110 protein-coding genes (2 of these 110 only partly in view) are annotated in these 111,060 nt (G+C 70.9%); 53 read left to right on the top strand and 57 right to left on the bottom strand.

Translation table 11 applies throughout. The features are described from left to right. The 8 genes from AB0B72_RS07170 to AB0B72_RS07135 form a co-directional block, all read right to left on the bottom strand. A protein-coding gene (locus tag AB0B72_RS07170; RefSeq protein WP_367737489.1) for a sugar phosphate isomerase/epimerase family protein crosses the window boundary here: on the bottom strand, positions 1-699 show its 5' portion. Its footprint begins 207 nt before the window's first position; 699 of the gene's 906 nt are visible here — the first part of the coding sequence; its start codon is at positions 697-699; its stop codon lies off the left edge, out of view. Then, entirely contained in the window at positions 696-1,598 is a 903-nt protein-coding gene (locus AB0B72_RS07165; RefSeq protein ID WP_367737488.1) for an SCO3242 family prenyltransferase, read from the bottom strand. Before AB0B72_RS07165 ends, AB0B72_RS07170 begins: the two co-directional genes overlap by 4 nt. Further along, positions 1,598-2,740 (bottom strand): inositol-3-phosphate synthase, encoded by a 1,143-nt coding sequence (locus AB0B72_RS07160; RefSeq protein WP_367737487.1) that lies wholly within the window; start codon positions 2,738-2,740, stop codon positions 1,598-1,600. The genes AB0B72_RS07165 and AB0B72_RS07160 overlap by 1 nt, the downstream gene beginning before the upstream one ends. A 602-nt stretch (positions 2,741-3,342) precedes the next feature. Continuing rightward, a complete protein-coding gene (locus AB0B72_RS07155; protein WP_367737486.1) occupies positions 3,343-4,272 on the bottom strand; it encodes a hypothetical protein in 930 nt (309 codons plus the stop codon). A gap of 23 nt (positions 4,273-4,295) precedes the next feature. Beyond that, positions 4,296-4,817, bottom strand: coding sequence for a SigE family RNA polymerase sigma factor (locus AB0B72_RS07150; protein WP_367737484.1), 522 nt, complete (start codon positions 4,815-4,817; stop codon positions 4,296-4,298). A 128-nt stretch (positions 4,818-4,945) separates the two neighbouring features. Continuing rightward, positions 4,946-5,422, bottom strand: coding sequence for a hypothetical protein (locus tag AB0B72_RS07145; protein ID WP_367737482.1), 477 nt, complete (start codon positions 5,420-5,422; stop codon positions 4,946-4,948). A 91-nt stretch (positions 5,423-5,513) separates the two neighbouring features. Next, positions 5,514-6,461, bottom strand: coding sequence for a hypothetical protein (locus tag AB0B72_RS07140; protein ID WP_367737480.1), 948 nt, complete (start codon positions 6,459-6,461; stop codon positions 5,514-5,516). Continuing rightward, positions 6,451-6,801: a PadR family transcriptional regulator gene (locus AB0B72_RS07135; protein WP_367737478.1), complete on the bottom strand. Its 351-nt coding sequence runs from the start codon at positions 6,799-6,801 to the stop codon at positions 6,451-6,453. The genes AB0B72_RS07140 and AB0B72_RS07135 overlap by 11 nt, the downstream gene beginning before the upstream one ends. 166 nt (positions 6,802-6,967) lie before the next feature. Between AB0B72_RS07135 and AB0B72_RS07130 the strand changes: the two genes are divergently transcribed. Further along, on the top strand, positions 6,968-7,666 hold the full coding sequence (locus AB0B72_RS07130) for a DUF998 domain-containing protein (protein ID WP_367737476.1): 699 nt from the start codon (positions 6,968-6,970) through the stop codon (positions 7,664-7,666). 75 nt (positions 7,667-7,741) lie between these two features. After that, on the top strand, positions 7,742-8,113 hold the full coding sequence (locus tag AB0B72_RS07125) for a YciI family protein (protein ID WP_367737474.1): 372 nt from the start codon (positions 7,742-7,744) through the stop codon (positions 8,111-8,113). Positions 8,114-8,160: 47 nt separating this feature from the next. Here the strand turns inward: AB0B72_RS07125 and AB0B72_RS07120 are convergent, their stop codons facing one another. Further along, positions 8,161-8,301, bottom strand: a complete 141-nt coding sequence (locus AB0B72_RS07120) for a zinc-binding dehydrogenase (RefSeq protein ID WP_367737473.1) — start codon at positions 8,299-8,301, stop codon at positions 8,161-8,163. 8 nt (positions 8,302-8,309) lie between these two features. Between AB0B72_RS07120 and AB0B72_RS07115 the strand changes: the two genes are divergently transcribed. Continuing rightward, complete coding sequence (locus AB0B72_RS07115; RefSeq protein WP_367737472.1) at positions 8,310-9,602, top strand: RNA polymerase sigma factor; 1,293 nt, start codon at positions 8,310-8,312, stop codon at positions 9,600-9,602. Positions 9,603-9,631: 29 nt separating this feature from the next. On the opposite strand, the gene AB0B72_RS07110 is transcribed toward AB0B72_RS07115, so the two are convergent. Together AB0B72_RS07110 and AB0B72_RS07105 are read right to left on the bottom strand one after the other, a co-directional pair. Next, entirely contained in the window at positions 9,632-12,025 is a 2,394-nt protein-coding gene (locus tag AB0B72_RS07110; RefSeq protein ID WP_367737471.1) for an ABC transporter permease, read from the bottom strand. Continuing rightward, the gene (locus AB0B72_RS07105; RefSeq protein WP_367737470.1) at positions 12,019-12,777 is read right to left on the bottom strand and encodes an ABC transporter ATP-binding protein; all 759 of its coding nucleotides are present in this window, start codon (positions 12,775-12,777) and stop codon (positions 12,019-12,021) included. The genes AB0B72_RS07110 and AB0B72_RS07105 overlap by 7 nt, the downstream gene beginning before the upstream one ends. Positions 12,778-12,945: 168 nt before the next feature. Here AB0B72_RS07105 and AB0B72_RS07100 point away from each other — a divergent pair, with 168 nt between their 5' ends. Next, positions 12,946-14,154 carry a sensor histidine kinase gene (locus AB0B72_RS07100; RefSeq protein WP_367737469.1) on the top strand — a complete coding sequence of 403 codons (1,209 nt, stop codon included), beginning with the start codon at positions 12,946-12,948 and terminating at the stop codon, positions 14,152-14,154. Beyond that, entirely contained in the window at positions 14,136-14,822 is a 687-nt protein-coding gene (locus AB0B72_RS07095) for a response regulator (protein ID WP_367737467.1), read from the top strand. Before AB0B72_RS07100 ends, AB0B72_RS07095 begins: the two co-directional genes overlap by 19 nt. Positions 14,823-14,952: 130 nt before the next feature. Here the strand turns inward: AB0B72_RS07095 and AB0B72_RS07090 are convergent, their stop codons facing one another. After that, complete coding sequence (locus AB0B72_RS07090) at positions 14,953-15,750, bottom strand: alpha/beta fold hydrolase (protein WP_367737466.1); 798 nt, start codon at positions 15,748-15,750, stop codon at positions 14,953-14,955. 332 nt (positions 15,751-16,082) lie between these two features. Between AB0B72_RS07090 and helR the strand changes: the two genes are divergently transcribed. The 4 genes from helR to AB0B72_RS07070 all read left to right on the top strand — a co-directional run bounded on the left by helR (position 16,083) and on the right by AB0B72_RS07070 (position 20,356). Further along, the gene (gene helR, locus AB0B72_RS07085) at positions 16,083-18,230 is read left to right on the top strand and encodes an RNA polymerase recycling motor ATPase HelR (RefSeq protein ID WP_367737464.1); all 2,148 of its coding nucleotides are present in this window, start codon (positions 16,083-16,085) and stop codon (positions 18,228-18,230) included. A 79-nt stretch (positions 18,231-18,309) separates the two neighbouring features. Next, the gene (locus tag AB0B72_RS07080; RefSeq protein ID WP_367737463.1) at positions 18,310-18,867 is read left to right on the top strand and encodes a helix-turn-helix domain-containing protein; all 558 of its coding nucleotides are present in this window, start codon (positions 18,310-18,312) and stop codon (positions 18,865-18,867) included. After that, a complete protein-coding gene (locus AB0B72_RS07075; protein WP_367737461.1) occupies positions 18,860-19,702 on the top strand; it encodes an SRPBCC family protein in 843 nt (280 codons plus the stop codon). Before AB0B72_RS07080 ends, AB0B72_RS07075 begins: the two co-directional genes overlap by 8 nt. A gap of 126 nt (positions 19,703-19,828) precedes the next feature. Then, complete coding sequence (locus tag AB0B72_RS07070; RefSeq protein WP_367737460.1) at positions 19,829-20,356, top strand: hemerythrin domain-containing protein; 528 nt, start codon at positions 19,829-19,831, stop codon at positions 20,354-20,356. Between the two features lie 99 nt (positions 20,357-20,455). Here AB0B72_RS07070 and AB0B72_RS07065 read toward each other — a convergent pair whose 3' ends face one another. The 3 genes from AB0B72_RS07065 to AB0B72_RS07055 form a co-directional block, all read right to left on the bottom strand. Continuing rightward, entirely contained in the window at positions 20,456-20,794 is a 339-nt protein-coding gene (locus tag AB0B72_RS07065) for a transcriptional regulator (RefSeq protein ID WP_367737458.1), read from the bottom strand. Continuing rightward, positions 20,791-21,234, bottom strand: coding sequence for a hypothetical protein (locus tag AB0B72_RS07060; RefSeq protein WP_367737457.1), 444 nt, complete (start codon positions 21,232-21,234; stop codon positions 20,791-20,793). The genes AB0B72_RS07065 and AB0B72_RS07060 overlap by 4 nt, the downstream gene beginning before the upstream one ends. A 159-nt stretch (positions 21,235-21,393) precedes the next feature. Then, complete coding sequence (locus AB0B72_RS07055) at positions 21,394-22,362, bottom strand: zinc-binding dehydrogenase (RefSeq protein WP_367737456.1); 969 nt, start codon at positions 22,360-22,362, stop codon at positions 21,394-21,396. Between the two features lie 139 nt (positions 22,363-22,501). On the opposite strand from AB0B72_RS07055, the gene AB0B72_RS07050 reads away from it, so the two are divergent. Then, positions 22,502-23,053: a TetR/AcrR family transcriptional regulator gene (locus AB0B72_RS07050; RefSeq protein WP_367737455.1), complete on the top strand. Its 552-nt coding sequence runs from the start codon at positions 22,502-22,504 to the stop codon at positions 23,051-23,053. Between the two features lie 117 nt (positions 23,054-23,170). Here the strand turns inward: AB0B72_RS07050 and AB0B72_RS07045 are convergent, their stop codons facing one another. The 5 genes from AB0B72_RS07045 to AB0B72_RS07025 all read right to left on the bottom strand — a co-directional run bounded on the left by AB0B72_RS07045 (position 23,171) and on the right by AB0B72_RS07025 (position 28,454). Further along, on the bottom strand, positions 23,171-25,660 hold the full coding sequence (locus AB0B72_RS07045; RefSeq protein WP_367737454.1) for an FtsX-like permease family protein: 2,490 nt from the start codon (positions 25,658-25,660) through the stop codon (positions 23,171-23,173). Further along, positions 25,657-26,349: an ABC transporter ATP-binding protein gene (locus tag AB0B72_RS07040; RefSeq protein ID WP_367737453.1), complete on the bottom strand. Its 693-nt coding sequence runs from the start codon at positions 26,347-26,349 to the stop codon at positions 25,657-25,659. Before AB0B72_RS07040 ends, AB0B72_RS07045 begins: the two co-directional genes overlap by 4 nt. Further along, positions 26,346-26,855 carry a PadR family transcriptional regulator gene (locus AB0B72_RS07035; protein WP_367737452.1) on the bottom strand — a complete coding sequence of 170 codons (510 nt, stop codon included), beginning with the start codon at positions 26,853-26,855 and terminating at the stop codon, positions 26,346-26,348. The genes AB0B72_RS07040 and AB0B72_RS07035 overlap by 4 nt, the downstream gene beginning before the upstream one ends. Before the next feature lie 135 nt (positions 26,856-26,990). Further along, complete coding sequence (locus AB0B72_RS07030) at positions 26,991-27,503, bottom strand: S1 RNA-binding domain-containing protein (protein WP_367737451.1); 513 nt, start codon at positions 27,501-27,503, stop codon at positions 26,991-26,993. Between the two features lie 204 nt (positions 27,504-27,707). Beyond that, entirely contained in the window at positions 27,708-28,454 is a 747-nt protein-coding gene (locus tag AB0B72_RS07025) for a class I SAM-dependent methyltransferase (protein WP_367737449.1), read from the bottom strand. A gap of 411 nt (positions 28,455-28,865) precedes the next feature. Between AB0B72_RS07025 and AB0B72_RS07020 the strand changes: the two genes are divergently transcribed. From AB0B72_RS07020 to AB0B72_RS07010, 3 genes are read left to right on the top strand one after another with little or no spacing between them, the layout of a single operon-like run. Then, positions 28,866-29,594 carry a hypothetical protein gene (locus AB0B72_RS07020; protein WP_367737447.1) on the top strand — a complete coding sequence of 243 codons (729 nt, stop codon included), beginning with the start codon at positions 28,866-28,868 and terminating at the stop codon, positions 29,592-29,594. Positions 29,595-29,635: 41 nt separating this feature from the next. Beyond that, on the top strand, positions 29,636-30,304 hold the full coding sequence (locus tag AB0B72_RS07015) for a response regulator transcription factor (RefSeq protein ID WP_367737445.1): 669 nt from the start codon (positions 29,636-29,638) through the stop codon (positions 30,302-30,304). Then, on the top strand, positions 30,301-31,581 hold the full coding sequence (locus tag AB0B72_RS07010; RefSeq protein ID WP_367737443.1) for an ATP-binding protein: 1,281 nt from the start codon (positions 30,301-30,303) through the stop codon (positions 31,579-31,581). Before AB0B72_RS07015 ends, AB0B72_RS07010 begins: the two co-directional genes overlap by 4 nt. A gap of 315 nt (positions 31,582-31,896) precedes the next feature. Here the strand turns inward: AB0B72_RS07010 and AB0B72_RS07005 are convergent, their stop codons facing one another. Further along, positions 31,897-32,241, bottom strand: coding sequence for a hypothetical protein (locus AB0B72_RS07005; protein ID WP_367737441.1), 345 nt, complete (start codon positions 32,239-32,241; stop codon positions 31,897-31,899). 81 nt (positions 32,242-32,322) lie between these two features. Between AB0B72_RS07005 and trpB the strand changes: the two genes are divergently transcribed. The 4 genes from trpB (at position 32,323) to AB0B72_RS06985 (ending at position 36,517) form a co-directional block, all read left to right on the top strand. Then, the gene (trpB, locus tag AB0B72_RS07000) at positions 32,323-33,540 is read left to right on the top strand and encodes a tryptophan synthase subunit beta (protein ID WP_367737440.1); all 1,218 of its coding nucleotides are present in this window, start codon (positions 32,323-32,325) and stop codon (positions 33,538-33,540) included. Then, positions 33,537-34,322 carry a tryptophan synthase subunit alpha gene (gene trpA, locus AB0B72_RS06995; protein ID WP_367737439.1) on the top strand — a complete coding sequence of 262 codons (786 nt, stop codon included), beginning with the start codon at positions 33,537-33,539 and terminating at the stop codon, positions 34,320-34,322. Before trpB ends, trpA begins: the two co-directional genes overlap by 4 nt. Beyond that, the gene (locus AB0B72_RS06990; protein ID WP_367737438.1) at positions 34,319-35,065 is read left to right on the top strand and encodes a GntR family transcriptional regulator; all 747 of its coding nucleotides are present in this window, start codon (positions 34,319-34,321) and stop codon (positions 35,063-35,065) included. Before trpA ends, AB0B72_RS06990 begins: the two co-directional genes overlap by 4 nt. 114 nt (positions 35,066-35,179) lie before the next feature. Next, on the top strand, positions 35,180-36,517 hold the full coding sequence (locus AB0B72_RS06985; protein ID WP_367737437.1) for a serine hydrolase domain-containing protein: 1,338 nt from the start codon (positions 35,180-35,182) through the stop codon (positions 36,515-36,517). Positions 36,518-36,563: 46 nt separating this feature from the next. Here the strand turns inward: AB0B72_RS06985 and AB0B72_RS06980 are convergent, their stop codons facing one another. From AB0B72_RS06980 to AB0B72_RS06970, 3 genes are all read right to left on the bottom strand, one after another. After that, the gene (locus tag AB0B72_RS06980) at positions 36,564-37,262 is read right to left on the bottom strand and encodes a DUF1275 family protein (RefSeq protein ID WP_367737436.1); all 699 of its coding nucleotides are present in this window, start codon (positions 37,260-37,262) and stop codon (positions 36,564-36,566) included. Positions 37,263-37,407: 145 nt separating this feature from the next. Continuing rightward, positions 37,408-38,706 carry an ATP-dependent Clp protease ATP-binding subunit ClpX gene (clpX, locus tag AB0B72_RS06975; RefSeq protein WP_367737434.1) on the bottom strand — a complete coding sequence of 433 codons (1,299 nt, stop codon included), beginning with the start codon at positions 38,704-38,706 and terminating at the stop codon, positions 37,408-37,410. Positions 38,707-38,885: 179 nt separating this feature from the next. Continuing rightward, entirely contained in the window at positions 38,886-41,711 is a 2,826-nt protein-coding gene (locus AB0B72_RS06970; protein ID WP_367737433.1) for a BTAD domain-containing putative transcriptional regulator, read from the bottom strand. A 65-nt stretch (positions 41,712-41,776) separates the two neighbouring features. Here AB0B72_RS06970 and AB0B72_RS06965 point away from each other — a divergent pair, with 65 nt between their 5' ends. Further along, positions 41,777-42,229: a carboxymuconolactone decarboxylase family protein gene (locus tag AB0B72_RS06965; protein ID WP_367737432.1), complete on the top strand. Its 453-nt coding sequence runs from the start codon at positions 41,777-41,779 to the stop codon at positions 42,227-42,229. Between the two features lie 32 nt (positions 42,230-42,261). Next, on the top strand, positions 42,262-42,558 hold the full coding sequence (locus tag AB0B72_RS06960; RefSeq protein ID WP_367737430.1) for a hypothetical protein: 297 nt from the start codon (positions 42,262-42,264) through the stop codon (positions 42,556-42,558). 31 nt (positions 42,559-42,589) lie between these two features. Here the strand turns inward: AB0B72_RS06960 and AB0B72_RS06955 are convergent, their stop codons facing one another. Further along, a complete protein-coding gene (locus AB0B72_RS06955) occupies positions 42,590-43,246 on the bottom strand; it encodes a TetR/AcrR family transcriptional regulator (RefSeq protein WP_367737429.1) in 657 nt (218 codons plus the stop codon). 232 nt (positions 43,247-43,478) lie between these two features. On the opposite strand from AB0B72_RS06955, the gene AB0B72_RS06950 reads away from it, so the two are divergent. Beyond that, the gene (locus AB0B72_RS06950; protein ID WP_367737428.1) at positions 43,479-44,090 is read left to right on the top strand and encodes an NAD(P)-dependent oxidoreductase; all 612 of its coding nucleotides are present in this window, start codon (positions 43,479-43,481) and stop codon (positions 44,088-44,090) included. Between the two features lie 27 nt (positions 44,091-44,117). Here AB0B72_RS06950 and AB0B72_RS06945 read toward each other — a convergent pair whose 3' ends face one another. Further along, positions 44,118-45,746, bottom strand: coding sequence for an ATP-binding cassette domain-containing protein (locus AB0B72_RS06945; RefSeq protein WP_367737426.1), 1,629 nt, complete (start codon positions 45,744-45,746; stop codon positions 44,118-44,120). 103 nt (positions 45,747-45,849) lie between these two features. On the opposite strand from AB0B72_RS06945, the gene AB0B72_RS06940 reads away from it, so the two are divergent. Next, positions 45,850-46,593, top strand: coding sequence for a TetR/AcrR family transcriptional regulator (locus AB0B72_RS06940; RefSeq protein ID WP_367737424.1), 744 nt, complete (start codon positions 45,850-45,852; stop codon positions 46,591-46,593). Between the two features lie 57 nt (positions 46,594-46,650). Here the strand turns inward: AB0B72_RS06940 and AB0B72_RS06935 are convergent, their stop codons facing one another. Then, on the bottom strand, positions 46,651-47,034 hold the full coding sequence (locus tag AB0B72_RS06935) for a VOC family protein (RefSeq protein WP_367737423.1): 384 nt from the start codon (positions 47,032-47,034) through the stop codon (positions 46,651-46,653). Positions 47,035-47,208: 174 nt separating this feature from the next. On the opposite strand from AB0B72_RS06935, the gene AB0B72_RS06930 reads away from it, so the two are divergent. Both AB0B72_RS06930 and AB0B72_RS06925 read left to right on the top strand, forming a co-directional pair. Next, positions 47,209-47,739 carry an N-acetyltransferase family protein gene (locus AB0B72_RS06930; RefSeq protein WP_367737422.1) on the top strand — a complete coding sequence of 177 codons (531 nt, stop codon included), beginning with the start codon at positions 47,209-47,211 and terminating at the stop codon, positions 47,737-47,739. Positions 47,740-47,828: 89 nt separating this feature from the next. Then, entirely contained in the window at positions 47,829-48,929 is a 1,101-nt protein-coding gene (locus AB0B72_RS06925; protein ID WP_367737421.1) for a DUF4037 domain-containing protein, read from the top strand. Between the two features lie 28 nt (positions 48,930-48,957). Here the strand turns inward: AB0B72_RS06925 and AB0B72_RS06920 are convergent, their stop codons facing one another. Beyond that, positions 48,958-52,044, bottom strand: coding sequence for a BTAD domain-containing putative transcriptional regulator (locus tag AB0B72_RS06920; RefSeq protein WP_367737420.1), 3,087 nt, complete (start codon positions 52,042-52,044; stop codon positions 48,958-48,960). Positions 52,045-52,208: 164 nt separating this feature from the next. Next, a complete protein-coding gene (locus AB0B72_RS06915) occupies positions 52,209-52,928 on the bottom strand; it encodes a helix-turn-helix domain-containing protein (RefSeq protein WP_367737418.1) in 720 nt (239 codons plus the stop codon). 222 nt (positions 52,929-53,150) lie between these two features. On the opposite strand from AB0B72_RS06915, the gene AB0B72_RS06910 reads away from it, so the two are divergent. Then, entirely contained in the window at positions 53,151-53,813 is a 663-nt protein-coding gene (locus AB0B72_RS06910) for a DUF4097 family beta strand repeat-containing protein (RefSeq protein ID WP_367737416.1), read from the top strand. Positions 53,814-54,286: 473 nt separating this feature from the next. Beyond that, a complete protein-coding gene (locus AB0B72_RS06905; RefSeq protein ID WP_367737414.1) occupies positions 54,287-55,210 on the top strand; it encodes a hypothetical protein in 924 nt (307 codons plus the stop codon). Between the two features lie 40 nt (positions 55,211-55,250). Here the strand turns inward: AB0B72_RS06905 and AB0B72_RS06900 are convergent, their stop codons facing one another. Beyond that, positions 55,251-55,481 (bottom strand): hypothetical protein, encoded by a 231-nt coding sequence (locus AB0B72_RS06900; RefSeq protein ID WP_367737413.1) that lies wholly within the window; start codon positions 55,479-55,481, stop codon positions 55,251-55,253. A gap of 108 nt (positions 55,482-55,589) precedes the next feature. Here AB0B72_RS06900 and AB0B72_RS06895 point away from each other — a divergent pair, with 108 nt between their 5' ends. Together AB0B72_RS06895 and AB0B72_RS06890 are read left to right on the top strand one after the other, a co-directional pair. Continuing rightward, positions 55,590-56,231 carry a TetR/AcrR family transcriptional regulator gene (locus tag AB0B72_RS06895; RefSeq protein WP_367737412.1) on the top strand — a complete coding sequence of 214 codons (642 nt, stop codon included), beginning with the start codon at positions 55,590-55,592 and terminating at the stop codon, positions 56,229-56,231. Continuing rightward, positions 56,228-57,598: a phenylacetate--CoA ligase family protein gene (locus AB0B72_RS06890; RefSeq protein ID WP_367737411.1), complete on the top strand. Its 1,371-nt coding sequence runs from the start codon at positions 56,228-56,230 to the stop codon at positions 57,596-57,598. Before AB0B72_RS06895 ends, AB0B72_RS06890 begins: the two co-directional genes overlap by 4 nt. A 123-nt stretch (positions 57,599-57,721) precedes the next feature. Here AB0B72_RS06890 and AB0B72_RS06885 read toward each other — a convergent pair whose 3' ends face one another. The 3 genes from AB0B72_RS06885 to AB0B72_RS06875 all read right to left on the bottom strand — a co-directional run bounded on the left by AB0B72_RS06885 (position 57,722) and on the right by AB0B72_RS06875 (position 59,360). Continuing rightward, the gene (locus tag AB0B72_RS06885; protein ID WP_367737410.1) at positions 57,722-58,237 is read right to left on the bottom strand and encodes a nitroreductase family protein; all 516 of its coding nucleotides are present in this window, start codon (positions 58,235-58,237) and stop codon (positions 57,722-57,724) included. Between the two features lie 11 nt (positions 58,238-58,248). Further along, positions 58,249-58,611, bottom strand: coding sequence for an MFS transporter (locus AB0B72_RS06880; RefSeq protein WP_367737621.1), 363 nt, complete (start codon positions 58,609-58,611; stop codon positions 58,249-58,251). Between the two features lie 266 nt (positions 58,612-58,877). Next, complete coding sequence (locus tag AB0B72_RS06875; protein WP_367737409.1) at positions 58,878-59,360, bottom strand: MarR family winged helix-turn-helix transcriptional regulator; 483 nt, start codon at positions 59,358-59,360, stop codon at positions 58,878-58,880. Between the two features lie 81 nt (positions 59,361-59,441). On the opposite strand from AB0B72_RS06875, the gene AB0B72_RS06870 reads away from it, so the two are divergent. Beyond that, positions 59,442-60,953 (top strand): FAD-binding oxidoreductase, encoded by a 1,512-nt coding sequence (locus tag AB0B72_RS06870; protein WP_367737407.1) that lies wholly within the window; start codon positions 59,442-59,444, stop codon positions 60,951-60,953. 7 nt (positions 60,954-60,960) lie between these two features. Here the strand turns inward: AB0B72_RS06870 and AB0B72_RS06865 are convergent, their stop codons facing one another. Further along, entirely contained in the window at positions 60,961-61,344 is a 384-nt protein-coding gene (locus AB0B72_RS06865) for a nuclear transport factor 2 family protein (RefSeq protein ID WP_367737405.1), read from the bottom strand. Between the two features lie 266 nt (positions 61,345-61,610). After that, a complete protein-coding gene (locus tag AB0B72_RS06860) occupies positions 61,611-62,354 on the bottom strand; it encodes an alpha/beta fold hydrolase (protein WP_367737404.1) in 744 nt (247 codons plus the stop codon). Between the two features lie 79 nt (positions 62,355-62,433). Between AB0B72_RS06860 and AB0B72_RS06855 the strand changes: the two genes are divergently transcribed. Then, positions 62,434-63,426, top strand: coding sequence for a helix-turn-helix transcriptional regulator (locus tag AB0B72_RS06855; protein WP_367737403.1), 993 nt, complete (start codon positions 62,434-62,436; stop codon positions 63,424-63,426). 76 nt (positions 63,427-63,502) lie between these two features. Here the strand turns inward: AB0B72_RS06855 and AB0B72_RS06850 are convergent, their stop codons facing one another. From AB0B72_RS06850 to AB0B72_RS06840, 3 genes are read right to left on the bottom strand one after another with little or no spacing between them, the layout of a single operon-like run. Further along, positions 63,503-64,267 (bottom strand): ABC transporter permease, encoded by a 765-nt coding sequence (locus tag AB0B72_RS06850; RefSeq protein ID WP_367737402.1) that lies wholly within the window; start codon positions 64,265-64,267, stop codon positions 63,503-63,505. After that, complete coding sequence (locus AB0B72_RS06845; protein WP_367737401.1) at positions 64,264-65,820, bottom strand: hypothetical protein; 1,557 nt, start codon at positions 65,818-65,820, stop codon at positions 64,264-64,266. Before AB0B72_RS06845 ends, AB0B72_RS06850 begins: the two co-directional genes overlap by 4 nt. Then, complete coding sequence (locus AB0B72_RS06840) at positions 65,817-66,731, bottom strand: ABC transporter ATP-binding protein (RefSeq protein WP_367737400.1); 915 nt, start codon at positions 66,729-66,731, stop codon at positions 65,817-65,819. The genes AB0B72_RS06845 and AB0B72_RS06840 overlap by 4 nt, the downstream gene beginning before the upstream one ends. A 110-nt stretch (positions 66,732-66,841) precedes the next feature. Here AB0B72_RS06840 and AB0B72_RS06835 point away from each other — a divergent pair, with 110 nt between their 5' ends. Further along, the gene (locus tag AB0B72_RS06835) at positions 66,842-68,017 is read left to right on the top strand and encodes a sensor histidine kinase (RefSeq protein WP_367737399.1); all 1,176 of its coding nucleotides are present in this window, start codon (positions 66,842-66,844) and stop codon (positions 68,015-68,017) included. After that, the gene (locus tag AB0B72_RS06830) at positions 68,014-68,682 is read left to right on the top strand and encodes a response regulator transcription factor (protein ID WP_367737398.1); all 669 of its coding nucleotides are present in this window, start codon (positions 68,014-68,016) and stop codon (positions 68,680-68,682) included. Before AB0B72_RS06835 ends, AB0B72_RS06830 begins: the two co-directional genes overlap by 4 nt. Positions 68,683-68,705: 23 nt before the next feature. Here the strand turns inward: AB0B72_RS06830 and AB0B72_RS06825 are convergent, their stop codons facing one another. The 4 genes from AB0B72_RS06825 to AB0B72_RS06810 all read right to left on the bottom strand — a co-directional run bounded on the left by AB0B72_RS06825 (position 68,706) and on the right by AB0B72_RS06810 (position 72,435). Continuing rightward, positions 68,706-69,806 (bottom strand): Gfo/Idh/MocA family protein, encoded by a 1,101-nt coding sequence (locus AB0B72_RS06825; RefSeq protein ID WP_367737397.1) that lies wholly within the window; start codon positions 69,804-69,806, stop codon positions 68,706-68,708. Positions 69,807-70,066: 260 nt separating this feature from the next. After that, positions 70,067-70,648 carry a TetR/AcrR family transcriptional regulator gene (locus tag AB0B72_RS06820; protein ID WP_367737396.1) on the bottom strand — a complete coding sequence of 194 codons (582 nt, stop codon included), beginning with the start codon at positions 70,646-70,648 and terminating at the stop codon, positions 70,067-70,069. 121 nt (positions 70,649-70,769) lie between these two features. Further along, positions 70,770-71,753, bottom strand: a complete 984-nt coding sequence (locus AB0B72_RS06815) for a zinc-dependent alcohol dehydrogenase family protein (protein WP_367737395.1) — start codon at positions 71,751-71,753, stop codon at positions 70,770-70,772. 109 nt (positions 71,754-71,862) lie between these two features. Next, positions 71,863-72,435 carry a TetR/AcrR family transcriptional regulator gene (locus AB0B72_RS06810; protein WP_367737394.1) on the bottom strand — a complete coding sequence of 191 codons (573 nt, stop codon included), beginning with the start codon at positions 72,433-72,435 and terminating at the stop codon, positions 71,863-71,865. A 311-nt stretch (positions 72,436-72,746) separates the two neighbouring features. Between AB0B72_RS06810 and AB0B72_RS06805 the strand changes: the two genes are divergently transcribed. Together AB0B72_RS06805 and AB0B72_RS06800 are read left to right on the top strand one after the other, a co-directional pair. Further along, positions 72,747-73,694: a tyrosine-type recombinase/integrase gene (locus tag AB0B72_RS06805; RefSeq protein WP_367737393.1), complete on the top strand. Its 948-nt coding sequence runs from the start codon at positions 72,747-72,749 to the stop codon at positions 73,692-73,694. A gap of 133 nt (positions 73,695-73,827) precedes the next feature. Next, complete coding sequence (locus AB0B72_RS06800) at positions 73,828-74,838, top strand: RNA polymerase subunit sigma-70 (RefSeq protein ID WP_367737392.1); 1,011 nt, start codon at positions 73,828-73,830, stop codon at positions 74,836-74,838. Between the two features lie 143 nt (positions 74,839-74,981). Here the strand turns inward: AB0B72_RS06800 and AB0B72_RS06795 are convergent, their stop codons facing one another. After that, positions 74,982-75,548 (bottom strand): dihydrofolate reductase family protein, encoded by a 567-nt coding sequence (locus tag AB0B72_RS06795; protein ID WP_367737391.1) that lies wholly within the window; start codon positions 75,546-75,548, stop codon positions 74,982-74,984. 542 nt (positions 75,549-76,090) lie between these two features. On the opposite strand from AB0B72_RS06795, the gene AB0B72_RS06790 reads away from it, so the two are divergent. After that, positions 76,091-77,728: an ABC-F family ATP-binding cassette domain-containing protein gene (locus AB0B72_RS06790; protein WP_367737390.1), complete on the top strand. Its 1,638-nt coding sequence runs from the start codon at positions 76,091-76,093 to the stop codon at positions 77,726-77,728. 110 nt (positions 77,729-77,838) lie between these two features. Here the strand turns inward: AB0B72_RS06790 and AB0B72_RS06785 are convergent, their stop codons facing one another. After that, entirely contained in the window at positions 77,839-78,657 is an 819-nt protein-coding gene (locus AB0B72_RS06785) for an MBL fold metallo-hydrolase (protein ID WP_367737389.1), read from the bottom strand. A 92-nt stretch (positions 78,658-78,749) separates the two neighbouring features. Here AB0B72_RS06785 and AB0B72_RS06780 point away from each other — a divergent pair, with 92 nt between their 5' ends. After that, the gene (locus AB0B72_RS06780) at positions 78,750-78,908 is read left to right on the top strand and encodes a cupin domain-containing protein (protein ID WP_367737388.1); all 159 of its coding nucleotides are present in this window, start codon (positions 78,750-78,752) and stop codon (positions 78,906-78,908) included. Between the two features lie 152 nt (positions 78,909-79,060). Here AB0B72_RS06780 and AB0B72_RS06775 read toward each other — a convergent pair whose 3' ends face one another. Next, a complete protein-coding gene (locus AB0B72_RS06775; protein WP_367737387.1) occupies positions 79,061-79,630 on the bottom strand; it encodes a TetR/AcrR family transcriptional regulator in 570 nt (189 codons plus the stop codon). Between the two features lie 88 nt (positions 79,631-79,718). On the opposite strand from AB0B72_RS06775, the gene AB0B72_RS06770 reads away from it, so the two are divergent. The 3 genes from AB0B72_RS06770 (at position 79,719) to rox (ending at position 85,126) form a co-directional block, all read left to right on the top strand. Then, on the top strand, positions 79,719-81,152 hold the full coding sequence (locus AB0B72_RS06770) for an MFS transporter (RefSeq protein ID WP_367737386.1): 1,434 nt from the start codon (positions 79,719-79,721) through the stop codon (positions 81,150-81,152). Between the two features lie 185 nt (positions 81,153-81,337). Continuing rightward, a complete protein-coding gene (locus AB0B72_RS06765) occupies positions 81,338-83,320 on the top strand; it encodes a hypothetical protein (protein WP_367737385.1) in 1,983 nt (660 codons plus the stop codon). Positions 83,321-83,593: 273 nt separating this feature from the next. Next, positions 83,594-85,126, top strand: a complete 1,533-nt coding sequence (rox, locus tag AB0B72_RS06760) for a rifampin monooxygenase (RefSeq protein WP_367737384.1) — start codon at positions 83,594-83,596, stop codon at positions 85,124-85,126. A gap of 81 nt (positions 85,127-85,207) precedes the next feature. On the opposite strand, the gene AB0B72_RS06755 is transcribed toward rox, so the two are convergent. Further along, entirely contained in the window at positions 85,208-86,491 is a 1,284-nt protein-coding gene (locus AB0B72_RS06755) for an FAD-dependent oxidoreductase (protein ID WP_367737382.1), read from the bottom strand. Positions 86,492-86,620: 129 nt separating this feature from the next. Between AB0B72_RS06755 and AB0B72_RS06750 the strand changes: the two genes are divergently transcribed. Together AB0B72_RS06750 and AB0B72_RS06745 are read left to right on the top strand one after the other, a co-directional pair. Further along, complete coding sequence (locus AB0B72_RS06750) at positions 86,621-87,226, top strand: TetR/AcrR family transcriptional regulator (RefSeq protein ID WP_367737381.1); 606 nt, start codon at positions 86,621-86,623, stop codon at positions 87,224-87,226. Between the two features lie 203 nt (positions 87,227-87,429). Then, on the top strand, positions 87,430-87,864 hold the full coding sequence (locus tag AB0B72_RS06745; protein WP_367737380.1) for a carboxymuconolactone decarboxylase family protein: 435 nt from the start codon (positions 87,430-87,432) through the stop codon (positions 87,862-87,864). Positions 87,865-87,931: 67 nt separating this feature from the next. Here AB0B72_RS06745 and AB0B72_RS06740 read toward each other — a convergent pair whose 3' ends face one another. Genes AB0B72_RS06740 through AB0B72_RS06730 form a run of 3 tightly spaced genes read right to left on the bottom strand, consistent with a single transcriptional unit; the run spans position 87,932 to position 90,417 of the window. Next, complete coding sequence (locus tag AB0B72_RS06740; RefSeq protein WP_367737379.1) at positions 87,932-88,609, bottom strand: response regulator; 678 nt, start codon at positions 88,607-88,609, stop codon at positions 87,932-87,934. Then, the gene (locus AB0B72_RS06735; RefSeq protein ID WP_367737377.1) at positions 88,606-89,913 is read right to left on the bottom strand and encodes a sensor histidine kinase; all 1,308 of its coding nucleotides are present in this window, start codon (positions 89,911-89,913) and stop codon (positions 88,606-88,608) included. The genes AB0B72_RS06740 and AB0B72_RS06735 overlap by 4 nt, the downstream gene beginning before the upstream one ends. 39 nt (positions 89,914-89,952) lie before the next feature. Beyond that, positions 89,953-90,417 carry a hypothetical protein gene (locus AB0B72_RS06730; RefSeq protein WP_367737376.1) on the bottom strand — a complete coding sequence of 155 codons (465 nt, stop codon included), beginning with the start codon at positions 90,415-90,417 and terminating at the stop codon, positions 89,953-89,955. A 454-nt stretch (positions 90,418-90,871) separates the two neighbouring features. Here AB0B72_RS06730 and AB0B72_RS06725 point away from each other — a divergent pair, with 454 nt between their 5' ends. Continuing rightward, positions 90,872-91,627: an alpha/beta hydrolase gene (locus AB0B72_RS06725; RefSeq protein ID WP_367737375.1), complete on the top strand. Its 756-nt coding sequence runs from the start codon at positions 90,872-90,874 to the stop codon at positions 91,625-91,627. A 113-nt stretch (positions 91,628-91,740) separates the two neighbouring features. On the opposite strand, the gene AB0B72_RS06720 is transcribed toward AB0B72_RS06725, so the two are convergent. Genes AB0B72_RS06720 through AB0B72_RS06710 form a run of 3 tightly spaced genes read right to left on the bottom strand, consistent with a single transcriptional unit; the run spans position 91,741 to position 94,475 of the window. Further along, the gene (locus AB0B72_RS06720; RefSeq protein ID WP_367737374.1) at positions 91,741-92,232 is read right to left on the bottom strand and encodes a GerMN domain-containing protein; all 492 of its coding nucleotides are present in this window, start codon (positions 92,230-92,232) and stop codon (positions 91,741-91,743) included. Beyond that, a complete protein-coding gene (locus AB0B72_RS06715) occupies positions 92,229-93,794 on the bottom strand; it encodes an ATP-binding protein (RefSeq protein ID WP_367737373.1) in 1,566 nt (521 codons plus the stop codon). Before AB0B72_RS06715 ends, AB0B72_RS06720 begins: the two co-directional genes overlap by 4 nt. Before the next feature lie 6 nt (positions 93,795-93,800). Continuing rightward, positions 93,801-94,475 carry a response regulator gene (locus AB0B72_RS06710; RefSeq protein ID WP_367737371.1) on the bottom strand — a complete coding sequence of 225 codons (675 nt, stop codon included), beginning with the start codon at positions 94,473-94,475 and terminating at the stop codon, positions 93,801-93,803. A 210-nt stretch (positions 94,476-94,685) separates the two neighbouring features. Here AB0B72_RS06710 and vanY-N point away from each other — a divergent pair, with 210 nt between their 5' ends. Both vanY-N and AB0B72_RS06700 read left to right on the top strand, forming a co-directional pair. Further along, complete coding sequence (gene vanY-N / locus AB0B72_RS06705) at positions 94,686-95,255, top strand: D,D-peptidase/D,D-carboxypeptidase VanY-N (protein ID WP_367737368.1); 570 nt, start codon at positions 94,686-94,688, stop codon at positions 95,253-95,255. A gap of 2 nt (positions 95,256-95,257) precedes the next feature. Further along, a complete protein-coding gene (locus AB0B72_RS06700; protein WP_367737367.1) occupies positions 95,258-97,312 on the top strand; it encodes an ATP-binding protein in 2,055 nt (684 codons plus the stop codon). 37 nt (positions 97,313-97,349) lie between these two features. Here AB0B72_RS06700 and AB0B72_RS06695 read toward each other — a convergent pair whose 3' ends face one another. Beyond that, positions 97,350-98,042, bottom strand: coding sequence for an aspartate/glutamate racemase family protein (locus tag AB0B72_RS06695; RefSeq protein WP_367737366.1), 693 nt, complete (start codon positions 98,040-98,042; stop codon positions 97,350-97,352). A gap of 300 nt (positions 98,043-98,342) precedes the next feature. On the opposite strand from AB0B72_RS06695, the gene AB0B72_RS06690 reads away from it, so the two are divergent. Then, on the top strand, positions 98,343-98,945 hold the full coding sequence (locus AB0B72_RS06690) for a Chromate resistance protein ChrB (protein ID WP_367737365.1): 603 nt from the start codon (positions 98,343-98,345) through the stop codon (positions 98,943-98,945). A gap of 11 nt (positions 98,946-98,956) precedes the next feature. Further along, the gene (locus AB0B72_RS06685; protein ID WP_367737364.1) at positions 98,957-99,367 is read left to right on the top strand and encodes a YkvA family protein; all 411 of its coding nucleotides are present in this window, start codon (positions 98,957-98,959) and stop codon (positions 99,365-99,367) included. A 65-nt stretch (positions 99,368-99,432) separates the two neighbouring features. On the opposite strand, the gene murF is transcribed toward AB0B72_RS06685, so the two are convergent. After that, positions 99,433-100,839: a UDP-N-acetylmuramoyl-tripeptide--D-alanyl-D-alanine ligase gene (gene murF, locus AB0B72_RS06680; protein ID WP_367737362.1), complete on the bottom strand. Its 1,407-nt coding sequence runs from the start codon at positions 100,837-100,839 to the stop codon at positions 99,433-99,435. Continuing rightward, the gene (locus AB0B72_RS06675) at positions 100,836-101,792 is read right to left on the bottom strand and encodes a D-alanine--D-alanine ligase family protein (protein ID WP_367737359.1); all 957 of its coding nucleotides are present in this window, start codon (positions 101,790-101,792) and stop codon (positions 100,836-100,838) included. The genes murF and AB0B72_RS06675 overlap by 4 nt, the downstream gene beginning before the upstream one ends. Before the next feature lie 345 nt (positions 101,793-102,137). Here AB0B72_RS06675 and AB0B72_RS06670 point away from each other — a divergent pair, with 345 nt between their 5' ends. Together AB0B72_RS06670 and AB0B72_RS06665 are read left to right on the top strand one after the other, a co-directional pair. Further along, complete coding sequence (locus AB0B72_RS06670; protein ID WP_367737358.1) at positions 102,138-103,067, top strand: RNA polymerase sigma factor; 930 nt, start codon at positions 102,138-102,140, stop codon at positions 103,065-103,067. A gap of 95 nt (positions 103,068-103,162) precedes the next feature. Then, the gene (locus AB0B72_RS06665; RefSeq protein ID WP_367737357.1) at positions 103,163-104,050 is read left to right on the top strand and encodes an alpha/beta fold hydrolase; all 888 of its coding nucleotides are present in this window, start codon (positions 103,163-103,165) and stop codon (positions 104,048-104,050) included. A gap of 39 nt (positions 104,051-104,089) precedes the next feature. Here AB0B72_RS06665 and AB0B72_RS06660 read toward each other — a convergent pair whose 3' ends face one another. Further along, positions 104,090-105,271, bottom strand: coding sequence for a metallophosphoesterase (locus AB0B72_RS06660; protein WP_367737356.1), 1,182 nt, complete (start codon positions 105,269-105,271; stop codon positions 104,090-104,092). A gap of 182 nt (positions 105,272-105,453) precedes the next feature. Between AB0B72_RS06660 and AB0B72_RS06655 the strand changes: the two genes are divergently transcribed. The 6 genes from AB0B72_RS06655 to AB0B72_RS06630 all read left to right on the top strand — a co-directional run bounded on the left by AB0B72_RS06655 (position 105,454) and on the right by AB0B72_RS06630 (position 110,966). Continuing rightward, on the top strand, positions 105,454-105,972 hold the full coding sequence (locus tag AB0B72_RS06655; RefSeq protein WP_367737355.1) for a toxin-antitoxin system HicB family antitoxin: 519 nt from the start codon (positions 105,454-105,456) through the stop codon (positions 105,970-105,972). Positions 105,973-106,054: 82 nt separating this feature from the next. Further along, positions 106,055-106,891 carry a DUF4097 domain-containing protein gene (locus tag AB0B72_RS06650; RefSeq protein ID WP_367737353.1) on the top strand — a complete coding sequence of 279 codons (837 nt, stop codon included), beginning with the start codon at positions 106,055-106,057 and terminating at the stop codon, positions 106,889-106,891. A gap of 31 nt (positions 106,892-106,922) precedes the next feature. Then, positions 106,923-107,891, top strand: coding sequence for an ATP-binding cassette domain-containing protein (locus AB0B72_RS06645; RefSeq protein WP_367737352.1), 969 nt, complete (start codon positions 106,923-106,925; stop codon positions 107,889-107,891). Beyond that, complete coding sequence (locus AB0B72_RS06640; RefSeq protein WP_367737350.1) at positions 107,888-108,679, top strand: ABC transporter permease; 792 nt, start codon at positions 107,888-107,890, stop codon at positions 108,677-108,679. The genes AB0B72_RS06645 and AB0B72_RS06640 overlap by 4 nt, the downstream gene beginning before the upstream one ends. 213 nt (positions 108,680-108,892) lie before the next feature. Then, positions 108,893-110,275 carry a sensor histidine kinase gene (locus tag AB0B72_RS06635; RefSeq protein ID WP_367737349.1) on the top strand — a complete coding sequence of 461 codons (1,383 nt, stop codon included), beginning with the start codon at positions 108,893-108,895 and terminating at the stop codon, positions 110,273-110,275. Between the two features lie 7 nt (positions 110,276-110,282). After that, on the top strand, positions 110,283-110,966 hold the full coding sequence (locus AB0B72_RS06630) for a response regulator (RefSeq protein ID WP_367737348.1): 684 nt from the start codon (positions 110,283-110,285) through the stop codon (positions 110,964-110,966). On the opposite strand, the gene AB0B72_RS06625 is transcribed toward AB0B72_RS06630, so the two are convergent. Beyond that, positions 110,868-111,060 carry the final stretch of a phosphatase PAP2 family protein gene (locus tag AB0B72_RS06625; protein ID WP_367737347.1) on the bottom strand. Its footprint extends 584 nt past the window's final position, so 193 of the gene's 777 nt are visible here — the last part of the coding sequence; its start codon lies off the right edge, out of view; the stop codon is at positions 110,868-110,870. The two genes, AB0B72_RS06630 and AB0B72_RS06625, sit on opposite strands and share 99 nt — an antisense overlap.

Genomic DNA, 111,060 nt, shown 5'->3' with positions numbered 1-111,060 from the left:
AGGTGGAAAGTCGATCTCCCCCTCGCCGAACTCGAGGTGCTCGTGCACTCCCCGCCGCATGTCGTCGATCTGCACGTTGACCAGGTGCTCGGCGACGGCTTCGACACAGGCGGCGACCGGCTCCGGCTCCAGGCAGCGGCAGTGGCCGATGTCGAGGGTGACGCCGAAGCCCGGCGGGCGGCCGAGCGCGTCGTACAGGCGCCGCCAGCCCGCGATCGTCTCGACCAGCATGCCCGGTTCTGGCTCGAACCCCAGCGGCACCGCCGCCCCGTCGAGCACCCGCGCGCAGCCGTCGACCAGCCGGTCCCAGGCGACGTCCTCCGGCACGGCGGAGGGCCGTACCCCCGCCCAGAACGACACGGCCTCGGCGCCGAGGTCGGCGCCGATCGCCGCGGCGCGGCGCAGGAAGTCGATCCGCCGCTCGCGCTCGTCGTGGAGCAGCGTCGGCGCGTGCTTGTGCCAGGGGTCCAGCAGGTAGCGGGCGCCGGTCTCGACCACGACCCCGAGGCCGAGCTCCCGCAGCCGTTCGCCGACGACGGCGACGCGGCGGGCGAGCCCCGGCGCGTACGGATCAAGGTGGTCGTGGTCGAGGGTGAGGGCGACCCCTCGGTAGCCGAGTGCCGCGATGACCTCCAGCGCGTCGCCGAGCCGGTGGTTGGCGAACCCGTTGGTCCCGTACCCGAACCTGAGACCGCTCACGTCGGTGACACCTTCCGGGCCAGGACCCTGCCGAGCGGCGCGGCGGCGGCGACGGCGAGGCCCGCGCGCACGGCGCCCGACCTGGCCGCCAGCGCCCCCTGCAATGCGGGGAGCACGACGATGCCGGTGCCCACGGCCGCCCGGACGTTCCCCGGCGAGGGGTCGCGGGCGGCGCGAGCCTGGGCGAGACCGAACCGGGCCGCGTACCAGGCGGCGAGCGCCGGCTGCACCGCGCGCTCGGCCCCGTCGCCGGTCGGCCCGGCACCCACGGCGGCGGCGAGGGCGAGGGTCCCGGACAGCGTCCCGAGCGGGAGAGCCGTTCCCGCGCCGGACACCTCGCGCCGCGACAGCAGCGTGAGCAGCCACGTGTGCGCCCCGACCGTGAACGCGGTGGGCAGCGCGGGGGCGGGGGCGCCGCCGGCCGCGCCGAGCAGCACGTCCAACGCCCGGCACAGGCCCATCACGGCCGGTCCGGCCGGTGTGTCCTTCGCGGCCACGTCGTATGCCCAGACGGCGGCCGCGAGCGCCGCCGCGGTCGCGCCCGCGCGGGGTCCTGCGGTCAGGCGGGCCACCGCCATCCCGGCGGCGGTCAGCCCCAGCGCGATGGCCAGCGCCTCCCCCGGCTTCACCCTGCCCGAGGGAATCGGCCGCTCCGGCCGTTCGACGGCGTCGATCCGGCGGTCGGCCCAGTCGTTGGCCGCCATTCCGGCCCAGTAGAGGCAGACGGAGGCGCAGGCGAGGCCGGGTGTGCGGCGGCCGAGCGTGCCCGCGGCGGCCGCGCCGGCGACGACGTCCCCGGGCACCGACAGCGCGGCGGGGGCCCGGACGAGGCGCACGACGTCGCGCAGCGCCGGCCACCGGCGCGACCGCACGCCCGTGGCGCGGTCCCGGTCTGCCATCAGCCGCGCTCCCCGAGCCCGGCCACGAAGTCGCACAGCATCGTCCACTGGTCGGCCAGCCCGTGCGGGACGCGGCCCAGCGGATCCTTGAAGAAGAAGGCCAGCTCGTGGAGCGCGCCGGTCCTGCCCGCGTCCTGCGCGGCCGTGGCCAGCCGCGCCAGATCGAGCACGAGGGGCGCGGCAAGGGCGGAGTCGCATCCGTGCCAGGTGAAGTCCATCCGCATCTGGCGGCCCAGGAAGCCCTCGAACGTCACCAGGTCCCACGCGGTCTTGAAGTCGCCCGCGTCCTCCAGGTAGTCGATGCGGGTGTCGCCCTGCGGCACGTAGCCGAGGGTCTCCGCGAGCACCCGCTGCTTGCTTGCGGTCTTCGCCGCGTTCGGGCCGGGCTCGGCGAGGCTGGCGCCGTCGCCGCCGCCCAGCAGGTTCGTCCCCGACCAGGTCCGTACCCGGAGGTTCCGTACGGCGAACATGGGCGCCAGCACCGACTTGATCAGCGTCTCGCCGGTCTTGCCGTCGTGGCCCGCGTACGGCACCCCGTGACGGGCGGCGAGCCGGTCCAGGGCGGGCAGGCGGGCGCCGGTCGAGGGGGTGAAGTCGACGAACGCGCATCCGGCCAGGAACGCCGCGTAGGCCGCGAGTGAGCTGGGCGGCAGCACCGCCTCGTCGCCGCCGAGCGCCGCCTCCAGCATGCCGGGGTCGGCATGCGCCGGATGGGGCGGCGGGGCCGTCTCGGTGGTGGCGACGTTGACGACCACCAGCCGCGTCAGGTGGTGCCGTTCCCGGAACGCCTCGATGTCGGCGGCGATCAGGTCGGCGGTCTCCGCCTGGGTCCTGGCCGAGGGCAGCGGCCGTATCTCGCGATCGGCGTCGGCGAGCTCGTCGTGCAGTGCCCGCACCAGCGAGGCGGGCACGACTCCGGCGTCGGCGAGCGCCTCGGCCTTCTTCACCAGCGGGGTCGGGGCGATGTCGTGCCCGCCGAACACCAGCTCGGAGAGGGCGGGCAGCCCGGCGTCGCGCAGTGGGGGGAGCTCGGTCACGCAGCCCGTCGTCCCGGCGAGGCCGGCCCGGACGGCCAGCGCTCCCGTGACGGCGGTGACCGCGACGGAGCCCCGCGCGCCCATCAGCCAAACTCCCGTGCTCATTCAGCGGCTCCTGCCATGCGGTCATCGTGAAGGCCGTGGACCGTGGGACGGGGCGTTGGCTTCCGCGTCGGGTCCTCGTGCCTGCTCACCCCGCCCGGGACGGACGTCGGTGATGCTATGGGGGTGGTTCATCCTGCGTCGCGTCCGGACGCAGCGCAGATTTCGGGGCAAGTCGGGATTCAAGTGACTTGCCGCATTTAACGGCCGCAAAGCCCGTTCCCACAACCGTGGGAGCGCTCCCGGTTAGATAACGCTTGGATAACGCACCCCTCACGTGCTGAAACTCCAGGGAGGTGACAGCGGATCCGCTCATGTGTTACAAACCGGTGAATTCCCTCCCATAGGCGCACATCTGACATGCACGTGAAGGAACCAGAGGTGGCGGTGCTCCAAGCGTACGAACACGGGCGACAGCGCGGCGGCGCGTGCCTTGCCTGACCGGACTCCTCAAGTCAGGACTCGTCGAGAGGGAACAGCCCATGCCCCGGCGTCCGTGGCTCACACCGCCGGCCTCAACGGCGATGGCCGTGCGCCCGGGCTGGAGCGACTGCGGGCTCCGGCCCAGGCACACGGCCATGGTGCGTGACGGCTGATCAGCGGTTTCAGGCGGTCGGCTTGTCGCCCGGCTCAGCAGTGGCGGCCGGCTTGTCGGCCGTCTTGCCGTCACCCGCCCTGCCGGTCGGCTTGCCGGTCGGCTTGCCGGTCGGCTTGCCGTCCGGGGCGGCGTCCGTCTTGTCGGTTGCCGGGTCATGCACCTCGCCCGCGGGCGGTGCGGTGACCGTGACCGGGGTGCCGAAATCACCGAAGTCGGTGACGTTACGCTGGCCGCCGTCGCTGAAGTCGACCTCCAGCCGCCGGACGCGACCCTGGTCGTCCACGTCCACGGCTCCCGTGATGGCCGGTGACGTGTCCCCACGCCACTTGACGTCGCCCGTGTCGGCCAGCGAGAACGTGAACCGCTTGCCGGTCCAGCCCTCGCCGGATGCCGAGCCTTCCTCGTTGACGTCTGTGGCGGAACGCAGTCGCTCCAGGGTCCGCTGAGGGTCCAGCGCGGCGAGCTTGACCACGGCGACGGCCACCGGCGCGTCCGCCAGCTCCACCTCCGCACGGGGGTAGACCGTCCATTTGGCCTCGCCCTGCCTCTTGGTGTACATCTGGTCGCCGACGAGCCGGGTTTCCGACGCTCCTCCGGCCTCCGTGATGACGCCTACACGCCGGACGGGATCGACGGCCCCTTCGAACGTCTTGGCGCCGTCGGTTTCGTGGATTTTGTAGCTCTCCTGGCTGGTGTTGTCCACCGCGGCCGCCACCTGGGCCTGGGCCGACGGCTGGCCCAGGGGCAGGCCCAGGACGATCACACTCGCCGCGGCCGTCACGCCCAGCGAGGCGATCGAGACCAGGGCCCGGCTCCGCCTGCGCTCCCTCCTCGCCCGCATGGCGGGCATGGCCGGAACGGCGGCCATGAGATCGAGGCCCGGCGGCCGATCCTCGGTGGCCCTGCTGAGCAGTGCGCGCACTTCCTTCTCGTTCATGAACGGCTCCTCGTGTCGGTGTCTCACTGGACTCCACTCCCTGTCGGCTCGGCTCGGTTGACCACGGTGTCGGGCGGGATCAGGCCGCGCATCGCCCGCAGACCGCGATGCGTGTGGGTCTTCACCGTCCCCACCGAGCAGCCCATGAGATCGGCGACCTCCGTCTCCGGCAGGTCGTCGAAGAAGCGCAGCACCAGAGCGGTCCGCTGCCTGACCGGTAGCTTCCCGAGCGCCTTGCGGACGTCCTCGGCCACCGCGCCGGCCTCGCCCATGTCACCGGGGCCGGGCACATCGGGCAGGTCGGCGCGCGGGATCTCCCGGCGCCATCGGGCACGCCACCAGGATCGGTAGGTGTTGACCAGAATGCGGCGCAGGTACGCGTCGGGCTCACTGGTGGTGTCCAGCCGAGGCCACACCCGGTACAACTTGCCGAGACAGGCCTGCATCAGGTCCTCGGCCGTATGCCAATCCCCTGTCAGCAGGACCGCCGTTCTCAGATGGTGGTCTCCCCGGTGCCGCACGAAGTTCACGAAATCCGCGTCCACCCGGTCTCCTCTCGTCGGTGAAACCACCCCTGACACTCCATGAGACCCACTCCAGGTTGACGTCGGGCGCACAACGGCGACAGTAAGGTCGGCGGACACGGCGGAGGCCGATCCCCGTCGCGAGGGCGTCAGCTCCTCGCCGCACCCCGTACGGCGGGGCGTGCGGCGAGCACGGCCGCGCCGGCGGCGAGGGCCAGGCAGACGGCGATCACCCCGAGGATGAGAGGCCACGGCACCACGAGGGGGACGTCGGCGCGCATGGCCGTGGCGAAGGCCCGTCGCATGCCCAGCAGCGCGGGCAACGCCACCACGAGCCCCAGCCCGGTGCCGAGCGGCACCACGAGCGCCGACTCGGCGGCCACGGTCCCGAGCACCCGGTCCTTGCTCCGTAGCGCGTCGAGCGAGCCGGACACCACCTGGACGTCACCCGCCCGCGCCAGCAGCTCCGGGGTGGTGCCGATGGCGCTCAGCGCGCCGCCGTCCGGCTCGAACAGGCCGGTGAACAGGGACGACTCCGCACCTGCCGCCGACGCCGCCGCGTCCGTCAGCCCCGGCGTGCCGTCCGGCATGATGACCGCGTCCGCCCGGATCGTGGTGGCGCGCACCTGCGCGAACGCCGCGGCGGCCTGCTCCGTCCATACGCTCGTGCGTGCTTTCGTACGGGCGCGGCATGGTGCTGCGCGGAGGTAGGCCGGCTCAGGCGGCGGGGAGGTAGGCGGCGCGGCGCAGTTCGCGGCGTGCTTTGAGGGCCGCGTCGGCCAGGGAGCCGACGACGATCAGCACGATCACGCCTTTCACGGTCTGGTCGGTGGGCTCAGCCGCGAAGATGTCGCCGCCGGGCAGGAGCCAGGTGAGGACGCCGCACATCACAAGGGTCAGGCCGATGTCGATCCGCCGTGTCAGCGGCTGCCGGCGCCCGCGCACGACCAGAACGGCGTAGAGCCCGAGATGCAGGGTCATCACCGCCACCAGCCAGGGTGCGCGGTGGCGGAGGAAGTCCTCGTCCAGGGCGAGCGCCTGGTACGCCCCTGGGGCGGCGCGGCCGCCGTAGAAGTAGTCGAGCAGCGTCGCGGGGTTGAACAGCACGAGCAGGCCGCAGACGGCGGCGGCGACCGCGGCGAGGTAGCCGAAGCGGCTGATCCGGTCGCGGTCCGTGCGCCGAGGTTTCCACGCGGCCCGCTCCGGCCGGTTGCGGCGGAGCCAGGCTCCGGCGGCGAAGCAGACCACGAGCAGCCCCGGCCACCACAGGGCCCCCACGCCGGCGCCGGTCCACAAGATCCCGAGCACACCGGGCAGGTCGGAGGCCGAGGCGACCGGGTGCCGCAGCACGGTGTCCATCAGGCCGAGCAGCCAGATAAGAGCCATGCCGATCAAGGTCAGGCGGAGGAACCTGCGGGAGTCCGCCGGGTCGACGATAGTCAGGACCGGGTGAAACCGGGCGGCGGCATCGGCCGGACGGCCGAAGGCGAGCACCAGTTCACGAGCCATCTCCTCGTCGGCCGGGCGGCCCGTCTCCGCGGCCTTGGCCGCGAGCTCGTCCGCCAGGAGCGTGCGCAGCTCGAACGCGACATCGCGCCGCTGCCCGCGCGGCAGCAGGCGGGCCACGTCGTCCACGTAGCTCCGGATGAGATCGTCAGGGGTCATGGCGCTCTCCGCCTTTCAGGAGAAGATCCATGGTGCCGTTGAGGCCGCGCCAGGCGGCCGTCAGCCGCTTGCACAGCTCGCGGCCGTCGGCGCTGAGCACGTAGTAGCGGCGCGGGGGGCCGCCGTCGGTGCGCCATTCACTGGTCAGCACGCCTTGGGACTCCAGCCGCCGGAGCAAGGGATAGAGGGTCCCCTCCTCGATCGGCATGCCGCTCTCGGACAGCGATTGACGCAGCTCGTAGCCGTAGCGCGCGGTGTGCAGCTGGGACAGCGCGGCGAGGACGACGACGCCACGCCGCAACTCGAGTTCGAGCTTGTCGTACGCGTCGCCGCTCACCATGTGCCACACAGTACTATGTGCCACACAGCTCATCCACGAGTCGCCGACCGCCGGCCCGGAAAAATCGAAAAAGAATCCGAGCCGGTGTGTCGAATTCGCTTCACCTCGTTCGAGGCGTAGTCAGAGGGCCGCCGACGACCGGGGGCCCCGGCTCGAAGGAGTGAACATGACGGAGCAGACGTTCGCGGTGGCCGGCGCGGGTTCCCGGGACGGGGCCTGCGACCCGGCGACGAGGGTCACCAAGAGCCTCCTCGGATACGGCGTAATCGCGGGGCCCGCCTACGTCCTGGTCTCGCTCACCGAGGCCATGACCCGGGACGGATTCGACCTCACCCGGCACGCGTGGAGCATGCTCAGCAACGGCGACCTCGGCTGGATCCACATCACGACCCTGGTGGTGACCGGACTGATGATCATCGCGTTCGCCGCCGGGCTGCGCCGGTCCCTGCGCCCCGGCCGCGGCGGCACGTGGGCGCCCCGGCTCGTCGCGGCGTACGGCGTGAGCCTGGTCGCCGCCGGCGCCTTCCGGGCCGACCCGGGGCTCGGCTTCCCCGTGGGCACTCCGGAGGGCCCCGGGCCGGTGAGCTGGCACGGTCTGCTGCACTTCGCCTCCGGTGGTGTCGGGTTCACCTGCCTGGTCGCGGCGTGCCTGGTGATCGCCGCGCGCTTCTCCGCGGAGGGCCGGCGAGGGTGGGCCCGCCTGTCCCGCGTGACCGGCGTGGTCTTCGCCGCCTGCTTCCTGGCGATGGCCTCGGGATCCGGAGGCACCCCCGCCCTGCTGGCCTTCACCGCCGCGGTCGTCCTGTCCTGCGCCTGGCTCGCCGCCGTTGCCGCGCATCTGTACGGGCGAGTGGCCGGTCGATAGATCTCCCGGGGCCGAGTCGCACCTCGGCCCCGAGGCGTGACACAAAGAAGAACCACGAAACGAGGAGAAGACAACATGCGTTATTTGGTGCTGCTCAGGGCCGACCAGCCCGCCACGCCCCCTCCGGCCGAGCTGATGGAGGCGATCATGGCTCTCGGGATGGAGGCCACGAGCGCCGGCGCGCTGCTCGACAACGCCGGGCTGGCCCCCAGCGCGTCGGGAGCCCGGGTCGAGCTGTCCAAGGAGGGCCTCAGCGTCACCGACGGGCCGTTCACCGAGGCCAAGGAGATGATCAGCTACGCCCTGTATCAGGTGCGGTCGAGGGAGGAGGCGGTCGAGTGGACCTCCCGCTTCATGCGGTTGCACCAGGACCTGTGGGAGGGCTGGCAGGGTGAGGCGGACGTCCTGCGCGTGTTCGGCCCGGAGGACTTCGCGCCGCCCGCCTGACCCTCGTCGGACATGCGGCTTCCCGGCTTTCCGAGTTCCCGGCTTCGCTAGGGCCGGAGCACGAGCTTGCCGTGGGTGTGCCCCCGTTCCAGCTCGCGGATCGCGTCCCGCACCTGCTCCAGCGGGTAGGTGCGGGCGATCGGCACCTCCTCCAGGTCGACCTCCGGCGCAACACGGCGATGTAACATCGGTGGACATGACCGAGGCCGATCCTCGTCGCGCCACCCATCTCGCGATAGAGGCCGTGTGGCGGATCGAGTCGGCCAGGCTCATCGCGGGCCTCGCCCGGCTGGTCGGCGACATCGGTCTCGCCGAGGAGCTGGCGCAGGACGCCATGATCGTCGCGCTGGAGCAGTGGCCCCAGGCGGGCGTCCCCCAGAACCCGGGCGCCTGGCTGATGGCCACCGCCAAGCACCGGGCGATCGACCTGCTCCGCCGCCGCACCCGGTTCGAGCGCAAACTCCAGGAGCTGGGCCGTACGGCGGAGATCGAGCAGGCGGCGGGCGGGCCGGATCTGGACGACCGGCTCGACGACAACATCCGCGACGACCTGCTGCGCCTCATCTTCACGGCGTGCCACCCGGTGCTGCCGGCCGAGGCGCGGGCCGCCCTCACGCTCCGCATGCTGGGCGGGCTGACGACCGAGGAGATCGCGCGGGCGTTCCTGGTCGCCGAGCCGACCGTGGCGCAGCGGATCGTCCGGGCCAAGCGCACGCTGGCCAAGCATGGAGTGCGGTTCGAGATGCCTGCCCCGTCCGACATGTCCGCACGGCTGGCGTCGGTGCTCGAAGTCGTCTACCTCATCTTCAACGAGGGCTACTCGGCGACCTCTGGAGGCGCCTGGACCCGGCCGGAGCTGTGTGAGGAGGCGTTGCGCCTGGGCCGGATCCTGGCGGGCCTGCTGTCCCGGGAATCGGAGGTGCACGGCCTGGCCGCGCTCATGGAGATCCAGGCGTCCCGGCTGCCTGCCAGGGCCGGCTCCTCGGACGAGCCCGTGCTGCTCGCCGACCAGGACCGCAGGTTGTGGGACCGGCTGCTCATCCGGCGAGGGCTGGAGGCGCTCGACCGGGCCGAGGCGATCGGCGGACCGGTCGGGCCGTACGTCCTGCAGGCGGCGATCGCGGCGTGCCACGCCCGCGCGCTCACCCCCGGCGACACCGACTGGCCGCGGATCGCGGCGCTCTACCGGGTGCTCGCCCACGTGTGGCCGTCCCCCGTCGTTGAGCTGAACCGGGCGGTCGCGGTGGGGATGGCATCGGGCCCGGCCGAAGGCCTGCGGGTCGTCGAGGCGGTGGCGTCGGAGCGGGCGCTGGCCGCCTACCCCCAGCTTCCCGCCGTACGGGGTGATCTGCTGGCCCGGCTCGGCCGGCATGAGGAGGCACGGCGGGAGTTCGAGCGGGCCGCGTCGCTGACCCGCAACGACCGGGAGCGTGCCGTGTTCCTCACGCGGGCGGCCGCCTGCGGCCCCGACCGGACCCCGCCTTCGTAGTCGCGGACGCGGCCGGACGACTGGCGCGGTCAGCTCCTCGCCGCACCCCGTACGGCGGGGCGTGCGGCGAGCACGGCGGCGCCGGCGGCGAGGGCCAGGCAGACGGCGATCACCCCGAGGATGAGAGGCCACGGCACCACGAGGGGGACGTCGGCGCGCATGGCCGTGGCGAAGGCCCGTCGCATGCCCAGCAGCGCGGGCAACGCCACCACGAGCCCCAGCCCGGTGCCGAGCAGCACCACGAGCGCCGACTCGGCGGCCACGGCCCCGAGCACCTGCCGGCCCGTCGCGCCGGACAGGCGCAGCACCGCGAGGTCACGGACGCGCCCGGCCGCCGACATCACCATCGTGTTCACGATCGCCACACCCGCGTAGGCCGTGGACACCACGACCAGCAATACGGTGGCGATCCACACCAGCCGGTCCTCCTGGGCGTCCGCCTCCGCCGAGTAGGTGGGGATGTCCACCACGCGCGCCCCCGGGCCGGGCGGCGCGGGAGTGCCCGCGACGTACGCCTCATCGGCGAGGGCCACCGGGTCGTGCGCCCTGAGCAGTCGCCGGGAGAGCATCACATCGGCGTCCGCCTCCCGGACCACGCCGGCCACCGTCAGCGACGCCGAGGTGCCGTCCTCGAACGACACCGGCAGCGTGGAGCCCGGCCGCAGCCCGCGTTTGTCGGCCAGCCAGTCGGCCACGAGCACCCGGTCCTCGCTCCGTAGCGCGTCGAGCGTGCCGGACACCACCTGGACGTCACCCGCCCGCGCCAGCAGCTCCGGGGTGGCGCCGATGGCGCTCAGCGCGCCGCCGTCCGGCTCGAACAGGCCGGTGAACAGGGACGCCTGCGCACCTGCCGCCGACGCCACCGCGTCCGTCAGCCCCGGCGTGCCGTCCGGCATGATGACCGCGTCCGCCCGGATCGTGGTGGCGCGCACCTGCGCGAACGCCGCGGCGGTCGTCTGCACCATCCCCGTGATCAGCACCGCGCATCCCACCGTGACCAGCACCGGCGTGGCCGTGGCCGCGGTGCGGCGGACGGCGGTCAGCGCGTTCTCCCGGACGAGCATCCCGGTCGCACCGCGGCCCCGGGCGAGCGGCCACGACACCAGCCGCGCCACCGGCGGCACGACCGCGGGAGACAGCAGCGCCAGCCCCGCGATCACCCCCATCGCCGCGACCAGGCCCGACGTCACGAATGCGTCCGAGCCGTCCGAGCCTCCCGCGCCGGCCGCTGCCGCCAGACCCAGCAGGCAGCACGCCGCCCCGGCGAGCCACCGCACGCGCGGCATCGGACGGTCGTCCACCTCGGCCTCGCGCAGCGCCTCCAGCGGGCTCACCCGCGCGGCCCGCCGGGACGCCGACCAGACACCCGCCAGCGTGACGAGCACACCCATCGCGAACGAGCCCGCGAGCGGCGGCGGCGACAACCGCACCGCGAAGCCCGGCGGCTCGAACCCGGCCGTGATCAGCACGTCCCCCAGCACGGGACCGAGCGCCGCGCCGGCCGCCACCCCTCCCGCCGTCGCGATGACACCGACCACCAGCGCCTCGCCGTACACCATCCGCCGCACCTGACGCGGCGTCGCGCCGACGGCGCGCAGGAGGCCGAACTCGCGGCGCCGCTGCGCTACTCCGAGCGCGAACGTCGAGCCTGCCACCAGGATCGACACGAACGCGGACAGCACGGCCATGGCGGTGAGGACCTGCATGCCGATCCAGCGGGTCCGTTCGTGCTCCCGCGTCTCCAGGACGCTGCGCCCGTCCCCGGTGCGCACCACACCGGTCGCGCCGGCCGCCGCCCGTGCGGCCCCGGCGACCGCGGCGATGTCCGCCCCTGGCTCGGTGACCAGGCCGATCGCGCGCACTCCCGACGAGATGCGGGCCGCCTCCGCGTCGTTCAGATACACCCCCGGCCCGTTCACCGTGCCGGACACCGTGTACGTCACCGGCCCGTGCACGGTCAGCACGGACACCCGCGCCCCCGGCGCGAGCCCCAGCGACCGGTCCAGCGCCGCCTCGCCCTCCCGCGGCGCGGTGCCCGCCGTCAGCCTGTACGGCGCCAGCATGGCCGCCGACCACGCGTACCCCCGGTCGCCCGCCACCGGCCTGCCCCCGATGACCGGCTGCGCGTAGAACGTCCGATCCGGTACGGCATGCGCCACCCCCGGGATGGCTCCCAGCCGTTCCCGCAGCGACGTGACCGTCTCCGGCGACCAAGGGCGGTCCGGGGCGAAGTCGCCGTCGGCACGCGCGGTCATCGGCACCGAGACGAACACGGGCGTCCCCGCGAGCCGGTCGGGCACCCTCGGCCCGGCCGAGGCCAGAGCCAGGACGCTCATCGACACCATCGCCATGCCGAGGAAAAGCACGACGAACCCCCCGGCGAAGGAGGGCCACCGCTCCCGCAATGTCGCGAAGGTCAGCATGGCGCGGCCTCCAGGACGGCCATCCGGGCGGCGACGAGCTCGGCGGTGACGGTGCCGGTGTATTTGTCGCCGGGGTACTCGTCCACCACGCGTCCGTCGGCGAGGAAGAGCACCCGGTCGGCGTAGGAGGCCGTCACCGGGTCGTGCGTCACCATGATCATCGTTTGCCCGTGGTCGTCGACCAGCCCCCGCAGCATGCCGAGGATCTGGTGCGACACCCTGGTGTCGAGCTGGCCGGTCGGCTCGTCGGCGAACACCACGGCGGGCCTGGTGATCAGGGCCCTCGCGATGGCCACGCGCTGCTGCTCGCCGCCGGACAGGGAGCTGGGCCGATGCCCCGCCCGGTCCGCGAGGCCCACCTCCGCGAGCGCCGCCCGGACCAGGCTGGGCGGGGCCGCGCGGCCGGCCAGGCGCAGCGGCAGCGCCACGTTCTGCTCGGCGGTGAGCGCGGACACCAGGTTGAACGCCTGGAAGACGAACCCCACCCGCCGGCGGCGCAGCAGGGTCAGGCCGTTCTCGTTCAGCGAGCCGAGGTCGGTGCCGTCGATGACGACCACGCCGTCGGTCGGCCGGTCCAGGCCCGCCGCGCAGTGCAGCAGGGTGGACTTGCCCGACCCCGACGGCCCCATGATCGCCGTCAGCGTGCCCGCGTGGAAGCTCGCCGTCACCCCGTCGAGGGCCTTCACCGTGTGGCCGGCCCTGCCGTACAGCCGGCGCACCATCTGCAGCCGTACGGTCTCCTCGTGATCCATGCCGGTCTCTTCCTGGGGCGCGCGGCCTCGGCCGCCTGCGCTTTCTGTCGGGTGCATGCGGTCCAGCAAAGCCGTCTGTGCCGTGCCGGCGCATTGGCGCAGGGGCGAGAGATCGAGGTAGTCCCAGCACTACCGCGCCCGCGCACCCGGACCGGCTAACGTCGGGGGGTGCTCGTCCGTACCGCCTTGGCGGCGATGACCCGAAGGCCGTCGGCGTTCCTCCGCTCATCATGGCCCTGGCGTTCCCTGGCTTACCTGCTGTGCAGCACGGTCCACGCGGTGGCCGCGTGCGTGACGATCTACGCGGCCTACGCGTACGGGGTCGGGGTCGCGACCGTGGCCGCGCTGCTCGCCATGGCCGTGCTCGCCACGCCGGCCGCGGCGTTCGAGCGGTGGCGGCTCCGGCTGGTGGACCGCGCGCCCGCGGGCGACCCGCACCTGAAACCGCCGCGACCGGGTCCGCGGGCCTGGCTCGCCACCCGCCTGCGCGAGCAGGCGACCTGGCGGGAGCTGGGGTTCACGGTCGTCGCGGTGACGGTGATGTGGCTGATGGACCTGGGGGTGGTCTCAACGGCGATCTGGCTGCCGCTGCTGTTGATTTCAGGCCCGTTCCAGCCGGGAATGACCCCGGTGGAGGGCCTGCCCCTGTTCGCCGCCGGGCTGCTGCTGCTCCCGCTGTCCGCCTACCTGATGGCCGCGTGGGCGGGCACCCGGGCGTTGATCGCACGGGCCGTCCTCGCGCCGGGCGACGCGGAGATCATCCGGTCCCGAGCCCGGCTGGTCGACGCGTTCGAGGCCGAACGCCGCCGGATCGAGCGCGACCTGCACGACGGCGCCCAGCAGCGGCTGGTGTCCCTCAGCATGAAGCTCGGCCTGGCCCAGCTCGACCTGCCGCCGGGGTCGCCCGCCATGGCGCAGATCGCCGAGGCGCACGAGGAGGCCAAACGCGCCCTGGCCGAGCTGCGCGAGCTGAGCCGGGGCGTTCATCCCCAGGTGCTCACCGACCGGGGGCTCGGCGCCGCCGTACGCGATGTGGCGGGCCGGTCTCCCGTCCCGGTGGATGTCGACGTCTCGCTGCCCGGCCGGTTACCGTCGTCGATCGAGGTGACCGCCTACTACGTCGTGTCGGAGGCGATGGCGAACATGGCCAAGCACAGCCGGGCGCGGCGCGGTTTCGTGCACGGCCGGCTCCGGGACGGCGCGCTGGTGCTGGAGGTCGGCGACGACGGGGTGGGAGGCGCCGACCCGGCGGCCGGGTCCGGGCTGGCCGGGCTCGCCGACCGGGTCGCCGTGACGGACGGCGTGATGACCCTGTCCAGCCCGCCCGGCGGGCCGACCTCGCTGCGTGTGGAGATCCCGTGCCCCGTCTCCGGATAGCCCTCGCCGAAGACGGCGTGTTGCTCCGCGAGGGGCTCGCCGGGCTCCTCGACCGCTTCGGCCACAAGGTCGTCGCCTCGGTCGGCGACGGCGAGGCGCTGATCGCCGCCGTGTCCGAGCACGAACCCGACATCGTCGTCGCCGACGTGCGCATGCCGCCCGGCTTCACCGACGAGGGGCTGCGCGCCGCGCTCACGCTGCGCGCCTCCCACCCAGGGCTCGCCGTACTGATGCTCAGCCAGTACGTCGAGCAGACCTACGCGGCCGAGCTGCTCGACTCGGACGGCGGCGCGGGGATCGGCTACCTGCTGAAAGACCGGATCGGCGACGTGCGGGAGTTCGTCGACGCGGTCGAGCGGGTCGCCGGGGGGCACACGGTCGTGGACCCGGAGGTGGTGCGGCAGCTGCTCAGCCTCCGCCGCGGACCGCTGTCCCGGCTGACCCCGCGCGAGCGGGAGGTGCTCGGCCTGGTCGCGGAGGGCCGCTCCAACGCCGCCATCGCCCGCGTGCTCGTGGTCACCGAGGCGGCGGTGGCCAAGCACATCGCCGGGATCCTCGCCAAGCTCGACCTGCCTCCCGCCGGCGACGACCACCGCCGCGTCCTCGCCGTTCTCGCCTATCTCCGGGGGCCGGGCGGGCCGGAGGCGGAGTGGCCGCGCCGACGCTGAACCCTCCGGCGTCGTCGAGGACCGGGCGTCCCCGGGCACGCATGGCGTCCAGAGCCCTCGTCGTTCCCAGGACGGAGAGCGTCTCGCCGGCGGCTTCGACGGCTGACGTCAGGGAGCGCGGGAGCCCCGCTCAGCCGAGGGTGGCGAGGAAGTCGAGCAGCGCCCGGTTGAACTCCGCCGGGCGCTCCAGGTTCGGCATGTGGGCGGCGCCGTCGACGACCGTCAGCGTCGAGCGTGGGATGAGCCGATGCATGAGCTCGGCGTCCTCGACCGGCGTGTACTCGTCGTCCCTGCCCACGACGACCAGCGCGGGCACGGCGACGCGCGCGAGCGTGTCGCGGTAGTCGGGGCGCTCCGCGCGGCCGCGCAACGCGGCCGCCGCGCCCTCCGGCGGCGCCCCGCGCATCATGCCCAGCACGTGGTCGGCCACGTCGGGCATCGCGCGCACGTTCTTGGGAGCCACCATCTTGGTCAGCACCTCATTGGCGTAGCCGTCCATGCCCTCGGCGAGCAGCCGGTCGGCCATGGCGTTACGCGCCTTCTTGCCCTCATCGGTCTCGGCCTGGGCGAAGGTGTCCGCGAGCAGCAGCGCCCGCACCCGCTCGGGGAACAGCCGCTGGAACTCCATGACGATCTGGCCGCCCATGGACAGGCCGCCCAGCACCACCTGGCCGATCCGCAGACGGTCGAGCAGGGCGGCGATGTCGCGGGCGAACGTCTCCAGCGGGGTGACGCCGGGGACCACGCTGCTCTCGCCGTATCCGCGCAGGTCCGCGGTGATGACGCGCCATCCGGCGCCGGACAGCTCGCGAACCTGCGGCCTCCACATCGAACGATCGAACGGGTGGCCGTGGACGAGCACGATCGGCTCTCCCGCCCCCTCGTCGTCGTAGGCGACGGTGATCCCGTTGACTGTCGCGGTCCCCACGGTCGAGCCCCTTTCCGCCGGACGAGTGCTCACGGGGCATGAGCAAATCACACCGGCGTCACGGCGGATCAACGGGGTCTTCTCACGTGCGGCGGCTCCACGGCCGACAGTGAGGGCGAAGGGGACTATCGACTCCCCGCCACTATCAACCTATAGCGCACCGGGGGGCTTGCGGCAAGACCCGGGTCGTGCCGCACAATCGTCAGCCGAGGCCATAGCCTGCGGAAACGGGGATCCGAAGGGCGTGTGTCGCTGCCGGTGCACGAGGCGAGCGTGGACGTCGAACGCCCAGCCGCGCGCGATGGCCGTCGGCGACCTCAGATCGGAGCTTGATGAACCCCTTGACCACCAGCGCGTTCGACCTGCCCGACCGCCTCGCCCGCAAGGCCGACCCGGCGCTGATCGCCGGTGACGAGCGGCAGTTCACGGCCATCGCGGAAAGCCTCGCGCAGTCGATCGCCGACCTGTCCGACCGCCTTGCCGCCGAGCTCAAGGCGCCCGGCGGCGCGGGCCGGCAGGCGTTGGACCGGGACCTGGAAGTCCACCGGCTGACCGCCCGGCTGCGCGTACTGCGCCGCTTCGGTCTGGACCTGTGCCTCGGACGCATGGTCGGCGCCGACGACCCCGAGCCCGTGTACGTCGGGCGGCTCGGGCTCACGGACAGCGCGGGCCGCCGCCTGCTGCTCGACTGGCGCTCCCCCGCGGCCGCGCCGTTCTTCGGCGCGACCCACGCCAGCCCGATGGGTCTGGCCAGCCGCCGCAGGTATCGCTGGACCCGCGGCCGGATCAGCGACTACTGGGACGAGGTGTTCACCGCGGACGGTATCGAAGGACACGCCGCGCTCGACGACCAGTCCGCCTTCATCGCCAGCCTGGGCGCCAGCCGGTCGCCCCGGATGCGGGATGTGCTCAGCACCATCCAGGCCGACCAGGACGCCGTCATCCGCGCCGGATCCCGCGGCGCTCTCGTCGTCGACGGCGGTCCGGGAACCGGGAAGACCGTCGTCGCTCTGCACCGCTCCGCCTATCTCCTCTACTCCGATCCTCGTCTCGGTCACCGCCGGGGCGGTGTGCTGTTCGTCGGGCCGCACCAGCCCTATCTGGCCTACGTCGCCGACGTCCTGCCCAGTCTCGGGGAGGAGGGTGTGCAGACCTGCACCCTGCGGGACCTCGTACCCGAGGGAGCCGCCGCGGGGGTCGAGGCCGACCCGGAGGTGGCCCGCCTGAAGTCGTCCGCCGACATGGTGAAGGCGATCGAGCCGGCCGTCAGATTCTACGAGAACCCTCCTGCCGAGGGGATGACCGTCACGACCCCCTGGTCCGACATCCGGCTGAGCGCCGACGATTGGGCCGAGGCGTTCGAAGCCGCCGAACCCGGCACTCCGCACAACGAGGCGCGTGACCGGATCTGGCAGGCACTGCTCACGATCCTGGTGGACAAGTACGACGGCGACGCGCCGGCCGGCCTGCTCCGCAGGTCGCTGCTGCGCGACAGGGACCTGCTCACGACGTTCAACCGCGCCTGGCCCCTGATCGAGGCGACAGACCTCGTCGGCGACCTGTGGTCGGTGCCCGCCTACCTGCGGTTGTGCGCGCCCTGGCTCAGCCGGGACGAGGTGCGGAAGCTGCAGCGCGCGGACGTCCAGGCCTGGACGGTGTCCGACCTGCCGCTCCTGGACGCGGCACGGCAGCGGCTCGGCGACCCGGAGGCGTCACGACGCAGGCGCCGGCAGGATGCGGCCGTCGCCGCCCAACGCGAGCACATGGACAGGGTGGTCGACGATCTCATCGAGGCCGACGACTCCGAGATGCTCGTGATGTGGATGCTCCGCGGCGAGGACTTGCAGGGCGCCCTGGTCGACGAGACCGAGCTGCTCGGCGGCGACCCGGACCGGCTCGCCGGCCCCTTCGCGCACATCGTCGTCGACGAGGCTCAGGAGCTCACCGACGCGGAGTGGCAGATGCTGCTGCTGCGCTGCCCGTCCAGGAGCTTCACCATCGTCGGGGACCGCGCCCAGGCCAGGCACGGCTTCACCGAGTCATGGCAGGAGCGGCTTGAGCGGGTCGGGTTCGACCACATCAACCTGGCCTCCCTGAGCATCAACTACCGGACGCCGGAAGAGATCATGGCGGAAGCCGAGCCGGTCATCCGGGCCGTGCTGCCAGACGCCAACGTGCCGACCTCCATCCGCGGCAGCGGCGTTCCCGTCACGCACGGATCCGTTTCGGAGCTGACCTCGATTCTCGACGCCTGGGCCGCGGCGAACGACGACGGCATCGCCTGTGTCATCGGCGACCCCACGTTCCAGACGACGGCCCGCGTCCGGTCGCTGACCCCCGAGCTGGCGAAGGGGCTCGAGTTCGACCTGGTCGTCCTCGTCGACCCCGAGGCGTTCGGCGACGGCATCGAAGGAGCGGTCGACCGCTACGTCGCGATGACCCGGGCCACCCAGCGACTGGTCATCCTCACGAGCTCCTGACGCCGGCCGGACGTCCGCACGTGCGTGCTCCGGCGACCATTGACAAAAAACAGTTTTTACATACAAAGTTGTTTTTGCGATGAGAGACGTCCTGTACTTGGAGCAGATCGAGCAGGCCGAGGCACTGCTCAAGCCGCAGCGCATCGAGGTGCTGCGGCAGCTGGCCGAGCCGCGCACCTGCACAGAGGTGGCGGCCCGGCTGGACCAAACCCCTCAGCGGGTCTACTACCACGTGAAACGCCTGGTCGACGCGAGCCTGGTCACCCAGGTGTCGGAGCGGCGGGTGCGCGGCATCACCGAGGGCATCTACCAGGCCGGTGCCCGCTCGTACTGGCTGTCCCCCGGTCTTGTCGGCCGGATCGGCCTGCGCAGGCAGCAGGACGACCTGAGCCTGGGTTACCTGCTGGACCTCATGGAGGAGGTGCAGGCCGACATCGCCGCGCTCGACCGCACCGCGCCCGAGCTGCCCTCCGTCGGCGTGTCCGGCCAGATCCGGGTGCCCCCCGAACGCCGCCAGGAGTTCCTGGACGACCTGCGCGCCACGCTGCAAGACCTGTTCACCCGCTACGGCGGCGCCGAAGGCGACGCCTTCAAGCTTGCCGTGGCCTGCTATCCCAAGGGAGACGACCATGTCTGAACCGATGATCCTCCGCGTCCGCCTGTCCGTCCCGCTCAAGGAGGTGCACCACGCCCTCACCGACCCGGGTGAGCTGCGCGTGTGGCTGGCCGAGCACGCCGAGGTCGACCTGCCGGACCGCTACGAGTTCTGGGGCCGTTACACGCCGGAGGGCGACGCGCCCCACCAGCGGCTCCTGCACGCCGACGACCACACGCTGCGCTTCTCCTGGCTGCTCGGCGGCGAGGAGACGACGACGGAGTTCCGCCTGGAGGAGGAGAGCGGCGACTCGACGATCCTGACGCTCTCGCAGAGCCACTTCGACTTCCAGGAGGCGATCAGCGGCACCGGCGTCCGGGGCGTCCTGCAGACGTTCTGGGGGCTGTCGATCGCCAACCTGGCCGACCACCTCCACGGCCGCCCCATCGGCCCGAAGGTCGACTTCACCGCCACCGTCCTGCGGGGTGAGGTCGACATCGCCGCGCCGGCCGAGGTGATCTTCGACTCCCTGACCGACTCGGACAAGGCCACCGAGTGGTTCGGCCACCCCATCGGCATCGAGCCGTACGTCGGCGGGCGTTTCGCCATGGGGGGCCTCGACGACAACCCCCACCCCGCCAAGATCATCGAGCTGACCCCCGGCCGGTCGTTGTCGGTCGACTGGGGACCCGTGGGCGTCGTGTCCTGGGAGCTGGAGGAGTCCGGCGGCAAGACGCGGCTGACCTTCGTGCAGAGCGGCTTCGACACCGCGAACCCGCCGTACGCGGCGTGGGGCGGCTGGCTGAGCGGCATCTTCGAGCTGCGCCGCTACCACGAGCTGAGCGACTGGCGGCCGATCTGGCTCCAGGTGGCCTGACCCGCCTCACGCGCCCTTCCGGACTTGACGGGTCGCGGCGAAGATGATGAAGTCCCATGCCAGCGTCGCAGTGCACCCGGCAAGGAGACCGCCGTGGGCATGGAGGCGCCGGATCATGGGGCGACCATGGAATCCACCTTCCCGGACGGCCGCCTGACGGCGTTCGGCAACCAACTGATCGACGTTCACCTCTGGCTCCGGCAGGAGCTGGCCCGCCTCCGTACGGACTTCGGGTCCTTCGTCGACGGAGGCGAGCGCCTCCGCACGCTCCAGGCCCACTGCCTCACCTTCTGCTCGGCGGTTGCCCGCCACCACACCGGTGAGGACGAAGGGGCCTTCCCCGCCCTGGCGGAGGCGTTCCCCGAGCTGCGCCCCCTGCTGGAGGAGCTGCGCAAAGACCACCGGGTGGTGGCGGAGACGATGGCCAGGCTGGAAGAGCTCGTCGGCGGTCTCGGGCCGGACACCGATTCGGGGCGGGCGCGGGATGTGCGGGGAGAGCTCGACGGTCTGGCAGCCGTGCTGGAGTCGCACTTCGTCTATGAGGAGAGGCGGATCGTCTCGGCGCTCAACGCGCTGAGCGTCCCCGCCTGGCAGGGGACGCGCCCCGGGTTCCTGCTGACCGGTTCCGAGGGCACGACGGCGACCGAGACCTGACGGCGCCGTGAGCGGCGCGATGCGAGCATGCGCCGGCAGGCGTCTTCCAGCTCCGCGAGCTCCCTCATCGTCACGATCGCCGCCGGGCCGGGGTGCGGCTCACGGCGCCCCCGGCGAACCGACCGGTGTGCCGGGGGCGTCGATCGGTGTGTCCGGAGCGTCGAGAAGTGCCTTGAGCGCCTGGACGTGCCCGGCATAGGCGCGCCGCCCCTCGGCGGTGAGGCTCACCCACGTCTTCACCCGGCCCCGGCCGGTCGGCTTGGAGATCGCGAGGTAGCCAGCGTCCTGCAGCACCTTCAGATGTTTGCTCAGCACCGAGTCGGCCACGCCGAGAATGTCGCGCAGCACCGCGAACTCGGCGCTCGACGAGGCGGCGAGAAGGGCACAGATACGCAGTCGGTTCGGCGCGTGCACCACGTCGTCGAACCGCGCGGTCATACGCCTGCCCTCAGCTGGGCCCGCAGTGCGGCGTCGAACCGCCGGCCCAGGACGATGCCGGCGGCGAACCCCGCCAGAGCCAAGCACCACACCGGCCACCGCAGGTCGGTCAGGGCCCCGATCGCGAGGCTCGCGACGGCGGCCAAGCCCGCCAGCCCGCCCAACGCGCCGGCCCACCGGCCGGCGGGGCCCGCTTGGAAGCCGGACACCCAGACACCGGTCAGGCGGCGATAGGCGCTGCCGAGCGCGGCGCTGCCGGCGGCGAACAGCACGACGCCCGCGATCTTGACCACGGTGTCGCCGAGTCCGAGCGCGAGCAGGTAACCGGCGATCAGCAGCCCGAGGATCGGGTGGTACCACCAGGGCGTGATCAGCCGGTCGGCGACGGCCGCACGGGCCTCGGCGATAACGGACAGGTGATCAGCACTGTTACTTTCCATAATGGAAAGCCAATCACATTCCAAGTTGGAAAGTCAACGCTTGTGGCCGGCGGGCGTCGCCTTCGGCGAGCCGCGCAGGTAACCGGCGATCCGCGCGAGCGAGATCATGCCGTCGCGTTTACGCCGATGAACGCGGGTCACCATCAGCTCGGCGGCAGATCAGCTGGTGAGCACGATCGCCCCGACCGACCGGCGTCCTTCGAGTTCACGGTGCGCGTCAGCGGCTCGCTCCAGCGGGAAGCGGGCATGGATCCGGGGGGTCAGCTCTCCTCGGGCCGCTGCCGCGAGCGCCTGTTCGGCATCGTCGCGTTGTTCGGCGTCGGACTTGCGGAAGACCATCCCCAGCGGACCTGACACGGTCAGGCCGCGTCTGCCGATGGTCTGGGCATCCAGCGCGGGCCACTGGCCGGACGCGACGCCGTACAGGCCGATGCGGCCACCGCCGTCCGCGGCCGCAGTCAGAGCGCGCGTGGCGGTCTGGCCGCCGACGGCGTCGAGCACCAGGTCCACCCCGCGGCCGCCGGTCACCTCGCGCACCTGGTCCGCCCAGTCGGTCGCACCGTAGTCGATCGCGTGATCCGCGCCGAACTCCTTCACGGCGGTCAGCTTCTCGCGGCTCGCCGCGCCGATGACCGTCGCGCCCCGCGACTTGGCCGACTGCACCAGCAGCGATCCGATTCGGCCCGCCGCTGCCGTGATCAGCACGGTGTCGTCGCCGCTGAGCCGCATCACGGACAGCATGCCGCAGGCCACCGCACCGGCCTGGAACACGGCCAGTGCGACGTCGAGCTCCAGTTCGCCGGGGACCGGGAAGGTGTACGCGGCCGTGGCCAGTGCGCGTTCGGCGTAGCCGCCGGCCTGTCCGGCAGTGGTGGCCACGACCGTCTTGCCGAGCAGCGACCCGTCCGCGCCCTCCCCGACCGCCACCACTCGTCCCGCCACTTCGATGCCGGGAGTCCACGGCAGCGCCACCGGATAGCGGCCCGAACGAACGATCACGTCCCCGTAGATCACACCCGCCATACGGACGTCCACCAGCACCTGACCCGAAGCCGGCTTGGGGGTGACGACGTCCTCGACGAGGAGCACATCCGGCTCGCCGAACCGATTCACCACGACAGCCCGCATAGGCACTCCCCAGGTTGAGATCATGGCTGAACGAGACAATCTGTCTCGCTCAGGACGGCTCGTCCAGTCTCGGAGTGGGCGGGTAGCCGCACAAGAAACAGATCGCCAGGGATGTCCCGGACGAGACAAGGAGCCTGAGATGTCTCAGCCGAATCTGCGGGTCCGCCGCACCCGCACACTGCTGCGCCAAGCGCTGGTGGAACTGATCGAGGAGCGCGGATTCGATCGCGTCACCGTCGGCGAACTCACCGCCCGCGCCATGGTCAGCCGCGCCGCGTTCTACCGGCACTACCGCGACAAGTACCACCTTGTCGAGCAGATCTTCGACGAGGCGATGGCCGAGATGACCGCCGGCCACGAAGGCGACACCCGGTCATCCGGCCGGCGCTGGGCCGATTTCCTCGCGCACATCGACGCCTACCACCGGCTCTACGGCGCGCTTCTCGGGCGCAAAGGCAGCGCGTGGTTCTCCGGCCGGATGCGCTCGGCTCTCGCCGCGATGTCCAGCGAGCATCTGCCCGACCGCGATGCCGACGCGTTGGTCCCCAGCGTCATCTCGGCGATGTTCGTCCAATCCATCGTCTGGTGGCTTGAGCACGACCGGCCATGTCCGCCGGACGAGCTCGCCGTGCAGTCCTCGCGGCTGATCCGAGCGGTCATCGAGACGACCGCCGGGCCGCCCGACAGCTGATCCGGCTGATGCCGTCGCGTTCGACGGCTGATGAAGCCGAGATGCTCCGCTATGGCTTCCAGGCCGTGGAGACCTCCCTGCGCCGGCCTTTCGCGCCTCGGGCGAGCCGGCCCGCCGTCACAGGAGCCGGCCGGCGAGGGGCGACCTGGTCCGGGTGATCAGCGCCGCCGCGGTCGCCAGAACGGGCAGCCCCACCACCACGGCGATCAGGAACGGCCACGGTATGGCGATCGTGGACGGATCTCCCGCGCCGTATGACGTCATGGGACGGCTCAGGGCCACGCCCGTCACCGTTCCGGCGACCAGCCCCATCACCGCGCCGAGCCCGGAGATGTAGAGGGCCTGGCCGGCCACGACCATCCGCAACGTCCCCGGCGGGGCGCCGATGGCCGCCATCGTCGCCCGCTCGGGCCGCATGTCGGCGGCCGCCAGGCGGGTGGCGGCCAGCGTGCCCCCGACGACGAGGACGAGAGCACCGGCGAGCCAGCCCCACAAGCCCGGATCGGGCAGGTTGCGGTAGCCGTCCTCGAAGGCGATCGTGACGCGGGGGGTCACCTTGGCCAGATCATGCCCCAGCGTCGAGTCTCTCGACGGTCGGTACATGGCGTAGAGCTGGCGCTCCGCTGTCGAGAAACCGGCCTGCTCGACCACGGCGCGCGGCAGCAGGGCACCGCCCTGGTGCTCGTCGGCGGGTGTGGCCGCGACCGCGGGCACTTCGAGCTTGCGCGCGGGGCCGGACGTGGAGCTCGCCCGCAGCGTCAGCTTGCCGTTCCGGAGTGCGGCCGCGTCGAACACCACGGCCTTGCCGCTCGCCAGCGCCGTGGCCGCCTGCGGGTCGTGGCGTCCCTGCAGAAGCCCGAGCAGGGCCTGGTCTCCGATGGCCGCCGAGCGACGCGTGCGGGTGCCGTTCCATCGCACCGTGTACCGCAACGCGTAGCGGTGCCCCTGGGCGTCCTTCGCCTGATAGCCGGCGGCGAGCGGCACACCCGGCAGAGCGCGGGCCGTTTCGGCGCGAAGCCTGGTCCAGGCCGCATCGTCGATGTTGCCGGCCCAGATCGCCAGCATGCCGGTCGGGCGCGCCGAGGTGTAGGCGTTCCGCCGGTCGGCGTAGTCGCTGTAGGCGCCGATGCCCATCGCCACGACCGTGGCCGTGACCGCCATGACGGCCGCCACGGCGCTCGCCGTCCGGGATCGGTGGCGGACCGCGTCGCGGACGGACACCCGCAGAGGGAGCCGCAACCGCGCGGCCAGTGGTCCCGTGCGGCCGACCAGCCATGGCGTCAGCACCACCAGCCCGAGCAGGACCACCACCGCGGAGGCGAGCACCCACACTGTGACCGGCTGGCGCCGCGCCACCACGGTCGCCCCCAGTCCTGCCAGCACCAGCACGGCTCCCACCAGGGGCCATCCCCGCCGATCGGCCACCGCGGGCGCGCGGCCGGCCAGCACGGTCGCGGTGTTCTGCCGAGCCGCTTGCACGGCGGGCACCAGCGCCGCCACGAGACCGGTGAGAAGGCCCAGCGCGGCGACGGCCAGAACCGGAGCCCACGGCACCCCCGGCGGACCGACCTGCCCTCCCCAACGCGCCACGACGTGGGCACCCAGCACCCCGGTCCCGATGCCCAGCAGCATCGCCACGAGGGTGGCCCCGCCGCCGAGGACCAGTCCGTCGGCCAGCACGATGGCCCGCAGGTGCCCGGCCGAGCCGCCCTGCGCCGCGATCTGGGCCAGCTCCCGGCGGCGTCTGCGGAGCCCGACCGCGAAGGCCGGCCCGGCCAGCAGCACGGTCTCCAGCACCACCATGATCACCATGGTGCCGAGCCCCACCGTGAACTGGACGTTGACGCCCGAGGGACGAATGCGCGGCGAGTCCGTGATCATGGTGCGGGAGGTGACGTACAGACCGGCCCTGTTCAGCGCGGGCACGTCGGTCCAGGAGACGGGCTTCACCGTGTCCGCGAGCCATCCCTGGCCGTACTGGCCCGGCATGAACTCGTCCGGCGCCTCCAACGGCAGGTCGGGCCCCACGACCTGCCGAAGCGACGGCTTGTACGGGTGCTCGACCACGCCCGCCACCGTCAGCGGCGCCGCGCCGGACGCCCGCAGGAGATCCCCGGGCCGCAGGCCCAGCGCGGGTGTCACCACGACCTCCCCGGCGGAAGGGAAACTGCCCTCACTCAACGTCAGCATCCCCCTGGTGAGGGGATCGCGCAGGTCGGTCTCGAGCGCTTCGACCCGCTCGGTGCCCAGCCGGAGCACCCCGGAACCGAAAGGGATCAACCGGGTGCCCGGTCCGAGCAGTGCCGCCACCCCGGGCCCGCTGAGCCCGGACACGCCCGCCTTGTCGCCACCCCCTCTCCAGCTGGACCCGTTCGGCTCCTGGCGGAGGACAGTACCCGCTGGTAGCTGCACGAGGCGGGCGTCGGCCACGCCGAGCTCGGCCACCAGCCCCTCCTGCGGAGTGACGGTCATGGTCTCGAACAGGGTGAGCATCGCCGTGATCACCAATACAGGTAAGCCGATCATCACCATGATGAGCGCGCTTCGTCCCCGGGAACGCCACGCGCTCCGGCGCGCGATGCGCAGCGCGGCGACAAGGGCGCTCATCGGGCGCTCACCAGTGACTCGTTCGTGGAATCCGCGATCATCCCGTCGCGGAGGAACACCACACGGTCGGCCCAGGCGGCGTAGCGCGGCTCGTGCGTGACGAGCACGACCGCCGCTCCCGCGTCACAGCGGGCGCGTAGTATCTCCAGGATCTCGTCGCCGGTCCGCGTGTCGAGAGCGCCGGTCGGCTCGTCGGCAAGCAGCAGGTGGCGCCCGCCGACCAGGGCGCGGGCGATCGCGACCCGCTGGCGCTGGCCACCGGACAGCTCGTCGGGGAAGCGGTCGGCCAGGTCTTGCACGTCGATCTCCGCCAGGACGGCCATGGCCTCCTCGCGGGCCAGACGTGACCGTACGCCGTCGAGCTCGCGCGGCAGCATCACGTTCTCCGCCGCCGTCAGCGACGTGATCAGGTTGAGGTCCTGGAAGACGTAGCCGACGACCCGGCGCCGCAGTGCCGCCAGATCGCGCACGGCGCCGAGGTCCTGCCCGTCGATGTGCACCGTGCCCGAAGTCGGCCGGTCGAGCCCGCCGGCGAGGTTGAGCAGGGTCGACTTGCCGGACCCGGACGGGCCCATGACCGCGACCAGCTCCCCCGCGGCCACCTCGAGGCTCACGCCCTTCAGAGCGTGTACGGCCGTCGCGCCTTCGCCATGGACTCTGGCCACCTCGGCCAGCCGTACGACCGTCATCGTTCCTCCTTGAGAACGGCCTCGCAGTGGTCCAGCCACCGTTGCTCGGCCTCGGCCCGGAAGATCATGGAATCGAGCACGAGCCGCTGGGCCGCGCCTTCCGCGGCGGCCCGCTTGGCCCTGGTCAGCTGCTGGAGAGCGCTCATGGTCGCGGTGCGCTGCCTGCGGATGACCTCGGCGACGTCCACCTCCTTGGCGGCGACGGCCATGGCCAGCTTGATGACCAGCTCGTCCCGCGGCCGGTCGGCCTGTGCGACGGGGGTGCTGAACCATCGCACGAGTTCCTCCCGGCCGGCCGCGGTGATCGTGTAGACGACCCGGCCCTGCTCGTCCGACTCGCCCGGCATGACCAGGCCGTCGCGCTCCATGCGGGACAGCGTCGTGTAGACCTGGCCGATGTTGAGCGGCCAGGTCGCCCCTGTCGACGCCTCGAACTCCACCCGCAACTGGTAGCCGTGCCGGGGCCCCAGGCTGAGCAGGGCGAGCAGTCCATGCCTGATCGACATGGATACTAAGTATGCATACTCAGTATGCGCTGCACAAGGCGGCCTATGGGGGTCCTGCGGTCTGGGCCGAAAATCCCGGCGAACCTATCCCCGAGCCGGGCTTGCCCGGGCTGATCGGGAGCGCGTCGCGGGCCTTCAGGACCTGCGGGTGAGTTGGATCCTGCGTCTCATGGTGTCCACTTGGGCGATCTTCACGGTGAGCACGTCGCCGACCTGGACATGCATGCTTGTGAGTTCAGATTCGTGAAGGAGTCCCTCGAAGCCGTCGCTTCTGTCTTCGACGCGGACGAAGACGCCGAAGGGGACGATCTTTGTGACGGTTCCGGTGACGATCTGGCCGATGCGTTGCTGGAGGTGGATCAGCGGGTCATCCTGGAGCGCTTTGAGGGAGAGCGGTACGCGTCGGCGCTCGACATCCACGTCAAGGATCTCGGCGGTGACTTCCTGGCCGACGGTGACGACGTCGGAGGGGTGGTTGATGGGCCGCCATGAAAGTTCGGGAATGTTGATCATCGCGGTGAACCCACCGATGTCCACAAAGGTCACGCCGAAGCCGGCGATCTCGATGACGGTTCCGGTGACGATCTGGCCACGGCGAAGGGCTCGCAGGAAGACCAACTCCGGATTGCCATGCGCTTGTTCGGTCATCACGGGCACCAGGCCTCGTCGCCGTTCATCGGGCCGATCTGCGGCACCGAACCGTGCCAACCAGACCTGGGCAACGACACCTGCGCTGATCTCCTGCTCACTTCAGACGAGCCTAACAAGATCACGGACCTCGGGGTCCTACTCGTCCGCCCGAATCGGCGAGAACTGCGACGGCTGAGTACGCAGGCTGCCTGGCGAGGTGTTTCAAGCGATCAGCAGGCGAAGGCCGAGCTCTGCCGCGTCGAGATCGGCGAGGTCCCGGTTGCGCTCGGCCCACCGGCCCGAGGTGAGGTCATCACGAAGGTCGCGCACCGCCCGCCGCTCGGCGTCCGGCCCGACTCTGGCCCAGACCGATACTCCGCGCCGGACGTTCTCGTCCAGGTATGCCTCGGGCCGGCGCCAGTACGCCTCGAAGAAGCCGTCAGCGCAGTCCCACGGGATGGGCACCGGTTCCGTCCGGGCTCCAATCGCACGGGCCAGCTCGGTCAGCGCAGGCCTGCCGGCTACAAGGTCCGCGACCTCGGGCAAGTAGTCGCGGGTAAGCCAGAACCGATGAAGCCATCCCGTGTCAGTGGTGTCGTGCGTGAACACCACCACGCGGCGAGCGACGCGCCGCATTTCACGCAGGCCGGTGATCGGGTCCTGCCAGTGATGAATAGTGGCGAAAGCCATCGCGGCGTCGAAGGACCGGTCGGCGAACGGGAGGCTCTCCGCGGCGGCGGCCACGCACGGCGCCGCGTCCGCGGGGCGCTGGGCCCGCATGACCGCCGATGGTTCCACCGCGATGACGTCGCGGCCGGGGGGCTCGTAGGAGCCGGTGCCTGCCCCGACGTTCAGCACCGTGCGGGCCTCGCCGAGGGCGGCCCAGACCTGTGCGGCGATCCGCGGCTCGGTGCGCCGGGTCATGGTGTAGCCGGCTCCGATTGAGTCGTACAGCTGCGCGCCGGACATCGGCACCGCCCTTCTGGCCGGTCACCGCCACGGGAACGGGGATCTGCACGCCCTTTTCGCCGTGCAGATCCCGACGCCGGACGCGCGTGTGGATTCTCCCCCGCTCAGCCTCGACGTCAACCAGCAGGACGGCGTAGTGGCCTTCGAGGAGTCTGAGTAGAGGAATTGGCGCTAGGAATGTGATCTTCGTACCGGTTCGGTGACGGCACCGGTTTGCCCTGCTTGCTGGGAGGCACCGCGATCGGCGGATACGACGCCGTGCGACCTGACACGCTGCGTGGCACATGACGAACGTTCGGCCGCCGTCGGAAATTATGGCGCGCTTAAGGTTCGCTGAGATTCGGGGTAAGGCGGGCGCGATCTCCTTACGGCGCGGCGCCGGAAGGTCCGGTGTCGGTGGGAGGAGAAATCATGCGCACCCGTAATCGCCTTCTCGTGGCGACCATGACCTTGATCGTCGCGGGTGGGACGAGCGGCTTCGCCCTGGCCACCGCAGACCCGAAGGCGAGCCCGGCCGCGAGCCCGGCGGCCAAGGGCGGGCCGAGCGCCTGTTCGGCCGACGGGCTGAAGTCGGGGGCACCCGGGCTGGAGCCGGCCCAGCCGGTCAAGAAGCCGGGCGGTTCTATCAGTAAGCCGGGGGCACCGCAGGACAAGCCCGACGATGGGAAGAGCAATCTGTTCGACGGGCCGGCCCCGGACCTGCTGGCCGAGGCGCTCGGGATCCCCCGTGACCGGGCCGTCCAGGTGGCGCACCAGATCGAGGACCTGGCCGCCGCCAACAACGGCATCAGCGTCGGCGATGCGAAGTTCGCGGCCATCGCCGCCGGCGTCGGCAAGACGAGCGCTGAGCTGCGCGATGCCCTCAATCTGGTCAAGCGGTCGCTCGACTGCTCCTCCCCGGACAAGAAGGTGGACGGGCGCAGGGTGGGGCCCGACCTCGGCAGCGAGATCCTGGCCGCCGCGCTCGGCGTTACCAAGGACGAGGGGCGGGCCGTCCAGGACAGGCTGGAGGCGCTGGCGGCGCGGGAGAACGGGCTCCACCCGGACTCGCCGGCCTTTGCTGAGATCGCCGCGAGCGTGGGCAAGACGCCCGCCGAGCTGAAGGACGCCCTCAACCAGCTCAAGCAGGCACCCAAGTAACGAGCTGGAACGAGCACATGAGCCCACCCCACAATGGCGGCATGCGGGTACTGGTGGTCGACGACGACCCGGCCGTACGGCGGTCGCTGACGAACGCGCTGCGGCGCGACGGGATGGACGTCGGCGCGGCCGAGGACGGGCTGACCGCGCTGGACCGGCTGGCCAGGGTCAGGTACGACGCGCTCGTCCTGGACGTCATGCTGCCCGAGCCCAGCGGCCTTGAGGTGTGCCGCCGGCTGCGGGACCGAGGCGACCAGACGCCGATCCTCATGCTCACCGCCCGCGATCTGGTCGCCGACCGGGTCGCGGGCCTGGACGCGGGCGCCGACGACTACCTGGCCAAGCCGTTCGCGCTGGAGGAGCTGCGGGCCAGGTTGCGGGCGCTGATGCGGCGCAGCGGCGCCTCCCGCGAGGTGCTCGGCTTCGCCGACGTCGAGCTCGACCTGGCCGGACGGGTGGCCAGGCGGGCTGGAGTGGAAGTGAGGATGACGCGTACCGAACTGGCGCTGCTGGAGCTGTTCCTGCGCAACCCGGGCCGGGTGCTGACCCGGGAGGTCATCTACGAGTCGGTGTGGGGTTACGACTTCGGCGGCGGCTCCAACGCGTTGTGGGCGCACATCAGCTACCTGCGCACCAAGCTGGAGGCGCATGGACCCCGGCTGGTCCAGACGGTCCGGGGCGTGGGCTACGTGCTGCGGGAGCGCGCGTGAGCCTGCGTACCCGGGTCGCGCTGGCCGGCGGCGCGGTCGTCATGGCCGCCCTGCTGGCCGCCTCCCTGATCCTGTACGGCGCCCTAGACGCCAACCTGCACGACCAGCTGGACACCTCCCTCGTCCGGGGCGCCGCTACCTCGACCGACGTGCTGCGGCAGCTCAAGCGCAAGGACGACGTCGACCAGGGCCCGGTGAAGGTCGGCGGCACCGCCGTCCAGTTCGTCCCTTCACCGGTCAAGGCGGGCCCGACCCTCGGCTTCCTGCCGCTGACCGAGCGCGACGTGCGGGTTTCCCAGGACAACGAGCCGCCCTACTTTCAGGACCTGGACGGCATGCGCGTTTACACCACGATTGCGCCGAACACGGACGGCATGCTGGTGCGCGTGGCCCGCCCCCTGACGGACGCGACCGACACGCTGCGCTGGATCGCCGTCCTGCTGGCCGCGCTCACGGTCGGCGGCGGCCTGGCGGCGGGCATGCTGTCGCGGCTGGCGGCCGGGCGGCTGCTGCGCCCGGTCGGGCGGCTGACCGGGCTGGTCGAGCACGTGCGGGCCACCCAGCGGCTGGACGCCCGGCTGGAGGTCGCCGGCCGGGACGAGATCGGCCGCCTGGCCACCGCGTTCAACGGGATGCTGGCCGCGCTGGAGACCTCCGTGCAAGCGCAGCACCGCCTGGTCGGGGATGCCTCGCACGAGCTGCGCACCCCGCTGACCAGCCTCACCACAGATTTGGACCTGCTGGCCGAGACGGACGCCGACCCCGAACTGGTGGCCGGCGCGCGGCAGCAGGCGGCCCGGCTGAACGCGCTCATCCGTGACCTGCTCGACCTGGCCCGGGCGGGCACCGGGCCGGCCCGCACCGAGGACCTGCGGCTGGACCTGCTGGCCCGCAGCGCCGCCGCGCGTCACGCCGGCATCGATGTCGAACTGAACAGCACGGAGACATACGTGCACGGCGACCCCGACGCGGTCGAGCGGGCCATCGGCAACCTGATCGACAACGCCGCCAAGTGGAGCCCCCCCGGAGGGCGCGTTCACGTCGAGGTCCGCGCGGGCCGGGTGGACGTACGGGACGAGGGGCCGGGGATCGATGCCGCCGACCTGCCGTACGTGTTCGACCGGTTCTACCGTTCGGCCGCGAGCCGGTCGCGGGAGGGGGCGGGGCTCGGGCTGGCCATCGTGCGGCAGATCGCGCGGGCGCACGGGGGCGAGGTCGAGGTCGTCCCTGCGGACGAGGGCGCGCATCTGCGGCTGTCGCTACCGACGATCACCTGATCGTGATCGTCGGTATGAGGAGGCCCGAGGTCGAAAATGCGAGCCGCCGGCGGTTTTCATACTGGAACCGCCGGCCAGCGTGTCAAGGTTCTGATCCTGGGCCGACGCGAAGGCGGCCGCGCCGCCGCCCGCCGCGACGAGGGCGGCCGTGGCGGGGGCGGCCGTGGCGAGTCCGGCGAGGATCATGGGCTTGCGCATCAAGTGTCTCCATTGGGGATCGACGTCTGGTGGAACGCCTCCTAGCCTGGGCAAACGTGCGATAGCGGTGGGCTGCGGGGACCCTGACGCGGGGTCAACGCCGCCTCCGGCCGTGATTCAGGGTGCTGGGTGGCCGAACGAGGCGACGGCCCGCGCTGCAGGCGTCACCGTCTCGGACACTTCCAGGACGGCCCCGCCCTGGGGCCGCGGTGTCAGCCGTACCTCGAACGCCGTGGTCTTAGGGGTGTGCGCGAACACGTTCGCCAGGAGCGCGTCCACGCAGGTGACCAGGGCCGGTTGGGGCAGCGCGGCGAGAAGCGGGCCGCCGGGGACCGTGCTTGTCACTCGCCGGTCCTGGTCCCCGGCGAGCATCGACCAGTACGCGAGCCGCTCGGCGACCACGGCGGCAGCGTCGCACGAACCGCGGGACTCCTGGCGCGCCCGGCGCGACTCCTTGATCACTTGAGTGACCATGCGCTCGGTCGACGCCGACCGGCGGCCTTAGGCTACTGTTCTAGAACAGTCGAGAGAGAGAAGGCGATCATGGGCGAGATGTTCCGGTCGGGCCGGCGGGGCGTCACGGCGCCCGCCACCGCCCGCGCGATGAGCGACCCCGGCGCCACCGGCCGGTTCGGAACCTACGGCGGGCGGTACGTGCCGGAGTCGCTGATCCCGGCCTGCCGCGAGATCGAGGCGGCGTTCCGCGAGGCCTGGGGCGACCCGGAGTTCCGCGGCAGGCTCGACACCCTGCTCACGGTCTACGCCGGCCGTCCCACTCCGTTGACCCCCGCCTGGCGGCTCTCCCGCGAGCTCGGCATCACCCTGTTCCTCAAACGCGAGGATCTCGCGCACACCGGCTCACACAAGATCAACAATGTGGTGGGGCAGGCGCTGCTCGCTCACCGGATGGGCAAGGAACGGCTGCTGGCCGAGACCGGCGCGGGCCAGCACGGCGTCGCCACGGCCACCGCCGCGGCGCTCCTGGGCCTCAAGGCGACCGTGTTCATGGGCGAGCGCGACATCGAACGCCAGGAGCTCAACGTCCTGCGGATGAACGTGCTGGGCGCGGAGGTCGTACCGGTCACGACCGGGAGCCGCACCCTCAAGGACGCCTGCAACGAGGCGATGCGGCACTGGGTGTCGTCGGCGGACGACTCCTACTACTGCATCGGGTCGGTGATGGGCCCGCATCCCTATCCGTGGATGGTGCGCGAGTTCCAGCGGGTGATCGGTGAGGAGGCCCGCGCCCAGTGCGCCGCCGAACTGCCCGTCGGTGTGCCCGACTACGTGGTCGCCTGCGTCGGCGGCGGCTCCAACGCCGCGGGCACGTTCGCCGGCTTCGTCGGCACCACTGCCCGGCTCATCGGGGTCGAGGCCGAGGGCGGCGCGGCGGCGACCTTCGGCAGAGCCGGGGTGCTGCACGGCTTCCGCTCGCTGGTCCTCCAAGACGAGGACGGCCAGGTGACGGAGGCCCATTCGGTCGCGGCGGGCCTCGACTATCCGGGGATCGGTCCCGAGCACGCTCATCTACGCGACGAGGGGCGTGCCCGCTACGAGACCGTCAACGACGAAGAGGTCGTCCAGGCGCTGCTGTGCCTGGCCCGCACCGAGGGGATCCTGGCCGCGCTGGAGTCCTCGCACGCCGTGGCCTGGGTGATCCGGGCCGCCAAGTCCGGCGAGATCGCGCCGGGGTCGACCGTGATGCTGACTCTCTCCGGCAGGGGAGACAAGGACATCGCCTCCATCAAGGAACTGCTGTGACCGAATCCCTGGAAGACTTCCTGGTCGCACGCCGTAGCACGGGGCGTCCCCTGCTGGTGCCCTACGTCACCGCCGGGGTCACCCCCTGGTGGACGGACGTCGTCCACGCCTACGCCGAAGCCGGTGCCGACGCCGTCGAGCTGGGCTTCCCCTTCTCCGATCCCATGCTGGACGGCGTCACGATCCAGGAGGCGTCCGACCGGGCGATCGCGGCCGGGACCACGGTCAGGGGGATCCTCGATGAGGTCGCGACGCTCGACGTCGGCGTGCCGCTCATCGCGATGACCTACAGCAATCTGGTGGTGCAGCAGAGCGCCGCGAAGTTCTGCGCGGCGCTCACCGCGAGCGGGCTGCGCGGGCTGATCGTGCCCGACTCGCCCCTGGAGGAGGTCGGGGAGCTGGCGGACGCCGCGGCGGCCGAGGGCCTGGATCTCGTGCTGCTCGCCGCTCCGTCCTCCTCCCGGGCCAGACTGCGCGAGATCACCGAGCGCAGCCGGGGCTTCGTCTACGCCCTGACCCGCATGGGGACCACCGGCGAGGGCGGCGAGATTCCCGAGCAGGCCGCCCGGCTCGGCCGCGAGCTCAAGGGGCTCACCGACCGGCCGGTCCTGTTCGGGTTCGGAGTGTCCAACCCCGAGCAGGCCGCCGAGCTGGCGGGGCATGCCGACGGTGTCGTGGTGGCTTCGGCGCTGATGCGCAAGCTCCTCGACGGCGCCCGGCCACGCGAGCTGGAAGAATATGTGGCGAACATCCGACGCGCACTCGGCCAGGGAGCCAGATGAGCAGTACGCCCCGCTACCGCGCCATCGCCGACGACCTGACCCACAAGATCAAGTCGGGCCACTACCGCGCGGGCGAGGCGTTGCCCGCGCAACGTGAGCTCAGCGCCTCCTACGGCGTGACGATGATGACGCTGCGGCAGGCGTTGCAGGTCCTCAGCGGTGAGGGCCTGATCGTCCAGCGGGCCGGCCGCGGCACTTACGTGACGCCGGCCAGTGCGGAGTACCCCCTCGACACGCTGCGCAGCCTCGGCGACGACCTGCGCAGGCAGGGGTACCCCCTGCGGACCGAGGTGCTGTCGGCCGCGATGCGGCGGGTCCCGCGCTCGATCACCCGGCTGCTGGGTGACGCGCCGGCCGGCCGCCGGGCCCTCCGGCTGGCACGCGTACGGCATCTGCTGGGCCGGCCCGCCGTCCACCAGGTCTCCTGGATCGTCGAGCCGTACGCCGCGGCGGTCAAGGGGACCGATTTCACCGAGACGCCGCTGTACACGGCGCTCGCCGACGCGGGCGCGCGGGTGCACCGGGCGACTGAACGGATCAGGCCGGCCCTGCTCACCGCCCCGGTCGCGGCACGGCTGCGGCATCCGGCGGGCAGCCCGGTCTTCGTCAGCGAACGGGCGACCTATGACGACCAGGGCACTCTGGTCGTCATGGACCACGCCACGATCCTCGGCGAATGGATGGAGATCAGAGCCGAGCGCAAGGCCACGGACCTGTCGCTGCAGTGGGTCTCTCAGCACTGACGGTCCAGGGGTTCGCGCAGCATCGCATCGCTGTCGCGGTCGTCTCAGCCAGGAAGTTGAAAGGGGCATTTCGCGGCGATGTTCGAAGTACTCGGCGACCACTGCGCCGGCATCTTGGCGACCACACCCTCCGCTTCGGTTTCCGTCGCCGTCGCCCGGGGTGACTCGCCGGTCTACGCCGGGGCCTTCGGCATGGCTGACATGGAGGAAGGTCGGCCCGCCACCACCGGCACCGCCTACCTGATCGCCTCCATCACCAAGCCGATCACGGCCACGGCGGTGTGCCTGGCCGCAGAGGCGGGGCTGCTCAGCCTGGATGACCCAGCGGAGAAACATCTGGACGGCCTACTGCTCTATCGGAGCCAGGATTACGGCGCGCCGACCGTACGTCAGGTGCTCCAACATCGGGCCGGACTCGGCGGGCACTACGACTTCGCTTACGCGCCCATCGCGAGGCTGGCGGTGCGGCAGGCCATCGAGCGCTACGGCACGCTGTACCGCGAGCCGGGTTCCGCCTTCGAGTACTCCAACCTCGGGTACGGCATCCTCGATGAAGTCCTGCGAACCGTCACCGGGCAGGACCCGGCCGCTTTCGTCAAGGAGCATGTCTTCGGTCCGCTGGGGCTGGCGAGTTGCCACATCGGACCGGCGTACCGCGGTCCTGCTCAGGAAGCGGCGCGGTACTCCGCCGTCGGCGGCCGTTACCCGGTCTACGACACCAGCCACCGTGGCGCCTCACTGGCCTGGGCGACCGCCTCCGATCTGGCGATGTTCGGCCTGTCCCACGCGGGCGCGCCCAGTGTGCTCGGCGCGGCCTCCATAGCGGCGATGCGAGACGCCCTGCCGACCGGCTCCGGGCTGGGATACGGGCTGGGTTGGTTCGCCTCGCACGAGGGCCCGCACACCATCGTGAGCCACAGCGGCAGCATGGGCGGCGTCGCGACGATGCTCGTGGTGGTGCCGGAGTTGCGCCTGGCCGCCTGCGTGCTCACCAATCGCACCGGTACGGTCGTGCGCGACGCGGTGCTCGGCCACCTCATGAGCGAACTGGTGCCCGGATTCACGCGGGCATCGGTTCCTCCGGGTGGCGTTCCAGCCCGCGAAATGACGATCCCCTCAGGTACCTGGGAAGGGCACATCGACAGCTATGCCGGGAACATTCCACTCACTCTCAACGTGCGAAGCGGGCAGGTAGCGGCTTCACTGGACGGGGGCGAGCCGGTAGCGGCGCAGATGGTCACCGCCACGGCAGACTGGGATCTGCGCGCCCTTTTCGCCGTGCAGCTCCCAACGCCGGACGCGCGTGCGGACTCCCCCCTGCTCAACCTGGACCTCAACCAGCGGGACGGTGTATTGGCCGGCGCCGCCCGGTCACTGAAGGACGGCGAGCAGGACGGCCGGCTCGGCAACTGCCTCAGCCACTGGTGCGAACTACGCCCCTCCAATCGGTAGGCCGGCTGCGGAGTCCTGACCCCAGCGATCCGCAAGCCGGGCCCGGTCAGCCCGGCCGTACGGTGAGCGGCGGGGGAAGAACCGCCGGCACGGCCAGCCCGGCGGCGACCAGCGCCGTGGGCAAGGCCGGGGCCACGGCGGCCGCGTGGAGCGTCAGCCATCCTCCCCCGGCGGCGCCCGCCGCGAGCGCGGCCAGCGGCGCGACGTTGTGCGGGCGCACGCCGCCCTGGGTGACGAGCCCGCCGAGCACTCCGGTCAGCGTGCCGGTGAAGAACGTCGTCGACAGCCCGGCGATCCCGAAGCCGCGCGCGACGCCGCTCTGGACACCCATGGCGAGCGACGCGACGACGATCAGCGCCGGCCGCCCGCCCGGCTCAGGGCGTCCCCCCGTCACCGCCCAGGCGGCCGTCAGGACGGTGAGCAGCAGCAACTCCACGCCGAGCGCGACGGTCATCCGGCGCGGCCAGTCCGGATGGCCCACGACGACCGGACCCATCGCCCGGCTGCCGGCCAGCACGCCCGCGATGAACCCGGCGAACGCGCCGGCGGCCTGCCCCGCCAGCGCCGGGTCGGGCCGGCCGGCCGACAGGCCGAGCAGCACCAGGTTGCCCGTCATGACGCTGGTGAACACCCCGCCCAGCCCGAGGAAGCTGATCGCATTGGTGGCGCCCGCCGCGGCCGCGAGGACGGTCGCCAGGATCGGCGGGCCCAGCCGCCCGCTCTCCCGGGTGGAGCCTGCGCCCATGTCGCCTCCCCATCGCGCCCTCCCCCCGCTGGACGGGCCTCACGGTCCAGCATTCCCCGGCCCGGACACTTTCAGGGGTGCGGCCAGAAGACACAGATCGAGGCCCGTGCCGGCGGCTGAGACGTTTGAGACGTCCCGCAACGCCTCAGGCGGACTTCTCGGGGCGATCCCACGTTCGATCGGGCCGCTCGCGTGGCACCAGGGTGGGGTTGACCTTGTCGAGGACGGTGTCGCGCGTCACCACGACGCGGGCCACGTCGTCCCGGCTCGGCACGTCGAACATCACGTCGAGCAGGACCTCTTCGAGGATCGCGCGGGTCGCCCGGGCGCCGGTACGGCGGAGCAGGGCCTGCTCGGCGATCGCGTCGACGGCGTCCTCGGCGAACTCCAGCTCGACGCCGTCCATCTCGAAGAGCCTTTGATACTGCTTGATCAGCGCGTTGCGCGGCTCGGTGAGGATCCGGACCAACGCCGCCCGGTCCAGCGGCTGGAAGGTCGACACCACGGGGAGCCTGCCGACCAGCTCCGGGATCAGCCCGAACTTCAGCAGATCCTCCGGCATGACATCGGCGAAGGCGTCCTGGTCCTCCCGCTCCTGCCTGGTGCGGAGCGAGGCGCCGAACCCGGCGCCGCCACGGCCTGCCCGCTGCTCGATGATCTGCTCCAAGCCGGCGAACGCACCCCCGACGATGAACAGCACGTTGGTCGTGTCGATCTGGATGAACTCCTGGTGCGGGTGCTTGCGGCCGCCCTGCGGGGGCACGCTCGCGGTCGTGCCCTCAAGCATTTTGAGCAGGGCCTGCTGCACGCCCTCACCGGAGACGTCACGGGTGATGGACGGGTTCTCGCTCTTGCGGGCGATCTTGTCGACCTCGTCGATGTAGACGATGCCGGTCTCGGCCTTCTTGACGTCGTAGTCGGCGGCCTGAACCAGCTTGAGCAGAATGTTCTCGACGTCCTCCCCGACGTAGCCGGCCTCGGTGAGCGCGGTGGCGTCGGCGATCGCGAACGGGACGTCGAGCATCCGGGCGAGCGTCTGGGCGAGATACGTCTTGCCACAGCCGGTCGGCCCGATCAGCAGGATGTTGGACTTGCCGAGCTCGACCGGCTCCTCCTGCGCCGAGGGCCGCGCGTTCCCGCCGGCTCCCGAGCGCATGCGCTTGTAATGGTTGTAGACCGCCACCGACAGCACCATCTTGGCGGTGTCCTGCCCGATGACGTACTGCGCCAGGAACTCGTAGATCTCCCGGGGCTTCGGCAGGTCACGCGCCCCGTCCCCGGAGACCTCGTTGAGCTCCTCCTCGATGAGCTCGTTGCACAGGCCGACGCATTCGTCGCAGATGTAGACACCGGCCGGCCCGGCGATGAGCTTCTTGACCTGCTTCTGGCTCTTCCCGCAGAACGTGCACTTCAGCAGGGTGCCGTCGCCACCGATGCGTGCCACTCGGATACGTCTCCTCGAGTCATGCGGGCCGCGGCCCGTGAGGGCCAGGTCAGGTAGGGCGTCGAAGGGGCATGGGCGGCGACGCCGGGCGCCGAGACAGAAGCGTGGCCCGTGAGCATATCCCAGATGCCCCGGTGGTCCGGCGGTGCCGCTCGCGCCGAGCGCGGCTTCCGGCTCGTTCACGGCATGTCGCGGTGACCGCTGAGAAACGAGCGAACCTCGTCGGCCTCGGGGACGCCGAGCTCCTCGTAGAGGCGCAGGGCCAGCTCGCCGTGCGCGCGGGCCTGCTCGCGGTGGCGTAGCCGTAGGTGGGCCCTGGTCAGGCCGTCGTGCGCGCGGGCCTGCTCGGGCCGATTCCGCGCGGCGTCGGCGAGGGCGAGGGCGGAGGTGTGCTCCTCGACGGCCAAGGCCGGGTCGTCGGCCGCCTCGGCCAGCCCGTTGAGGGCGGCCGACTCGTCGGCGGCGTTGCCGAGCCTACGGTAGAGCTCCGCGGCCTGCTCATGGCGAGCGCGTGCCTGGTCGAGCTCACCCTGGTGCCGTAGCACCACGCCAAGTTGGTTGAGCACCAGAGCCTCACCCGCGGGGTTGCCCGCCTTGCGGTGGAGCGCCAGGGCGACGTCGAGATGCCGCCGGGCGTCGGCCGGATGGCCGTTGCGGTTGAGGGCCACAGCGAGGACGCCGAGCACGTGGGCCTCGCCCCAGGTGTCGGCGCCGATCCGGGTGAGGTCCAGCGCCCGGTCGAGGTGCTGCTCGGCCTGCGCGTCCCGCCTGCGGCGGAGCGCCACGTTGCCCAAGGTGAGCAGCGCGTGCGCCTGCACGTACGGTTCCCCGGACAGTTCGAGCGCCTGGTGTGCGTGGTCCTCGGCCTTCTCGTACTCGCCGAGCCGCCAGTAGGTCCAGCCGAGATCCGAAAGGGCGCGCGCCTCGACGGCGCGATCGCCGAGCTTGCGGCTTCGCTGGAGCGCGAGGCCGTGCAGCCTGACGGAGTCGTCATGGTGTGCCTGACGCTCCAGGTACGGCCGCATCGCCAGGGCCAGGAACCCCAGGCACACCTCGGGCCCGTGGACCGCGGTCGCGATGATGTTGGAGCGCTCGGCGTCGAGCCAGCCGACCGCCTCATCGGCGTCACGGACGGGCCTGATCGGGGCGGCCGGCTCGGGGATCCCCGCCCGCTGGCGCACGCTGTGGGGAAACAGGAGGTCCATCGCCGCGTGCGACCTGTGCAGGTAGTGCAGCAGCAGCCGCGCGAGCGCCTCTTCGTCGTCGGCGGAGGCGAGTGAACGGGCGTGCTCGCGCAGCAGGTCGTGGAGGGTGTAGCGGCCCGGCTCGCGCTGCAGCAGCATGTGGGCGTCGAGCAGGCCTTCCAGCAGGTCCTCGGCCTCGCCGTCGGATATCCCGGCCAGCGCGGCGGCGCCGCACACGTCGATGTCCCTGCCGGGCGCCAGCCCCAGCAGGCGGAACATGCGCCGCTCCTCGCCGTGCAGCTGTTCGCAGGAGACCGCGAACGCCGCCGATACGCCGTCGAGAAGCCGGCGCTGGTCCCGGATCCGGCCCGCCAGGTACGCCACGGTCCAGCGGGGGCGATGCTGCAGACGCGCCGCGCACAACCGGATCGCGAGCGGGAGGAAGCCGCACAATCGCAGAACCTCCCGGACGGCGTCCGGCTCTTGTACGGCTCGCTCGCCCACAATGCGCTCGAAGAGCCGGACGGCGTCGTCTTCCGGCAGCACCTCCACAGACAGGGCCTGTGCTCCGGCCAGCTCGATCAGCCGCCGCCTGCTGGTGATCAGGATGAGGCTGCCGGAGGCGCCCGGCAACAGGGGATGCACGTGCTCGGAGTCGAAGGCGTTGTCCAGCACCACCAGCAGGCGGCGATCGGCCAGCTCGGCACGCCACAGGGCGCTCCGCTCGACCGGCGTGACCGGGATGGAGTCCGCGGGCACCCCCACCTGGCGCAGGAGTGCCTCCAGCGCGGCGGAGGAGTCGACCGGCTGCTGACCCGAGGTGTGGGCCCGCAGGTCGACGAAGAGCTGACCGTCCGGATAACGGCCGGCGAGGCGGTGGGCCGCGTGGACGGCCAGCGCGGTCTTGCCGACCCCCGCCATGCCGTCGATCGTGACGACCGTCCCCTGCCTGTTCACCAGCCGCTCCAGCTCGGCCGTCCGTCCGGAGAAGTCGGGAATGTCGTACGGCAGGAAGTTGGAGCGACGCGAAGGCCGCTGCGTGATCGTCGCCGGGCCGGCTTCGGCCGGCAGCAGCTTGGGATCGTCGGCCAGGACGGCCCGTTCCAGCTCCACGAACGCGTGGCCGGGGTCCAGGCCCTGCTCGTCGGCGAGAGCCTTACGGTAGGCGCGCGCCGCGGCCAGCGCGTCCGCCTGACGTTCCGATCGGTGCAGTGCCAGGACGAGGCATCCGTTGAGCTTCTCGCGCAGCGGGTTGGCGGCCACCAGCTCCGTGAGCTCGTCGAGCAGCTCACCGGCGGGCCCCGCGGCGGGCCCTGCGGCGAGCTCGGCCTCCGCCAGACGCTCGTACGCCGACAGCCGCCGGTCGTTCCAGAGCGTCCGGGCGCCTTCGACGTAGTTCGCGTGGATGTCCGCGAGGGCCTCACCGGTCCACAGGTCCAGGGCCTCGCGCAGCTCACCGGCCGCGGCCAGTTCGGAGAACCGCTGGGAATCCAGCTGGCCTGGCTCGGGAGACACGACGTAACCTCCGGCTCGCGTCTCCAGGACGTGGACGGCGCCGGCACCTCGCAGCACCCTGCGGACGGCGGTGATCGAGGCGTGGATCTGCGACCTGGCGGTGTCCGGCCGGTCATGTCCCCACATCGCGTCGATCAGCCGCTCCATGCTGATCACCCGGCCGGCGTTGAGCAGAAGATAGCCGAGGACCGCCCGATGACGTGGGGCGACGCCGGTCAGCGGGGTCCCGTCGGCGATGATCTGCACCGGCCCGAGAAGGGTGAAGCGCAGCATCTTTCCCCCATCGCCGTCGCATCGTGCACGCATCGTGAATCTATCAATCCGGGCGTACATCCTCATTTCAGTCAGCAACGACAGAGGAGACAGCAACCATGCAGGCTCGGATGAAGAACCCCGCGATGGTCATCCCCGGCGCGATGCAGCCCATCCAGGAGCTCATCAAGGCGACCCACGGCGCCGGTGTGGAGGCGGAGGTGCTGGAGCTGGTCCACCTGCGGGTGAGCCAGATCAACGGGTGCAGCGCCTGCGTCGACGGCGGCCTGAAGAGCCTGAGGAAGTCAGGCGTGAGCGACGAGCGGATCGGCCTGGTGAGCGCCTGGCGCGAGGCTCCCTACTACACCGATGCGGAGCGTGCCGCGCTCGAGCTGGCCGAGTCCGCCACCCGGCTGGCCGACCGCCCCGACGCGGTGCCCGACGAGGTGTGGGACAACGCCGCGGATCACTTCGACGAAAAGCAGCTCGCCGCGATCCTCCTCATGATCGCCGTGACGAACCTCTTCAACCGTCTCAACGCCCCCACCCGCCAGGTCGCAGGCGCCTGGTAAGCCGTCAGTCCCCCGCAACGAGGAGACGTCACATGTCCGCTGTCCGCTCGCACCACTACTCCGTCGCCGAGGCCGACCTCGAGGAGTTCCTGGCCCGCCGCACCTCCCTGATCGCGACCGTACGGAAGACGCACCCGGGGCTCATGGCGGCCCTGCTCATCCGGCTCGACGACGGCACCTACAACGACATCTGGCGCTGGGAGACCGCCCAGCAGATGGGCGCCGCGCTCGCGGCCATCGGCACCTTCCCCGAGGCTCCGCTGACCATGGCGCTCACCAAGGACGCGACGGCCCAGAACGGCCGGATCGTCGACGAGGGCGAGTCGTGATCCGGCCGATCAACCGGGGCGCGCGGGCACTTCAAGCGGGGTGAGTCGCCGGAGCCTCAGGCCCCGGACAAGGGCGGAGCCCGTTGCAGGCGATCGAAATCATGCGCCGCCGTGCGGCGTCGTCGAGGCCGTCGCGTTCACGGGCCAGGCAGCCGACGACCAGCGCCTTCACGTCGGCGGTGTCGACGTCCTGGCGTACCGCGCCGGCCCGCTGGGCCCCGTCGAGCAGGCCGCGCAGGGCATCGCCGAAGTCCCGGTTCGCGGTCGACGCGATGGTCTGGACATCGAAGCCCGCGCTGCTGAGCGCGTCGCCGACCGAGTGGTCGGCCGCGCCTTCCTCCACCAGGACGGCGAAGAAGGTGAAGAACGCGGTGGCCGGGTCGCCGCCCGCGGCGAGTTCGTCGGCGCGCCGGACGAGTTGCCCGATGCGGTTGAGGACGACGGCGCCGAACAGCTCCTCCTTGGTCGGGAAATGCCTGCTGAGGGTGCCGGTGCTGACGCCCGCCCGCCGTGCGATCTCGCGTACGGAAACCGAGGCGCCGTGTTCGGCGAAGGCGGCGAATGCGGCCTCAAGGAGCCGCGCCTGATTGCGGCGGCCGTCGGCACGTTGGCGTCTGACCGGGCTGGATGCGGCTCGGTCGTCTGACGCGCCCGGTTCCGACTCGCCCGAGCGTGGTTCCTGTGCCATCGACGTCGATCCTAGACAGCGGTTCCGCCCGTCGCAGCGCCGGCTGCCGACGGGCGGAACCGTCATATGTGGAAGGGCCGGGATTCGCTGATCTCGTACTGCGCGATCTCCAGGCTGAGCACGGCCGGGTGGGCTGCGCCGGTTGCGCGTGTGTTCCACGGCAAGACAACACTTAAACGGGACACGTGTCCCGTATAGTTGGCGTGACACCACCTTCGAGAAGGGCGGCAGCATGCGTCTTGCCATCTTCGGCGCCACCGGTCGCACCGGTCGCGTCGTCGTCGAGCAGGCCCTCCGGCGCGGACATCAGGTGACCGCGCTGAGCAGGGACCCGGCGACGATCCCGCCCCGCGAACATCTCCGCGTGGTAACCGGCGACGTACGTGACCTCGCGCCGGTCGCGGAGACGATCGAGGATGCGCACGCCGTCGTCAGCACCCTCGGCAGGCAGCGGCGCGGACCGGCGATCTGCACAGAGGGAACCCGCGCCATCCTGTCGGCGATGGCCGCCGGCCGGCCACGCCGGCTCCTCATCCTCACCAACTACGGCGTCGCCGAGAGCCGTCGTCGCAGCCTGTACGTCGCCGCCTCATGGCTGTTGGAGCGGTCGGTGCTCCGCGACAAGGAAGACATGGAAGCCCTGGTACGACCAAGTGCGACCGAGTGGACGCTGGTCCGCGCGCCGATCCTGACCAACGGACCGCGCACCGGGAGCTACCGCACCGGCACAGACCTCAGGCTGACCTTCACTTCCAAGGTGTCCCGCGCGGACATCGCCGAGTTCATGCTGTCCGAACTCGAAGAAGGCGCCTACCTGCGCCAAGGGGTCTCCATCACGTCCTGAAACGCGAGTCGCCGACGTTTTCATGGCTCAACGCGTGCGCTCGACCCGGCCTTCGCACCAGACCGGTTCGTCACTTTCATAAACGGTCCCATCAGCACCGAAGATCAGGAAACGGTCGAAGTCGGCGGCGAGCCAGCGGTCGTGGGTGACGGCCAGCACGGTGCCGGAGAAGGAGGCCAGGCCCCGCTGCAGAGCCTCGGCGCTCGCCAGGTCCAGGTTGTCGGTGGGCTCGTCCAGCAGCAGCAGGGTGGCGCCGGACAGCTCCAGCAGCAGGATCTGCAGCCGCGCCTGCTGGCCGCCCGAGAGGGTCTCGAACCGCTGGTTGGCCGCAGGCGCCAGCTCATAGCGGGCCAGCGCGGCCATCGCCTCGTTCAAGGTGAGCGCGTGACCGGTCATGACCAGTTCGATCGGGCTGCGGCCATGCAGATCCGGCTGGGCGTGGGTCTGCACGAACCGGCCGGGCACCACCCGCGACCCCAACCGCACAGAACCGCTGTGCCGCACCGCGGGCACCGCGCCGTCCGCGGCCTGTTCCAGCAGGAGCAGGAAGTGGGACTTGCCCGAGCCGTTGGAGCCGAGCACCCCGACGCGCTCGCCGTACCAGATCTCAGCGTCGAACGGCCGCATCAGACCGGTGAGCTCCAGAGCCTCGCAGACGACGGCGCGCTTGCCGGTGCGCCCGCCACGCAGCCGGATCCGCACGTTCTGCGCCTTGGGCGGGCGCTGCGGCGGGCCGGCCTCCTCGAAGCGGCTCAGCCGGGTGCGCGCGGCCCGGTAGGCCGAGGCCACCGCGTCGTTGCCGGCCGCGGTCTGCTGCAGCGTGCGCACCAGCCGCTTGAGCTTGGCATGTTCCTCGTTCCACCGGCGGCGCCGCTCCTCCAGCCGGCTGATGCGCTCCTCGCGTGCCTTGGCGTAGGTGGCGAAGCCCCCGCCGTGGATCCAGACCCCGCGGTCTTCCACGGTCACGATCCGGTCGGCGACGTCGGCCAGGAGCCGACGGTCGTGGGAGACCAGCAGCACGGTCTTGTCGGTGGCCTGCAACCGTGCCTCCAGCCACTGCTTGCCGGGCACATCCAGGTAGTTGTCCGGCTCGTCCAGCAGCAGCAACTCGTCCGGGCCGCGCAACAGGGCCTCAAGGACGAGCCGTTTCTGCTCGCCTCCCGACAGAGTGGTCACCGGCCGGTCCCGGACCGCGTCGTAGGACAGGCCCATGGACTCGGTGACGCAGACGTCCCAGACGACCTCCATGTCGTAACCGCCGGCGTCGGCGTAGTCGGCGACGGCCTGCGCGTAGGACAGTTGCGTCGCCTCGTCGTCGCGGGCGGCGATCGCCGCCTCCGCCCGGACCAGAGCCGTGGCGGCGGCGCGGACCCGGCTCGGCGAGACCGACAGCAGCAGGTCGTGCACGCTCCGGTCGTCGCGGATGCCGCCGATGAACTGCCGCATCACTCCCAGCCCTCCGGAGGAGACCACGCGACCGTCAGCCGGTCGCTCGTCTCCCGCGATCAGCCGCAACAGGGTGGTCTTGCCCGCGCCGTTCGGCCCCACCAAGGCGGCCTTGACCCCATCTCCGACGCGGAACGACACCTCGTGCAGGAGCAGCCGCCCGTCCGGCAGCACATAGGTCAGCCGGTCCACCTCGACACGTCCTGCCACGGCGCCTCCTCAACGCGGACTCGGGCTCTCACCGCTTCTGGATCAGTGTTCCAGCTACCGGATCAACGATCCGGTGCCCGATCGCCATACTAGACTTCCTTCCGTGGACACAAGCAAGGCAGAACCGGGAACACGCGGCTCACGAACGGCGGGGGACGTGTGGCTGCGACCGTCCGCGCGCAGGGAGCGCGATGCTCCCCCGCTCAGCCGGGACCGGATCACCGAAGAGGCCGTGGCCCTCCTGGACGCCGAAGGCGCCGACCGGCTGACCATGCGGCGCCTGGCCGAGCGGCTCGGCACCGGCTCCACCACGCTCTACTGGCATGTGAAGACCAAGGACGACGTCCTCGACCTCGCCCTCGACAAGATCTTCGCCGAGGTCGAGATCCCGCGGAAAGGCGGCCAGGGATGGCGTGCCGACATCACCGCGCTGGTCAGCGGATGGCGCGCGGTCCTGCTGAGGCATCCATGGTCGGCGGCGCTGCTGGGGCGTCCGATGCTGGGCCCCAACGTGCTCGCCCGCAGTGAGTTCCTCTACGCCACCCTTGTGGAGACCGGGGTCGTCGAGCCCCACCTCACCGCCGCGGCGTACGGGCTTTCCAACTTCGTCATCGGTTCCGGGCTGATGCAGGCCACCTGGCCGGACAACGCGAAGCAGCCGATGCTGCGGGACGCCCGGGAACATCTGCATGCCAATCGGGAGCGCTACCCGGCCCTCGCCGCTCATGGCCCCCTTGTCGCGGACGGCAACTGGGACGCCGGCTTCGCTCTCGGCCTCGGCTGGCTTCTCGACGGCATCCAGGCCAACATCGCCAGTACCGATGAGGAGGGTGGAGCGCGAGCCTGAAACGGCCGCCAGGCCGTGTTCGTCAGAAGATCGCGGAGCCTCTTTGGCCGCCCGGGATCAGTGAGGCGTCGCGGCCCTGTCGGACGCGCTGCGCAGTACGCAGAACTCGTTGCCCTCGGGATCGGCGAGGATGGCCCACCCGGAGCCGTCGGGTCTGCGGTGATCGGCGACCAAGGTGGCGCCGAGGCCGAGCAGCCATTCGACCTCCCGCTCACGGGTGGTCTCGGGCCGCAGGCACAGATGGATCCGGTTCTTGACCGTCTTCGCCTCCGGGACACGGTTGAAATGGAGCACCGGGCCCTCGGGCAGCATCACCTGGGCCTCGGGGTCGCCCGGCTCGTCCTCCGGATTGAGGGGACAGCCGGTCACCTGGCTCCAGAACCTCGCCAGCTCATAGGGGTCGGCGCAATCGATCGCCACGTTCTGCACTATTGACACCATGAGCGGATCATGGCGGAGCGCCACACCCCGCCGCAACCGAGATTCGCCCTGGTCACCGCACCCACGCCTGTCTGGTGATCGCAGTTGACGTATTGTCGTGCCGCTGCGGGGACGCGGCCGGGGCATGAGACCCCGGCGTAGACGTCTCCGAGGCCAGGACGAAGGAGCCACACGGTGCACACCATCACCCGCCTGTCCGCCGACGACTTCGGCAGCAACGTGACAGGCCTTGCCGACCTCCTCGCGGACGCCGTCGCCGACGGCTCCTCTCTGGGCTTCCTGCACCCTTTCGGCCGGGACGACGCAGCGGCTTGGTGGCGCGCCCGGCAACCCGCCGTGTCCGACGGCAGCCTCACCGTCTGGGTCGCCCGGGCGCCCGGCGTCGTCACCGGCCCCGTCATCGGGACCGTCAGCCTCGCTCTGGAAGGCAAGCCCAACGGCCGGCACCGGGCCGAGATCCTCAAGCTCATGGTTCACCGTGACGCCCGCGGCAAGGGACTGGGCCGCGCGCTGCTCACCACCGCCGAGCAGGCCGCCGGACGAGCCGGAGCCACCCTGCTGCTCCTGGACACCGTGACCGGCAGCGCCGCCGACCGCCTCTACCACGCCGGCGGCTGGACACGGTACGGAGTCGTCCCCGGCTACGCGGCAGCCCCGGACGGCCCCCTCGAAGACTGCAGCTTCTACTACAAGCAGCTCAGCTGAAGGCCCGCGTCCCCCCGGCCCTGGCGACCGCCGGCCGGTCCGGCGATACTCGGTGGCTCTCGCGGCCCTCCCCCGGCCACAGTGATCACATGACGACACCTGCCCCCGAGTTCCTCCCGGGTCTCGCGCTGTCACGGATCCTCTTCGAGGAGGCGGTGCGGCCGATCCTCGATGCGGCGTATCCGGGGCTGCGGTACGCCGCCGCAAGGGCCGGCGCGGGATCTGAGGTGCTCGGTTTCGACACCGAGCGGTCGGCGGATCACGACTGGGGCCCGCGGCTGGATCTGTTCCTCACGCCGGACGTGGCCGCCCGCCACGGAGCCGACCTGCATCGGCTCCTGGCGGACCGGCTGCCCAAGCAGATACGGGGCCGGCCCACGCACTTCCGTCACGCCACCCCGGGGAGCCCGGCCGGCCTCATGGAGATGACGGACGGCCCGGTCGATCACCGGGTTTCTGTGAACGACGTCGGCGGATGGCTCAACGCCCACCTCGGCCTCGGTACGGTGACCACCCCCCCGGCGGTCCGCGACTGGCTGGCGATGCCCCAGCAGAAGCTCGCCGAGGTCACCGGCGGCGCGGTGTTTCATGACGGGCTCGGCACGCTGACCGCGGCGCGGCGGCGTCTGGCCTGGTACCCCGACGAGGTGTGGCGGTATCTGCTGGCCTGTCAGTGGCAGCGGATCTCCCAGGAAGAGGCGTTCGTCGGGCGCTGCGCCGAAGTAGGGGACGATCTCGGGTCCGCCGTGGTCGCGGGACGGCTGGTGCGTGACCTGATGCGGCTGTGCCTTCTCCTCGGGAGGCGGTACGCCCCGTACAGCAAGTGGCTGGGGAGCGCGTTCAAGCGGCTGCCGTTCGCCGACGAGCTGACACCGGCGCTGCATGGCGCCGTTCTCGCGACGCAGTACGCGGCGCGAGAACGGCACCTGTGCGACGCCTACGAATTCGTCGCCGCCCTTCAGAACGACACGGGGCTCGCGGAGCACGTGGACCCCACGCGGCGGCCGTACCACGGCCGGCCCTTCCAGGTCATACATGCCGAACGCGTCGCCCGAGCCCTCGCACGGACGATCACCCATCCCGAGCTGGGTGGCCTGCCGCTGTCCGGCGCGGTGGACCAGTGGACGGACAACACCGACTTTCTTGGACGGCAACGTCCTGTGCGCGCCGCCGTCGACGCGCTGAGATGAAAGAAGAGCGGACTGCGGTGCGCGTAGTTCACGAAGCGAGGGTGGCCTCGGCCAGCTCACGCCAGTCCTGCCGCCGACCGGCGAGGGCCGCCTCGGCGAACACGGCTTCGCCGAGGCGACTCCGCGTGGCCGTGGTGATCCTGGAGACGTCCGGCTGCGAACGATCCGGCGTACCGCGCACGCCGTCGCTTGCGGCGAGCAGTCGCACGGCCTGCTCGTACTGTCCCCGGCGCAGCGCGAGATCCGCGATCCCGATCAGCACCTCGGCGATCAGCGGTGGATACGGCATCTCCATGGCCGCGCGGAGCGCCTCGGTCCGATACGCGCGGGCCTCGTCGAGATCCTCGGTGAGGTAGCCGTACAGGTCCATGGCCTTGGCGCGGACCGCGCCGCCTGGTTCCGCGTCGCCCGTTGTCGCCCGCAGCGTGGCCAGGTGCCGACGCGCCTTGTCCGGCTCGCCGCGCCAGCGCGCCAGCTGCGCCTTCGAAATCGCCAGCTCGGCAAGCGTGTCCGGCCAGGTGATCTCGCCCGCGTACCGCTGCGCTTGTGCCATGGCGGACGTGCTGGACCGCTCATCGCCGAGCAGCCAGTACAGCTGGGCCTGCCGCGCCCGCAGGCCGACCGCGTCCTCGGTCGCGCCCACCTCGGTCAGCGCCCCGACCGCCTCTTCGTAGTGCTCACACGCGCGTGAGAACTCGCCCCGCATGGCGAGCCGATCGGCCAGGAAGGTCAGCGCCAGTGAGATCCCCAGCCGTTCACCCAGCGTACGGAACTCGGCGAGGGCGATTTCGGCATCGACGTCCACGTCAGTATCGTCGCCGCCGAGCGTCAGCCGCAATCGGCCACGAGCGAGCCTGGCCTGCGCGCGCACCCATGGGTCGTCGCCGGCGATGAGCGGCTCGAACGCGGACAGGAACTCCATCGGCTCCCGCAGCATCCGCTCCAGCGGGGCGACGAACCCGAGCAGGGGGTGACGATACCCGTCCTTGGTGAGCCGGTGCGCCTCCTCGATCCACTCCCGCGCCTGATACTGGTCGCGGCCGGGCCCCGAGCTCATGAACACCGTCACGATGGTGTACGCCATCGCCCGCACCTCGTCGGGCACCTCACCGGGCAGCGAGGCCGCCGCGATGCTCAGCTCGGTGCCCTCGTCCCGGTGCCCGCTGAGGAACCAGTACCAGCCCGCGGCCGCGACCAGCCGCATCGCCTCCTGCGCCCATCCTTCGGCGATCGCTCCGCGCAGAGCCGTACCGATGTTGTCGTGCTCGGCCCTGAGCGCGGCCAGCCACTCCAACTGCTCGGCCCGGCGCAGGTGCGGCTCGGCCGTCTCGGCCAGCTCGGTGAAATAGGCGAGGTGCGCCCGCCGCGCCTGCTCGGTCTCCCCGGCTTCGCCGAGCCGGTCCGCAGCGTATTCCCTGATGGTGTTGAGCATGCGGTAGCGCGGCGTGTCCTCGCCGTCGGCGAGCAGCAAGGACTTCTCGATCAACGCGGTCAGCAGGTCGAGCACCTGATCCACGCCGGACGCCTCGTCCCCGCACACCCGTTCGGCCGCTTCCAGGCTCGCCCCGCCGGAGAAGACCGAAAGCCGCCGCAGTACGGCACGTTCGGCCTCGGTCAACAGATCCCAGCTCCAGTCCACGACCGCGCGCAGCGTCTTGTGCCGGGGAAGCGCCGTACGGCTGCCGCCGGTCAGCAGGCGGAATCGGTCGTCGAGCCGACGTGCCAGCTGATCGACGGACATGGTCCGCAGCCGTGCCGCGGCCAGCTCGATCGCCAGCGGCATCCCGTCGAGCGCCCGGCAGATCCGCGCCATGGCCGACAAGGTGCGCGGGTCGGAGCCGATGCCCTTGCGCACCAGCTCCGCGCGGTCCCGCAGCAGCCGCACCGCGGGAGCGGACCCGGCCTCGGAGGGGTCCGCGCCCTCCGCGGGCAGCGCGAGCGGCTCGACCTGCCACAGCACCTCCCCGGTGATGCCGAGCGGTTCCCTGCTCGTCGCCAGAATCCTCAGCCTCCGGCACTCCCCCAGAAGCCGATCCGCGAAATCCGCCGCAGCCTCGATCACGTGCTCGCAGTTGTCCAGGATCAGCAGGATCGAGCGCTCCCGGACCGCGGTGACGAGCCGGTCCATCGGTTCTCCACCCCGCGTGGCACCGGGCAATGCCTGGTCACGCAGGCCGATCGCGGTGAGGGCGGCCTGCGCCAGGTCGCCGCCCGCCCGCACGGAGGCCAACTCGACCAGCCACGCCCCATCAGGCACCTCGGCGAGCATCGTCCGCGCGGTCTCCGTGGCCAGCCTCGTCTTGCCGGAGCCACCCGCTCCCGTCAGCGTGACCAGCCGGTGCCTGCCGGCCAGACCGGCGACCGCGGAGACGTCGTCGTCCTTGCCGACGAAACTCGTCAGCCCGGCGCGCAGGTTCGTCCTGCGTTCGTCCGCATGCTCACCCAGCTCGCCACGCAGCAACGCGGTGTGCAGCGCGGACAGCTCGGCCGACGGGTCGGCGCCCAGCTCCTCGGCGAGCCGCTCGCGCGTCCGCTGGTACACGGTCAGCGCCTCGGCCCCACGCCCCGCCTCGGCGAGCGCCCGCATCAGGGCCGCCACGAACCCCTCCCGCAGCGGATACGTGGAAACCAGCTCGGTCAGCTCGGAGATCAACTCCGAACCGCGGCCGAGGCGGATGTCCGCGTCCACCCGGTCCCCGAGCGCGGCGACGTAAAGCTCGTCCAGACGCGCGACCGCGGCGTCGAACGCATCGCTGTCTCCCAGGGCGATGTCCGCCATGGCCGTGCCGCGCCACAATGCCAGGGCCGAGCGCAGCAGGTCCGCCCGCGCCGCGGGCTCGGCGGCACGGGCCTGACCGGCCAGGTGCTCGAACCGGCACACGTCCACGGCGTCAGGAGCGACGGCCAGCCGGTACCCGCCGGACTCCGCCTCGATCACACCGTCCGGCAACACCCTGCGCAGCCGGGACACCAACGCCTGCAAGGCGTTCGCCTCGTCCGCGGGCGGCCGTCGCCCCCAGATCCAGTCCACCAGCCTCGTACGCGTGACGATCCGGCCGGGTTCGAGGGCGAGGGCGGCCAGCAGTGCGCGCAGTCGAACCCCGGGAACCTCCACAACGGCCCCATCGTGGTTCCGGACCTCGAACGGTCCGAGCAATCCAACCCGCACATCAGCAATTGTGCCGAAGCGTGATCGCGCCATGTCACCGGAGTACTCGACACCCTGTCCACCCGGTCCCGCGGTGGGCGTCCGCGTGCTCGGGCCGGGGCCGGCGATGATCAGGTTTCCCTGGGATGGGTGTAGAGGACCTCGCGGGCCTGCTCCGCGGCGCGGGTAAGGCCCTCGCCGACGAAGTCGAGGAAGCGGGCGATGTTCTCCAGGCGGACGGCGGCGGGGGTGTCGGGGCCGAGGATGCCGACGCCCTGCCGCGCGGCCTCCACCAGCTGCGCGTTGGATCGTGCGCTGGCGACCATCGCCTGGTACCAGAGGTCGTCGTCGACGACGTAGCGCTCACGGCGGCGTTCGTCGCGTACTCGTCGGACGAGGTCCTGGCTCTCCAGGAACGTGATCGCCTTGGAGATGGACGCCGGGCTGACCTGGAGGCGCCGGACGAGTTCGGACGAGGTGAGGCTGCCCGCGTCCGTGGTGTAAAGGCAGCTCAGCACCCGGGACATCATCTTGGGCAGACCCGATTGCATGAAAACGGTGGTCAACGTCTCCTCGTAGTCGCGCACGGCCTCGGCGTCGCGTCCGTGGGGCTGCGGCGACGCCTCCGGCCCCCGGGGCGCGGCCTGCCTGCGCCGGTGAGTGCGGCGCTCGGTGGCGCGATGGGCCAGGTCGGCGCGGTAGGCGGTGGGGCCGCCGTTCCGCATCACCTCGCGCGTGATCGTGGAGGTGGGGCGGTCGAGACGTCTGGCGATCTCCGCGTACGGGAGGCCGTCGGCCAGCCCCAGCGCGATCTGCTGGCGGTCCTGCTGGGTGAGCCTGCCTCCCGGCATCGCGATCTCCTTCGAGTTCCCTGATGCCTCCAGCATAGCGTTCAGCCCCAAATCATTGCAACACGCAATTGGGGTTGCTGTTGCATTACCGTCCAGGCTATCGCAACGATTTATCGCCTATGACCTGTGGTTTTATAGAATGTTCGCAACAACACTGTTGCAGCTTCCTGAAATGCAACGTAGCGTTTCCACCACAAGAAACAACGACCGCAGGAGAGCACGATGCAGAAGTTCGACACCCCCGCCCCGATCTCCGCCGTCCTCGACATCCCCGCCGGACGGGTCCGCTTCATCGCCGCCGACCGGGCCGACACCGCGGTCGAGATCCTGCCGGCGGACGCCTCGAAGAGCCGCGACGTGAAGGTGGCCGAGCAGACCAAGGTCGAATACGGTCACGGCGTCCTGCGGATCGAGGCCTCGGCGAAGAACCAGTTCCTCGGCGCCTCGGGATCCATCGAGGTGACGGTTCAGCTGCCCACCGGCTCCCGGGTCGAGGCGAAGGCGGCCAGCGCCGAGCTCCGGGGCGTCGGACGGCTGGGCGACGTGGCCTTCGAGGGCTCACAGGGCGAGATCAAGCTCGACGAGGCCGCGAGCGTCCGCATCACCACCGACGCCGGTGACGTCTCGGTCGGCCGCCTCACCGGGCCCGCGGAGATCAGCACCAGCAAGGGCGACATCAGTGTCACCGAGGCCGTACACGGCACGGTCGTGCTGCGAACCCAGGCCGGCGCGATCTCGGTCGGCGCCGCCCCGGGAGTCTCGGCCGCTCTCGACGCGAGCACGCCCTTCGGCCGCATCAGCAACGGGCTCAAGAACGACGGCGCCACCCAGCTCGACATCCACGCGACCACCGCCTACGGCGACATCACCGCTCGCAGCCTCTGAGGAGCACCGTCATGACGCACCTGGCCGTTCCCGCCGTTGGACGTCGGCAGCGGCCAGGTGCCCTTGTGCCGCGCACATCTGCGGGGCGCTGAAGCCGGCCGACCAGGCACCCGCCACCCGGCTGGACCTGGAACCGCGCGTCCCAATCAGCGCCTCACCCGCCCCCTGACGGCGGCGAAACGCACTCGCTCGCCGCACCGGGAGCCCGCTAGTGTCGCGCGGATGACCGACGCTTCTCTACCTGTGCTCTGGCTTTCAGGGCCTACGGGTGTCGGGAAGTCCACGGTCGGCTGGGAGGTGTTTGCGCAGCTGAGTCGTGCCGGCGTCAAGACGGCGTTTGTCGACGCTGACCAGATCAGCCTGTGCCACCCCATGCCAGAGGGCCTGACGCATCGCCTCCGCGCGCGGAATCTGGCCGCGATGTGGCCGAATTTCGGCAGGAAGGAGTGCGATGTCTGGTCCTTGCGGGCTTCGTGGACACTCCCGAGCAGGTTCGTGAGTACACCGCGCTTCTTCCCGAGGCCGCGTTCACCGTGTGCCGGCTGCGCGTCGACAGCGCTGAGCTCAAGGAACGGTTCCTCGCGCGGGGATGGCGTCCGGATCTGCTGCGGGAGGCGGTCATCGAAGCAGAAGCCCTGGAACGCAGCAACTACGCCGACGTGAGCGTGGACACCGGCGGCTTGGCGGTGTCCGAGACGGCCCGGCTGGTCTGTGAACGGGTTGGAGGATGGCCGGGCACCCTCCCCGCCGTGACCTTCCACCGCGTCGTCGACCAGCAGAACCCCCCGACCTCCCAGGCGGATGCCGCACCCGCTTCCGAGCCGGTGCCTGTGCTGTGGCTGTCCGGTGCGACGGCGGTTGGGAAGTCGGCGGTTGGCTACCAGATCTTCATGCAGGTCTACCGGACCGGCGTACGAGCCGCCTACGTCGATGTGAAGCAGATCGGTGCGCTGCGTCCCGCCGCGGACGACGACGTGGACAGCCATCGCCTCAAGGCCCGCAACCTCGCGGCCATCTGGGCAGGGCACCGCGCGGCCGGGGCCCGGTGCCTGATCGTCTCCGGGGAGGCCGTCTCAGCCGAAGCCGTCCATGGCTATGCCGAGCTGCTGCACGACGTGGCACTGACCGTATGCCGGCTGCATGCGGGGCCGGCAACGCTGGCCGAGCGCGTCGCGCGACGTGGCCAGGGAGGCGGGCCCACCACACCGGGTGATGAGCTGCGCGGGCTGGGCTCGGGCACCCTGCACCGTATCGCCGGACGAGCGGCGCACGAGGCCGTGGCGCTCGACAGCGCCGGGGCGGGTGAACTGCGCGTCGACACCGACGGCCGGTCGGTTGAGGAGGTGGCCGCGGACGTACGGGCTCGCGGCGGCGACTGGCCGAACCTCCTCCCCTGAAGGCGGTCCTCATCCCCAGCCGACGGACGTACATACGCTGTCAGCCGTCGTGGCCGAGCAGGCGATGCAGGCGATTCGTTTCCCAGGACGGTGGGCCAGGGCCTGTCTCGCCTGCGGGACCCAGCGCGTCCAGGCGGGCGTTGAAACTCGCCGCGGCCGCACCGCCCCATCGGCCGGTGAACCAGGCGGCGACCCGATCGGCGCCGGCCTCGCCCCCCAGGTCGCCCAGTGGCATGCCCTGCCCGAGCCCGGCGGTCAGCGCGCGCGACACAATCGCGATCTTGGTTGAGTGAGTCGAAGGCCGGACACGCGGCCCGCGTCGGCCGGCTCGAAACATTCTCCACTCTCTGGAAAGTTCCATGTGATGTATATTTTGCGCATGGAGGAATCGCGCCGCGATCGCAAGAAGCGGCTGACCAGGCAGCGGATCATCGCCGCGGCGATGAGGCTGTTCGCCGAGCAGGGGTACGAGCAGACCACGGTGGCGCAGATCGCCGTGGCGGCGGACGTCGACCCCAAGACGTTCTTCAACTACTTCCGCGCCAAGGACGAGGCCGTGTTCGCCGACGTCGAGCACATCTTCGGCCTGCTGCTCGGCGCGCTGGCGGTGCCGCGGCCGCAGGAGGGGCCGGGCGAGCTGCTGGCCAGGGCGGTGCAGGAGTACGCCGCCCGGCGCCGCCCCGAGGTGCCCCGCAAGGAGCCCGAGGAGCTGTCGGCGGAGGTCCACCTGATGATGACGACGCCGGCGCTGCAGGCCAAGGGGTTGTACCTGATGCTGGACCTGCAGCGGAGGATGGCCGGCGAACTGCTGAAGGCGTTCCCGGACCAGTTGGATCCGATCACCGCCGCCGCCATGACCGGCTCCCTGATCGGCGCCGTCCAGCAGGCGAGCCTGGCGAGCATCGAGCTCGGCCGGTCGCAGGACGAGCTGTGGCGGGCCGCGCAGCACGGCCTCGACGTCGCCGCGCGCGGCCTGCTCTCGGTCCGCGCGGACGCTGCAGAAGGGAACGACCCGTCATGACAGAGAACGAACGGAGCCTCGCCCGCGACGCGCGGCGGGCGCTGCGCGAGGGCCCCGAGGGGATCGCGCGGCGGCAACGGGCCCGCCTGGCCGAGGCTGTGGCCTATGCCCGCGCCCACTCGCCCTACTACCGCGAGCTGTACCGGGCGCTGCCCGACGAGATCGACGACCCGGCGCGGCTCCCGGTCACCGACAAGAAGGCGCTCATGGCGCGCTTCGACGACTGGGTCACCGACCCGGACGTGACGCTGGCCAAGGCCCGGGAGTTCGTCGCCGACCCCGCCCTCGTGGGCGAGCGCTTCCAGGGGCGGTACCTCGTGGCCACCACGTCCGGCACCAGCGGGCTGCGCGGCATCTTCCTGCAGGACGAACGGAGCGTGGCCGTGGGCAACGCGGTCGGGCAGCGCGCGCGAGCCGGGCTGGGGATCGGCGATCTCGTGCGCCTCATGCGCGGCGCCGGCCGCACCGCCATCGTCTCCGCGCCGCCTGGCCACTTCTCCACCGTCGCCGGGGCCGCGCGGTTCCGGCGCGACCACCCGCGGCTGGGCTGGATGCTGCGGGAGTTCTCCATCCACAAGCCGCTGCCGGAACTGGCCGCCGAGCTGAACCGATACAACCCCAGCTCGCTCGCCGGCTTCTCCGGCATGCTCGGGCTGCTTGCCGGCGAGCAGGAGGCCGGCCGCCTGCGCATTCACCCGGGGGTGGTCATCGCCGGTGGCGAGGCGCTCACCGCGGAGAACCGCGCCCGGATCGCCGCCGCGTTCCACGCCCAGGTCCGCTCCGCCTACGCCGCCACCGAGTGCGGCTTCCTCGCCTACGGCTGCGCGCACAACTGGCTGCACGTCAACACCGACTGGGCGGTGCTGGAGCCGGTCGACGCCGACCACCGGCCCGTCCCGCCGGGGCGGCCCTCGCACACCGTCCTGCTGAGTAATCTCGCCAACCGGGTCCAGCCGATCCTCCGCTACGACCTGGGCGACAACGTCCTGGTGCGGCCCGACGCCTGCCCGTGCGGCAGTCCGCTGCCCGCCGTCCAGGTGCAGGGCCGCGCGGCGGAGATGCTCGAGTTCCCCGCCGGTGACGGCGGGCACGTCCACATCTCCCCCATGGCGTTCGGCACGCTGCTGGACCGCGTCCCCGGCATCGCGCAGTTCCAGCTCGTGCAGAGCGCGCCGGTCATGTTGCGGGTGCGGCTGAAGCAGGCGGACGGCGCCGACCCCGATCACGTGTGGCGGACCGTGCGCGAGGAGATCTCACGCCTGCTGGCCGAACACAGGGCCGAGCACGTCGCGTTGGAACGCGCCGAGGAGCCGCCGGAGCAGTCGGCCGGCGGCAAGTTCCGCAGGGTCATCCCCCTGGCCCGCTGACTGCGGCGCGGGCCGGCCTCCCCCCGAACCACGCTCACCGTCACCGGGGTTGAGGAACCTGCGGCCGGCCCTGTCCGCCGCCTCTGCGGCCTGGCCGGGTGCTCGGCCTAGCGGTCGGGGCGTTTACCACCGATCCCAGTGCAGGATCTGGTCGCGTGGGATGCGGGGCGCGGGTTTGAAGTCGGTGCCGATCGTGTAGGCGAGCGGGATGAACGCGGCGAGCATGACCTCGTTGTAGGGGACGCCCAGTGTGGCGGCGAGTTCGGGTTCGAGTGGTCCTTGGGCGGTGGTCCATGTGGTGCCGAGGCCGCGGGCGCGGGCGGCGAGCATGAAGTTCCATGTCGCCGGCAGGATGGAGCCCCATGTCCCGGATTGGACGGCCGTCGAGGCGTGGTCGGTGCGTCCTTCGATGGCGGGGATGACGAACGCCGGGACGCGGTGGATGTTGTCGGTCAGGTGCCGTAGCCCGTCGAACACACCCTGGGTGGAGCGCGGAGCGTGGTTCATGCGGCGGATGTCCTCGGTCAGCGGTGGGCCCTCCGCGATGAGCCGGCGCGGGACGGGCCGATCGAGGTCGAGCCGCTTGCGGACGGCCCGGGTGGTGGACAGCAGTTCGTCGGGGGTCAGGTTCAGGGTCATCGCGGTGCTCCTCAGGCTCGGGTGGAGGCCGGTGCGGTGGCCGGGGGCTCGGCGCGGGCACGCAGGCCGAGATAGGCGATGAACACGCCGACCAGCGAGAAGACTCCGGCGGTCAGGAACGCCGCGCGGTAACCGTCCAGCGGGGACACCGGGACGGCCATCACTGCCGCCAGCACCGCCACGCCGATGCCGGCCCCGACCTGGACGCCGGAGGTGATCAGGCCGGAGGCCAGGCCCTGGCGGTCGTCGGGCAGGGCCCCGACGGCGGCGATGTTCAGGCTGGGGAACGACAGACCGTTGCCCACGCCGTGCACGACGAGCGCAGGCAGCAGCACGGTCGCGTAGCCGCCGGACGCACCCGCCCGCAGGAACAGCAGGATCCCGACGCCTTGCCGGTGGAGCAGCGGGCGTAGCCGACGCGGGTTCCGTTCACGCGCTCCAGTGGTCCGGATAGGAGGCCTTCACCGGAACAGTTCGCGGAACACCTATACGGAACACCTTGACCCGGGGCGGCTGGTGTTCCGGTTGAGGATCCCCTTACGGAACAGCAGTTCATCTCAGACACTCAAGCCTCGGCCTTCGCCGAGGCCCAGCACGAAGATCGACACTCTCGAACATGATGTCGCACTGGGGGCGCGGATCAGCAGCGAGAGGGCCCCTGCCTAGCCTTTTCGAAACGGACGACCTCTTCCAGCACTATGCGCATGCCACCGATCCGATCCCGGCCGAGGTGCTGTGCCCACCGCTGCTCGATATCCTCGAGGATTCGAGTGGCGGCAACCTGTGCCTTCTTTCCCCGTTCGGTCAGTCGGATGATCTTGGCGCGATGGTCGACTGGATCGGGCGCCCGCTCGACGTAGCCGTGCCGCTCGAGCTCGGTAACCACCTCACCGAGCGCCTGCTTGGAGAGCCCTGAGCGTCCGGCGAGCACGGTCAGCCGCGAGCCCTCGGCGTCGATAAACCGGAAAACAGCGCCGTGGCTATAACGGATCCCCTCGAATCCCTCCTCATCGAGCCTCCGGTGCAGCTCCGCAAGCGTGACGTCCTTGGCCTGCGTGAACAAGGCAGGAAGCGGGATCTCGCTCACATTTTGGTTGCCCTGCCTTCCGGCGCGCGTCGTCATCCTGGACACCCCCTTCCGTCGTGATTCGTCAGGTGACTTGACAATACCGTGCCGATTAATAGTACGGTCACCTTACTACCTATGGCCGCTTCGGTCGATCGAACACCCGTACCCGACAACCCAGAGGAAATAATCGTGAGCAGTTCAGGCCCACAACGTTTCCAGTCCACCGTCATCGACCCAGCCGAGGTCAAAACCCTCGCTAAGCGGGTGAGAGGCCCGGTGCTCACGCCCGAAGACGAGGGCTATGACATCGAACGGGCCGGGTACCAACTCGCTCGTCAGCATCGGCCCGACCTTGTGGTGGGCGCGACCGGAACCACCGACGTGCGGGCCGCGGTGGAATTCGCCAGAAGCCACGCGCTTCCGGTGGCCGTGCAGGGCACTGGACATGCGTCAGCCGGCATCGCGGGTGAGGGTGGAGTGTTGATCAACACCACTCGGATGACGGGTGTCCGGGTGAGCCTCGAGACGAACACGGCCTGGGTGGCAGCCGGAACCCGATGGGACGAAGTGATTCACGAGGCCGCGCCTGCCGGGTTGGCGCCGTTGTCAGGCTCCTATCCGGGCCTCGCCGTGGTGTCCTACACCCTGGCCGGAGGGCTCAGTCTGCTCTCCCGGCGCTACGGCTACGCCGCCGATCACGTGCGCAGCATCGACGTCGTCACAGCGGACGGCCAGTTGCGGCATGTCACTGAGGAGTCTTACCCGGACCTGTTCTGGGGGCTGCGTGGCGGTCGGGACAACTTCGGTGTGGTGACCGGCATCGAGATCGGTCTCGTGCCGATCACCATGCTCTACGGCGGATCGCTGCAGTTCCCCGGCGAACTGGCCGCCGAGGTGTTCGACACTTACCTGCGCTGGACGGCCACCGTGCCCGATGAGATGAGCTCATCGATCATGCAGATGTCCTATCCGGACATCGCCGCGTTTCCGGAGGCCTTGCGAGGCCGACAGGCCGTTCATGTTCGTATCGCCTACGCTGCGGACGTTCTCGATGCCGCCGAGAACCTGGTCGAACCGTTGCGGGCACTCGGCCCGACGAGCGACACCCTCCGCGTACTGCCCTATACGGAAGCCGGGTCCATCTATGCCGATCCGCCTTTCCCCGGATCCATCGAGGCCAGTACCACCCTGCTCGGCGAGCTCGACACCACGGCGGTACGCACCATCCTCGCTTTGGCCCCACCCCACGCGCCGGTGCCGCACATCTTCGAACTGCGTCACCTCGGCGGCCGACTTGCCCTCCCGCCGGCCGTCGCCAACGCCGTGGGCAACCGGGACGCGCGATACCTGTTCAACGTGGTCTCCCGGCTGGAACGTGCCGACATCACCGAAATCCGGCCAGCACACAAACGCATGCTCGAAGCGCTCGTCCCGTGGAGCACCGGCGGCCGTCTCCTGAACTTCATGAATGGCGAGGACGCCGCCCAGGAGGTGCGCTCAGCATACGAGCCCGAGGACTACCAGCGCCTCACCGAAATCAAGGCCGTCTACGATCCTGACAACACTTTCCGCCTTAATCACAACATCCCACCCGCCAACCCCACATCAGCAGTGAATCGGAACGAGGAAGGGAGCCCCGCTGCGTGACCGTCCGTCACTTGTAGTCGTTCTCGGTCAGAGGCACGACGTACGCCCGGCGTTCGCGGATCAGACCGCCGCGCATCACGAACACCTCGCCCATCGCGGCGCGCATCACGGTGCCGTTCTTCTGAAGTGCTTCGAGGGTCATCTCCGCCATGACGACGTCGTTCTCCTCGACCATCCGCGTGATCGTCACCTTCGGGGGAACGCCGACCGGGTCCTGCCCTTCGATGTTGGCGTCGTAGGCCTCCTTGCCGGTGATCCGGAAGTGGCCGAACACGGTCCACTCGATGTCGTCGGTCAGGCACGAAAGGATCTGCTCGTGGTCGGACTTGTTGAACCCGTCGATGTACCGCTCGACGGTCTGCTTGTTGGTGGACTGGCTGACAGCGGACATGATCTCTCCCCCGGTTCGTCGTTGTTCACTGATCGGTCGGAGCCGGTCGAGCACTTTCGACATGCCGCCGGAAGAACGTCCGCCGCGACGCGCCCGAAGGTCTGCGGACCGAATGGGCCGCACGGGTGAACATCTGCCGCAGGCGCTGTGTGCCGATCCGCTCGCGCGGCATCCCACGTCATCGCGGGGATCCGGCACCGGCAGGACCATTCAAACGCGGCCATTTTCACAGGTCGGACAGCAGTGCACTGGAGATTTCCTCATTGCTACCGGGATCCCGAGACGGCCGCGTGAAGGACATCGGCGAGCTCGCCAGGGGCGGACAGCATCGGCCAGTGCCCGGTGGACAGGTCGAATCGGCGCCACGGCGCCTGGTTCAGGAAAGCCAGCATCGGCACCCCGGCATCCAGCAGCTTCCGGAAGTCGTCGCAGGCGATCAGGACTCGGTCCACACCGGGCCCCGGATCGGCCGCGCCGGTGAGCCGCTGCCGGTAGGTGCCGAACGGCTGGGGCATGGCCTTCGCGCGCATGAGGCCGAGCTGGTCTTCGCCGAGCCCCTCCAGGCTGCCGAACGAGCCGAGGACCTCGACGGGCGGCATCGGCAGTCGCCATCCCTCCCCGTGGTCGGCGACCTGCCTGGTCAGCTGCTCCCCCGCCTGCGGCGGCATGAGGTCCAGCATGCCCATCCCCTCGGCGAACGGGGCGCTGTCGAGGTAGACCAGACGCTCCAGCCGCGATCCCAGACGCCCGGCGGCCCCGGTGACGGGAGCCGCGGCGTAACTGTGCGCCACCAGGGTGACATCGCGCAGACCGTGCTGTTCGACGGCCGTGACGATGTCGTCGATGTGGGTGTCCAGGTTCGTCTCCGCAGTCGCCTCGCCGGCGCCTTCGCCGAGGCCCGTCAGCGTCAACGGCAGCACTGTGTGGCCGCGTTCCCGCAGCGCACGCGTGACGCCTTCCCAAGCCCAGGCACCCAGCCAAGCGCCAGGAACAAGCACGAAACCAGCCATGCGATTCTCCCTCTCGAAGCGGTGAACCGAGCGTAGGGTCGATACAGGACACTTTCCGCCCTGTTATCGTGAGTGATCCATGTCTCATCCCCTGACGCGCGTGCTCGCCCTTCTCGAACTCCTCCAAACACACGCGGGACTCACCGGCGCCCAGCTGGCGGACCGCCTGGGCACTGACGTCCGCACGGTGCGCCGGTACACGGCGCACCTGCGGGAGCTCGGCATTCCAGTGGAGTCCGATCGTGGCCGTTACGGCGGCTACCGGCTGGCCCGCGGCTACCGGATGCCGCCCCTGGTGCTCACGAACGACGAGGCCCTCGCGGTCGTCCTGGGTCTGCTCGCCGGAGAACGGCTCGGCATGAGCGGCACCGCCCCGGCCGGCGCCGCCGCCCTGGCCAAGATCGAGCGAGTGCTGCCGCAGGCCCTGCGGGAACCGCTCGCCGCCATGCGCGACAGCCTGTCCTTCACCGCCGACATGTCTTTCACCACCGGCCCCGTGAACGCGCAGGTCCCGGAGACCGGCGTTCTACTGGCCCTGGCCCAGGCCTCCCGCACCCACCGAAGCGTCACCCTGCGCTACCAGACCTGGCGCCGGGAACACAGCGAACGCGACGTCGACCCGTACGGCGTGGTCTTCCACGCCGGGCGCTGGTACGTCATCGGCCACGACCATCTCCGCGACAGCCTGCGCACCTTCCGCATCGACCGGATCGCCTCCATCACCCCCCGCGACGCCGCCTTCACCACCCCTGCGGGCTTCGACCCGGTCATCCATCTCATGGCCGCCCTGGCGCAGGCCCCCTACCGCTGGGAGGTCGAAGTCCTCATCGACGGCCCTCTTGACGAGATCGCCCGACAGCTACCGGGCAGCGTCGCCACACTCACCGCCCGACCCGACGGCGTCCTGATGCGCGCCCGGGCGGAACGGCTCGACGGCATGGCCCGCCTCCTCGCCTCCCTGGAATGGCCCTTCACCGTCCACACCCCTGACGAACTGCGCCAGGCCCTCAAGGACCTGGCGCGGCAACTCACCGCAGCCGCCGAACGACAACCGCGAGTCCTGCCGCGGTGAATCGCGGATTCACCGCGACAGGACCTCCACCTCGGATCGGCGCCCCCGCGACGGCCCACCCGGCGGCGGATGCCGATCACGCGTCGCGCAGCCGCAGCAGCAGCCCTCCCCCCACAAGCGCCGCCGCGGCCCAGGCGGCGAGCACGCCGAGGCCCGCCCATGGACTGAGAGGCAGGCTGGACAGGTGGGTGGTTGCTTGGACGGCGAGCCCGGCGTTCATCGGTGAGACCTTCCACAGGAGCTTGGCGACGTCCGCGTCGGGAACCATGAGGATGATGGCCGGGAAGAGGTAGAGCAGGCCGAGCACGACGCCGATGGCGGTCGCGGAGTCCCGTACGGCGGTGGCGATACCCAAGCTGAACAGGGCCGTCAACGCGAGGTAGAGCACCGAGCCGAAGACGGCGCGCACCATCGGCCCACTGGTGAGGGCCGGCAGTTCGGGGGGAAATCCGTTGCCGAGCAGGATCCGCCGCCCGGCCAGCGCGGACGCGAGCACGGCGACGCTCCCCGCGGCCAGCGTCAGCCCGGTGAGGATGACGGCCTTGGCGGCCAAAACGCTGATCCGTCCTGGCATCGCCGCCAGGGTGACGCGGATCATGGCGGTGCTGAACTCACCGCTGATCGCCAGCACGGCCAAAATGGCGACGACCGCCTGGCCTGCTTGGATGCCGAAGAGGCTGATCTTGGCCGGATCGTAGCCGCAGCCCGACGAGGTGCAGGACACGACAGCGGCCGCCGCGACGCTCACAACGACGGTCAGCATGACGAGCGCGAGCAGGAGCCAGCCGGTTCCTGGCAGCGTGCGGAGTTTCGTCCATTCCGCGTACAGGTGCTGTGTCATGCGTCCCTCCGGCGTAGCTGGACGACGGCCAAGCCGAGGGCGAGCGCGGCGTAGCCGGCCAGCACGGCGAAGCCGGCCCACGGCGCCAGCGGGTAGAAGCCGGCGATGGGCGCGTAGTGACCGAGCACGTGGGCGTACTCAGGAATGCTCTGCTGGATCGCGAATCCGGCGGCCGGGGTGAGGCGCAGCAGCCATCGCGCCGCGGTGTCGGGCAGGACGGACGTGGTTGCGAGGACGTGCGGGACCACGATCAGCGCGACGGCGGTGACAACTCCCCCGACGCTGCGCCGGAGCAGGGCGCCGAGGGCGAGGGCGAGCACAGCGGCGACGGCGAGCAGTGCCGCCGTGCCGACGACGACACGCACCTCGGTGAGCCGGGACACCGGAAGGATGTAGTTGCCGTTGGCACGCAAGATCTGGGTGCCGAACGTCAGCGTGATCGCGGTGGCGGCGAGTCCGGCGACGAAGGTGACCGTGCCGATCGTGAGGGCCTTGGCCATCAGCATCCGGCCGCGGCGTGGGATGGCGATCAGGGTGGTGCGGATGAGCCCACGCCGGTACTCGGCCGTGACGAACGTCACCGCCACCACGATCACCACGATCAACCCGATCAGCACGCCTGTGAGGGTGCGCTCGACGGTCTGGCCCTCGATGGACGGCGCGATGTCACCGACTCCGGTGACGCTGAACGTGCCGCCGGACTCGCTGGCGCGACCTGGGTGATGGGGCGATCCGTCGGGCTCTTTCGCGACACCTATGTCGTCGTTGCGCCAGGCGCCGCCGGATGTGTCGCCCTCCAGGTCGACCCGGTCGAAGACGGCGGTCGCCTCGGTGAAGCGCGCCGCCGAAATGGACCCGCCGAGATCTCCCTGTGTCACCGTCAGATCGCCGGGGGAGGTGGCGAACAGCCCGATCTCGACCGTGGCCGGAAGCCCGGACAGGCGGGCGGTGCCGACCTCGGCCCAGGTCATGCCATCGGTGGACTCGTACCCGGTGAGAATGTCACCGGACCGGGTCAGCCGCAGCCAGCGCGGGGAGTCCTCCGATACGCCGCCCGGACGACCCGCCACATCATGGGTGAAATTGTGCTGCATCCGTACTCCGTGCGCACCGGTGACCATCAGCGCCGCATAGGCCGAACCCTGCTCGGTGCTCTGTTTGACCATGACTCCGGCCTTCGCCCACGGCACGAGTCCGGAGACGACGTTCCGAATGCCGGGGGTGACGTCGGGCTTGCGGATCCGGCCGGTCATGGACGTCGCCCGGGCGGTGATGCCGCCGTTGCCGGCCAGCGTCCGATGCACGAAGTAGAACTTGTCTTCCACGGCTTCGCCGCCCGGTCCCACGGGAACCGCGGGACAGACGGTCTCGATGGGACCGCTGGCGCACGAGGCATGGCTGCCTGAGGCGGACAACAGGCCGAGCAGCACGATGACCAGCGCTCCCGCGGTCATGGCGATCACCCAGGCGCGTACCGTCCTGAACTTGGTCCACTCCGCACGCAGCACCCGGGCCGGGCCGCCAGGTCCAGAGCGGTTCACGGTGAAGGTCATCGCGTCGCCCGGAATTCGACCGCGTCCCTGGTGAGCTCCATGTAGGCCTCCTCCAGCGTCGCGCGGTGCGCCGACACCTCGGAGAACGGCACCGCACCGGCGCCGAGGAGCGCCACCACCTCCCCCGCTCCCAGCCCGGACACCGTCAGCGCGCCCTGGCCGGAGGCCGTCACGGTCGCCCCCGCACGCGACAGCACCCTCACCGCCTCCGACGGCGCCCCCGTCAGCAGCGTCACCCGGTCACCGGACACCGCGGCCAGCAACTCCGCCACGCTCGTGTCGGCGATGACCTTGCCGCGGCCGATCACCACCACATGGGCGGCCGTGTCCTGCAGCTCGCTCATCAGATGGCTGGACACGAGCACGGCGCGGCCCTGCCCCGCCAGTTCGGCAAGGAACTCGCGCATCCACACGATGCCGTCGGGGTCCAGGCCGTTGAAGGGCTCGTCCAGGATCAGCACGGGCGGGTCGCCGAGCAGTGCGGCGGCGACGCCGAGCCGCTGCCGCATGCCCAGGGAGTATCCGCCCGCCCTGCGCCGGGCCACGGATCCCAGCCCCGCCTGCTCGATCACCTCGTCGACCCTCTTCGCCGTCAGCCCCTGGGAATGGGCCAGCCACAACAGGTGGTTGCGTGCCGTACGGCCCGGCTGAAGCGCCCCGGCGTCGAGCAGCGCCCCGACGTGACGCAGCGGGTCGCGCAGGCTCCGGTACGGCCGTCCGCCGATCAGCGCGCTGCCCTCCTCCACGGCGGCAAGACCGAGGATCACCCGCATTGTGGTGGATTTTCCCGCGCCGTTCGGGCCGACGAAACCGGTGACATGTCCCGGCTGCACCGAGAAGGACATCCCGTCCAGCGCCACCGTCGGCCCGAAGCGTTTGCGCAGGCCGCTGACTTCGATGGTTGCTTCCATGCGTCAGGTTGTACGGATCCGGCCATAACGTGGGCCGAACGGACGCTGTCATGCCGTTGTTAGGCCCAGGGCGGCATCCTGGAGACCGGCACGGATCGGGGAGAGGACCCATGAGGACCCTGCGACGGCCGGCGCTGCCGGTCCGCACCGTACGGCAACGCTTCACCGCCCTGTACGGCGCCTTGTTCTTCCTGTCCGGCGTCGCGCTGCTGGCCCTGACCAACCTGGTGGCGTTCGGGTCGTCGAAGGTCACAGCGCCCATCGGGAATCCAGCGCCCCAGCAGGCGGCCACCCAGCAGCTCGTCGTCCAGCTCCAGGCTCAGCTCTCGGAGATGCGGACGGCCCAGTCGCGTCAGCTCCTGATCGGCTCCGCGGTCGCGCTCGCCGTCATGGCCGTGGTCTCGGTCGTGCTGGGCCGGTTCGTCGCGGGCCGCGTGCTGCGCCCACTGCGGACGATCACCGCGGCCACACGGCGGATCTCCGCCGACAACCTGCACGAGCGCCTGGCCGTGCCGCGTCCCGCCGACGAGGTGAAGGACCTCGCCGACACCATCGACGGGCTGCTGGAACGCCTGGAGCATTCCTTCGCCGCCCAGGGCCGGTTCGTCGCCAACGCCTCCCACGAACTGCGCACCCCGCTGGCGACCATGCGCGCGTCGCTCGACGTGGCCGTGGCCAAGCCCGAGCCCGCGGCGCAGACCGTAGCGCTCGCCGACCGCCTCCGCACCGAGCTCGACCAGGTCGACCGCCTTCTCGAAGGCTTCCTCACACTCGCCCGCACCCAGCACGGCGCCCTGCCCGGCCGTACGACCATCTCGCTCGGCCGTCTGGTCTCCGCGGCCTTGGACGCCCGGGCCGACGACATCACGGCCAGGGGCCTGACCGTCCAGGACGACGACGTCCATGACAGCGCCTGGACGCGGGGAAGCCGGACGCTCCTGTCCCGCATGGTCGACAACGTGATCGACAACGCCGTCGTCCACAACCACGACGGCGGGTGGATCCGGGTCGCCGCCACGGCCGACGAGGTCACAGCGCGACTCGTCGTCGAGACGGGCGGCCAGGTCTTCGACCCTGAACAGGTCACGAGGCTGGCCCAGCCGTTCCAGCGCCTCGGCGCCGACCGGACCGGCTCCGGCGACGGCTCCGGGCTCGGACTGTCGATCGTCGCGGCGATCGCCGAGGCACACGACGGCGACCTGGACCTGCGCGCCCGGCCCGAAGGCGGCCTCCGGGTGGCTGTCTCCCTGCCCTCGGCGTCCGTGCGGTCAGGAGCCCCGGCGTGAGAGTGCTGGTGGTCGAGGACGCGCGCTCACTCGCCGCCGTCCTCGCCGAGGGGCTGCGCGACCAGGGCATGGCCGTGGACGTGGCGCACGACGGCCTGGAGGCCGCGGCCAAGCTGGACGTCAACGCCTACGACGTGGTCGTCCTCGACCGCGACCTGCCGGGGATCCACGGCGACACCCTCTGCCAGAGCATCACCGAACGCGACGACCGCGTCATGGTCTTGATGCTGACCGCGGCCGGCTCGCCCGGCGACCGGGTCAGCGGCCTGACACTGGGAGCCGACGACTACCTCTCCAAGCCGTTCCACTTCCCCGAACTGGTCGCACGCATCCACTCCCTGGCCCGCCGGCAGCCCTTCGCCCGTGCCCGCATCCTGCGTACGGCCGGAATCGAGCTGGATCCCCTGCGCCGCACGGTCACCCGCGACGGCCGCCGGCTCGACCTGTCGGTCAAGGAATTCGCCGTCCTCGAAGCCCTCCTCCGCGCCGCCCCCGCCTTCCTCAGCACCGAGGACCTGCTCGAACAGGTCTGGGACGAGCACGCCGACCCGTTCACCAACACCGTCACCGTCACCATCGGCCGCCTGCGCCGCAAGCTCGGCGACGCATCGATCATCACCACAACACCCGGAGTGGGCTACCGCATCACCGACCCGGCTCGATGAGCGATCGTGGACACGCCAGACGCTCAGGGCAGGATCTGGCGGCTCCCCGTCCGGGATGCCTGTTCGACGGTGTCGACGAGTCGGTGCCGCTGGAGCGCGTAGCCGAAGCCGGGCACGGTTTGTGTGCCTTCGCGCAGGTCCTGGGCGAAGTGCGCGTACAGGTGGGCGACACCCTGCGCCGGCGCAGGCAGGTCGCGGGGTACCGGACGAAAGACGCTGTCAGGGAGGGCGATGTCCGCGACTGCTTGGTCGCCGCCTCGACCGCCCTGTAGCCGCGGGTCCAGGGCTTGCAGGTTGCCGTTGACGCCGGGCGCGGTCAGCACCAGGTCGCCATGGGTGCCGTTGATCTCCCAGCGGAAGTTGTCACCGCGGGAGAAGCCCCCCCGGTAGAACAGCGACAGTGCGGCGCCGCTGTGGAAGGTGCCCGTGATCGACACCTGGTCAGCCGCCGTCACCGGAATGGTCTTGCCCTCGTCGATCACCCGCGCCTCCGTACGGCCGATGACGAGGTTGGCCGAGACGCCGGCGAGTTGCCCCAAGACGAAGTTCACCGCCTCCAGGGCGTGCAACGCCGATGCCGTCAAAGGCGTTACGCCGAGGGCCGCGTCGTAGAGGTAGGCGTGCGCGCGGTCGGTCTCAGGCCCCCAGGACAGGCCTGATCCGACCAGCGTCGTGCCGAGCACCCTGCCGACGTAGCCGTCGGCGACCAGTGCGCGAGTGTGGCGGATCACCGGGAGGAAACCGCCCTGCAATCCGATCACCGTACGCACGCCCGCGGCCTCGGCGCGGGCGGCCAGGTCGGCCGCCTCGCTGGAGTCGACCCCAAGGGGCCACTCGCTGTAGACCATCTTCCCCGCCGCCAGAGCCGCGGAGACGAGCGCGTGGTGGTGGGGCACCTTGACCGACACCACCACCAGGTCCACGCCTGGGTGGGAAATCAGCTCCGCGTGGTCGTCGAAGGCCGCCGGGATGTCGAACTCCTTGGCGGCCAGGTCGGCTGACGCGCGGCGCGAGGTGCTGATCGCACGCAACTCGTAGTCCGGGAGCGCCTTGAGGGCGGGGACATGGCTGATGGCCGCCCAGCCTCCGACGCTCGCTCCGATGATGCCTACGCCGATCTTCATGATGCTCCAATGCTGAGGCCGGCCGCCGCTGCGGTCCGGGGTGGTGCTGATGTCGTGCGATGAGAAAAGGTGCGGTGTGGCAGTCAGAAGGACCAGCCGTCCCCGGACGCCTCGCCGTTTCGGGCCGCGGCGACCACTCACAGCCCGTCGGTTCGCCAGTCAGATGAGGAAGCCGCCGGCCGTGCCGGTGACCGCTCTTTTCCGCCTATCAGCGGCGAATATATCTGGAATGAACGTTACATTTTCGGGGCGTGAAAGCATCAGCGCAGGCAGCTCAGGGCAGCCTCCACGACACTCATCAGGTATCGGCGGTCGGGATTGATCGCCCCCATGACTCGCAGCCCGTGAATGGTGGTCAGCACGAAACGCGCCAGGTCCCTCGCGTCGCGTTCGCCGCTCAGCTCATCACTGGCCTGTGCCGTGGCGATCATCTCGGTCAGCGCGTCCTCCAGGGACGAGGTAGTCGCCTCCACCCGGGCGGCGACCTCGGGATCGTGGCACAGCCGTTCCGTCGCCGCACTGACGATCAGGCAGCTCTGCTCGCGGCCGTCACGCAGGATGGTCTCCACAAGCTCGCAGAAAATGCCGTTGATCAGCTCCCGTGCCGGGATGTCCCTGCCGAGGAGATCGATCAGGGGAAGCGCGAACTGCTCCCGGTAGCGGTCCACCACCGCCCGGTACAGGCCCTCCTTGCTGCCGAACGCCGCATAGAGGGAGCCGCGCCCCACACCGGTGGCGTCGACCAGGTCCTGCACCGAGGTTCCCTCGTAGCCCTTGTGCCGGAACGCCCGCATAGCCGCTCCCAGTGCGGCCTCGGTGTCGAATTCCCTCACGCGTGCCATGTCGGACAGAATATGCAAATCTGGAACGAACAGTCAATTTTGGCGATCGCGCAGCGGCTGACGGGATCGCGACCGATGACGATGGAAGGTGGCCCTATCGACTCGGCCGGCCGGTGGCAGGTCAGTCGACGTCGATCACGATCTTGCCTTGGGCGGGGCCGCTCTCCACGGCCGCATGGGCGTCGGCGACGGTGGCGAGCGTGAAGCGACGGGGATCGAGCAGAGGCTTGAGCGCCCCCACGTCGGCGAGCGCGGCCGCCTCGCTCATGATCTGTCCGTGGTGCTCCCGCCCACGGCCGGTCAGCAGGGGCAGCAAGGTGAAGACGCCGGAGTAGGTCGCCCCGCGGAAGGAGAGAGGCGCGATGCTGTGGGTCCCCCAGCCCAAGGCGCTCACGACGTGACCCGTGTAGGTGCGTACCGCCGCGAAGGATGCGTCGAGCACGGAACCGCCGACGGTGTCGAAGATGACATCGAAGCCCTCGCCGCCGGTGTGCTTGGCGACGTACTCGTCCACGGCGGTGGTGGTGTAGTCGATAGGAGTGGCTCCCAGGCGCTCGACGACCTCCAGTCCCGAGCGTGAGGCGGTCGCGAAGACCTCGGCGCCGCGGGCCCTGGCGATCTGCACGGCCACATGGCCGATGCCACCGGCCCCGCCGTGGATGAGGACCTTCTGCCCCGCATGGACCTGAGCACGGTCGACCAGGCCCTCCCAGGCCGTGATGACGACCAGGGGCAGGGCCGCAGCCTCGCGCATGGCGAGCGAGGCCGGCTTCCGGGCGAGCAGCCGGGCGTCGACCGCCGCGTACTCGGCGAGCGAGCCCTGCAGATCGCCGACGCCACCGGTCATGCCGTAAACCTCGTCACCGGGCGCGAAGCCGCCGGCGCCCGCGCCGACCTGCTCGACCACGCCGGCCAGGTCCAGGCCGAGGACGGCCGGCAGCGTGCGCCTGGCGTGGGCGGCCTTGCCGGCCCGGATCTTGATGTCCAGCGGGTTGACCCCGCTGGCCTTGACCTTGACCAGCACCTGGCCCGGCCCGGCGGCGGGCTTGTCGATCTCGCTGAGGATGAGCGGAGTGCCGAAATCCTGCAGAACCACTGCGCGCATGACTGCGCCTCTTTCTTGTCATGTCGGACGGTTGTGGGGCGTCGGAGACGGCTGCCGTGAAGGCCGGGGCCGGCTGGCGGCTGGGCCCCGGGGTGCCATCGGACGGCCGTCAGGTGTGGCTGGCGACAAGCAGGCGTGCTGCGGCTTTCGCCTCATCCACGACGATTCGGTCCTGGAGCAGGCGCCCGGAGGCCAGCGCGCCGTCGATCAGGAGCCCGATATGCCGGGCGAGCACTTCCGGGGCGGCGGCGCCGGCCTTCTCGCTCAGCTCGGTCAGCCATGCCTGACGGCGCAGAGTATGCCGCACGGTAATGGCCCGGGCCTCCGAGCCGAGGTCGGCCTCGACCGACGCGCTGACAAACGGGCATCCGAAGAAGCCGTGCCGGTCGAAGGCGTCCGTCAGCGCGTCGAACAACCCGACGAGCTGCTCGCGACAGTCGTCCCCGGCGCGTGCGGCGGCGTCCCGCAGCTGCGCCATCCAGGAATCGTCGGTCCTGCGCAGGTACGCCGCGACGAGCTCCTCCTTGGTGCGGAAATGCACGTACAGCGTCGATTTCGCGACGCCCGACGCCGCGATGACCTGATCGATGCCCACTCCACGCAGCCCGTTCGCATAGAACAGCTCGGCCGCCGCAGTGAGGATCCTCTCCTCGGACTTCGTCTTCCTGACCTGCGTCGCCATGGACCGCACCCCCTTAATCAAACAGACTAGTTCGTTCGATTAAGAGGTGCGAACGCGGGGTCCGGGGTCTGGACGCAGGCCGTGGCCCAGTGTGGCGGCCCCAGGCAGGCAGGCAGGCAGGCTCTGCTTGCTCTGACGTCCAGGAAGCCTGTTGTCCTGTCGACGGCCGGAACTTCAACGCCTCACGGCTCTGCTTGCAGTGGTGCTCGACAGGCCTGGCGTCCTGTGGTCGTTTGAGGTTGTGGTTCATAAGTGATTTTTTGTCATCAGCGAGCGCCTTTACATTGTAGATTCGTAATAGAATCCTTCTGATGAACGCGCCCGCCGTACCGGAGCGGCATCCCGCCGCCCAGCCCCCGCGCGACCCCTACCAGGTCTATCTCGACAGCCTGCAGAGCCCCGAGTCGCGGCGCACCATGCGGGGCTGCCTCGACCGCGTCGCGCGCCTCGTCACCGGCGACCCCCTGGCCACCGGGGCCGGTCAGCCCTGGGAGCTGCTGCGTTACGAGCACACCGTCCGGTTGCGGACCCTCATGCGAGAGCAGGGATGGTCCCCCGCCCACGTCAACAAGCATCTCGTGGCCCTTCGGCGAGTGCTCAAGGAGGCCTGGCGCCTCGGGCTGATGACCGGCGAGGACTACCAGCGTGCCGCCGACCTGCCGGCGTACAAGCACACCCGCGTGCCCGCCGGCGGCCATGTGGAGCCGGAGGCGCTCGCGGCGGTGCTCGCCGTGTGCGACGAGGACCACTCCCCCGCCGGCCGGCGGGACGGCGCCATGTTCGCCGCCCTCTACTCCACCGGCTGCCGGCGGGCGGAGCTGGCCGGTCTCACGCTGGGCGATCTCGACCCGGCGGCTCGCTCGCTCCGGGTGCGCGGCAAGGGCGACAAGGAGCGGCTGGTCTACCTGACCGCCGAGGCCGTACGCCGGCTGGAGCTGTGGCTTCGCGTGCGCGGGCGGGAGCCCGGGCCGCTGTTCTGCCCGATCAACAAGGCCGGGCGGCTGCGGCCGTCCCACATGACGGGGCAGGCGATCGCGGACATCGTGTCCCGCCGCCTGACCGCCGCGGGCGCCTCCCGCAGGACGCCGCACGACTTCCGCCGGACGTTCATCGGCGAGCTGCTCGACGCGGGAGTGGACCTCGCCACGGCCCAGGCGCTGGTCGGCCACGCCTCCCCCGCCACGACCGCCCGCTACGACCGCCGTCCGGAACGCCGTCGCCGCGAGGCCGTCGACCGGCTCCACATCCCCGGCGGCTGACCGCCACGCCACGACATCGAGGGTGTGCCCGACCCGGAGCACGTCCCCTGGATTGCGGGCTTCACCGATCAGAAATCCTCCGCCACGTCGTCAGTTCTCTCAGCCCCTCGCACCGGTGGAAGGATTGATGACCATGACCGACGCAAGACCGCTGGGCGCCGACGAGGCCACGTTCATCGCGGCGGTCCGCTCAGGCGACACGGCGCGGTTCGCGCTCATCACGGAGCGCCACCGGCGTGAGCTGCAGGTGCACTGCTACCGGATGCTCGCGAACTACGAGGACGCCCAGGACATGACGCAGGAGACGTTCCTGCGAGCGTGGAACAAGCGGGAGTCGTTCAAGGGCCACGCGGCCCTGCGGACCTGGCTGTACCGGATCGCGACGAACGCCTGCCTCGACTTCCTGGAGAAGCGCAACCACCGCGCACCCGGACCGTCCGAGCTGCCGGACCCCGGCTCCGAGGTGCTGTACCTGCAGCCGTACCCCGACAGGATGCTCCCCGAGGACCCGCAGGAATCGGTGGTGGCGCGGGAAACGATCGAGCTGGCGTTCATCGTCGCCGTCCAGCACCTGCCGCCGCGGCAGCGGGCGGCGTTCATCCTGCGCGACGTCCTCGGCTGGCCGGCGTCGAAAGCCGCCGACGCCCTCGATCTGACCGTCGCATCGGTGACCAGCGCACTGCAGCGAGCCCGTGTGACGATGCGCGAGCAGCTGTCCGGCCGCCGCCTCGACTGGCGCAGCCCCGCCACCCACGAGCTGTCGAATGACGAGCGCGGTGTGGTGAAGTCGTATATCGACGCCCATGAGCGCAACGACCTCGACGGGCTGATGTCCCTGCTGCGCGACGACCTGCGCTTCGCGATGCTGCCCGAGCCGGGCACCTTGATCATGACGGCCAAGGACGCGGTGGACGGCTGGGTCTCCGGTGGACTCTTCCAGCGCGGCCACGACGACTGGCGCTGTATCACCACGACGGTCAACCGCATGCCTGCCGCCGTGCTGTACCTCCGCACCCCCGACGACCCCGACTACCGGCTATTTGCCATCGCGGTCCTGCACATCGTCGACGGGAAGATCGCCGAGCTCACCGGATTCGACGCCACCGACAAACCATGGCTGGGCCTGCCCCCGACACTGTCATGAGACAAAAGCCCCATCGTCGACGAGTCCAGCGCACGGGCCGCCGTCACCGAAGTCACCGCGGAATGAGCACCCCGACCAGCTGAACACCACCGCCCCGCCGGCGTTGCCGGCGGGGCCTCACGAGCCGGGCATCTGGCCCGTGCTCATCGCCTCGTCTCGTACCGGGTCAGCACCACGCCGCCGGGAAACGTCCGCGTCTCCACGAGGTTCAGGTTCACCCAGCTGTCCAGCGCCGTGAAGAACGGCGTGCCGCCGCCCACCAGGACCGGGTGGGTGACCAGGGCGTACTCGTCGATCAGCCCGGCCCGCATGGCGGCGCCGGCGAGCGTCGCGCCGCCGATGCCCATCGGGCCGCCGTCTTCGGCCTTGAGCCGGGTGATCTCGGCGACCGCGTCGCCGGTGATCAGGCGGGTGTTCCAGTCGACCTTGTCGATCGTCGAGGAGAACACCACCTTCGGCGTGTCCCGCCAGTTCCGCGCGAAGTCGATCTGCGCTGGGGTGGCGTCGGGCTGCTGGTCGCCCGTCGGCCAGTAGGAGCTCATCGTCTCCCACAGCTTGCGCCCGTACAGCGACAGATCGCTCGCCTGCTCCTGTACGAGCCACCACTGGAACAGCTCGTCGCCCGGCGGCCCGCCCCAGCCGATGTCGTCGCCGATCGCGGCGATGTAGCCGTCCAGGGTCACGTTCATGCCGAAGATCAGTTTCCGCATCGTGCCAGCCTCCCGTGAGTCGATTTCATCCGTACAGACGGGCACGGCGCGGAAACCTAATCGGTGCGCGATCTGCGGCGAGTCGTGTTCCATCACCCTGGGGAGCACGTCTGATTCCTTCTCCGGGAACCCCGCAGGCGCTCCAGCTCTTCGTCCGCGAACACCCGCGGCGCCAAGAAAGACCTTCTGCCAGACCCACAGAATCCCAGCTCAGAAGCCTATCCAGCCATATCCGCCCGATTTTCGGCGAGCACTACGGGAACCCCCTCAGGGGGCGGCCAGGAGCGGAGGGCATCTGAGCCGACGCTTGACGCACGGCACTCGCACTCCTTCCCTCCTGTTATGGTGGGTCGCGAGTGACCGGAATCAGGGAGACCAGACGTGGCAGGTGACGACGACATCTCCGGGTGATACCCGGAAGTGATCGGCCATCGGCAGGCGCCCAGGAGTGCCGCCGTCGTGGCCGTGTCGTCGTTCCACGAAATCCCCTTCCCTTGCTGGGCGGTTTCGACGCGCCCGCGTCCCATACGAGGTCTCTCCGCATGTCTGATTCGTTCATCATCTGTTCGAACCTTTCCTTCTCCTGGCCCGATGACACCCCGGTCTTCCAGGGGCTGTCGTTCACCGTGAGCGGGGGCCGTACGTGCCTGGTCGCTCCGAACGGCGCCGGTAAGAGCACTTTGCTCAAGCTGATCGCCGGTGAGCTCCGGCCCGGCGGCGGGAGCGTGTCCGTCGAGGGCGTGCTCGGCTACCTCCCGCAGAGCCTGTCCCTGACCAGCGGCCTGAACGTGGCCCAGGTCCTGGGAATCGCTCCCGTGATCGCGGCGCTCGACGCCATCGAGTCCGGAGACGCGAGCGAGGAGCACTTCACCACGATCGGCAACGACTGGGACATCGAGGAGCGCACCCGCGCCCAGCTGGACCGGCTCGGCCTCGGCGACGTCCCCTTCGGCCGGCGCCTTGACACCTTCAGCGGCGGCCAGATCGTCTCCCTCGGCCTGGCGGCGCAGTTGCTGAAACGGCCCGACGTGCTGGTGCTCGACGAGCCGACCAACAACCTCGATCTAGGGGCCCGGCGCAAGCTGTACGGCGTGCTGGAGGACTGGAACGGCTGCCTGCTGCTGGTCAGCCATGACCGGGCGCTGCTCGACCGCATGGACCGCATCGCCGAGCTCGACCGGGGCGAGGTCCGCTCCTACGGCGGGAACTTCACCGCTTATGAGGAGGCCGTGCGCGCCGCGCGGGAGGTGGCGGAGAAGAACGTCCGCAACGCGGAGCAGGAGCTCAAGCGGGAGAAGCGGGAGATGCAGCAGGCCCGCGAACGCGCTGCCCGCCGGGCGAGCAACGCCTCGCGCAACCTCAAGAACGCGGGCCTGCCGAAGATCTTCGCCGGGACGATGAAGCGCGACGCCCAGGAGTCGGCCGGCAAGTCCAACGAGGTGCACGCCGCGCGGGTCGGCGACGCCAAGGCGAAACTCGACGAGGCGGGCCGCGCCCTGCGCGAGGAGCAGAAGATCGCGCTGGAGCTGCCCGGCACCAACGTCCCTGCCGGCCGTACGGTCTTCCTCGGCGAACACATGCAGGTCCGCTACGGCGAGCGGGCCGTGTTCGAAGGGCAGGGCGTCGACCTGGTGATCCGGGGGCCCGAGCGGATCGCCCTGACCGGCCCCAACGGCGCCGGGAAGTCCACCCTGCTACGCCTGCTCAACGGCGACCTGGAGGTGGAGGACGGCGGGGCGAAGCGGGCCGACGGCCGGGTCGCCTACCTGTCCCAAAGGCTCGACCTGCTGGACCTCGACCGCACCGTGGCGGAGAACCTGGCAGCGGCGGCGCCCGAGATGCCGGAGGCGCAGCGGATGAACCTGCTCGCCCGCTTCCTGTTCCGCGGCCCCCGCGTTCATCTCCCGGTCGCGGTGCTGTCCGGCGGCGAGCGGCTCCGCGCCACCCTGGTCTGCGTCCTGTACGCGGAACCGGCGCCCCAGTTGTTGCTGCTGGACGAACCCACCAACAACCTCGACCTGGTCAGCGTCGGCCAGTTGGAGAGCGCCCTCAACGCCTATGAAGGCGCGTTCGTGGTGGTCAGCCATGACGAGCGGTTCCTCGCGGAGATCAAGGTGGATCGGTGGTTGCGGCTCTCCGACGGCCGGCTGCTGACCACGGGGCCGCCCAAAAGCGCCTGACGCACCTGCCGCCCGGCGGCGCCCGTGGATCCACGGCCGGCCAATACCGCGGTATCCCTCGACCGGGATGGGCTGGAAGCGCGAGCGCGGGCCGGAGCCGACAGGCTCGATCAGCCGATCCGTGGTGCGAGGTATTCCAGCGCGTAACCGTCGCCGGAGGGAGTCACGCGGGCGATGCCGGGTGAGTCGAGGTGGGCGCCGGCTACGAAGTGGTGTGGCCGGGTCAGTTGTTCGAGAAGGGCCGCTCGCGCGGCGCGGGCCTGGGACTGGTTGCCGTCGAGCTCCCAGGACACGTTCGGCTGATCGAATTGGAGCGTGGGAACGTGAACGGTGTCGCCCCAGGCGAGAAGGTGACCGGTGCCGCTCCTGACGTCGTAGACGGTGTGACCGGGTGTGTGGCCCGGTGTCGGGATCGCGGTGATCCAGTCGTTGATCGCGACCTTCTCCGACACGGGTACGACCCGGTCACGGATCGGCTCGAGCCGCCCCGTGAACACCGAGGTGTCGCCCGCGCCGATCCACACGCGCTCGAGTTTGGTGAACGCCTCTGAACCGTCCGGCGCGATCAGGCCGCTCACGTGGTCTTCGTGCTTGTGGGTGATGGCCACATCGGTGACATGCGCGCGGTCGATTCCCGCTTCGTCGAGCGCGTCGTAGATCAATCCCATGGTGGGGTCGTGCCAGGCGTTGGACGCGCCGGTGTCGATGAGAACCGACCGCGTGCCGTCGGTGACGAAGAAGGCGTTGACCGACAGCCGCAAGTTCTCGCCGGCCAGCGGGACGGCGGCCGGCAGCTCATCGAGCGTGCGTCCCCCCTCGTCGCGGAGCCGTGTCGGCGGCATGTCGATATACCCGTCTCGCATCGAGATCACCTGCAGATCGCCGAATTCGAACGTGGCATGGTGCTGACCACTCGAGATCAAACGCATGGAGCCTCCGTCGTGTTGGGCGCACATCGCGTGTCTCCGATAGAAGACCAGGTCTGCTGCCCGCGTATCCGCCGGGTACGGAGAAACAACTCGTGGTGCTCGAAGGCACCCTCACCGTCGCGATCGGCGGGATCAACGAGACCCTGAACACAGGCGACTCCCTGTTCTTCCAGGCCGACGCGGACCACGGCTTCGCCAACCGCACGAACGCTCCCTGCGAATACATCATGGTCATCTCGCGCAGAACCTGATCGGCCGCAGCTTGCGGGCCTGGACAGAGCCGGCCAGGGCATCGCCGAACACACGGCATTCTGCGGGAAAGCCGACCTGCTGCACCCCCCTGGCACTCAGCTGACCTGCGCAGAAGCCAGGTAGCGGCTGTTCCACAGCGCGACGGAGCGGATCAGGCGAGCAACCGGTTGACCAACCCGTCGAGGTAGTCAGGGGTGAGCGGGCCCGCGCCGAACAGGACGCGCATGTAGATCGGCGCCACGAGATGGTCCAGCACCTCCAGTACGTCAGGCGGGTCCTCGCCGCGGCCGCGGGCGCGGTCGAGCATGGCCTGCAACTGCCTGGTGCGGTCGGCCAGGAGCTCGTCGCGCGCCTGAAGGCCCTGCTGACCCTCGCCTGACAGCGCGATGGTCAGCCGCACCAGCGCCAGGCCGTCGGGTCCGGTGACCTCGCGGGCCACGTTGGCGGCGTGGGTCCGCAGATCGCCGGCCAGGCTGCCGGTGTCAGGCATCGGCGACCGCGCGTTGAGCCGGGTCAGCAGCACATCGCTGAGCAGGGCTTGGAGGTTGCCCCACCGGCGGTAGACGCTGGTGTCCGCCACACCCGCGCGGGCCGCGATGTCGCCGACGGTGAAGTTTCCGTAGCCGCGCTCTCTGACCAGCTCGGTAACGGCCTGGTGCACTGCCTCGCGGACCCGGGCGCTGCGCCCGCCGGGCCGCCTGGCCCGCCCTTGCTCATCCATACCCCACCTTAACGCAGTCGAGACTTGCCTTAGAGCCGATGAGGGTCTACGTTAACGCAGTCATTAACTGCTTTTAGGAGGGACGTCCGTGAAAGCGTTGCTCGCCCTGACCTGCGCGGGCCAGTTCATGGTGCTGCTCGACAACACGATCGTCGGCGCCGCCCTGCCCGACATGCAGCAGCGGCTCCACACCGGGCTGACCGGCCTGCAGTGGATCGTCGACGCCTACGTGCTGCTGGTGGCCATGCTGCTGCTGTCGGGCGGCGTCTTCGCCGACCGGTTCGGCCGCAGGCGGGTGTTCCTGGCCGGGGTGGTGGTGTTCACGGCCGCGTCGGCGGTGTGTTCGCTCACGCCCTCGATCGGCTGGCTGATCGCCGGGCGGGTGCTGCAGGGCGTGGGGGCGGCGGCACTGAGCCCCGCCTCGCTGGCACTGCTCGCCGCCGCGTATCCCGCCCCAAGAGAGCGCGTCAGAGCGATCGGGTTGTGGGCCGGGTTCAGCGGCATTGGTCTGGCCGCCGGGCCGCTGGCGGGCGGGATCCTGGTGGAGGCCTTCGGCTGGCCCGCCATCTTCCTGGTCAACGTGCCCATCGGCGCGGTCCTGCTGCTGGCGGGGCTGCGCGCGCTGGGGGAATCCCGCAACCCGAGCGCGCCGCCGATCGATGTCCCCGGCACGGTCCTGTCCGTCGCGGGCGTGGGCGCTGTGACCTACGGCCTGATCGAGGGCGGTTCCCGAGGCTGGACCTCGCCGGCGATCCTGGGCAGCTTCGCCGCCGGGCTGATGCTCCTGACCGCGTTCGTCTTGATCGAGGGTCGTGTGCCGACGCCGATGCTGCCGCTGCGGCTGTTTCGTCAGCGGCTGTTCACGGTGTCCAACACGGCGATGGTCGTGGTCGGGTTCGCGCTGATGGGGTCGTCGTTCTTCTTCTCCCAGTTCTTCGTCCACGTCCAGGGCACTTCGATTCTGGTCGCCGGGCTGCGGACCCTGCCCACCTCGCTGGCCATGGTGATCGTCAGCCCGTACGCGGGCCGGTTCGCGGCCAGGTACGGCTTCCGCGTCGTCGTCGGCATCGGCCTGGCGCTGGCCGGGCTGGGGCTGCTGGCGCTGGGCTTCGTCCACGCCGATACCGGCTACGGGAACGTGTGGTGGCGGCTGGCGGTCGCCGGCATCGGCTTCGCTCTCACCATGTCGCCGCTGACCGGGGCCGCCATCCAAGCGGTCAGCCCGCAGGAGGGCGGCCTCGCCTCGGGCGTCAGCAGCACCACCCGGCAGATCGGCGCGGTGCTCGGCGTGGCGGTGCTCGGGGCGATCGTCCACACGCGGGAGTCCGGCGGAGCCTCCTTCGAGTCCGGCCTCAACAGCGCTTTCCTCGCGGCGGGTGCCGTGACGCTGGCCTGCGCCGTGTTCACCGGCCTGTGGCTGACCACAGCCCGTACGCCGAGGGGCGTCGGGGCCGAACGGTCAGGAGGCCGAGCAGTCAGTGAGCCGCTGCTGACAGCTCCTCCCAGTCGGCCCACGTCTTGAGCTGCTCGGCCTTCATAACCTCCCTACCTGATGTGGCTCTCCGCAAGGAGCTTGTTCTCCCACGTCTCGATCTGGGAGCCGTCGGCGGCCACGGCCTTGCTGTCACCCGAACCTGACGGTTGCAAAGCCGGTGGTGACCTTGGAGCATCTCCTTACCGACGCGTGCGACGTCCCCGGAGCGCCCTGTGATCATCGAAGATCTTCTAGAGCCGGAACTCGCCCTCTGGGAGGCGTTTCCCACAGCGCGTCCAGTGGATCTTCCCGGCACGCCTGTTCGGGCTGCGATCATCGCAAAAATGCTGCTCGGCGCCCGGGAACGCCTTGCAGGGCAGACTCCTGGCATGCACCTGTCCGGAGCCCTGATCACCGGCCGGTTGGACCTGTCGTACGCCGAGGTTCAACACCCTCTGATCTTGACTGAGTGCGATTTCGAGGAAGCGCCGGTCTTCACCGGAGCCCACACCGGCCTGGTCGACCTCGCCGCTTCCCGGTTGCCCGGACTACAGGCTGCAGATGCCGTGATCGGCGGGGGCCTGCGCCTTGAAGGCAGCGTGATCGATGGTCCGATTCAGCTCGGTGGAGCCCACGTGTCCGGGACGATGAATCTCAGCCGCACGGTGATCCACGCAGATCCGGCCGTCCAGGCCGACGGCCTGATCGTCGACCGTGATCTTCTGTGTGCGAACGCCGTCGTCGACGGTGAGTTACGCGTCGCGGGCGCCAGGATCGGCGGGACGATGACCCTCGACGGCGCGCTGGTCGGGCGGTCAGGCGGCTCCAGTCTCACCGCCGAGGGGATCGTCATCCACGGCGGGTTGTCGTGTGGTCACGGCTTCCACTCCTACGGCGAGCTGAGCGTGCAGGACGCCCGGGTGGGACGCACATGCGTGTTCAGCGGAGCCCGGCTGTCCAACCCCGACGGCGTCGCCCTGAACGCGGAAAGGCTCGCCATCGACGGCGGGCTGCTCATCAATGAGGGCTTCACGGCCGAGGGCGAAGTCCTTCTGCGTGGCGCCCACGTGGCCGGTCCGCTCTCCTTCGCGCTGGCGCGTCTCGTCAATCCGGGAGGACGCGCGCTGAACGCGCCGCTGATGGAGATCGGCAGCGGGCTGCGAGCCACCCCAGGCTTCGTGGCGACCGGAGAGGTCTTCCTGGACTCCACCCAGGTCCGCGGATCGGTCAACGTCGACGGCGGGAGGGTCTCCAATCCGGGTGCGACGGCGCTATCACTGCGGCGGCTGGGGGTCACCGGCAGGCTCAGCTGTAGCGAGGGCTTCAGCGCCGACGGGGAGATCGTACTCATCGACGCCAAGGTCGAGGGCAGTTTGGAGTTTCACGGCGCTGCCCTCAGCAATCCCGGGGGGCGCGTTCTGGCCCTGTGGGAGGTGACCGCGGGCGGTGGCATCGACTGTTGCGAAGGCTTCACGGCCACGGGAGACCTCTCGATCAGAAATTCCCGGATCGCCGCCACACTGTGCTTTGCCGAGACCACCATCGACGGTGACCTGCGCCTACGTGGCGTCGAAGCGGGTTCGCTGAAGATCGGGCCGGAAACGCTGTTGCTTCGCACCGTCGACCTTCGCCACACCCGGGTCGGCGTGCTCGATGACGTTCCCGGCCGGTGGCCTGCTCACCTCCTGATGAACGGCTTCACCTACGACAGCCTGGAGGCTCCCCTGCCTGTCCGGGAGCGCCTTGACTGGCTGGCCAAGGAGGCCTACCAGCCCCAACCGTATGAGCAGTTGGCCACGGTCTACCGCAGGCAAGGCCACGATGAGGCCGCTCGGGACGTGCTGCTGGCCAAACAGCGTCGCCGTCGCACGGGGCAACGACTCGGGGCGCGGCTATGGGGGTACCTCCAAGACTGGACCGTCGGGTACGGCTACCGCCCGTTCCGCGCCGCGCTCTGGCTCGCGGCCCTTCTCCTCATAGGCACGGTCGTTTTCACCGTTCACCAGCCGCCGGCCTTCAAGCCAGGCGAGGCGCCCCCCTTCAACGCCTTCCTGTACACCCTCGACCTGCTCCTCCCGATAATCAGCTTCGGACAGGAGACAGCCTTCGGCCCGCGCGGCTTACAACAATGGCTCGCCGCCACGATGATCATCGCGGGATGGACCCTTGCGACCACCATCGTGGCAGGCCTCACTCGCGCGCTCTCCCGCCAATGATCCGGCCAGAAGCCCTTCATCGCGTAGCGCCGAAATCGGTCCGATCCTCCCCGGAGGCCGATCGGGCTGGTCGCTTCACGCGGCTGGAAAATGACTGGACGGGGTGACGTTCGGGCTTGTAACTTGCAGTCGACCGTGACACCGCCCGAGGAGGTGAGACCCATGAACGCTGTATCGATGTGGGTGCTCCCCCTTCCCGTCACGGCCGGGCGATTGACGTAGGTGTCGCCGGGAGCGCCTCGCCAACAAGGCACTCCCCGAAAGGCAACACCTATGCACTCTCAGCAGGTCGCCACCGAGCCGCCGTCGAACGACGGAGCCGAGCGCGACGTCCCCGGAGCTCTCTCGTCGCCGGCCGCCGGCGCCGATAGCACACCCCTCACCTTCGATGTGATCGTCGCCGGGTGCGGGCCGACCGGCGCGATGCTGGCCGCCGAACTGCGGCTGCACGACGTGCGGGTACTCGTTCTGGAGAAGGAAACCGAGCCCGCGTCGTTCGTCCGCATAGTCGGCCTGCATATTCGCAGCCTCGAACTGATGGCGATGCGCGGACTCCTGGATCGCGTTCTCCGGCATGGACGACAGCGTCCGGCCGCCGGCTTCTTCGCCGCCATCCCCAAACCCGTGCCCAAGGGCCTGGACTCCGCGTACGCCTATCTGCTGGGCATCCCGCAGCCGGTCATCAATCGCCTGCTCGAAGAACATGCGATCGAAATGGGCGCGCAGATCCGGCACGGTTGCGCGGTCGCCGGTTTCGAACAGGACGACGAGGGTGTGACCGTCGAGCTGGCCGGCGGGGAACGGCTGCGTTCGCGCTATCTCGTCGGCTGTGACGGCGCGCGCAGCACGGTGCGCAAACTGCTCGGCGTCGCCTTCCCCGGCGAGCCCTCACGGACCGACGCGCTCATGGGCGAGATGAAAGTGGGCGTGCCGCAGGAGGAGATCGCCGCCAAGGTGGCCGAAATCGGCGAGCCCCCTTGGCCGTTCTGGCTCAGGCCCTTCGGCGAAGGGGTCTACAGCGTCCTGGTCCCCGCCGCGAAAGTCAGCGACCGCGCGGAACCGCCCACCCTCGACGATTTCAAACAACAGTTGCGCACCATCGCCGGAACCGATTTCGGCGTGCACTCCCCGCGCTGGTTGTCCCGCTTCGGGGACGCCACGCGGCTGGCCGAGCGTTATCGGGTCGGACGGGTGCTGCTGGCCGGCGACGCGGCACACATCCATCCACCCATCGGCGGGCAGGGCCTCAACCTGGGCGTTCAGGACGCGTTCAACCTGGGCTGGAAACTGGCCGCACAGATCCGCGGCTGGGCCCCGGCGACACTGCTGGACACCTACCAGGCCGAACGTCATCCGGTCGCCGAGGACGTGCTGGACAACACCCGCGCCCAGAGGGAGCTGTTGTCCGCCGAACCGGGCCCGCAGGCCGTGCGCAGGCTGCTCACCGAACTGATGGACTTCAATGAGGTGAACCGCCATCTGATCGAGAAGATCACCGCGATCGGGGTCCGCTACGACTTCGGCGAAGGCCCCGACCTGCTCGGCCGCCGCATGCGCGACATCGAGGTGAAGCAGGGCCACCTCTACGGTCTGCTGCATCGCGGCCGCGGCCTGCTGCTGGACCGCACCGAACGCCTGAGCGTCGGCGGCTGGTCGGACCGGGTCGATCAACTCGCGGATCCCACCGCGGAGCTGGATGTCCCCTGTGTCCTGCTACGCCCCGACGGCCACGTCGCCTGGATCGGCGACGACCAGCAGGACCTGGACGACCACCTGTCCCGCTGGTTCGGCAAGCCCGCCAGCTGATCTCACCTGAGGACCGGAAGGTCCGGTGAGGACGATCGGAACGGCCAGTAGCGACTGACTATCGGAGGACTGGAGGCGGCATCAGCCGTGGTGCTCCGACGCCAGGGTCGGCCTGCGAGGAGGGTCAGCCTCCGAGTGACGACCGGGAGACGGCGGAGGAGCATCGCGGTCTGCGGCTTGCCGGCGCCGGTACTCCGCCGCCCTGGCTTCGTAGTTCCTGTGTTCCTGCGCGTGGTCGGGGGGTAGGTGCGGCGCGTGCGGGGGCGTTGTGGCGAAGAACCGCCTGAGCCCGTTGTTGGAGCTTGCGGCGAACTCTCCGGATCGCGGGAACATCGTCGTCTCGTAACGTGAGATGGCCGCGTCGACGGTGTCCTCTTTCCGGATGGCGTGGGCGAGTTCCGCGCCATCGAGGAGGGCGAGATTGGCGCCGTGCCCGCCGAAGGGCGCCATGAGGTGGGCCGCGTCGCCGATCAGAGTGGCGCCGGGCACGGGTTCCCAGGTCAGCGGGGCGGGCAGGGCCCAGAAGGAGCGCGGCGTGTAGTCGCCGTCATTGTCGGTGATCAGCATGCGCATGGCCGTGGACCATTCGCCGAACTCCCGCGACAGGTGGGACCGGACGGCCTCGCGGTCGGTGACGTCCACGCCGGCCGCGACATGCCAGTCCAGTTCGGAACGGAAGGCCACGTAGCCGCGGACCACACCGTTGCTGTTGCGCTGGACGATCACCGCGCGGCCTTCGCCGTCGGTGGAGAACATGTGGCCGTCACCAACGATCGCGGCGACCTCGGGGTGCCGGGTGTCCACGTCGTCGAATCGGGCATCGAGAAAGCAGACGCCGAGGTACTGCGGCGCCGCGTCGGTGAGCAGGGGGCGGACCTTCGACCAGGCGCCGTCGGCTCCGATGACCAGATCGGCTTCCGCACTGGCACCGTTGGCGAACTCCAGGCGGTGCGCCCCGGCTCCGAGCGGGGTCGCGTGCACGAGTTCGTGTCCCCAGCGGACCGTGCCGGGTCGCAGGTGCTCGTACAGCATCGTCCGCAGCTGGCCGCGGTCGATCTCGGGCGCCGCGGTGTCGCTCTCGGCGGGGGTGAACTCGGCCAGGATGGCGCCATGGTGGTCCCGGCGGCTTTTGGCTTGCCCCTCGATCCGGGCCGACGCCAGGAAGGCGTCCATCAGCCCGGCGTCCTCCAACGCGATCTGGCCCGCGTCAGCGTGCAGGTCGAGCGTCCCTCCAAGGTCGCGGGAGTCCACGGCGGTGTCCGCGTCGTAGACCGTCGACCAGATGCCGTGCACCTGCAGGACGCGCGCGCACATCAAGCCGGCCGGCCCGCCGCCGACGATGGCGATGCGGGGCGTGGTCGTCATCGGTTGAGTCCCTTCTGTCCGAACGCGGCGTCGGATGCCGCTGTCCAACCTCACACTAGGTGCAACGGCTCATAAAGTGAAACGGTTACACATTATGATCCGTTCAACTCCGGGGATAAGGTGGGGGACGTGACCGAGACGGGGCGCCGCGAGCGCAAGAAGGCCGCAACCCGCCAGGCCCTGGCCGACGCGGCGCTGAGGCTGTTCCTGGAGCGCGGCTACGACGCCGTCGGCGTACGGGAGATCGCCGAGGCCGCCGACGTCTCGGTGACCACGCTGTTCAAGCACTTCCCCGGCGGCAAGGAGGCGCTGGTCTTCGACCAGGGCGACGACCGTGAGGCTGCGCTCGTCGCCGCCGTCCGCGATCGCCCCGCCGGCCAGTCCATCCCCCAGGCGCTGCGAGACCTGCTGCGCGACGAGCGCTCACGGCAGGTTCGCGGCGACCCCCGCTTCGCCGACTTCCTCCGCCTGATCGACACCACTCCGGCGCTGCGCGAGTACGCTCGGCGGATGTGGCTGAGCCACCAGGACACCCTGGCCGCCGCGATCGCCGCCGACGCCGGGCTACCCGGCGGCGACCCCGGCTGCCAGGCGCTGGCCCGCTTCGCCCTCGACGCTGTCACCCTCGTCCACGGACGAGACGACGCCGAGACCGCCCTCGATCGGATCTTCGCTCTCCTCGACAACGGCTGGACGGGCATCACAACGGAAGCTGAGAGCTGTCAAGGCACCTGATCATGCGGCCCGGCCGGGTCGGCGTCGTGATCCCCGCAGGCAGCGGGATCCCGGCCTCCAGCACGTGCGCCATCGCCCGGCAGGCCGAACTCCGGTCCGCCCTCCTGTCGGGCCGCTTCCGGCCGGAGGGCCGCGGTGCTCCTGCGTTTCACGAGGCGGCGAACGTTTGACTTGGAGTGCGCTCTAAGTCCTAGGTTCACCTCATGAACAGCGAAGACGCCACGTACCTGAGCACCGCCCCGGCCGAGACCCGCCAGGACCGATTCGACCACGGCATGGAGGTCCTCACCCGCGTCGACGGGGAGGGAGGTCAGAAGGTCATCGACTCCCTGGCCGACATCTCCCCCGAGCTGGGTCACCAGGTCGTCGCCTGGGCCTTCGGCGACATCTACGACCGCCCCGGTCTGGCCCCCCGCGACCGGCAGTTGGTCACACTGGGCATGCTCACCGCCCTCGGCGGTTGTGAGCCCCAGCTCGAGGTCCACATCAACGCCGCACTGAACGTCGGCCTCACCCCTGAAGAGATCGTCGAGGCACTGCTGCACTCCGCGGTCTACTGCGGCATGCCCAAGGCGCTCAACGCCACCTTCGTCGCCAAGAAGGTCTTCGGCGGACGCGGCCTGCTTCCTGTCGGCTGATCGCCGTCCGGACGGCGGTTCACGGGTTGAACGCCGCCGAGTACGACCGGGAACCCCCTCACCGGCATCATGGCCCTTCGGGGGCTTCGGGGGTGAGCAGTCCCCGGTTGAACGCCGCGGCGACCGCGGCGGCGCGGTCGCCGACGCCGAGCTTCGCGTAGATGTTCAGCAGGTGGGTCTTGACCGTGGCCTCGGTGATGAACAGCCTGGACGCGGCCTCCCGGTTGGTCGTGCCGGCCGCCACCAGGCCGAGGACCTCCAGCTCGCGCCGGCTGAGCGGCCCCGCGTCGGGCGCTCGTACCCTGTTCATCAGCCGGGCCGCCACCGACGGCGCGAGTGTGGCCTCACCGCGGGCCGCGGCCCGTACCGCCCGCAGCAGCTCGGCGCGGGGAGCGTCCTTCAGCAGGTAACCGGTGGCGCCGGCCTCGATTGCCGGCAGCACGTGGCTGTCGGTGTCGTACGTGGTCAGCACGAGCACCCGCGCGGGGATGCCTCGCCTGGCCAGCTCGGCCGTCGCGGTCGCGCCGTCCATGCCGGGCATGCGCAGGTCCATCAGGATCACGTCGGGCATGAGGTGCTGGGCGAGCCGGACCGCCTCGGCGCCGTCGGCGGCCTCGCCGAGCACCTCGAACTCCGGATCGCGCGCGAACATGCTGCTCAGGCCGTCTCTGACCACGGGGTGATCGTCCACGATCAGCAGCCTGATCGGGGTTTCGTCGTCCGGGGCGGTGCCGGGGCGGCTCACGGGTGGGCCTCCGCCGGGACGCGGGCCGAGATCCCCGTGCCGGTGCCCGGCTCCGACTCGATCTGCAGTGTTCCCGACAGACCCTCGATGCGCTGCCGCATCGCGATCAGACCGAACCCGCTCGCATACGCACGGGAGCCGCCGTCGCCCGGCGTCTCGGACGCGTCATCGGACGGGCAGTGGGGCGGGACATCGCCGAGCCCGGCCGGTTCGAAGCCCCTGCCGTCGTCACGCACGTCCACGGCGACCTCGCTTTCCATGTAGGACAACGTCACCCCGACTCTGGTCGCCTGAGCATGCTTGGCCACGTTGGCCAGCGCCTCCTGGGCGGTGCGCAGCAGCGCCACCTCGGCCTCCGGCCGTATCGGCCGGGCCGTGCCGGTCGTCGCGACCTCGACCTCGATCCCGTGCAGCGCCGACCAGCGGCCGGCGACGGCCGCCAGCGCCTCACCCAGCCGGGCCGTTCGCAGCGGCTCGGGACGCAGCGCGTGCACCGACCGGCGCGCCTCCGAGAGGCTCTCCCTGGCCAGCGTGATCGCGGTCGCGACATGCCTGCGCCAGCCCGCCGGATCCTCGCCGGCCTGCTCGGCGGCCTGCAACTGGGTGACGATGCCGGTGAGCCCCTGGGCCAGGGTGTCGTGGATCTCCCGGGCCATCCGCTGCCGCTCGTCGAGCACCCCGGCCTCTCTCGCCTGGGCCAGCAGACGCTCGTGCAGGCCCGCGTTCTCCGCCAGAGTCGCCTCCAGCCTGCGGTTCGCCTCGCCCAACTCGCGCAGGGCCCGTACGCGCTGGTCGTTGCGCTGGTTGCCGCGCCAGGCGAACCACCCGAAGCCACACATGGGGAGCACGTTCGCGGCCAGGACGGCGAGGTACGTCGCGAAGCCCCCGAGGGTGGACTTGTCCACGCCGTACGCCTGCGCGGTGCCCGCCACCACCGCCACCGCGGCTACCCCCGACAGCTCCCACGGCCAGGGCAGCACCCGGAACGCATAGACGTACAGGGCGGGTGTGAAGAACCCGAACCAGGGATCCCGCAGCACGAGGACCGCCGAAACCGCGATCAGCACGGTGAAGAACACCGCCATCATCGCCGGGCGGTCCCGCCAGGAGGGATGCAGCGTGAACATCCACAGCATCCACGCGGCGGCCAGGGCGCACAGGACCAGGTCGACGAGCGGGGAAGCCCCCGCCGAGTACTTCTCCGTCATCGTGACGACGACCAGGACCGCCAGCAACACGTACGGCATGACGGTGATCTCCCAATGCCGTCGCCGCTCCCAGCCGCGCGGCATCGCACTGCTCATCCGTGTCCTCCCGGTGACATGGTCTCCCAGCCGAACAATCTAGCCCCGGTCTCCCTGCCGTTGCCCGGCGGCGAACAGCGAGCGCAGGTGCCCCCCGTTCGCGATCAGGACGACGCCGAGCAGGGCGAGCCCGCAGACGCCCTGTTCGATCCTCATCCATACCGGCAGGAAGCCGGGCAGCGCGACGAGGACCGTGATGGCCACCACCATGAGGGCCGAGGCGATCCGCAGCCTGAGATACGCACGGCCACGCCCGCGGGCCGTACCGGCGACGAAGGAGAACATCAGCAGCGAACTGGCCGCGACGATCACGCCGCGCACCCACACCGTGTCGGTCACCATCCGGGGGTCGTCGCGCAGCACGTAGGCGGCCACGAGCGTCAGCACGCTGAGGACGATGTAGCAGCCGACGAGGATCTTCATGGTGCGGAACGACGCGCGGCTGCGCGGATGGTCCAGGTCGTCCTCGGCGATCGCGACGGGTTGCGTACTGCGGGCGTTCATGTTGATCCTTTTCTGGTCGGCGCCGGTCCCGGGCGAGCCGTTCTTCGCGTGCGCTCGCCCTTCGCGGCCAGGTGCCTTCAGCGTCGCGACATCACCACCGGCCGCACATCGGCCGATCTCATGAGCCACCGGCTGAACCGCCGGATCCACCGGACGGCCGGTCCGATCCACCGATCGGCTGACCGGGACCCCCCGCTCGTCACCGCCTCCGCGGCTGCGGTTCACCGTCCACGAGCCGGCCGGGCTCCTCTAGTACCGCCGCTCCCCGGCTAAAAGCGTTGGGCCGGACGACGTCCCGGCTGATAACCTCCGGGAGTCCGTGAGCGACGCGAGGAGGTGACACCCATGAACGCTGTATCCAATGGGTGCTCCCCATCTTCCTCACGGCCGGGCGATTGACGTAGGTGTCGCCGGGAGCGCCCCGACAAGGCGATCCCGAAAGGCAGCAACACCTATGCGATTCACTGCGGAGACATCGTCGAACGGTGTCGTCGAACGCAATTTCACTCTGGGCGAGGTCACCGGCCTGCTCTGGTCGCCCGCATCCGGCTCCCATCACGCGCCTTTGGTACTCATGGCGCACGGTGGCGGCCAGCACAAAAGGGCACCGGGAATCCTGGGCCGCGCACACCACTTCGTGATCCGCTGTGGCTTCAACGTCGCCGCCATCGACGCGCCCGGACACGGCGACCGGCCGCGAACGGCGGCCGACGAGCGGCACATCGCCGCCCTGCGGCAGGCTCAGGCGGCGGGTGAGCCGATCGGCCCGGCCGTCGTGGACATCCACATCGACCTCGCGGCGCGTGCCGTGCCGGAATGGCAGGCGACCCTGGACGCCCTCCAGAAGCTGCCGGAGATCGGCGCCGGCGGGCCGATCGGCTTCTGGGGCATCATGCAGGGCACCGGGATCGGGGTGCCGTTGACGGCGGTCGAACCCCGCATCATCGCAGCGGTCTTCGGTTGTCTCGGGCATGAGGGCCTGGCGGAGGCGGCGGCGCGGATCACCGTCCCGATCGAGTTCCTGCTCCAGTGGGACGACGAGCACGTCGAACGTCAATCCGGTCTCGCGTTGTTCGACGCCTTCGCCTCCAAGGAGAAGACGTTGCACGCCAACGCGGGCGGGCATGCCGCCGTCCCCAGATTCGAGGTCGACAGCGCGGCCCGGTTCTTCGCCCGGCACCTCGGCCAGGGCGGCACGTCACCGGCCTGACAAGACGGGGGCATCGGCGTACGGCGCCATGCCCCCGTCGCATCTCGCCGGAGCGTGCCGCACACTCCGGAACACGGCATTCGCCAAGAACGCGGGTCGCCACGGCCGGGCCGCTACCGTCTCCCCGGACAGCTCCGGGGGCCGACGCTCTGCCCGGCACCGGCGACGGTGACCTGAACAGGGCTCTGCGGCGCCGTGGCGGCAACCGTGCACACGATCTGCTCGACGGCCAGTTCGGACAGGTCGCCGGCCGCTATGGACAAGGTCACCACCAAGTGGCCGGCCGGCTTGACGGTCACCGAGAACGGGCCCGCCCCGGCCGGGACGTCGGTGGTGAACCCGCGCGCGTGTTCCTCCGCGGTGGGCCCGTCCGCCAGCAGCGCGAGCGTGCCCGCTTGGAACAAGGGACGGCCGGCCGGCCGCGTCACCGCGCTGAGCCGGCCGTTCTTCACCAGATAGAGGATGATCGTCGTGGCGGGTGCGACGCGTCCGCTCGGCGGGTCGCCGGCGGGGATGACATCGCTGGGTCGCACGCCGCAGCCCGCCACGGCGACGATCGACACAAGACCCGCGGCGAGCATGCGGCGGGCGAGGCCGGTCCTCACTCGGGGTCTCCGTCCGGATCGGGTGCCCGGCGTGGCAGGCGCAGCGCGAAGACGGCGCCGCCCTCCGGGGCGTTGGCGACGGTGAGGTCGCCTCGGTGCAGGCGCGCGTTCTCCCGCGCGATGGCCAGGCCCAGGCCGCTGCCCTCGGACCTGGTCCTGGCCGCGCTGGCCTTGTAGAACCGGTCGAACACATGCGGGAGCACCGCCTCGTCCAGCCCCGGTCCGTGGTCGCGGACCTCCAGAGTGATCCAGTGCGCGTCGGCGCGAAGCCGTACCGACACCGGCGGCTCGCCGTGCCGCAGGGCGTTGCCGACCAGGTTCGCGAGGATGACATCCACCCGGCGCGGGTCCAGCCGCGCCATCACCCCGGGGGCGAGCTCGGTGCGCACCGACTCAGACCAGCCCCGGACACGCAAGGTCGCGCGCACCAACTCGGCCACGTCGACCTCGTTCAGCGCGAGGGCCGCCACGCCGGAGTCGAACCTGCTGATCTCGATGAGGTCGTTGACCAGAGCGGTGAGGTTGAGCGTCTCCTGGCTGACCAGTCTGGCGGCCCTGCCGGCGGGATCGGGCAGCCGGGCCGACTCCTCCTCCAGGACGTCGGCGACCGCGGCCAGCGCGGCCAGAGGGGTTCGCAGCTCATGCGACACATCGGCCACGAACCGGCGGGCATCGGCCTCCATCTCACGCAGCTGCCTGACGTGCCGTTCCAGCTCCGCGGCGGTGGTGTTGAACGTGCGTGCCACCTCGGCCAGCTCGTCGGAGCCGCGGACCGCGATCCTGGTCCGCATCTCGCCCTGGCCCAGCAGGCGTGCCGCCCGGCCGAGCTCGCGCACCGGGCCCAGCACGCCACGGGTGGCCAGCAACGCCAGGACGACCGCGAACGCCAGGGCCGCGCCGCCGGTGAGCCAGGCGGACGCGGCGAGCCCGTCGATGCTGCGCTGTTCGGCGAGCAGGCTGCGCGCGGTGTAGACCTCGATGCCGGACACCCGCGTCGTCCCGTCCTCCTCGACGATCAGCAACGGCGTGCCGATGATCAGCCACGGCGTGCCGTCGATCAGGCCGGGCCGGCCCTGCCACACCACCCGTTGCCACGCCGTACGGCCGCCGGCCACCACCTGCCGCAACTTCGGTGAGATCATCCCGAGTTCCACGTCCGGCTCCCTCCCACCCGGCTTCCGGCGCCCCTGCGGCGAGGCCAGCGGCGGACCAGGCGACGGGGCGGGCGACGCGGTGAGCGGCGGGCCGGGCGGCGGACCGGGTGACGCGGTGAGCGACGAATGCATCCCGCGGTAGAAGGCGACCGCGAAGCTGTTCTGGTCGGTCGCGGCGGCGGCGATCTCGTTGAGCTCGGTCAGGCCCGGCGTCGCGCTCCGCAACGGGTACAGCGCCTTCAGGCGGCTGGTCACCGCCTGCACCGCGGCGTCCTGGGCCCGCTGCAGGATGGCGATGCGGGCCTGGACGTAGATCCCGCCGGCCACCGCCGCCGCGGTGACCACACACAGCAGTGCGAAGGCGGACAACAGCCGGGCACGCAGCCCCAGGCTCGGCCGAGGTGCCATCGGCCGCTACACCGGCCCGAACCGGTACCCGAACCCCCGCACCGTCTGCACGTAGACGGGCGCCGCCGAGTCGTCCTCGATCTTCGCGCGCAACCGCTGCACGCACGCGTCCACCAGACGCGAGTCGCCGAAATACCCGTGCTCCCACACCGACTCCAGCAGCTGCTGGCGGCTGTGCACCCGGCCCGGCGTGCCGGAGAGCTCGAGCAGCAGGCGCAGCTCGGTCGGGGCGAGGCTGACCGGCACGCCTCGGTTGGCGACCACCAGCCCGGCCCGATCGATGGTCAGGTCCCCGTGCCGCTCCAGCTCCGCCTGGTCGCGGCCGATACGCCGGAGCACGGCGCCGATGCGCGCCTCGAGCACCCTGGGCTGCACGGGCTTGACCACGTAGTCGTCGGCGCCCGCCTCCAGCCCCGCCACCACGTCCATGTCGTCGCCGCGCGCGGTCAGCATGATGATCGGTATCTCCCCGGCGGCCCGGATGCGGCGGCAGACCTCGAACCCGTCCATGCCGGGCAGCATCAGATCGAGCACGACGACGTCGGGAGGGTCCGTACGCAGCCGGTCCAGCCCCTGCTCGCCGGACTCCACCGCGCGCACACGGTGCCCGTGCCCGGTCAGGGCCAGCTCGAGGCCCTCACGCACTCCCGGGTCGTCCTCGATCAGCAACACCCGCGACACGCCCCCGAGTTTCACCGCACGCCCCCGTAACCCGCCCGCGGCTCGTCCGCCGGTCAACCCATCCACTGTCCGCCGGCCGTGTCTCCGCCTCGTCCGCGCCATGTCATCGTTGTGTCACGGTCGCGCCGACGTCCCGCCGGTCGCCGCCGTCGACGAACGGTGACATGCGGCGGACAACGCGCGCACATTCCGTACCGATCGTAGTTCGTCATGAACGAGCCACGAACGATCCCCCTCCGGCCCCGTGACCGGCTGTTCGCCGCGGTCACGCTGGTGCTCGCCGTGCTCCTGCTGCCCGCGGCGTTCGTCCGCCGTCCCGGCCGTGCCCGCGAACTGGCCTGCCGGTGGGCCTTGGGGGTGCGGTTCCCCGCCGAGGACCTCACCGGGCTCACCGACGGCGCCATGGCGGCGTTCACCGCGGCGCGCACCGAGGCGTTCTGGCATCACGGCCAGCTCATCGGCCTCACCTCGGGATACCGCGATCCCCATGTCCAGCAACGGATGTTCGACGAGGAGGTGCGCCGCTCCGGCTCCCCGGCCTTGGCACGCATGCTCGTGCTGCCACCTGCGGAATCCTCCCACGTCAAGGGTGTCGCCCTGGACGTGCGCCCGCACGAAGGAGCGCGCTGGCTGGAGGAACACGGCGCCCGCTACGACCTCTACCGCATCTACGACAACGAGTGGTGGCACTTCGAGCACCGCCCGGACAGGGGCGGCACGCCGCCACGACGACGACCCCACCCCGGCGTGGCCCACCTCAGCGAGTCGGAGAGGGGTTAGGGATGTCATCGGGGAGTGACGACAGGTCCGGATTGCTGGGATGGCGCCTGCAAGCCGCGCGCGACACGGCGTTCGTGGGGCGGGAGGAAGAGCTCGCGGCTTTCAACGCGGCGTTGTACGGCGGCGGCTGCACCGTTCTGTACGTGCACGGCCCCGGCGGCATCGGGAAGTCGGCCTTGTTGCGGCGGTTCGCCCACGAGGCCACGGTGGCGGGGCGGCCGGTGTCCATGATGGACGGGCGCATGATGGAGCCGGCGGCGTCCGAGGCCGGACCGCCGCTGCTCGACGCGGACGCGGTGCTGCTGATCGACGACGTCGAACGAGTTCACGGCCTGGAGGGATGGCTGCGGGAGCGGTTCCTGCCGCGAGTGCCCGTGGGGGCGCTGGTGGTGATCGCGGGGCGGAATCCGCCGGATATGCGGTGGCAGGCGGATCCGGGATGGGCGGGGGCGCTGGAGACGCTGCCGCTGCGCGGCCTGCGGGCCGGAGATGCGCAGGCCCTGATGGACTCCTCCGGGGTGCCGGCCGATCTGCGCGCGCCGCTGCTGGCCTTCGCCGGTGGCCACCCGCTGGCCCTGGTGACGGGAGCGGCCGCGGCGGTGAAGGACGGCGGGGCCGGCGGCCGGTGGACGCCGGATCAGGACGTGGTCGCCGCGTTGCTGGATCAGCTGGTCGGCGAGCCGCCTTCGGCGGCGCATCGGCACGCTCTGGAGATCTGCGCGCATGGGTACGTGACGACGGAGGACCTGCTGCGGGCGGCCCTTCCGGAGGACGCCGGGACGTTGTTCCGATGGCTGCGGCGGTTGCCGTTCGTGGAGTCGAGCAGTCTCGGGCTGTTTCCGCATGACGTGGTGCGGGAGTTGCTGGAGGCGGACCTGCGGTGGCGGGATCCCGAGGCGTACGCGGTGATGCACGACCGCATTCATGCGCATCTGGCGGAGAGGGTGCGCACGGCGAGCGATGTGGACGTGCCCGGAGCGGTGGCGGCACTGCTCTACCTGCATCGCGGCAGCGGGGCGCCGGCCGGTTTCCACGGCCGCCACGACGAGGGCGGCTTCCAGGAAGAGGTGTTGCGAGAGGGTGACCTCGCCACGTTGCTCCGGGTGGCGACGGCGGCGGAGGGTGCGGCGTCCGCGGGCCGCGCCGCCTTCTGGGCCGAACGTCGGCCGGAGGCGTTCCGGCTGTATCGACGGACGGAAACCGGCGAGCCCGTGGCCTTCTCCGCGTGGTTGCGGCTGGCGGAGCTCGATGAGGAGGAGCTGACGGCCGATCCCGTCGTGGCCACGGCGTGGGCGCATGCGCGTGCCACCACGCCGTTGCGCGCCGGTGAACATCTGGCGGTCAGCCGGCTGTGGGCGCTGCCGCCGTATCGCGGGAACTCGCCGGTGACGGATCTGATCCAGTGGCGAGTGATCGGCAACTGCCTGCGGGCCGAGCGGATGGCATGGTCATTCATCCAGATACCGCATCCGAACGGACCGTGGCTGGAGCATTTAAGGCGGCGTTGCGGGATGCGTGACATCTCCGGGCAGTCACGGCAGGAAGATGCCGCGTGCAGCCTGTTCGTTCATGACTGGCGCGCGGTGCCGGCGCGGGCGTGGCTGGAGCGGATGAGCCGGCTGCTCGTCGCCGGGCCCGCCGGTGACCCGGGTGCCGCGACGGCGACCCTGGCGGTGCTGTCCCAGGCGGAGTTCGCCGAGGCGGTTCGCAAGGCGCTGCGCCGGTTGTCGCGGCTGGACGCGCTGGCCGCCTCCCCGCTGACGCGCACCAGGCTGATCGCCGAGCGGGCCGGGCGGAACCCGGCCACGGCGCTGGGCGACCTGCTACGCCAGGCGATCGACGACCTGCGGGAGGATCCGCGCTCGGTAAAGCTCCATCGGGCGCTGTCCGTCACGTTCCTCCGCGGCACGCCCACACAGGAGCTGGCCGCGGAACGACTCGGCCTCCCCTTCACCACCTACCGCCGCCATCTGACGTCCGGAATCGAACGTGTCTGCGCCGACCTGTGGCACCGGGAGCTGTACGGCACCGACGCGACGGCGTACCGATTCCCCTGAGCCGCCACGTCGTGCCGCCGTGGACGAACAGGAGCTGTCAGCCGGCGAGCGCGAAGCCGGCCGCCGCCTCCGCGTGCAGTCGAGCGCTCGGCAGCACGGGGATGGCGCCGTCCTTCTCACCGATCAGCAGCTCGATCTCGGTGCAGCCGAGGATGACGCCTTCGGCGCCGTCGTCTGCGAGATCCTCGATGATCCGGGCGTACGCGTCCCTGGACGATTCGCGGAGCACCCCGCGCACCAGTTCGTCGAAGATCACGCGATGGACCAACTCCCGCTGCTCACGCCGCGGGACGACCACGTCGAAGCCGTGGGCGGCCAGCCGATCCCGGTAGAAGGGCTGCTCCATGGTGAAGCGAGTGCCCAGCAGACCGACCTTGCGCATGCCCCTTGCGCGGACCTCGGCGCCCACGGCGTCGGCGATGTGCAGCACGGGCACGCTCACGGCCCGCTCCACGTCGTCGCTCACCCGGCTGAAGGTGTTGCTGCAGATGAGCAGGAGGTCGGCGCCGAGCTCCTCCAGTTTCCCGCCCGCGCTCGTCAGCAGGGCACTCACCTCGTCCCAGCGGCCGTCGAAGATCAGGTCCTCGACGGTCGTGTAGTCGACCGACCAGATGAGGCTGTCGGCGGAATGGCTGCCGCCGAGTCGCTCGCGTACCCGCTGGTTGATGATCTGGTAGTAGATCACCGTCGATTCCCAGCTCAGTCCGCCGATGAGACCGATAGTGCGCATGAAGCTCCGTTTCGCCGGCTTGTTCGGGCAGGCTAGGCGGAGCGCCTGCTCATTCTGCAGACCGAAAGCTGTCCAGCCGTCCGTATTCTGGGCCGGCTCGATCAGGTCGCATACGGCGCGGGGTCGATGCCTCGTCCAGGTTGACGGTCCGTTCGCACCTGCTGATCGCAGGCGGCGGCGCGGCCCAGCAGCAGGGTCCGCTCCCGCTCGATGCGGGTCAGCGACGCCGCCCGCGCGCGGGGGGCAGCGTTGGCCGCGTCCCGGGTGAGGAGCGTAACCGCTGTATGTTACGTTCGTAACATGGAGGCTGCGGATGAGCATCGCGCCTGGGTGCTGGTAAGCATCTCCACCGGCGCGGAGGCCTCGCTTCGCGTGCATGTCTGGCGGCAGCTACGCAAGCTCGGCGCGATCTACATCCAGCAGTCGATCTGCCTGCTACCTGACCGGCCGGCCGTCGCCAAAGCGCTGACGCGGCTCATCGCGCGCGTCCGCACCCAGGGCGGCCAGGCTCGCGCCCTGCACCTGCAGCTGACCGATCCTGACGAGATCGCCGCTCTGGTGGCCGAGCAGCAGGCCGGCCGCGACGCCGAATACGCCGAAGTCCTCGATCGCGTCCCTCAGTTCCTGGCCGAGCTCGACAGCGAGACCGCGAGGGGCCGCGCCACGTATGCCGAGGTCGAGGAGTCCGAGGCCGACCTGGAGCGCTTCGAACGCTGGCTGAAGTCAATCGCCGATCGCGACTACTTCGACGCTCCGGGCGGCGCCGCGGCCCGTGCCGCGGTGGACGGCTGCCGCCAGGCCCTGGCCGCCTTCGAGCGGATCGCTCTGGCCGCCGACACCGCCTTCGCCCCGGCCACCCCCCGGCCACGCGCCGGCCTGCCCTCGCACCCCGACCCCGAATAGAGGAGCTCGACATGGGATGGGGCATCCTCATCGGCATCCTGATCGCGGTCGCGGCCACCTGGACACTGTTGGTCGCCGCCCTGGCCCTGATCCGGCCGAAGGGCTCCTTGCTCACCGAGGCGCTACGCATCCTGCCCGACCTGCTGCGCCTGCTGCGCCGCCTGACCGCCGACCGCACACTACCGACCGGCGTCCGCGTACGGCTCGGCCTGCTTCTGGCCTACCTGGCACTGCCCATCGACCTGATCCCCGACTTCATCCCCGTTCTCGGCTACGCCGACGACGCGATCATCGTCACCTTCGTCCTGCGCGGCGTGGTCCGCCGCGCCGGTGTGGATGCCGTCCGCCGGCACTGGCCCGGAAGTCAGGACGGCTTCACCGCACTCTGCCGGCTCACCGGCATCGCCGGCGATCCCGAGTAGCAGGCGGAGTGGTGCCGGACCTCGCCTGGGAATGGCGGCCAAGGTTCCGTGGCCGTAGGCGGTGATCAGCTGGACGGCGCGCCCGGCCGGACCTGGGCGCCGGCCAGCGCACGGGCGCAGGCGCCGAGCCCTATCTCGCTGGAGGCCTTGACGAACACCACGTCTCCCGGTCCGACCAGCACGGTGGCCAGCCTGAGGGCCCCGGCCACGTCCTCGGCGGTGTGGACGGCCACGCCCTGGTTCGAAGACCGCGCCGCCTCCGCCATCGCGAGCGGATCCCCTGCTCCGACCGCGATCAGCACGTCGAAGCGGAGGTCGGCGACGAGCCGGCCCATCTCCGCGTGCCGGGCGCGGGAGGCGTCCCCCTGCTGCCCCATCGCGCCGAGCACGGCGACGGTGCGACGGGTGCCGGCGAGGGCCTTCACCGCCCGCAGCCCGGCCCGCATGGATTCGGGGCTGGCGTTGTAGGCGTCGTCGACGACGGTGACGCCGTCAGGTCGATCGACGATCTCCATCCGGCCCGCGGAGCGCCGCCGTGCGGCATTCAGCCCATCGGCGATCTCGGTGACGCCCAGGCCGAGTGCGGTGGCGACGGCGGCGGCGGCAAGGGCGTTGCTCACCTGGTGCTCGCCGATGAGGTCGAGCTCGACCGGGGCGCGGCCCGAGGGCGTCACCAACTCGAACGCGGCTCGTGCGCGGTCGGTCATCCGCACATCTTCGGCGCGCACCTGCGCCTCCGCCGACCCGCCGTACAACAGGATCTGAGCCCTGGTACGGCCGGCCATGCCCCTGACGTACGGGTCGTCGGCGTTGAGCAGCGCGAACCCGTCCGCCGGAAGCGCCTCGACCAGCTCTCCTTTGGCCTGGGCCACGTCGGCCGGCCCGGTCCCCATGCGCTCCACATGCGCGGTGCCGACATTGAGCACCAGCCCGACCTGGGGCGGTGCGATCCCGGTCAGGTACGTCAGGTCGCCCTTGCGGCCCGCGCCCATTTCCAGCACGAGATATCGGGTGGCGGCGTCGGCACGCAGCACGGTGAGCGGCAGCCCGAGCTCGTTGTTGAACGACCTGTCGGTGGCGACCGTCGCGGCGTGCCGTTCGAGCACCTGGGCCAGCAGGTCCTTGGTCGTGGTCTTGCCCACGGAGCCGGTCAGGCCGATCACGACCGGGCTGATGTCTTCGAGCAGGTGCCTGGCCAGCAGGCCGATCGCGAGCTGGACGTCCTCGACCACGAGAGCGGGCACGCCGACGGGCCGTGAGGCCAGCACGGCGACGGCGCCGGCCGCGACGGCGCCGGCCGCGTAGTCGTGACCGTCGACGCGGGCGCCGGCCGTCGCGGCGAACAGGCCGCCGGGCACCACCTCGCGGGAGTCGACCGCCGAGGGCGCCGTCACCAGCGCCCGCGGGTCGCCCACGTCATGCAGGCTCGCTCCGACGACCCGCGCGATCTCGCTCAGCGTCATGGGGATCATGAGCCGCTCCTGGCGAACGCGAGGTCGATGAGGCGGCGCAGCAGGTCGGGGTACGGGACGCCGCTCGCGGCCCAGGCCCTGGCGTAGACGGAACGGGAGGTGAAGCCCGGCATGGTGTTGATCTCCAGTACGTACATGCGTCCCGTGTCCTCCTCGTAGAGGAAGTCGACACGGGACAGGCCGTAGCCACCGATCGCCCGGAAGGCGCGCAGGGCCAGCTCGCGCACGTCCTCGGCCACCCGTTCCGGCAGCACGGCCGGGATGACGGCGATCTCGGCCGGGCTGAGGTACTTGGCCTCGTAGTCGAGCCAGTCGCCGGGCACGATGAGCTCGCCGGGCACCGAGGCGTCCGGAGTGTCATAGCCGCCGAGCACGCCGCAGATGACCTCGCGCGCGGTGACGCCCTGCTCGACGACGACCACCCGGTCGTAGGCCAGCGCCAGGTCCACGCCCGCGCGCAGCTCCTCCATGGAGGTGACACGTGAGATGCCGATGGAGGAGCCCATGTTGGCCGGTTTGACGTACATCGGCCAGTCGAGCGACTTCACCAGACCCCAGTCGTCGGTGGTGGTGCGCCATTCGCGCTCGGTAAACCACACATGCGGGGTGACCGGTATGTCCTCCGCCAGGAACATGCGCCGCATCGCGACCTTGTCCATGGCCACGGCGGAGGCCATGACGCCGCAGCCCACGTACGGGATGCCCAGCGTCTCCAGGTGACCCTGGACGACGCCGTCCTCGCCGAACGGTCCGTGCAGCACGGGGAAGACCACGTCCGCCAGGTCGTGTCCCAGCTCCACCGGCCACCTGCCCTGCCGGTCGATGATGACGGCGACGGGCTCGTACAGATCCCTGGGCAGAGCGTTCAGCACGGCATGCGCCGACTGCAGCGACACCTCGTGCTCGGCGGACGGCCCACCCGCCAGCACAGCCACGCGCACGCGTTCAGTCACGATCAATCAGCCTTCCTCGGTCGCACGGAGACGGCACCGCCGGCGGCCGTGTTCGCCGCCGCGGCCCCGGCTGCCGAGTGTCGGCTCTTCGGCTGACCGGTTCCCAGACCGTTCGCTGCCCGGTTTGTGACCGCGCGGCGTGCAGCGACCGGGTCGGCTCCGGGCCGGTCACGCCGGTCCGCGGGGCCGTTAACCTCGGGTGATGCGTGAAGGCTTCCGTCTTCGTACGTCACGACGGTGTGCCCGGGGACGCCGGCCGATCCGCCGGGGAGCACGGCCTGGTTCCCGGATCGGCCGTGACGGACAGGCGAACGCACGGGCGGCAAGAGCGAAAGGGTGCCCGGCATGACCCCCACCGAGATCCCGGATGTGGAGCTCACACGCGGCGCCCAGTCAGGGGACGTCGCGGCGCTGGGGCTTCTGCTGGAGCGGCACCAGGCGGGCATGCGCGCCGTGGCGCTGAGCATCCTGGGGCCGGGGCCGGACGCCGACGACGCCGTACAGGACGCGGCGTTGACCGCGCTCCAGCGGATCGGCGACGTCCGCGACCCCGCCGCGGTGGGACCGTGGCTGCGGATGATCGTCCGCAACGCGTGCCGGTCGCGGCTGCGGAGAACCAATGAGGCGCAATCCGTCCACGACCTGGCGCTGCCCTCGGCGAACGCGACCCCCGAGCAGGTGCTGGACAGACACGCGCTGCGGGACTGGATCTGGCACGCCATCGAGGAGCTGTCTCCCTCGCTCCGCATGGTGCTGATGCTGCGGCACTTCAGCGGCATCACGACCTACGAGCAGATGGCGGCGGTGTGCGGCGTGCCGGTCGGCACGGTCCGGAGCAGGCTCAGCCAGGCGAGGGCCAAGTTGTCCGAGGCCCTGCTGGCGACCGCCGAATCGGCGCACGGCGACGCCGCCGCGCTGGCCGCGGCGCGCCGCAGGGAAGGCATCGAGACCCTGGAGGCCGCCGAGCGGGGCCGGTTCGGCGACGTCCTGGCCGAACGGTGGTCTCCTGATGCCGAGCTGCTCGACGGGCGGTCCCGCGTAGGCGGCCGCGACTTCCTCCTCAGGGGAATGGAGTGCGACCTGGAGGCAGGGGTCCGCCAGCGCCTCGTCCACGCGGTCGCCGGCAGTGACCTCACGATCTGGGAGATGGACATCGTCAACCCGGCGGACGACCCGGAGCACTGCCCGCCTGGCGTGACCTGGGTCATGTCCCTGGACGAGGGCCGGGTCCGCAGGCTGCGGCTCTACCACCCGCCGCCTTCCCGCGACGCCTGACGCCTCTGTGACCACCATCACAGAGGCGGGATCGAACTTCCCCGCCGCCTCCGCGTCATGCCGGTGTTCGCAGCACCACCATGACCGGAGATCTCATGAGCACCTCTGCCACGAACCCTCTGTCGCCCGGCACCCACGTCATCGACGTGGACGGAGTCGCCCAGCGCTACCACGTCCACGGCACCGGACCGGTGTGCCTGGCGCACCCCGGCGGTCCCGGGGTCTTCTGGGAGTACATGCGGATGCCGGCGGTCGAGCGGCATCTGACCATGGTGTACGTCGAGCCCCTCGGCACAGGGGGATCGGGCCGCCTGGAGACGCATCCCCACGGTTACACGCGTGACCTCTACACGCGGGCTCTCGACCGCGTGATCGACCACCTCGCGCTCCCGAAGGTGTACCTCCTCGGCCACTCGCACGGCGGCTTCGTGGCGCAGCACTACGCTCTGCGGCACGAGGCCCGTCTCGCCGGGATCATCCTGTACGAGAGCGCGCCGGTCACCGGGCAGGAGCACATCACCGAGGCCATGCGCAACGTGGAGGAGTTCGCCCGGAAGAACGCCGCCAACCCCGGGCTCCCGGAGGTCCTCAACGCCTTGCAGTCCACCTCCGCCATCTCGGACGACGAGGAGTTCACCGCCGCGATCCGCGGTCTGCTCCCCGCCTACTTCGCCGACTACTGGGGTCGCGAGGAGGAGTTCGCACCCATGCGGGCCACGGTTACCGGCTCACACATCTCCGGCTTCGACGAGAACCTCGTCCCCGATGTCATCGACGACCGCGGCCTGCTGGGCTCGATCACCGTTCCGGCGCTGGTGATCGTCGGCCGTCACGACGTCATCTGCGGGGTGCGCTGGGCACGCGAGCTCAACAAGCTGATCCCCGGCTCCGAGCTGGTCGTCCTGGAGGACAGCGGCCACTTCGGCCACATCGAGGAGCCCGAGAGCTTCGCCCGGGCGATCGCCGGCTTCACCTCGCAGTGATCGGCCGGCGCGTGGACGGCCGCCCGACCCCCGGTGGGCTTACGCCGAGCGCAGTGTGAGCACGGTGATCTCGCTCGGCGCGAAGACCCTCAGCGGCGGTCCCCAGAACCCGGTGCCCCGGCTCGTGTAGAGCTGGGTCCGGCCGCCGTGCCGGCTGAGGCCGTGGACCACGGGCTGGTCGAGGCGTACGAGGAAGTGGAACGGCCAGATCTGGCCACCATGGGTGTGCCCGGAGATCTGCAGGTCGACGCCGTGCTCGACGGCCGCGCCGATCTGCTTCGGCTGGTGTGCGAGCAGCAGCACGGGCAGGCCGGGGTCGGCGTCCGCGAGGGCGGCGGCGTGGTCGGCGTGGTGACCGGGCCGCCCGGAGGACGCGGCGGTGGCGTCGTCCACGCCGGCCACGACGAGACGGGAGCCGCCGCGCTCCACGACGATGTGCCGGTTGTGCAAGGGCTCCCAGCCGAGCTCGCGCATGTGGTCGAGCCACCCCTCGGCCTCGCCGAAGTACTCGTGGTTCCCCGTCACATACGTCCTGGCGAGCCGGGCGCGGACGTCTCCGAGCGGCGCGGCCTGCTCCCGCCGCTCGGCCACCGTGCCGTCGGCGATGTCGCCCGTATGGCACACGATGTCGGCGTCCAGATCGTTGACGGCCGCGACGACCCCGGCCGACCAGCGGGCCCGGTTGATCGGGCCGTAGTGCGTGTCGGTCAGCAGGACGACCCGGACGCCGTCGAGGCCGGCCCCCAACCGGGGAATCGTGACGTCCACCCGCTTGATCCGGGGCACGCGCATCGCCTCGGCGTACCCCCAGAGAACCAGCAGGAGCGACACGGCCGCCGTCGCGGCGGCGACGATCCGGGACCGGCCGGGGTCGGCGACACCGGCGACCGCGAGGGCGAGCCGCAGCACGTTGCCGAGCACCGCCCAGGCGAACATCACCCAGATCACACCGAGGATCGTGTCGCCGGCGCGTGCCGCCCAGTCCCGGTGGCGGCGTCCGTGTCCCATGTACATGAGTGCGGGGAACGCGACGAGCGCGCCGGCGAAAAGTATCGTGCCGGCGATCACCACGAGGGCCGGCCACCGGGCGTCCGCGCCGACCAGCGTCCACCACGGCACTCCGAACAGCAGCGCCAGGACGGCGATGATCGTCAGGCCGAACACCAGCGGCCGTCCCGATCGTCTCGGGGGCGCCGCCCGCATCGTCTCGCCAGTTGACACTGCCGCGCTCCTTAGTCGGGGGTGCCTGAATCATGACACCCCCTGCGCGTCGTCCACCACGCGCCCACCGGCGCCCCTCACCGCTCCTCCACGCCGCCGTTTCCGGCGATCCTCACCCAAGGACGCACGGATGACGCCATCGAGGCGTTGATGTGGTGCCATATGTGTGCCATGATGGCATCATGCAACTCACGCCGTATGTCGACACTCTCCGGCACGAGCTCGCGGCCGCCGCCGACGCGGGCGGCGACGAAGCCCGGGCCCTGGCCGAGCGGCTCACCTCACCCTTGGAGTCCGCCACCCGGCTCATCCTGCTGAACGCGTTGTCCGCCGCCATGGACGAGGTCACCCGCGAGCTCGCTCCGGGGTCGGTCCACGTACGGCTGCGCGGACTCGATCCCGAGTTCGTGGTGACGCCGACGCCGGCTCACGAGACGTACGAGGAAGCCGCGGAGCGGGAGAGCCCGCCCACGCCCTACGTCCCGCCGGAGGGCGACGAGAGCGGGGCGGCCCGGATCAACCTCCGGCTTCCGGCTCATCTCAAGACCCGGGCCGAGGAGGCCGCGGGACAGGAGGGCCTGTCCGTCAACGCCTGGCTGGTCCGGGCCGTCGCCGCCGCCCTCGACTCCGGCGAGCGCGGCCGCCCGACCGGCCGCCGCCGCCATGGGGGCCAGCAGGGTTACACAGGCTGGGTCCGCTAACCCGGCCCGGACAGAGCACCACTTCCCCTTCACCCGCCCCACCGGCGGGAACAGCCATCACAGCCATGAGGACGGCACAGCCATGCCTGTTTTCGACACTCCCGGACCGATCACCGTCATCCTCGAATTCGACGTCGGGTCCGCGCGGATCACGGCCGGCGACCGCGCCGGCACGGTGGTCGAGGTCACGCCGGCCGACGGCGGCGACGACGCCGACGTACGGGCCGCGCAGCAGACCAAGGTCACCTACTCGGACGCCACGCTGCTGGTCAAGGGGCCCAGGAACCGCTCCCTGTTCGGCAGGAGCGGCTCCGTCGACGTGAGCATCGAGCTGCCGGCCGGCTCGGACGTCCGGGCCACGTCCCCCTTGGCGGACTTCACCTGTACGGGCCGTCTCGGGGACTGCAGGCTCAAGACCTCACTCGGCGACATCGACGTCGGCGAGGCGGCGACCGTGGAGGCGAAGACCGATCACGGTGACATCCGGGTGGACCGCGTGGCCGGGGGCGCCGAGATCACGGGCGCCGGCCGGGTCGACGTCGGCACGGTCGCCGGGACGGCGACGATCAAGAATTCCAACGGCGACGTCAGGATCGAGGAGATCATCGGCGACCTGCGGGTGCGCTCCTCCAACGGTCACGTCTCCGTCGGTGTCGCCAACGCCGGAGTCGACGTCAAGGCGGCCAACGGCGGCATCCGGATCGACGAGGTGGCGCGCGGCGAGATCGTCCTCCAGACGGCCGCCGGCAGTGTCGAGGTCGGCATCCGGCGGTCCACCGCCGCCTGGCTCGACGTGAACACCCGCGTCGGCACCGTGCGCAACGATCTCACCCCGTCCGAAGGCCCCGGAACCTCCGGCGAGACGGTCGAGGTGCGCGCCCGCACCTCGGTCGGCGACATCGTGATCCGCCGCTCCTGACCATCCACGGCACACGAGAGAGAAGAGCGCCATGAGCGTGTCCTCAGCGACCGGTCCGGCACCGGCGATCACAGCCTCCGGGCTGTCCAAGTCCTACGGCGACAAGGTCGTGCTCGACGGCATCGACCTGCGCATCCCCCAGGGCACGGTCTTCGCCATGCTCGGGCCCAACGGCGCGGGCAAGACCACCACCGTGCAGATCCTCTCCACGCTCATCCCGGCCGACTCCGGCGAGGCACGTGTCGCGGGCCACGACGTGGCCCGCGATCCCGACGCCGTACGCGCCGCGATCGGCGTCACCGGCCAGTTCTCCGCGGTGGACAACCTGCTCACCGCCGAGGAGAACCTGATCCTCATGGCCGACCTGCACCACCTGGGCCGCCGCGAAGGCCGGCGGCGCGCCGCCGCGCTGCTGCGCCGCTTCGACCTCGCCGAGGTCGCCGCGAAGACGGTCACCACATTCTCCGGCGGCATGCGGCGCAAGCTCGACCTCGCGATGACCCTGGTCGGCGACCCGCGCGTGATCTTCCTCGACGAGCCGACCACCGGGCTCGACCCGCGCAGCCGCCGCATCATGTGGGAGATCATCCAGGGTCTGGTCGCCGACGACGGGGTCACGATCTTCCTGACGACGCAGTACCTGGACGAGGCCGACCAGCTCGCGGACCGTGTCGCCCTCCTGGACCACGGGAAGCTGATCGCCGAAGGAACGCCGGAGGAGCTGAAGCGCCGCATCCCCGGCTCCCACATCCGCCTGCGGTTCCCCGATGCGGGCGGGCTCGAATCGGCCGCCGCTCTCTTCGGCTCCGCGACACGCGACAGCGAGGCGCTCACCCTGCACATCCCCGGCGACGGCAGCATCTCCGACCTGCGGGCCGTCCTCGACGTCCTGGACGACGCGTCCATCGAGGCCGAGGCGCTCACGGTGCACACCCCCGACCTCGACGACGTCTTCCTCACCCTCACCGGCCACCCCCAGCCCAAGGAGAACGCGCGATGACCACCATGGCCTATGCCGTCAGAGATTCGGCGACCATGCTGCGGCGCAACCTGAAGCACGCGCAGCGCTACCCCGGCATGACGATCTCGGTCCTCGCGACCCCCGTCCTGATACTTCTCCTGTTCAACTACGTCTTCGGGCGGGCCCTCGGCGCCGGCATCGGTGGCACGTCCACCGGAGGCTCCAGCTACATCGACTACCTCGCCCCCGGGATCATCCTGATGGGGGCGACATCCGGAGCGCTGGTCACGGCGGTCGGCGTCTGTGTCGACATGACCGAGGGCATCGTCAACAGGTTCCGGACGATGGCCATCTCCCGCGCGTCGTTTCTCACCGGGCATGTCGTCGGCAGCGTGATCCAGACGCTGGTCAGCACGGCCCTGGTCACCGGCATCGCGCTGCTCGTGGGGTTCCGGCCCACCGCCACCCCCGTCGAATGGCTCGCGGTCGCGGGCGTGCTCACCCTGCTCATCCTGGCGCTCACCTGGCTGTCGGCCGGGATCGGCCTGGTGGCCAGGACCCCCGAGACCGCCAGCAACATCCCCCTGCCGCTGACGTTCCTCCCGTTCCTCGGCAGCGCCATCGTCCCGACCGACTCCATGCCCGCCGGGTTGCGCTGGTTCGCCGAGTACCAGCCGTTCACACCGATCATCGAGACGTTGCGCGGCCTGCTCATGGGCACGCCGATCGGCAACAGCGCGATCATGGCACTGGCCTGGTGTGTGGGTCTCAGCCTGGCCGGCTATCTGTGGGCCAGGTCCACCTTCAACCGCGGCGCCCGGCGCTAGGGTGCAGCGAGACGCCCGCGACCTCGCTGGGGGCATGCGCCTGGTTCTGCCCGGCCGCTTCGGTTCCCTGGAAGCGCGCTGCCCGCCCGGCACAGCTGCGTATTGGACTTTCGGCAGTGCCGGTGTCCCACGGCTCTGCGTATCGTCCTGGTTGTGCGAAGAGCGACGACCGCGCAGAGAACCGGGAACGCTGGGCGATGGTGGCCACCCGGAGTGGCGCTCCCGTTGAGCGCGGCGGCCACGGTGACGGCCGGTCTGAGTGTCATCAGCCTGTGGTGGGCTGTGCCGACCGCGACCGCCGCGTTCCTGGCGGGGTCGCGATCTGGTCAGGCCCGGCCGGCGGCGCTCGTGCTGGTCGCGGTGCTCGCGATCACCGTGGTGGCGGTCTCGGTGGTCCCCTCTTGGATCGAGCTGGGTGGCCTCTTCGTGGCGTTGGTGGTGGGAGCCGCGATGCTGCCCTGGTTCGCGGGCCGGTTCTGGCGGCAGTATCGGGAACTCGTCCGGGCCGGCTGGGAACGGGCCGAGCATCTGGAACGTGAGCAACGGCTCGTCGCCGAGCAGGCCCGGCTGCGTGAGCGGACCCGTATCGCCCAGGACATGCACGACGTCCTGGGCCACGACCTCAGCCTGATCGCCCTGTCGGCCGCCGCCCTGAAGCTCGCGCCCGATCTGCCGGAGGCGCACCTGGCCTACGCGGCGGACATCAGGGCGAGGGCCGCCGACGCCGTGGAGCGCCTCGGTGAGGTGATCGGCATTCTGCGAGAGGAGACGGACGGGGCGCCGGCGCAGCCGGACGGGGCCGACATCGCAGACCTGGTCGACAAGGCGTCCGCGTCCGGACTCGCGGTCACGCTGTGCGTCGAGGGTGAGAAGGGCGATCTGCCGCCGGTAGCGGAACGGGCCGCGCACCGCGTCGTGCAGGAGGCGCTGACCAACGTCGCCAAACACGCGCCCGGTGGGGCGGCGGCCGTCCGGGTGCGGCACATGGCCACGGAGACCGAGATCCTGGTGGAGAACGGCCCCGCGGACGCCGTCGGTCTCCCGGCCCGGGGCGGAGGCCGCGGCCTCATCGGCCTGGACGAACGCGTCCGGCTGGCCGGAGGCTCCCTCACGTACGGTCCCTCAGGCGGTGGCTTCACCCTCCTGGCCCGGCTTCCACACACCTCCGCGGCGCAATCTCCGCACCCTTCCGGTCTCGTGTCGCCCGCCTCGGGCGGTGCCGTGCCGCACGAGCACCGGCGCGCCCGCCGCAGGCTCGGCCGCACCCTGGCCACCGCGTTCATGCTGCCCCTGCTGACGGGCGCACTGCTCGGCGGTGTCCTGAGAGGGCGGCAGATGCTGACGGCGTCGCAGTCGGTGCTGACTCCGGAGAACTACGCTGACCTGCGGATCGGGCAGGCTCGCTCCGAGATGGAGCGGTATCTGCCGGATCAGCAGACGGCCCATCGGCCAGGGGCCGCCGAAGCAGAAGAACAGGGCATGACGTGCGAGTACTACGCGATGACAGCCGATCCTTTCGACGACCGGTCTGGAGACACCTACCGCCTGTGCTTCCGAGCGGGCAGGCTGGTGTCCACGGACGTACTCGCCGGGTGAGTGTCCGATGATCCGCGTACTGATCGCCGACGACGAGCCGATGATCCGCGCGGGCGTGCGGGCCGTTCTGTCCACCGACCCGGACATCACCGTCGTCGCTGAGGCCGCCGACGGCCACGAGGCGGTCGCACTGGTCCAGCGCCACCGCCCCCGGGTGGCCGTGCTCGACATCCGTATGCCGAAGGTCACCGGCATCGAAGCCGCCGCGGAGATCCGCAGGACGGTCCTGGCCACCGGTGTCGTCATCCTGACGACGTTCGGCGAGGACGACTACATCCTTCAGGCACTCGGCGGCGGAGCCGCGGGGTTCCTGATCAAGTCCGGTGAGCCCGAGGAACTGATCGCGGAAGTCCGCGCGGTGGCCGACGGCGCGGCTTATCTGTCGCCGAAAGTCGCCGCCCGGGTAGTCGCCCATCTCGCGGCGAGCAGCGCGGGAACCCTGGCCGCACGGCGCGGCGCCGCCCGCGAGCGGATCGACGCGCTCACCGCCAGGGAACGCGAAGTACTGGCCTTCCTCGGCGGCGGGCTGTCCAACGGTCAGATCGCCCGCCGGCTGCACGTGGTGGAGGGGACGGTCAAGGCCCATGTCAGCTCAATCCTGGCCCGCCTGGCCGTCGACAACCGGGCGGCGGCGGCCGTGATGGCCCACGAGGCCGGAATCGTCCCCGCTCAGGCGCCCGAGCAGCGGTGACACCAGCCGCGCCGCCGACGGCGTGAACGTCAGCAGCACCGCCACCACCACGGTGGCAGCGAGGATCGCGCCCGCGAGCACGTCGTGCGGGTAG

Origin of the sequence: Microbispora sp. NPDC049125 (assembly GCF_040802045.1) — a bacterium.
In the GTDB taxonomy this organism is placed as follows: Bacteria; Actinomycetota; Actinomycetes; order Streptosporangiales; family Streptosporangiaceae; genus Microbispora.
This window is presented reverse-complemented; position numbering and strand designations above follow the sequence as displayed.

Excerpts from the sequence above, each read along its gene's own strand:
- AB0B72_RS07165 (WP_367737488.1), bottom strand. The coding sequence starts at position 1,598 with ATGGCAGACCGGGACCGCGCCACGGGCGTGCGGTCGCGCCGGTGGCCG.
- AB0B72_RS07160 (WP_367737487.1), bottom strand. The coding sequence starts at position 2,740 with ATGAGCACGGGAGTTTGGCTGATGGGCGCGCGGGGCTCCGTCGCGGTC.
- AB0B72_RS07155 (WP_367737486.1), bottom strand. The coding sequence starts at position 4,272 with ATGAACGAGAAGGAAGTGCGCGCACTGCTCAGCAGGGCCACCGAGGAT.
- AB0B72_RS07140 (WP_367737480.1), bottom strand. The coding sequence starts at position 6,461 with ATGACCCCTGACGATCTCATCCGGAGCTACGTGGACGACGTGGCCCGC.
- AB0B72_RS07135 (WP_367737478.1), bottom strand. The coding sequence starts at position 6,801 with ATGGTGAGCGGCGACGCGTACGACAAGCTCGAACTCGAGTTGCGGCGT.
- AB0B72_RS07130 (WP_367737476.1), top strand. The coding sequence starts at position 6,968 with ATGACGGAGCAGACGTTCGCGGTGGCCGGCGCGGGTTCCCGGGACGGG.
- AB0B72_RS07125 (WP_367737474.1), top strand. The coding sequence starts at position 7,742 with ATGCGTTATTTGGTGCTGCTCAGGGCCGACCAGCCCGCCACGCCCCCT.
- AB0B72_RS07120 (WP_367737473.1), bottom strand. The coding sequence starts at position 8,301 with ATGTTACATCGCCGTGTTGCGCCGGAGGTCGACCTGGAGGAGGTGCCG.
- AB0B72_RS07115 (WP_367737472.1), top strand. The coding sequence starts at position 8,310 with ATGACCGAGGCCGATCCTCGTCGCGCCACCCATCTCGCGATAGAGGCC.
- AB0B72_RS07110 (WP_367737471.1), bottom strand. The coding sequence starts at position 12,025 with ATGCTGACCTTCGCGACATTGCGGGAGCGGTGGCCCTCCTTCGCCGGG.
- AB0B72_RS07105 (WP_367737470.1), bottom strand. The coding sequence starts at position 12,777 with ATGGATCACGAGGAGACCGTACGGCTGCAGATGGTGCGCCGGCTGTAC.
- helR (WP_367737464.1), top strand. The coding sequence starts at position 16,083 with ATGAACCCCTTGACCACCAGCGCGTTCGACCTGCCCGACCGCCTCGCC.
- AB0B72_RS07080 (WP_367737463.1), top strand. The coding sequence starts at position 18,310 with ATGAGAGACGTCCTGTACTTGGAGCAGATCGAGCAGGCCGAGGCACTG.
- AB0B72_RS07075 (WP_367737461.1), top strand. The coding sequence starts at position 18,860 with ATGTCTGAACCGATGATCCTCCGCGTCCGCCTGTCCGTCCCGCTCAAG.
- AB0B72_RS07070 (WP_367737460.1), top strand. The coding sequence starts at position 19,829 with ATGGAATCCACCTTCCCGGACGGCCGCCTGACGGCGTTCGGCAACCAA.
- AB0B72_RS07065 (WP_367737458.1), bottom strand. The coding sequence starts at position 20,794 with ATGACCGCGCGGTTCGACGACGTGGTGCACGCGCCGAACCGACTGCGT.
- AB0B72_RS07060 (WP_367737457.1), bottom strand. The coding sequence starts at position 21,234 with ATGGAAAGTAACAGTGCTGATCACCTGTCCGTTATCGCCGAGGCCCGT.
- AB0B72_RS07055 (WP_367737456.1), bottom strand. The coding sequence starts at position 22,362 with ATGCGGGCTGTCGTGGTGAATCGGTTCGGCGAGCCGGATGTGCTCCTC.
- AB0B72_RS07050 (WP_367737455.1), top strand. The coding sequence starts at position 22,502 with ATGTCTCAGCCGAATCTGCGGGTCCGCCGCACCCGCACACTGCTGCGC.
- AB0B72_RS07045 (WP_367737454.1), bottom strand. The coding sequence starts at position 25,660 with ATGAGCGCCCTTGTCGCCGCGCTGCGCATCGCGCGCCGGAGCGCGTGG.
- AB0B72_RS07040 (WP_367737453.1), bottom strand. The coding sequence starts at position 26,349 with ATGACGGTCGTACGGCTGGCCGAGGTGGCCAGAGTCCATGGCGAAGGC.
- AB0B72_RS07035 (WP_367737452.1), bottom strand. The coding sequence starts at position 26,855 with ATGTCGATCAGGCATGGACTGCTCGCCCTGCTCAGCCTGGGGCCCCGG.
- AB0B72_RS07030 (WP_367737451.1), bottom strand. The coding sequence starts at position 27,503 with ATGACCGAACAAGCGCATGGCAATCCGGAGTTGGTCTTCCTGCGAGCC.
- AB0B72_RS07025 (WP_367737449.1), bottom strand. The coding sequence starts at position 28,454 with ATGTCCGGCGCGCAGCTGTACGACTCAATCGGAGCCGGCTACACCATG.
- AB0B72_RS07020 (WP_367737447.1), top strand. The coding sequence starts at position 28,866 with ATGCGCACCCGTAATCGCCTTCTCGTGGCGACCATGACCTTGATCGTC.
- AB0B72_RS07015 (WP_367737445.1), top strand. The coding sequence starts at position 29,636 with ATGCGGGTACTGGTGGTCGACGACGACCCGGCCGTACGGCGGTCGCTG.
- trpB (WP_367737440.1), top strand. The coding sequence starts at position 32,323 with ATGGGCGAGATGTTCCGGTCGGGCCGGCGGGGCGTCACGGCGCCCGCC.
- AB0B72_RS06990 (WP_367737438.1), top strand. The coding sequence starts at position 34,319 with ATGAGCAGTACGCCCCGCTACCGCGCCATCGCCGACGACCTGACCCAC.
- AB0B72_RS06980 (WP_367737436.1), bottom strand. The coding sequence starts at position 37,262 with ATGGGCGCAGGCTCCACCCGGGAGAGCGGGCGGCTGGGCCCGCCGATC.
- AB0B72_RS06970 (WP_367737433.1), bottom strand. The coding sequence starts at position 41,711 with ATGCGTGCACGATGCGACGGCGATGGGGGAAAGATGCTGCGCTTCACC.
- AB0B72_RS06965 (WP_367737432.1), top strand. The coding sequence starts at position 41,777 with ATGCAGGCTCGGATGAAGAACCCCGCGATGGTCATCCCCGGCGCGATG.
- AB0B72_RS06960 (WP_367737430.1), top strand. The coding sequence starts at position 42,262 with ATGTCCGCTGTCCGCTCGCACCACTACTCCGTCGCCGAGGCCGACCTC.
- AB0B72_RS06955 (WP_367737429.1), bottom strand. The coding sequence starts at position 43,246 with ATGGCACAGGAACCACGCTCGGGCGAGTCGGAACCGGGCGCGTCAGAC.
- AB0B72_RS06950 (WP_367737428.1), top strand. The coding sequence starts at position 43,479 with ATGCGTCTTGCCATCTTCGGCGCCACCGGTCGCACCGGTCGCGTCGTC.
- AB0B72_RS06935 (WP_367737423.1), bottom strand. The coding sequence starts at position 47,034 with ATGGTGTCAATAGTGCAGAACGTGGCGATCGATTGCGCCGACCCCTAT.
- AB0B72_RS06925 (WP_367737421.1), top strand. The coding sequence starts at position 47,829 with ATGACGACACCTGCCCCCGAGTTCCTCCCGGGTCTCGCGCTGTCACGG.
- AB0B72_RS06915 (WP_367737418.1), bottom strand. The coding sequence starts at position 52,928 with ATGCCGGGAGGCAGGCTCACCCAGCAGGACCGCCAGCAGATCGCGCTG.
- AB0B72_RS06910 (WP_367737416.1), top strand. The coding sequence starts at position 53,151 with ATGCAGAAGTTCGACACCCCCGCCCCGATCTCCGCCGTCCTCGACATC.
- AB0B72_RS06895 (WP_367737412.1), top strand. The coding sequence starts at position 55,590 with ATGGAGGAATCGCGCCGCGATCGCAAGAAGCGGCTGACCAGGCAGCGG.
- AB0B72_RS06890 (WP_367737411.1), top strand. The coding sequence starts at position 56,228 with ATGACAGAGAACGAACGGAGCCTCGCCCGCGACGCGCGGCGGGCGCTG.
- AB0B72_RS06885 (WP_367737410.1), bottom strand. The coding sequence starts at position 58,237 with ATGACCCTGAACCTGACCCCCGACGAACTGCTGTCCACCACCCGGGCC.
- AB0B72_RS06875 (WP_367737409.1), bottom strand. The coding sequence starts at position 59,360 with ATGACGACGCGCGCCGGAAGGCAGGGCAACCAAAATGTGAGCGAGATC.
- AB0B72_RS06870 (WP_367737407.1), top strand. The coding sequence starts at position 59,442 with ATGGCCGCTTCGGTCGATCGAACACCCGTACCCGACAACCCAGAGGAA.
- AB0B72_RS06865 (WP_367737405.1), bottom strand. The coding sequence starts at position 61,344 with ATGTCCGCTGTCAGCCAGTCCACCAACAAGCAGACCGTCGAGCGGTAC.
- AB0B72_RS06860 (WP_367737404.1), bottom strand. The coding sequence starts at position 62,354 with ATGGCTGGTTTCGTGCTTGTTCCTGGCGCTTGGCTGGGTGCCTGGGCT.
- AB0B72_RS06855 (WP_367737403.1), top strand. The coding sequence starts at position 62,434 with ATGTCTCATCCCCTGACGCGCGTGCTCGCCCTTCTCGAACTCCTCCAA.
- AB0B72_RS06850 (WP_367737402.1), bottom strand. The coding sequence starts at position 64,267 with ATGACACAGCACCTGTACGCGGAATGGACGAAACTCCGCACGCTGCCA.
- AB0B72_RS06845 (WP_367737401.1), bottom strand. The coding sequence starts at position 65,820 with ATGACCTTCACCGTGAACCGCTCTGGACCTGGCGGCCCGGCCCGGGTG.
- AB0B72_RS06840 (WP_367737400.1), bottom strand. The coding sequence starts at position 66,731 with ATGGAAGCAACCATCGAAGTCAGCGGCCTGCGCAAACGCTTCGGGCCG.
- AB0B72_RS06835 (WP_367737399.1), top strand. The coding sequence starts at position 66,842 with ATGAGGACCCTGCGACGGCCGGCGCTGCCGGTCCGCACCGTACGGCAA.
- AB0B72_RS06825 (WP_367737397.1), bottom strand. The coding sequence starts at position 69,806 with ATGAAGATCGGCGTAGGCATCATCGGAGCGAGCGTCGGAGGCTGGGCG.
- AB0B72_RS06820 (WP_367737396.1), bottom strand. The coding sequence starts at position 70,648 with ATGGCACGCGTGAGGGAATTCGACACCGAGGCCGCACTGGGAGCGGCT.
- AB0B72_RS06815 (WP_367737395.1), bottom strand. The coding sequence starts at position 71,753 with ATGCGCGCAGTGGTTCTGCAGGATTTCGGCACTCCGCTCATCCTCAGC.
- AB0B72_RS06810 (WP_367737394.1), bottom strand. The coding sequence starts at position 72,435 with ATGGCGACGCAGGTCAGGAAGACGAAGTCCGAGGAGAGGATCCTCACT.
- AB0B72_RS06805 (WP_367737393.1), top strand. The coding sequence starts at position 72,747 with ATGAACGCGCCCGCCGTACCGGAGCGGCATCCCGCCGCCCAGCCCCCG.
- AB0B72_RS06800 (WP_367737392.1), top strand. The coding sequence starts at position 73,828 with ATGACCGACGCAAGACCGCTGGGCGCCGACGAGGCCACGTTCATCGCG.
- AB0B72_RS06795 (WP_367737391.1), bottom strand. The coding sequence starts at position 75,548 with ATGCGGAAACTGATCTTCGGCATGAACGTGACCCTGGACGGCTACATC.
- AB0B72_RS06790 (WP_367737390.1), top strand. The coding sequence starts at position 76,091 with ATGTCTGATTCGTTCATCATCTGTTCGAACCTTTCCTTCTCCTGGCCC.
- AB0B72_RS06785 (WP_367737389.1), bottom strand. The coding sequence starts at position 78,657 with ATGCGTTTGATCTCGAGTGGTCAGCACCATGCCACGTTCGAATTCGGC.
- AB0B72_RS06775 (WP_367737387.1), bottom strand. The coding sequence starts at position 79,630 with ATGGATGAGCAAGGGCGGGCCAGGCGGCCCGGCGGGCGCAGCGCCCGG.
- rox (WP_367737384.1), top strand. The coding sequence starts at position 83,594 with ATGCACTCTCAGCAGGTCGCCACCGAGCCGCCGTCGAACGACGGAGCC.
- AB0B72_RS06755 (WP_367737382.1), bottom strand. The coding sequence starts at position 86,491 with ATGACGACCACGCCCCGCATCGCCATCGTCGGCGGCGGGCCGGCCGGC.
- AB0B72_RS06745 (WP_367737380.1), top strand. The coding sequence starts at position 87,430 with ATGAACAGCGAAGACGCCACGTACCTGAGCACCGCCCCGGCCGAGACC.
- AB0B72_RS06735 (WP_367737377.1), bottom strand. The coding sequence starts at position 89,913 with ATGAGCAGTGCGATGCCGCGCGGCTGGGAGCGGCGACGGCATTGGGAG.
- AB0B72_RS06730 (WP_367737376.1), bottom strand. The coding sequence starts at position 90,417 with ATGAACGCCCGCAGTACGCAACCCGTCGCGATCGCCGAGGACGACCTG.
- AB0B72_RS06725 (WP_367737375.1), top strand. The coding sequence starts at position 90,872 with ATGCGATTCACTGCGGAGACATCGTCGAACGGTGTCGTCGAACGCAAT.
- AB0B72_RS06715 (WP_367737373.1), bottom strand. The coding sequence starts at position 93,794 with ATGGCACCTCGGCCGAGCCTGGGGCTGCGTGCCCGGCTGTTGTCCGCC.
- vanY-N (WP_367737368.1), top strand. The coding sequence starts at position 94,686 with ATGAACGAGCCACGAACGATCCCCCTCCGGCCCCGTGACCGGCTGTTC.
- AB0B72_RS06700 (WP_367737367.1), top strand. The coding sequence starts at position 95,258 with ATGTCATCGGGGAGTGACGACAGGTCCGGATTGCTGGGATGGCGCCTG.
- AB0B72_RS06695 (WP_367737366.1), bottom strand. The coding sequence starts at position 98,042 with ATGCGCACTATCGGTCTCATCGGCGGACTGAGCTGGGAATCGACGGTG.
- AB0B72_RS06690 (WP_367737365.1), top strand. The coding sequence starts at position 98,343 with ATGGAGGCTGCGGATGAGCATCGCGCCTGGGTGCTGGTAAGCATCTCC.
- AB0B72_RS06685 (WP_367737364.1), top strand. The coding sequence starts at position 98,957 with ATGGGATGGGGCATCCTCATCGGCATCCTGATCGCGGTCGCGGCCACC.
- murF (WP_367737362.1), bottom strand. The coding sequence starts at position 100,839 with ATGATCCCCATGACGCTGAGCGAGATCGCGCGGGTCGTCGGAGCGAGC.
- AB0B72_RS06670 (WP_367737358.1), top strand. The coding sequence starts at position 102,138 with ATGACCCCCACCGAGATCCCGGATGTGGAGCTCACACGCGGCGCCCAG.
- AB0B72_RS06665 (WP_367737357.1), top strand. The coding sequence starts at position 103,163 with ATGAGCACCTCTGCCACGAACCCTCTGTCGCCCGGCACCCACGTCATC.
- AB0B72_RS06655 (WP_367737355.1), top strand. The coding sequence starts at position 105,454 with ATGCAACTCACGCCGTATGTCGACACTCTCCGGCACGAGCTCGCGGCC.
- AB0B72_RS06650 (WP_367737353.1), top strand. The coding sequence starts at position 106,055 with ATGCCTGTTTTCGACACTCCCGGACCGATCACCGTCATCCTCGAATTC.
- AB0B72_RS06645 (WP_367737352.1), top strand. The coding sequence starts at position 106,923 with ATGAGCGTGTCCTCAGCGACCGGTCCGGCACCGGCGATCACAGCCTCC.
- AB0B72_RS06640 (WP_367737350.1), top strand. The coding sequence starts at position 107,888 with ATGACCACCATGGCCTATGCCGTCAGAGATTCGGCGACCATGCTGCGG.
- AB0B72_RS06630 (WP_367737348.1), top strand. The coding sequence starts at position 110,283 with ATGATCCGCGTACTGATCGCCGACGACGAGCCGATGATCCGCGCGGGC.